The 112928-nt window shown below is 59.4% G+C and carries 107 protein-coding genes (2 of these 107 running past the window's edge); 58 read left to right on the top strand and 49 right to left on the bottom strand.

Going from position 1 to position 112928, the window contains the following annotated elements; all coding sequences use genetic code 11:
- Together E7738_RS05485 and E7738_RS05480 are read left to right on the top strand one after the other, a co-directional pair.
- On the top strand, positions 1–778 hold the 3' portion of the coding sequence (locus E7738_RS05485) for an NAD(P)-dependent oxidoreductase (RefSeq protein WP_262255741.1). It extends 86 nt beyond the left edge of the window; only the last 778 of its 864 coding nucleotides appear in the window; its start codon lies beyond the left edge, outside the window; the stop codon is at positions 776–778.
- Complete coding sequence (locus E7738_RS05480) at positions 779–1561, top strand: AraC family transcriptional regulator (protein ID WP_021506142.1); 783 nt, start codon at positions 779–781, stop codon at positions 1559–1561.
- On the opposite strand, the gene leuA is transcribed toward E7738_RS05480, so the two are convergent.
- Both leuA and pspF read right to left on the bottom strand, forming a co-directional pair.
- A complete protein-coding gene (gene leuA, locus E7738_RS05475) occupies positions 1512–3197 on the bottom strand; it encodes a 2-isopropylmalate synthase (protein WP_394516186.1) in 1686 nt (561 codons plus the stop codon). The two genes, E7738_RS05480 and leuA, sit on opposite strands and share 50 nt — an antisense overlap.
- 119 nt (positions 3198–3316) lie before the next feature.
- The gene (gene pspF / locus E7738_RS05470; RefSeq protein ID WP_059008892.1) at positions 3317–4312 is read right to left on the bottom strand and encodes a phage shock protein operon transcriptional activator; all 996 of its coding nucleotides are present in this window, start codon (positions 4310–4312) and stop codon (positions 3317–3319) included.
- A 156-nt stretch (positions 4313–4468) separates the two neighbouring features.
- On the opposite strand from pspF, the gene pspA reads away from it, so the two are divergent.
- From pspA to tyrR, 7 genes are all read left to right on the top strand, one after another.
- Positions 4469–5134, top strand: coding sequence for a phage shock protein PspA (pspA, locus tag E7738_RS05465; RefSeq protein WP_058758491.1), 666 nt, complete (start codon positions 4469–4471; stop codon positions 5132–5134).
- A 57-nt stretch (positions 5135–5191) separates the two neighbouring features.
- Entirely contained in the window at positions 5192–5416 is a 225-nt protein-coding gene (gene pspB, locus E7738_RS05460) for an envelope stress response membrane protein PspB (RefSeq protein WP_058769745.1), read from the top strand.
- Positions 5413–5760, top strand: a complete 348-nt coding sequence (pspC, locus tag E7738_RS05455; protein ID WP_058758492.1) for an envelope stress response membrane protein PspC — start codon at positions 5413–5415, stop codon at positions 5758–5760. Before pspB ends, pspC begins: the two co-directional genes overlap by 4 nt.
- Before the next feature lie 48 nt (positions 5761–5808).
- Complete coding sequence (gene pspD, locus E7738_RS05450) at positions 5809–6057, top strand: phage shock protein PspD (protein ID WP_058769747.1); 249 nt, start codon at positions 5809–5811, stop codon at positions 6055–6057.
- Complete coding sequence (locus E7738_RS05445) at positions 6038–7435, top strand: YcjX family GTP-binding protein (RefSeq protein ID WP_394516185.1); 1398 nt, start codon at positions 6038–6040, stop codon at positions 7433–7435. The genes pspD and E7738_RS05445 overlap by 20 nt, the downstream gene beginning before the upstream one ends.
- A complete protein-coding gene (locus E7738_RS05440) occupies positions 7432–8505 on the top strand; it encodes a YcjF family protein (protein WP_394516184.1) in 1074 nt (357 codons plus the stop codon). The genes E7738_RS05445 and E7738_RS05440 overlap by 4 nt, the downstream gene beginning before the upstream one ends.
- 213 nt (positions 8506–8718) lie before the next feature.
- The gene (gene tyrR / locus E7738_RS05435) at positions 8719–10284 is read left to right on the top strand and encodes a transcriptional regulator TyrR (RefSeq protein ID WP_021506133.1); all 1566 of its coding nucleotides are present in this window, start codon (positions 8719–8721) and stop codon (positions 10282–10284) included.
- 58 nt (positions 10285–10342) lie between these two features.
- Here tyrR and tpx read toward each other — a convergent pair whose 3' ends face one another.
- A complete protein-coding gene (gene tpx / locus E7738_RS05430) occupies positions 10343–10846 on the bottom strand; it encodes a thiol peroxidase (RefSeq protein WP_394516183.1) in 504 nt (167 codons plus the stop codon).
- A 151-nt stretch (positions 10847–10997) separates the two neighbouring features.
- Here tpx and ycjG point away from each other — a divergent pair, with 151 nt between their 5' ends.
- On the top strand, positions 10998–11984 hold the full coding sequence (gene ycjG / locus E7738_RS05425; RefSeq protein ID WP_215480279.1) for an L-Ala-D/L-Glu epimerase: 987 nt from the start codon (positions 10998–11000) through the stop codon (positions 11982–11984).
- On the opposite strand, the gene mpaA is transcribed toward ycjG, so the two are convergent.
- The gene (mpaA, locus tag E7738_RS05420; protein ID WP_215480280.1) at positions 11953–12666 is read right to left on the bottom strand and encodes a murein tripeptide amidase MpaA; all 714 of its coding nucleotides are present in this window, start codon (positions 12664–12666) and stop codon (positions 11953–11955) included. The two genes, ycjG and mpaA, sit on opposite strands and share 32 nt — an antisense overlap.
- 188 nt (positions 12667–12854) lie before the next feature.
- On the opposite strand from mpaA, the gene E7738_RS05415 reads away from it, so the two are divergent.
- The 3 genes from E7738_RS05415 (at position 12855) to E7738_RS05405 (ending at position 16040) form a co-directional block, all read left to right on the top strand.
- Positions 12855–14474 (top strand): peptide ABC transporter substrate-binding protein, encoded by a 1620-nt coding sequence (locus tag E7738_RS05415; RefSeq protein ID WP_215480281.1) that lies wholly within the window; start codon positions 12855–12857, stop codon positions 14472–14474.
- Between the two features lie 128 nt (positions 14475–14602).
- On the top strand, positions 14603–15586 hold the full coding sequence (gene zntB / locus E7738_RS05410; protein ID WP_021506128.1) for a zinc transporter ZntB: 984 nt from the start codon (positions 14603–14605) through the stop codon (positions 15584–15586).
- A 307-nt stretch (positions 15587–15893) separates the two neighbouring features.
- Positions 15894–16040, top strand: coding sequence for a hypothetical protein (locus E7738_RS05405; RefSeq protein ID WP_021506127.1), 147 nt, complete (start codon positions 15894–15896; stop codon positions 16038–16040).
- A gap of 53 nt (positions 16041–16093) precedes the next feature.
- Here E7738_RS05405 and ttcA read toward each other — a convergent pair whose 3' ends face one another.
- A complete protein-coding gene (ttcA, locus tag E7738_RS05400; RefSeq protein WP_021506126.1) occupies positions 16094–17029 on the bottom strand; it encodes a tRNA 2-thiocytidine(32) synthetase TtcA in 936 nt (311 codons plus the stop codon).
- Between the two features lie 325 nt (positions 17030–17354).
- Here ttcA and iraP point away from each other — a divergent pair, with 325 nt between their 5' ends.
- Positions 17355–17720: an anti-adapter protein IraP gene (gene iraP, locus E7738_RS05395; RefSeq protein WP_010618425.1), complete on the top strand. Its 366-nt coding sequence runs from the start codon at positions 17355–17357 to the stop codon at positions 17718–17720.
- A gap of 146 nt (positions 17721–17866) precedes the next feature.
- Positions 17867–18067, top strand: a complete 201-nt coding sequence (locus tag E7738_RS05390; RefSeq protein WP_010618426.1) for a DUF2767 family protein — start codon at positions 17867–17869, stop codon at positions 18065–18067.
- A 77-nt stretch (positions 18068–18144) separates the two neighbouring features.
- Here E7738_RS05390 and E7738_RS05385 read toward each other — a convergent pair whose 3' ends face one another.
- The gene (locus E7738_RS05385) at positions 18145–18801 is read right to left on the bottom strand and encodes an MgtC/SapB family protein (RefSeq protein WP_136546796.1); all 657 of its coding nucleotides are present in this window, start codon (positions 18799–18801) and stop codon (positions 18145–18147) included.
- Between the two features lie 188 nt (positions 18802–18989).
- Between E7738_RS05385 and E7738_RS05380 the strand changes: the two genes are divergently transcribed.
- Positions 18990–19262, top strand: coding sequence for a putative hemolysin (locus tag E7738_RS05380; protein WP_021506124.1), 273 nt, complete (start codon positions 18990–18992; stop codon positions 19260–19262).
- 15 nt (positions 19263–19277) lie between these two features.
- On the opposite strand, the gene E7738_RS05375 is transcribed toward E7738_RS05380, so the two are convergent.
- On the bottom strand, positions 19278–20270 hold the full coding sequence (locus E7738_RS05375) for a 2-hydroxyacid dehydrogenase (protein WP_059008751.1): 993 nt from the start codon (positions 20268–20270) through the stop codon (positions 19278–19280).
- 165 nt (positions 20271–20435) lie between these two features.
- Here E7738_RS05375 and E7738_RS05370 point away from each other — a divergent pair, with 165 nt between their 5' ends.
- Genes E7738_RS05370 through E7738_RS05360 form a run of 3 tightly spaced genes read left to right on the top strand, consistent with a single transcriptional unit; the run spans position 20436 to position 23571 of the window.
- The gene (locus tag E7738_RS05370; protein ID WP_394516182.1) at positions 20436–23054 is read left to right on the top strand and encodes a YdbH family protein; all 2619 of its coding nucleotides are present in this window, start codon (positions 20436–20438) and stop codon (positions 23052–23054) included.
- The gene (locus E7738_RS05365; protein ID WP_394516181.1) at positions 23051–23239 is read left to right on the top strand and encodes a YnbE family lipoprotein; all 189 of its coding nucleotides are present in this window, start codon (positions 23051–23053) and stop codon (positions 23237–23239) included. Before E7738_RS05370 ends, E7738_RS05365 begins: the two co-directional genes overlap by 4 nt.
- Before the next feature lie 11 nt (positions 23240–23250).
- Positions 23251–23571 (top strand): YdbL family protein, encoded by a 321-nt coding sequence (locus tag E7738_RS05360; RefSeq protein WP_394516180.1) that lies wholly within the window; start codon positions 23251–23253, stop codon positions 23569–23571.
- 78 nt (positions 23572–23649) lie between these two features.
- Here the strand turns inward: E7738_RS05360 and azoR are convergent, their stop codons facing one another.
- Complete coding sequence (gene azoR / locus E7738_RS05355; RefSeq protein ID WP_021506120.1) at positions 23650–24249, bottom strand: FMN-dependent NADH-azoreductase; 600 nt, start codon at positions 24247–24249, stop codon at positions 23650–23652.
- A 254-nt stretch (positions 24250–24503) separates the two neighbouring features.
- Between azoR and hrpA the strand changes: the two genes are divergently transcribed.
- Entirely contained in the window at positions 24504–28400 is a 3897-nt protein-coding gene (gene hrpA / locus E7738_RS05350; RefSeq protein ID WP_394516179.1) for an ATP-dependent RNA helicase HrpA, read from the top strand.
- A 1-nt stretch (position 28401) separates the two neighbouring features.
- Here hrpA and E7738_RS05345 read toward each other — a convergent pair whose 3' ends face one another.
- The 5 genes from E7738_RS05345 to rstA all read right to left on the bottom strand — a co-directional run bounded on the left by E7738_RS05345 (position 28402) and on the right by rstA (position 33698).
- Complete coding sequence (locus E7738_RS05345) at positions 28402–29208, bottom strand: trypsin-like serine peptidase (protein WP_021506118.1); 807 nt, start codon at positions 29206–29208, stop codon at positions 28402–28404.
- Between the two features lie 278 nt (positions 29209–29486).
- Positions 29487–29963: an acid resistance repetitive basic protein Asr gene (asr, locus tag E7738_RS05340; RefSeq protein ID WP_071813568.1), complete on the bottom strand. Its 477-nt coding sequence runs from the start codon at positions 29961–29963 to the stop codon at positions 29487–29489.
- Between the two features lie 202 nt (positions 29964–30165).
- Positions 30166–31653 carry a carboxypeptidase M32 gene (locus tag E7738_RS05335; protein WP_394516178.1) on the bottom strand — a complete coding sequence of 496 codons (1488 nt, stop codon included), beginning with the start codon at positions 31651–31653 and terminating at the stop codon, positions 30166–30168.
- Between the two features lie 12 nt (positions 31654–31665).
- Positions 31666–32976 carry a two-component system sensor histidine kinase RstB gene (gene rstB, locus E7738_RS05330; protein ID WP_021506114.1) on the bottom strand — a complete coding sequence of 437 codons (1311 nt, stop codon included), beginning with the start codon at positions 32974–32976 and terminating at the stop codon, positions 31666–31668.
- Positions 32976–33698, bottom strand: a complete 723-nt coding sequence (gene rstA / locus E7738_RS05325) for a two-component system response regulator RstA (RefSeq protein ID WP_021506113.1) — start codon at positions 33696–33698, stop codon at positions 32976–32978. Before rstA ends, rstB begins: the two co-directional genes overlap by 1 nt.
- Before the next feature lie 175 nt (positions 33699–33873).
- Here rstA and E7738_RS05320 point away from each other — a divergent pair, with 175 nt between their 5' ends.
- Positions 33874–34287, top strand: a complete 414-nt coding sequence (locus E7738_RS05320; RefSeq protein WP_021506112.1) for a hypothetical protein — start codon at positions 33874–33876, stop codon at positions 34285–34287.
- Here E7738_RS05320 and E7738_RS05315 read toward each other — a convergent pair whose 3' ends face one another.
- Positions 34288–35679: a basic amino acid/polyamine antiporter gene (locus E7738_RS05315; RefSeq protein WP_021506111.1), complete on the bottom strand. Its 1392-nt coding sequence runs from the start codon at positions 35677–35679 to the stop codon at positions 34288–34290.
- 206 nt (positions 35680–35885) lie between these two features.
- A complete protein-coding gene (gene ydgH / locus E7738_RS05310) occupies positions 35886–36842 on the bottom strand; it encodes a DUF1471 family protein YdgH (RefSeq protein ID WP_021506110.1) in 957 nt (318 codons plus the stop codon).
- A gap of 538 nt (positions 36843–37380) precedes the next feature.
- Between ydgH and pntA the strand changes: the two genes are divergently transcribed.
- Both pntA and pntB read left to right on the top strand, forming a co-directional pair.
- On the top strand, positions 37381–38913 hold the full coding sequence (gene pntA / locus E7738_RS05305) for a Re/Si-specific NAD(P)(+) transhydrogenase subunit alpha (RefSeq protein WP_058774716.1): 1533 nt from the start codon (positions 37381–37383) through the stop codon (positions 38911–38913).
- 11 nt (positions 38914–38924) lie between these two features.
- Positions 38925–40316, top strand: coding sequence for a Re/Si-specific NAD(P)(+) transhydrogenase subunit beta (gene pntB, locus E7738_RS05300; RefSeq protein WP_394516177.1), 1392 nt, complete (start codon positions 38925–38927; stop codon positions 40314–40316).
- A gap of 76 nt (positions 40317–40392) precedes the next feature.
- On the opposite strand, the gene uspE is transcribed toward pntB, so the two are convergent.
- Both uspE and E7738_RS05290 read right to left on the bottom strand, forming a co-directional pair.
- Positions 40393–41349: a universal stress protein UspE gene (gene uspE, locus E7738_RS05295; RefSeq protein WP_215800133.1), complete on the bottom strand. Its 957-nt coding sequence runs from the start codon at positions 41347–41349 to the stop codon at positions 40393–40395.
- A gap of 119 nt (positions 41350–41468) precedes the next feature.
- Positions 41469–42221 carry an FNR family transcription factor gene (locus E7738_RS05290; RefSeq protein WP_031279133.1) on the bottom strand — a complete coding sequence of 251 codons (753 nt, stop codon included), beginning with the start codon at positions 42219–42221 and terminating at the stop codon, positions 41469–41471.
- A 297-nt stretch (positions 42222–42518) separates the two neighbouring features.
- On the opposite strand from E7738_RS05290, the gene smrA reads away from it, so the two are divergent.
- A complete protein-coding gene (smrA, locus tag E7738_RS05285) occupies positions 42519–43085 on the top strand; it encodes a DNA endonuclease SmrA (RefSeq protein ID WP_021506105.1) in 567 nt (188 codons plus the stop codon).
- Here the strand turns inward: smrA and E7738_RS05280 are convergent.
- On the bottom strand, positions 43082–44002 hold the full coding sequence (locus E7738_RS05280) for a LysR substrate-binding domain-containing protein (RefSeq protein ID WP_021506104.1): 921 nt from the start codon (positions 44000–44002) through the stop codon (positions 43082–43084). The two genes, smrA and E7738_RS05280, sit on opposite strands and share 4 nt — an antisense overlap.
- A 323-nt stretch (positions 44003–44325) precedes the next feature.
- Here E7738_RS05280 and E7738_RS05275 point away from each other — a divergent pair, with 323 nt between their 5' ends.
- Both E7738_RS05275 and E7738_RS05270 read left to right on the top strand, forming a co-directional pair.
- Positions 44326–45660: an MFS transporter gene (locus E7738_RS05275; RefSeq protein ID WP_058758506.1), complete on the top strand. Its 1335-nt coding sequence runs from the start codon at positions 44326–44328 to the stop codon at positions 45658–45660.
- Positions 45661–45748: 88 nt separating this feature from the next.
- Complete coding sequence (locus E7738_RS05270) at positions 45749–47089, top strand: 2-oxoadipate dioxygenase/decarboxylase HglS (RefSeq protein WP_125308767.1); 1341 nt, start codon at positions 45749–45751, stop codon at positions 47087–47089.
- A 68-nt stretch (positions 47090–47157) separates the two neighbouring features.
- Here E7738_RS05270 and E7738_RS05265 read toward each other — a convergent pair whose 3' ends face one another.
- Positions 47158–47592 (bottom strand): DoxX family protein, encoded by a 435-nt coding sequence (locus E7738_RS05265; protein ID WP_058769762.1) that lies wholly within the window; start codon positions 47590–47592, stop codon positions 47158–47160.
- Between the two features lie 191 nt (positions 47593–47783).
- Between E7738_RS05265 and E7738_RS05260 the strand changes: the two genes are divergently transcribed.
- Both E7738_RS05260 and E7738_RS05255 read left to right on the top strand, forming a co-directional pair.
- Positions 47784–49307: a carboxylesterase/lipase family protein gene (locus E7738_RS05260; protein ID WP_211724462.1), complete on the top strand. Its 1524-nt coding sequence runs from the start codon at positions 47784–47786 to the stop codon at positions 49305–49307.
- Between the two features lie 212 nt (positions 49308–49519).
- Positions 49520–51196: a methyl-accepting chemotaxis protein gene (locus E7738_RS05255; RefSeq protein WP_394516176.1), complete on the top strand. Its 1677-nt coding sequence runs from the start codon at positions 49520–49522 to the stop codon at positions 51194–51196.
- On the opposite strand, the gene E7738_RS05250 is transcribed toward E7738_RS05255, so the two are convergent.
- Complete coding sequence (locus E7738_RS05250; protein WP_394516175.1) at positions 51154–52035, bottom strand: LysR substrate-binding domain-containing protein; 882 nt, start codon at positions 52033–52035, stop codon at positions 51154–51156. The two genes, E7738_RS05255 and E7738_RS05250, sit on opposite strands and share 43 nt — an antisense overlap.
- 125 nt (positions 52036–52160) lie before the next feature.
- Between E7738_RS05250 and E7738_RS05245 the strand changes: the two genes are divergently transcribed.
- The gene (locus E7738_RS05245; protein WP_309787472.1) at positions 52161–53327 is read left to right on the top strand and encodes a methionine aminotransferase; all 1167 of its coding nucleotides are present in this window, start codon (positions 52161–52163) and stop codon (positions 53325–53327) included.
- Positions 53328–53340: 13 nt separating this feature from the next.
- Positions 53341–54120, top strand: coding sequence for a transporter substrate-binding domain-containing protein (locus tag E7738_RS05240; protein WP_021506096.1), 780 nt, complete (start codon positions 53341–53343; stop codon positions 54118–54120).
- A 63-nt stretch (positions 54121–54183) separates the two neighbouring features.
- Here the strand turns inward: E7738_RS05240 and pepT are convergent, their stop codons facing one another.
- The gene (gene pepT, locus E7738_RS05235) at positions 54184–55410 is read right to left on the bottom strand and encodes a peptidase T (protein ID WP_058780594.1); all 1227 of its coding nucleotides are present in this window, start codon (positions 55408–55410) and stop codon (positions 54184–54186) included.
- Positions 55411–55524: 114 nt separating this feature from the next.
- On the opposite strand from pepT, the gene E7738_RS05230 reads away from it, so the two are divergent.
- Complete coding sequence (locus tag E7738_RS05230; RefSeq protein ID WP_058769768.1) at positions 55525–57120, top strand: ABC transporter substrate-binding protein; 1596 nt, start codon at positions 55525–55527, stop codon at positions 57118–57120.
- On the opposite strand, the gene E7738_RS05225 is transcribed toward E7738_RS05230, so the two are convergent.
- Positions 57110–58024: a LysR family transcriptional regulator gene (locus tag E7738_RS05225; RefSeq protein ID WP_058769769.1), complete on the bottom strand. Its 915-nt coding sequence runs from the start codon at positions 58022–58024 to the stop codon at positions 57110–57112. The two genes, E7738_RS05230 and E7738_RS05225, sit on opposite strands and share 11 nt — an antisense overlap.
- 147 nt (positions 58025–58171) lie before the next feature.
- Here E7738_RS05225 and E7738_RS05220 point away from each other — a divergent pair, with 147 nt between their 5' ends.
- Positions 58172–59593 (top strand): M20 family metallopeptidase, encoded by a 1422-nt coding sequence (locus E7738_RS05220; protein ID WP_394516174.1) that lies wholly within the window; start codon positions 58172–58174, stop codon positions 59591–59593.
- Entirely contained in the window at positions 59590–60864 is a 1275-nt protein-coding gene (locus E7738_RS05215) for an MFS transporter (RefSeq protein ID WP_394516173.1), read from the top strand. Before E7738_RS05220 ends, E7738_RS05215 begins: the two co-directional genes overlap by 4 nt.
- A 40-nt stretch (positions 60865–60904) precedes the next feature.
- Here E7738_RS05215 and aldA read toward each other — a convergent pair whose 3' ends face one another.
- The 3 genes from aldA to E7738_RS05200 form a co-directional block, all read right to left on the bottom strand.
- Positions 60905–62341, bottom strand: coding sequence for an aldehyde dehydrogenase (gene aldA, locus E7738_RS05210; RefSeq protein WP_058780590.1), 1437 nt, complete (start codon positions 62339–62341; stop codon positions 60905–60907).
- Between the two features lie 159 nt (positions 62342–62500).
- The gene (locus tag E7738_RS05205) at positions 62501–62599 is read right to left on the bottom strand and encodes a YoaK family small membrane protein (RefSeq protein ID WP_021313714.1); all 99 of its coding nucleotides are present in this window, start codon (positions 62597–62599) and stop codon (positions 62501–62503) included.
- A gap of 14 nt (positions 62600–62613) precedes the next feature.
- The gene (locus E7738_RS05200) at positions 62614–62937 is read right to left on the bottom strand and encodes a hypothetical protein (RefSeq protein WP_058769772.1); all 324 of its coding nucleotides are present in this window, start codon (positions 62935–62937) and stop codon (positions 62614–62616) included.
- Positions 62938–63304: 367 nt separating this feature from the next.
- Between E7738_RS05200 and rhaT the strand changes: the two genes are divergently transcribed.
- A complete protein-coding gene (rhaT, locus tag E7738_RS05195; protein WP_021506088.1) occupies positions 63305–64339 on the top strand; it encodes an L-rhamnose/proton symporter RhaT in 1035 nt (344 codons plus the stop codon).
- Positions 64340–64380: 41 nt separating this feature from the next.
- On the opposite strand, the gene rhaR is transcribed toward rhaT, so the two are convergent.
- A complete protein-coding gene (gene rhaR, locus E7738_RS05190; RefSeq protein WP_058758520.1) occupies positions 64381–65247 on the bottom strand; it encodes an HTH-type transcriptional activator RhaR in 867 nt (288 codons plus the stop codon).
- Between the two features lie 13 nt (positions 65248–65260).
- A complete protein-coding gene (gene rhaS / locus E7738_RS05185) occupies positions 65261–66082 on the bottom strand; it encodes an HTH-type transcriptional activator RhaS (RefSeq protein ID WP_031279128.1) in 822 nt (273 codons plus the stop codon).
- Positions 66083–66371: 289 nt separating this feature from the next.
- Here rhaS and rhaB point away from each other — a divergent pair, with 289 nt between their 5' ends.
- The 4 genes from rhaB to rhaM are packed head-to-tail and all read left to right on the top strand — an operon-like array spanning position 66372 to position 70251.
- Positions 66372–67853: a rhamnulokinase gene (rhaB, locus tag E7738_RS05180; RefSeq protein WP_166710123.1), complete on the top strand. Its 1482-nt coding sequence runs from the start codon at positions 66372–66374 to the stop codon at positions 67851–67853.
- Positions 67837–69093: an L-rhamnose isomerase gene (locus E7738_RS05175; protein ID WP_394516172.1), complete on the top strand. Its 1257-nt coding sequence runs from the start codon at positions 67837–67839 to the stop codon at positions 69091–69093. Before rhaB ends, E7738_RS05175 begins: the two co-directional genes overlap by 17 nt.
- Before the next feature lie 11 nt (positions 69094–69104).
- Positions 69105–69947, top strand: coding sequence for a rhamnulose-1-phosphate aldolase (gene rhaD, locus E7738_RS05170; protein WP_021506083.1), 843 nt, complete (start codon positions 69105–69107; stop codon positions 69945–69947).
- A complete protein-coding gene (gene rhaM, locus E7738_RS05165; RefSeq protein ID WP_021506082.1) occupies positions 69937–70251 on the top strand; it encodes an L-rhamnose mutarotase in 315 nt (104 codons plus the stop codon). The genes rhaD and rhaM overlap by 11 nt, the downstream gene beginning before the upstream one ends.
- A gap of 52 nt (positions 70252–70303) precedes the next feature.
- On the opposite strand, the gene E7738_RS05160 is transcribed toward rhaM, so the two are convergent.
- The 3 genes from E7738_RS05160 to E7738_RS05150 all read right to left on the bottom strand — a co-directional run bounded on the left by E7738_RS05160 (position 70304) and on the right by E7738_RS05150 (position 73490).
- Positions 70304–71488 carry a sugar transporter gene (locus tag E7738_RS05160; RefSeq protein ID WP_031279126.1) on the bottom strand — a complete coding sequence of 395 codons (1185 nt, stop codon included), beginning with the start codon at positions 71486–71488 and terminating at the stop codon, positions 70304–70306.
- A gap of 325 nt (positions 71489–71813) precedes the next feature.
- A complete protein-coding gene (locus tag E7738_RS05155) occupies positions 71814–72065 on the bottom strand; it encodes a hypothetical protein (RefSeq protein ID WP_021506080.1) in 252 nt (83 codons plus the stop codon).
- A 168-nt stretch (positions 72066–72233) separates the two neighbouring features.
- Positions 72234–73490 carry an MFS transporter gene (locus E7738_RS05150; protein ID WP_031279123.1) on the bottom strand — a complete coding sequence of 419 codons (1257 nt, stop codon included), beginning with the start codon at positions 73488–73490 and terminating at the stop codon, positions 72234–72236.
- 94 nt (positions 73491–73584) lie between these two features.
- Between E7738_RS05150 and E7738_RS05145 the strand changes: the two genes are divergently transcribed.
- The 4 genes from E7738_RS05145 (at position 73585) to E7738_RS05130 (ending at position 78197) form a co-directional block, all read left to right on the top strand.
- Positions 73585–74481 (top strand): LysR family transcriptional regulator, encoded by an 897-nt coding sequence (locus E7738_RS05145; protein WP_021506078.1) that lies wholly within the window; start codon positions 73585–73587, stop codon positions 74479–74481.
- A 135-nt stretch (positions 74482–74616) separates the two neighbouring features.
- Positions 74617–75834: a sugar metabolism global transcriptional regulator Mlc gene (locus E7738_RS05140; protein WP_021506077.1), complete on the top strand. Its 1218-nt coding sequence runs from the start codon at positions 74617–74619 to the stop codon at positions 75832–75834.
- 105 nt (positions 75835–75939) lie between these two features.
- The gene (gene bioD / locus E7738_RS05135) at positions 75940–76641 is read left to right on the top strand and encodes a dethiobiotin synthase (protein WP_222985306.1); all 702 of its coding nucleotides are present in this window, start codon (positions 75940–75942) and stop codon (positions 76639–76641) included.
- A 179-nt stretch (positions 76642–76820) separates the two neighbouring features.
- Positions 76821–78197 (top strand): nucleobase:cation symporter-2 family protein, encoded by a 1377-nt coding sequence (locus E7738_RS05130; RefSeq protein ID WP_394516171.1) that lies wholly within the window; start codon positions 76821–76823, stop codon positions 78195–78197.
- A gap of 51 nt (positions 78198–78248) precedes the next feature.
- Here E7738_RS05130 and osmV read toward each other — a convergent pair whose 3' ends face one another.
- From osmV to E7738_RS05110, 4 genes are read right to left on the bottom strand one after another with little or no spacing between them, the layout of a single operon-like run.
- Positions 78249–79385 (bottom strand): osmoprotectant ABC transporter ATP-binding protein OsmV, encoded by a 1137-nt coding sequence (gene osmV / locus E7738_RS05125; protein ID WP_021506074.1) that lies wholly within the window; start codon positions 79383–79385, stop codon positions 78249–78251.
- A complete protein-coding gene (gene osmW / locus E7738_RS05120) occupies positions 79385–80032 on the bottom strand; it encodes an osmoprotectant ABC transporter permease OsmW (protein WP_021506073.1) in 648 nt (215 codons plus the stop codon). Before osmW ends, osmV begins: the two co-directional genes overlap by 1 nt.
- A gap of 9 nt (positions 80033–80041) precedes the next feature.
- A complete protein-coding gene (locus tag E7738_RS05115) occupies positions 80042–80968 on the bottom strand; it encodes a glycine betaine ABC transporter substrate-binding protein (protein ID WP_058758530.1) in 927 nt (308 codons plus the stop codon).
- Positions 80969–80984: 16 nt separating this feature from the next.
- Positions 80985–81701, bottom strand: a complete 717-nt coding sequence (locus tag E7738_RS05110) for an ABC transporter permease (protein ID WP_021506071.1) — start codon at positions 81699–81701, stop codon at positions 80985–80987.
- Positions 81702–81718: 17 nt separating this feature from the next.
- Between E7738_RS05110 and E7738_RS05105 the strand changes: the two genes are divergently transcribed.
- Entirely contained in the window at positions 81719–81964 is a 246-nt protein-coding gene (locus E7738_RS05105) for a hypothetical protein (protein ID WP_309787117.1), read from the top strand.
- A gap of 119 nt (positions 81965–82083) precedes the next feature.
- Entirely contained in the window at positions 82084–83544 is a 1461-nt protein-coding gene (locus tag E7738_RS05100; RefSeq protein WP_278426990.1) for an MDR family MFS transporter, read from the top strand.
- Between the two features lie 31 nt (positions 83545–83575).
- On the opposite strand, the gene E7738_RS05095 is transcribed toward E7738_RS05100, so the two are convergent.
- Both E7738_RS05095 and E7738_RS05090 read right to left on the bottom strand, forming a co-directional pair.
- Entirely contained in the window at positions 83576–83872 is a 297-nt protein-coding gene (locus tag E7738_RS05095) for a DUF1161 domain-containing protein (protein ID WP_058769782.1), read from the bottom strand.
- Between the two features lie 52 nt (positions 83873–83924).
- On the bottom strand, positions 83925–84260 hold the full coding sequence (locus E7738_RS05090) for a DUF1283 family protein (protein WP_010618460.1): 336 nt from the start codon (positions 84258–84260) through the stop codon (positions 83925–83927).
- A 133-nt stretch (positions 84261–84393) separates the two neighbouring features.
- Here E7738_RS05090 and E7738_RS05085 point away from each other — a divergent pair, with 133 nt between their 5' ends.
- A complete protein-coding gene (locus E7738_RS05085) occupies positions 84394–84720 on the top strand; it encodes a YnfA family protein (RefSeq protein WP_031279118.1) in 327 nt (108 codons plus the stop codon).
- A gap of 45 nt (positions 84721–84765) precedes the next feature.
- Here the strand turns inward: E7738_RS05085 and ydfG are convergent, their stop codons facing one another.
- On the bottom strand, positions 84766–85512 hold the full coding sequence (gene ydfG / locus E7738_RS05080) for a bifunctional NADP-dependent 3-hydroxy acid dehydrogenase/3-hydroxypropionate dehydrogenase YdfG (RefSeq protein ID WP_010618462.1): 747 nt from the start codon (positions 85510–85512) through the stop codon (positions 84766–84768).
- Positions 85513–85578: 66 nt separating this feature from the next.
- Between ydfG and E7738_RS05075 the strand changes: the two genes are divergently transcribed.
- The 3 genes from E7738_RS05075 (at position 85579) to dcp (ending at position 89346) form a co-directional block, all read left to right on the top strand.
- Positions 85579–85761 carry a hypothetical protein gene (locus E7738_RS05075; protein ID WP_394516170.1) on the top strand — a complete coding sequence of 61 codons (183 nt, stop codon included), beginning with the start codon at positions 85579–85581 and terminating at the stop codon, positions 85759–85761.
- 124 nt (positions 85762–85885) lie between these two features.
- Positions 85886–87244, top strand: a complete 1359-nt coding sequence (guaD, locus tag E7738_RS05070; RefSeq protein ID WP_394516169.1) for a guanine deaminase — start codon at positions 85886–85888, stop codon at positions 87242–87244.
- A gap of 50 nt (positions 87245–87294) precedes the next feature.
- Complete coding sequence (dcp, locus tag E7738_RS05065) at positions 87295–89346, top strand: peptidyl-dipeptidase Dcp (protein WP_215800113.1); 2052 nt, start codon at positions 87295–87297, stop codon at positions 89344–89346.
- A gap of 51 nt (positions 89347–89397) precedes the next feature.
- Here dcp and hpxO read toward each other — a convergent pair whose 3' ends face one another.
- Positions 89398–90555, bottom strand: coding sequence for an FAD-dependent urate hydroxylase HpxO (gene hpxO, locus E7738_RS05060; protein WP_058774691.1), 1158 nt, complete (start codon positions 90553–90555; stop codon positions 89398–89400).
- 248 nt (positions 90556–90803) lie between these two features.
- Between hpxO and E7738_RS05055 the strand changes: the two genes are divergently transcribed.
- Positions 90804–91046 (top strand): hypothetical protein, encoded by a 243-nt coding sequence (locus E7738_RS05055; protein WP_394516168.1) that lies wholly within the window; start codon positions 90804–90806, stop codon positions 91044–91046.
- Positions 91047–91051: 5 nt separating this feature from the next.
- Here E7738_RS05055 and E7738_RS05050 read toward each other — a convergent pair whose 3' ends face one another.
- From E7738_RS05050 to E7738_RS05030, 5 genes are all read right to left on the bottom strand, one after another.
- Entirely contained in the window at positions 91052–91558 is a 507-nt protein-coding gene (locus E7738_RS05050) for an RES family NAD+ phosphorylase (RefSeq protein ID WP_058758538.1), read from the bottom strand.
- Positions 91558–92040 (bottom strand): type II RES/Xre toxin-antitoxin system antitoxin, encoded by a 483-nt coding sequence (locus tag E7738_RS05045; protein WP_021506062.1) that lies wholly within the window; start codon positions 92038–92040, stop codon positions 91558–91560. Before E7738_RS05045 ends, E7738_RS05050 begins: the two co-directional genes overlap by 1 nt.
- A gap of 95 nt (positions 92041–92135) precedes the next feature.
- Entirely contained in the window at positions 92136–93623 is a 1488-nt protein-coding gene (locus E7738_RS05040) for an FGGY-family carbohydrate kinase (protein ID WP_394516167.1), read from the bottom strand.
- A 58-nt stretch (positions 93624–93681) separates the two neighbouring features.
- A complete protein-coding gene (locus E7738_RS05035; protein ID WP_394516166.1) occupies positions 93682–94521 on the bottom strand; it encodes a class I fructose-bisphosphate aldolase in 840 nt (279 codons plus the stop codon).
- Positions 94505–96259 carry a glycerol-3-phosphate dehydrogenase/oxidase gene (locus E7738_RS05030; protein WP_394516165.1) on the bottom strand — a complete coding sequence of 585 codons (1755 nt, stop codon included), beginning with the start codon at positions 96257–96259 and terminating at the stop codon, positions 94505–94507. The genes E7738_RS05035 and E7738_RS05030 overlap by 17 nt, the downstream gene beginning before the upstream one ends.
- 184 nt (positions 96260–96443) lie before the next feature.
- Between E7738_RS05030 and ampC the strand changes: the two genes are divergently transcribed.
- The 4 genes from ampC (at position 96444) to E7738_RS05010 (ending at position 100299) form a co-directional block, all read left to right on the top strand.
- Complete coding sequence (gene ampC / locus E7738_RS05025) at positions 96444–97574, top strand: class C beta-lactamase (RefSeq protein WP_058774688.1); 1131 nt, start codon at positions 96444–96446, stop codon at positions 97572–97574.
- Positions 97571–98020 carry a GNAT family N-acetyltransferase gene (locus E7738_RS05020; protein WP_021506057.1) on the top strand — a complete coding sequence of 150 codons (450 nt, stop codon included), beginning with the start codon at positions 97571–97573 and terminating at the stop codon, positions 98018–98020. Before ampC ends, E7738_RS05020 begins: the two co-directional genes overlap by 4 nt.
- Positions 98021–98254: 234 nt before the next feature.
- Positions 98255–99517 (top strand): DUF1479 domain-containing protein, encoded by a 1263-nt coding sequence (locus E7738_RS05015; protein ID WP_058769792.1) that lies wholly within the window; start codon positions 98255–98257, stop codon positions 99515–99517.
- Between the two features lie 41 nt (positions 99518–99558).
- Positions 99559–100299, top strand: a complete 741-nt coding sequence (locus E7738_RS05010) for a DeoR family transcriptional regulator (protein WP_394516164.1) — start codon at positions 99559–99561, stop codon at positions 100297–100299.
- A 6-nt stretch (positions 100300–100305) separates the two neighbouring features.
- Here the strand turns inward: E7738_RS05010 and E7738_RS05005 are convergent, their stop codons facing one another.
- The 4 genes from E7738_RS05005 to E7738_RS04990 all read right to left on the bottom strand — a co-directional run bounded on the left by E7738_RS05005 (position 100306) and on the right by E7738_RS04990 (position 105360).
- Positions 100306–101262 (bottom strand): sugar-binding transcriptional regulator, encoded by a 957-nt coding sequence (locus E7738_RS05005; RefSeq protein ID WP_059008814.1) that lies wholly within the window; start codon positions 101260–101262, stop codon positions 100306–100308.
- Positions 101263–101324: 62 nt separating this feature from the next.
- Positions 101325–102260, bottom strand: coding sequence for a sugar phosphate isomerase/epimerase family protein (locus tag E7738_RS05000; RefSeq protein WP_058780570.1), 936 nt, complete (start codon positions 102258–102260; stop codon positions 101325–101327).
- Positions 102261–102270: 10 nt separating this feature from the next.
- On the bottom strand, positions 102271–103800 hold the full coding sequence (locus tag E7738_RS04995; protein ID WP_211726185.1) for a glycerol-3-phosphate dehydrogenase: 1530 nt from the start codon (positions 103798–103800) through the stop codon (positions 102271–102273).
- A 3-nt stretch (positions 103801–103803) separates the two neighbouring features.
- Complete coding sequence (locus tag E7738_RS04990; protein ID WP_394516163.1) at positions 103804–105360, bottom strand: FGGY-family carbohydrate kinase; 1557 nt, start codon at positions 105358–105360, stop codon at positions 103804–103806.
- A 432-nt stretch (positions 105361–105792) separates the two neighbouring features.
- On the opposite strand from E7738_RS04990, the gene E7738_RS04985 reads away from it, so the two are divergent.
- The 5 genes from E7738_RS04985 (at position 105793) to E7738_RS04965 (ending at position 111073) form a co-directional block, all read left to right on the top strand.
- The gene (locus E7738_RS04985) at positions 105793–106446 is read left to right on the top strand and encodes a DUF2291 domain-containing protein (protein ID WP_021506049.1); all 654 of its coding nucleotides are present in this window, start codon (positions 105793–105795) and stop codon (positions 106444–106446) included.
- Positions 106443–107981, top strand: coding sequence for a sugar ABC transporter ATP-binding protein (locus tag E7738_RS04980; protein ID WP_394516162.1), 1539 nt, complete (start codon positions 106443–106445; stop codon positions 107979–107981). Before E7738_RS04985 ends, E7738_RS04980 begins: the two co-directional genes overlap by 4 nt.
- Before the next feature lie 22 nt (positions 107982–108003).
- Positions 108004–109059: an ABC transporter permease gene (locus tag E7738_RS04975; protein ID WP_021506047.1), complete on the top strand. Its 1056-nt coding sequence runs from the start codon at positions 108004–108006 to the stop codon at positions 109057–109059.
- 74 nt (positions 109060–109133) lie between these two features.
- The gene (locus tag E7738_RS04970; RefSeq protein WP_021506046.1) at positions 109134–110081 is read left to right on the top strand and encodes a D-ribose ABC transporter substrate-binding protein; all 948 of its coding nucleotides are present in this window, start codon (positions 109134–109136) and stop codon (positions 110079–110081) included.
- 128 nt (positions 110082–110209) lie between these two features.
- Positions 110210–111073 (top strand): DeoR/GlpR family DNA-binding transcription regulator, encoded by an 864-nt coding sequence (locus E7738_RS04965; protein WP_021506045.1) that lies wholly within the window; start codon positions 110210–110212, stop codon positions 111071–111073.
- Between the two features lie 15 nt (positions 111074–111088).
- Here E7738_RS04965 and E7738_RS04960 read toward each other — a convergent pair whose 3' ends face one another.
- Together E7738_RS04960 and rihB are read right to left on the bottom strand one after the other, a co-directional pair.
- Complete coding sequence (locus E7738_RS04960; RefSeq protein ID WP_058774759.1) at positions 111089–112339, bottom strand: NupC/NupG family nucleoside CNT transporter; 1251 nt, start codon at positions 112337–112339, stop codon at positions 111089–111091.
- A gap of 83 nt (positions 112340–112422) precedes the next feature.
- Positions 112423–112928: the 3' portion of a ribosylpyrimidine nucleosidase gene (gene rihB / locus E7738_RS04955; protein ID WP_222950939.1), read on the bottom strand. 427 nt of this gene lie beyond the right edge of the window; the window shows 506 of its 933 coding nt (coding positions 428–933); its start codon lies off the right edge, out of view; the stop codon is at positions 112423–112425.

Here is a 112928-nt window from a genome sequence, read left to right as displayed (position 1 = left end):
CGTGCGCGGCTGGAACCGCACCCGTGCCAAAGGTGAAGATCTGGTGGCCGCAGGCCTGACGCTGAGCGACAGCGCCGCGCAGGCTGTGGAAGGCGCAGACGTGGTGATTACTATGCTGGCGGACGGCGCTACCACGCGCGCCACGCTAAACCAGGTGCAGAACACGCTGCAGCAGGGGGCTACCGTGGCGCAGATGGGCACCATCGGCGTTGAAGCGACCGACGCGCTGATCGCCGGGCTGGCGGCCGCACGGCCGGACGTGGTGTTTATTGATGCGCCGGTCTCCGGTACCAAAGCGCCAGCTGAGAACGCGCAGATTCTGGTGATGGCCAGCGGCGACCGGCAGCGCGCCCAGGCGGCGGAGCAGGTGTTCGCCGCGATTGGTAAAGGGACGCAGTGGCTGGGTGCCGCCGGCGCCAGCTCGCGCATGAAGCTGGTGGTGAATAGCTGGCTGATTGGCCTGATGCAGAGTCTTGCCGAAAGCACCCGGCTGGCAGAGCAGTTTGGTTTCACTACCGACGATCTCTGGAAGGTGCTGGAGGGCGGTCCGCTGGCCGCGCCGTACGCCAAAATGAAACTCGGCATGATTGCCAGCGGCGACTTTACGCCGCAGATGCATCTGATCTGGGCGCTGAAGGATGCGCGGCTGGCGCTGGACGCCGCCGGCGACACCTCACTGCCGGCGCTGGAAAACATCGTCGATGTCTGGCAGCAGGCGGTCGATGCCGGTTACGGCGAGCAGGATCTGGCGGCGGTTTATCAGTACCTGAAACGCTAAATGAGTCAGCGGCTCGATTTTGACTTCTCGCAGCGTCCGCTGGTGCCGTATGCGCATGATTACGCGCATGGCGATGCGGAGCCGTGGCACTATCACCACTGCGCGCAGCTGATACATACCCTGAGCGGCGTGGTGAAAGTGGAAACGCAACACGGCAGCTGGATTGTGCCGCCCAGCCGCGGCGTGTGGCTGCCGGCCGGCACGCGTCATGCGCTGCACATCGTTGGCAGCGTGGCGGCGCGCACGCTGTTTGTCGATCCGCTGGCACGCGCCGATCTGCCCGCCAGCTGTCAGGTGGTGCAGATATCGCCGCTGCTGCGGGAGCTGATTGTCAGCGCGCTCACGCTGCCTGAGCATTACGCGTCTGGCAGTCGCGCCGAGCGCATTTACGAGCTGATTCTCGATGAGATTCGCGTGATGGATGTGCTGCCGTTTGGCCTGCCACTGCCGCACAGCGACCGGTTGCTGGCGCTGTGCCAGCAGATTCAGCAGGCCCCGGGCGAGAGCTGGACGCTGGCGCGCGCGGCGGCACAGCTGTGTGTGGCGGAACGCACGCTGGCGCGCCATTTCAGTCGCGAAACCGGTTTGCAGTTTAGCGACTGGCTGCGGCGTGCCCGGCTGAGCGTGGCGCTGACCCGGCTGGCACAGGGCGATACGGTGCTGGCCGTGGCGCTCGACCTCGGCTACGACAGCCCGAGCGCCTTCAGCGCCATGTTTCGTCGCGTGCTGGGCGTTACGCCAGCGAACTACTTTCCGGCGGCAGAAAAGCGCCCGCCGCGTTAAGCAATGCCTGCAGCGAGGCGCGCGTCACGTCATTATCAATACCCACCCCCCACGCACGCTCGCCACGCGGCGTGATGCAGCTGATATAGCACACCGAACGGCTGTCGCTGCGTTTGCCCAGCGTGTGTTCATGGTAATCCTCAATGGTTACGGCCAGATCGTAGCGCTGACGCAGCGCGGCGACCGCTGCTGAAAGCAGTCCGTTGCCGCGGCCTTCCAGGGTCAGCTGCAGCGGACCCTGCTGCAGGCGCGCTCTAATCCGCGTCTCGCCCTGATCATCGCTATGGCTCTCCGCCTGCAGCAGGCGACACCGTGGCTGTTGCAGGCCGTACTGCTGACAGAACAGCTGCCACAGCGCGTGGTGCGTCATCTCCTGGCCGTGAGCATCGGTCTGCTGCTGCACGCAGCGGCTGAGATCCTGCTGCAGGCCGCGCGGCAGTTGCAGGCCGTGATTTTGTTCCAGCAGCCAGGCGGCACCGCCTTTACCGGACTGGCTGTTCACGCGGATCACCGCTTCATAGCTGCAGCCGATGTCCAGCGGGTCGAGCGGCAGGTAGGGCATTTGCCATACCACTTCATTACGCGCGCTGCGTTCGGCAAAGCCTTTGCGAATGGCATCCTGATGCGAGCCGGAGAAGGCGGTAAACACCAGTTCGCCGGCGTAAGGATGGCGCGGATGGACCGGCAGCTGGTTACAGCGCGTCACCACTTCCAGCACCTCGCGCATATCGCTAAAGTCCAGCTCAGGCGTCACGCCCTGGGTATAGAGATTCAGCGCCAGCGTCACCAGATCGACGTTGCCGGTGCGCTCGCCGTTACCAAACAGACAGCCTTCAACGCGATCGGCCCCGGCCAGCAGCGCCAGCTCGGCGCAGGCGATGCCGGTGCCGCGATCGTTATGTGGATGGACGCTGATCGCCACCTGTGAGCGCTGGCTGAAGTGGCGACAGAAATACTCGATCTGGTCGGCATACACGTTGGGCGTGTTGACTTCCACCGTGGCGGGCAGATTGATGATCATCGGCCGCTGCGGTCCCGGCTGCCAGATGGCGGCGACCGCTTCACAGATTTCCAGCGCAAATTCCGGCTCGGTAAAGCAGAAGGTTTCCGGCGAGTACTGAAAGGTCCAGCGTGTGGCGGGCTGCGCCGCACAGCGTGCGCGGATTTGCCGCGCGGCGGCGCAGGCCAGCTCGACGATTTCAGCTTTGCTCTGACGAAATACGCGCTCTCGGAACAGCGGGGCGGTGGCGTTATACAGATGGACAATCGCCTGCGGCGCGTCACGCAGTGCTGCAAAGGTGCGATCGATTAAATCGCCGCGCGCCTGGGTTAATACCTGAATAGTGACGTCGTGAGGGATGTGCTGCTGTTCAATCAGCAGGCGCACAAAGTCAAAATCGGTTTGCGAGGCGGCGGGAAACGCTACTTCAATCTCTTTAAAGCCGCAGCGCAGCAGCAGTTGCCAGAATGCTAATTTGCGCGCGCTGTCCATCGGCGTAGCCAGCGCCTGATTGCCATCGCGCAAATCGGTTGAGAGCCAGCGCGGCGTGCGGGTGATCTGGCGTGACGGCCACTGGCGATCCGCCAGATTGATGACAGGCCACGGACGATATTTTTCAGCAGGTTGAGTCAGCATGGGGGTCTCCTTGAGGTCTGCCTGTAGTCTGCAGTAACCTGCCGGACACGGCTCACGCATAGCTGACAACCCGGCGTGCAAAACTGACAGCTGCCGCAGCGATACCCGTCAGTTAAACCCTACTGTGCTTCGATCCCGTGTTTTTTCATCATCGCGCGCAGCTGATGATAAGTGACGCGCAACAGTTCAGCGGCGCGGCGCTGGTTGTATCGCGCCTGTTGCAGACTGGCTTCGACCAGTGCGCGCTCCTGCTGGTTTTGCCACTGGCGTAAATCCAGCGGCAGCGCCGGCAGGGCACTTTCACGCTGTTCTGCTTCCGCTTCAGTTACCGCAGGAGCGCTGCGTGGCGCAAACGGATTGATGATGATGGTGTCGAGCGCCTGTTCGGTGCTGTGATGACGGTACACCGAGCGCTCCACCACGTTTTTCAGTTCACGCACGTTGCCCGGCCAGCTGTGCTGCAACAGGGTGAGCTGAGCGCGCTCGCTAAAGCCGGGAAACAGCGCCAGGCCCAGCTCGCGGCACATCTGAATGGCAAAATGCTCGGCCATCACCAGGATATCGCTGCGGCGCTCGCGCAGCGGCGGCAGCTGGACGACATCGAACGCCAGGCGATCGAGCAGGTCGGCGCGAAAACGGCCGGCGGCGGCCAGCGCGGGCAGATCTTCGTTGGTAGCGCACACCAGCCGCACGTTAACCTGCAGCGACTGATTGCCGCCTACGCGTTCCAGCTGGCCATACTCAATCACGCGCAGCAGTTTTTCCTGCACCAGCATCGGCGCAGTGGCCAGCTCATCCAGAAACAGCGTGCCACCATCGGCGCGCTCAAAGCGGCCAAGGTGGCGCTTCTGGGCGCCGGTAAAGGCACCGGCTTCATGGCCGAACAGCTCGGAATCCAGCAGGTTTTCATTCAGCGCGGCGCAGTTAAGCGAAATAAACGGCCCCTGCCAGCGGTCGGAGAGGTAGTGCAGGCGGCTGGCAATCAGCTCTTTACCGGTACCGCGTTCGCCAGTCACCAGCACCGGTTTCTCCAGCGGCGCCAGTTTCGATACCTGTTCCAGCACCTCTAAAAAGTTATTCGACTCGCCCAGCAGATTGTCTTTACCGTTTGCCATGATGAAATTCACCACTGATTAATTAATTTCACTACCTTAACGGATTGCGCCGCGCGTGTAAAACAGCCAAGCCCAGTAAAATCAGCCTGTTAAAAACTGGCACGCATTTTGTATTAGTCATGAGCGTAAAGACATGACAACCAGAGGAACATCATTATGGGTATTTTTTCTCGTTTCGCCGATATCGTGAACGCTAACATCAACTCGCTGCTGGAGCGTGCCGAAGATCCGCAGAAACTGGTACGCCTGATGATTCAGGAAATGGAAGACACGCTGGTGGAAGTGCGTTCCACCTCGGCCCGCGCGCTGGCAGAAAAGAAACAGCTGCTGCGCCGTATTGAGCAGGCCGAAATTCAGCAGGCCGAATGGCAGGAAAAAGCTGAGCTGGCGTTGAGTAAAGAGAAAGAAGATTTAGCCCGTTCGGCGCTGATTGAGAAACAGAAGCTGACCGACCTGATCGCTGCGCTGCAGCAGGAAGCCAGCCACGTTGAAGAGACGCTGGATCGCATGAAAGGCGAGATTGGCGAGCTGGAGAAAAAACTCAGCGAAACCCGCGCCCGTCAGCAGGCCCTGACGCTGCGTCACCAGGCGGCTTCATCGTCACGCGATGTGCGTCGTCAGCTCGACAGCGGCAAGCTGGATGAGGCGATGGCACGCTTCGAATCGTTTGAGCGCCGCATCGATCACATGGAAGCAGAAGCGGAAAGCCAGCGCTTCGGTAAAAGCAAAACGCTGGACCAGCAGTTTGCCGATCTGAAAGCCGATGACGAAATCAGCCAGCAGCTGGCTGCGCTGAAAGCCAAAATGAACCGCAGCGAGTGATCGCCCCGGGCCTGCTAACGGGCCCGGATTGCCGGGTGTACTGAAAAAGGAGAGTCAATGAGCGCACTATTTCTGGCCATACCGTTAACGATCTTCGTGCTGTTTGTGGCACCGATCTGGTTATGGCTGCACTACAGCAACAAACGCAACGGCGGGGCGCTTTCGTCCGGTGACCTGCAGCGCCTGCAGCAGCTGACGCAGGAAGCGCGCCGCATGCGTGACCGGGTCGAGGCGCTGGAAGCGATCCTCGATGCCGAACACCCGAACTGGAGGCAGCCATGATGAACGGACGCAAACTGTGGCGTATTCCGCAGCAGGGCAAAGTGCGCGGCGTATGTGCCGGGCTGGCCGAGTACCTGGATATTCCGGTGCGGCTGCTGCGTGTGATTGTGGTGCTGTCGCTGTTTTTCGGTCTGTTTATGATCACCGTGACCGCCTATTTTATCCTCGGCTACGTGCTGGATGAAAAACCGCTGGACGCACCCTCTGAGCGCACACCAACGGCGCGCGAACTGCTGGATGAGCTGGAAAATACGCTCACCGCGGATGAGCGTAACGTACGCGATATTGAGCGTTACGTGACCTCAGAAACCTTCAGCGTACGCAGCCGTTTCCGCCAGATTTAATCCCTGTCGCGGGCCCGTCAGCGGGTCCGCTGCTCTAAGAGAGGCGCTATGCATACGCAACGTTTTACTGCTCTGCGCCGCCGCGCAACGCCTGCGTTGAAGTCGGCGGGAAAATTCATCATCATCAGTGCAGTAACCTATGCGCCCGGCGGCCTGGCCGGCTGGGCAGTGAAATCGGTGGCGCGCCGTCCGCTGCGCCTGTTGCTGGCGGCCGCCCTGGAACCGTTGCTGAGTAAGGCGTTTAACCGCCTGTCGGCACGTTTCATCAGGGAGAGCGATGAAAAGACTGCAAAATGAGTTGATGGGGCTGATGAACCGCGGCGTGGATCGTCATCTGCGCCTCGCCGTCACCGGCCTGAGCCGCAGCGGCAAAACCGCCTTTATCACCTCGCTGGTTAACCAGCTGCTCAATGTCCACAGCGGCGCGCGTCTGCCGCTGTTTTCCGTGGTGCGCGAAGAGCGGCTGCTGGGCGTGAAGCGCGTGCCCCAGCGTGAGCTGGGTACGCCGCGTTTTACCTATGACGAAGGGCTGGCCCAGCTGTACGGCACGCCGCCGATGTGGCCGACCCCGACGCGTGGCGTCAGCGAAATGCGCCTGGCGCTGCGCTACCGGCCGGATCGGTCTCTGCTGCGCCATTTCAAAGATACCGCCACCCTTTACCTCGAAATTGTCGATTATCCCGGCGAGTGGCTGCTCGATCTGCCGATGCTGGCGCAGGATTATCTCAGCTGGTCACGCCAGATGGTCGGCCTGCTGCAGGGCGATCGTCAGCAATGGGCCGCGCGCTGGCACAGCCTGAGCGCCGATCTCGACCCGTTCGCGCCCGCCGATGAAAACCGCCTGGCGGAGATCGCCGCGGCCTGGACCGACTACCTGCATCAGTGCAAAACCGAAGGATTGCACTTCATCCAGCCGGGACGTTTTGTGTTGCCGGGTGACATGGCTGGCGCGCCGGCACTGCAGTTTTTCCCGTGGCCCAACGTCGATGAACAGCAGGCCGGCAAGCTGTTACAGGCGCCGGCCGGCAGCAATTTCGCCATGCTGCAGCAGCGTTTCCACTACTACTGTCAGCATGTGGTGAAAGGGTTTTATAAAAATCACTTCCTGCGCTTCGATCGCCAGATCGTGCTGGTCGATTGCCTGCAGCCGCTCAACAGTGGACCGCAGGCGTTCAACGACATGCGGCTGGCGCTGACCCAGCTGATGCAAAGTTTTCACTATGGCCAGCGCACGCTGTTCCGCCGTCTGTTCTCGCCGGTCATCGATAAGTTGCTGTTTGCCGCCACCAAGGCCGATCACATCACCGCCGATCAGCACGCCAATATGGTGTCGCTGCTGCAGCAGCTGGTGCAGGACGCGTGGCAGAACGCCGCGTTTGAAGGCATCAGCATGGATTGTCTGGGGCTGGCGTCGGTGCAGGCCACCGAGAGCGGGCTGGTGGATCATCGCGGGGAAAAACTGCCGGCGCTGCGCGGTCATCGCCTCGCTGACGGCGAACCACTGACCTTTTATCCGGGCGAAGTGCCGCCGCGCCTGCCAGGCAATAGCTTCTGGCAGCAGCAGGGGTTTCAGTTTGAACAGTTCCGGCCGCAGCAGCTGGATGTCGATCGGCCGTTGCCGCATATCCGCATGGATGCTGCGCTGGAATTTTTACTGGGAGATAAATTGCGATGAGCGACGAAACGCCACTCAAACCACGGATAGATTTTGCCCGCCCGTTGCAGGAGCCGGCGGAGCCAACATTGCGTGCAGCACACACCTTCAGCAGCGACGCGCAACAGGGGTTTCTGGTGACGCCTGACGCGGAGCCGCTGGAAGAAGGCGCTGGCGAGAAAGTGGTGGAAGCCGCGCTGCGGCCAAAGCGCAGCCTGTGGCGCAAAATGGTGGGCGTCGGGCTGGGTATCTTTGGCATTAGCGTGGTGGCGCAGGGCGCCCAGTGGCTGCACGATGCCTGGCTGACGCGCGACTGGTTTGCACTGGGCAGCGGCGTGGCCGGTGGGCTGATTATCGCCGCTGGCGCGGGCGCGCTGATTGGCGAATGGCGTCGGCTGTATCGTCTGCGTCAGCGGGCGGAAGAGCGGGACGTTGGCCGTAAGCTGCTGGCCAGCCACGGCATCGGCAAAGGCCGGGCGTTCTGTGAAAAGCTGGCGCGCCAGGCGCAGCTGGATCAGGCGCATCCGGCACTGCAGCGCTGGCACGCGGCGCTGCACGAAACCCATAACGACCGCGAAATTGTCACGCTGTATGCCCAGCTGGTGCAGCCGGTGCTGGACCGTCAGGCGCGGCGCGAAATCAGTCGCCACGCGGCAGAATCGACGCTGATGATTGCCGTCAGCCCGCTGGCGCTGGTGGACATGGCGTTTATCGCCTGGCGCAACCTGCGGCTGGTGAACCGTATCGCGGCCATCTACGGTATTGAACTCGGCTACTTCAGTCGCATCCGGCTGTTCCGGCTGGTATTACTGAATATGGCGTTTGCCGGTGCGTCAGAGCTGGTGCGCGAAGTGGGTATGGACTGGATGTCGCAGGACATCGCCGCCCGTCTCTCGGCGCGTGCGGCGCAGGGCATCGGTGCCGGGCTGCTCACCGCCCGACTGGGGATCAAAGCGATGGAATTATGCCGTCCGCTGCCGTGGCTGGCGGAGGACAAACCGCGGCTCGGCGATTTCCGCCGTGAACTGGTGGGACAGCTTAAAGAATCGCTGGCCAAAAGCGGTGATAAAGCAGGTCAGGCTGCTAAATAATCTCACCATGTCTGCCTTTCACGCTGCCGATGGCGTGAAAGGTGAAATTATCTGTGCCCAGAGTGATTTCTGGCGGGATTATTGTTGGTTGTTCCGCTACACTTCTCTTCGTCACCTGCCTCAGAGTGTCAACTTTTCATGACAGAACCCTTCTGAGGCGCTGCAAGTTAGCGTATTATCTCTAAAATCAAAACCTGACTAAGGCTCATCGCAATGCGTTTGGAAGTTTTCTGCCAGGACCGTATCGGTCTGGCGCGCGAGCTACTCGACCTGCTGGTTGCCCGTAATATTGACCTGCGTGGCATTGAAATTGCCTCGCTGGGCCGCATCTACCTCAACTTTTCTGCGCTGGAATTTGACGCATTCAGCAACCTGATGGCGGAGATTCGCCGTACACCGGGCGTGACAGACGTTCGCACCGTGTCTTTCATGCCGTCTGAACGTGAACATCGCGCGCTGAGCGCGCTGCTGGTGGCGATGCCCGAGCCGGTGTTCTCCCTCGACCTGAAAGGTAAAGTCGAACTGGCGAATCCGGCGGCGCAGAACCTGTTTAACCTTGACGAACAGAAGATTCGTAACCAGAACGCCGGCACGCTGATTGCCGGCTTTAATTTCCAGCGCTGGCTGGAGAGTGAACGTGTTGACGCGCAGGCGCAGCATGTGGTGATCCAGGGGCGTGATTTCCTCATGGAAGCGCGCCCGATCTATCTGGCGCAGGAAGATGAACAGAACGACCAGCCGGTAGGCGCGATGATCACCCTGAAATCCACTGCACGCATGGGGCGGCAGTTGCAGAACCTCAGCGTCACCGATGACTCCGAATTTGATCACATCGTGGCGGTAACGCCGAAAATGCGTCAGGTGATCGACCAGGCGCGCAAGCTGGCGATGCACGATGCGCCGCTGCTGATTGTCGGCGACACCGGCACCGGTAAAGATATGCTGGCGCGCGCCTGCCATCTGCGCAGCGCACGCGGTAAAAAACCGTTCCTGGCGCTCAACTGCGGCTCGATCCCGGATGACGTCGCTGAGAGCGAGCTGTTTGGTCACGCGGCGGGCGCGTATCCCAACGCGCTGGAAGGCAAGAAGGGCTTTTTTGAGCAGGCGAACGGCGGCTCGGTGCTGCTGGATGAAATCGGCGAGATGTCGCCGCGCATGCAGACCAAACTGCTGCGCTTCCTGAACGATGGCACCTTCCGCCGCGTCGGCGAGGATCATGAAGTGCATGTGGATGTGCGCGTGATCTGCGCCACGCAAAAGAATCTGATTGAGCTGGTGCAGCGCGGTGAGTTCCGCGAAGACCTGTTCTATCGTCTGAATGTGCTGACGCTGAATCTGCCGCCGCTGCGCGAACGTCCGCTGGATATTCTGCCGCTCACCGAAATGTTTGTGGCGCGCTTCGCCGATGAGCAGGGACTGCCGCGCCCGCGTTTGTCACCGCAGCTGACGCCGTTCCTGACGCGCTATAACTGGCCGGGCAACGTGCGCCAGTTGAAAAATGCGCTGTATCGCGCGCTCACGCAGCTGGAAGGTTATGAACTGCGTCCGCAGGATATCGTGCTGCCGGAGCAGGCGCTGGATGTGTCGCTGGGCGAAGAGGCAATGGAAGGGTCGCTGGATGAAATTACCAGCCGTTTTGAGCGTTCAGTGCTGACTCGTCTCTATCTGTCGTATCCCAGCACGCGTAAACTGGCGAAACGCCTTGGGGTGTCACACACCGCGATTGCCAACAAGCTGCGCGAATATGGCCTTGGTCAGAAACGCAGCGAAGGCGAATAATCCGCGTTCTGCATGAACAAGCCGTCTGTGACAGACGGCTTTTTTATCAGCAGTAACCTTACTTCAGCGCTGCCAGTGCCGCTTCATAGTTCGGCTCTTCGGTGATTTCATTCACCAGCTCGCTGTACAGCACCTTATCGTTCTCATCCAGCACCACCACGGCGCGGGCGGTCAGGCCTTTCAGCGGGCCATCGGCGATCGCGATGCCGTAATTTTCAATAAATTCTGCACCGCGCAGCGTAGACAGCGTCACTACGTTATTGACGTTCTCGGCGCCGCAGAAGCGCGATTGCGCAAAAGGCAGATCGGCAGAGATGCACAGCACCACGGTGTTGTCAGCTTCGCCAGAACGCTCGTTGAATTTGCGCACCGACGCGGCGCACACGCCGGTATCAATGCTTGGGAAAATGTTCAGAACTTTGCGTTTGCCTGCATACTGAGAAAGGGACACATCACTGAGATCTTTCGCTACCAGGTTGAACGGTTTTGCCTGCTCGCCAGCCTGCGGGAAGTGGCCGGCAACCGGCACCGGATTGCCCTGAAAGTGAACATTCTGCGACATACAATTTCCTTTTAACGATGAAAAATCTGGCGTTAACCCCACCAGAACAGGTATAGCGTTTGTTTATGACATAAATTTTAAGGGTTTACGAGCCTAATTCAACGTGGAGCTGCACCAGCACGTTATGACGTCATGGATTTGAGGAGTCAGTATGAGAACAGTGAAAAGTTATCCGGAAGCCTGGCCGCTGCACTCGCCATTTGTGATTTCGCGCGGCAGCCGCACCGAGGCGCACGTGGTGGTGGTGGAGATTGAGCAGGATGGCCTCAAAGGGATTGGCGAGGCCACGCCCTATGCGCGCTATGGCGAAAGTGAGGCTTCGGTGCTGCAACAGATTGCTTCACAGCTTGGTGCGTTACAAAACGGCATGACGCGGGCAGCGCTGCAACAGGCGTTGCCGGCCGGTGCCGCGCGCAACGCGATTGATTGCGCGCTGTGGGATCTGGAGCGCCAGCAGCAGCGCACCAGCCTGGCGGCGCTGTGTGAGGCGGTGCCGGCACAGGAGATCGTCACGGCGCATACCGTCAGCATCGATACGCCAGAAGCGATGGCCAGCAGCGCGCTGGCGCTGTGGCAGCACGGCGCGCGCCTGCTGAAAATTAAGCTGGATAACCATCTGATCAGCGAACGGCTGGTGGCGATCCGCAGTGCGGTGCCGGACGCCACGCTGATCGTCGATGCCAATGAATCCTGGCAGGCAGAAGGGCTGGCGGCGCGCTGCCAGCTGCTGGCGGATTTGCAGGTGGCAATGCTGGAGCAGCCGCTGCCTGCCGTGCAGGATGCGGCGCTGGCCCATTTTATCCATCCGCTACCGATCTGTGCGGATGAGAGCTGCCACACGCGCGACAGTCTGGCAGCCCTGCACGGGCGCTACGACATGGTGAATATCAAACTGGATAAAACCGGTGGGCTGACCGAAGCGCTGGCACTGGCCACGGCCGCGCGCGCGCAGGGATTTGCCATCATGCTGGGCTGTATGTTGTGTACCTCACGCGCCATTCGCGCCGCGCTACCGTTAACGCCGCAGGCCACGTTTGCTGACCTCGACGGTCCGACGTGGCTGGCGGCCGATGTGGAACCGTCGCTGCACTTCTCGCACGGCGTGCTTAAGACGACGGCTGCCAGCGCAGCAGGTTGATCATCGCATCAAGATACACCTCGGTGGCTTCGTCCACCGAGATGGCGGGCATTTCGGCGGTGATGCAGGGCAGACTGAGATCGGCGCACCAGCTGCCAAACGAGCCCGGCGTGGCGTAGCCGACGCTACTCACCACCGGCAGACCGGTTTGTTCCGCCAGCCAGCTGGCCAGCGGGCTGTGGTGCGGATCATCAATACAGGCCAGCGGTTCGTGCCAGGAGACGACCCAGCGCGGTCGGATACGATGAATCAGCTGGCACAGTGCGGCGGTTTCCGGCTCTGACGCTGGTGCGTTTCCGGTTGAGAGTAGCACATCGCGCGCGTCGGCCACGCTGTTCCAGCGATAGACGGTATCGCCCGCTTGCCAGTTGGCGGCAGGGAAGTTGCGGTTGAGATCGATACCGTTGACATTGGCGCGCAGCCCGAGCTGGCAGCCATCCGGATTGACCGCCAGAATCACATGATGACGCCGCAGCGTGTCCGGCAGCGTGCGCATGGCGGCAGAGAGCGTGGCCACCGCCGCGTTTTCATCGCCGTGGGTGCCGGCGATAATCAGTCCGCTGTCCTCGTCGGCCGCCGGTGCTGGAAACCACAGCAGCGGCGCACCCAGCACCGATTGTCCATACTGTTGCCAGACGGCGTCCAGCTTACCGCGCAGCGGGCGCGGGTGGTGTGTCGACATAACCTTCCTCTCTGTCATGCATCGCGTTCAGCCGCAAAAATTGTGAGCTGCCATCCAGCCTCAACATAACGGTAAACAGCAGACGGGGAAATAGCTATTTATCAATCAGCGATTTGCGATAAAGTGCGAAAAGTTGCTGGCGACGCATTGGTTTGGCCGTCGCCCTTTTTTCGGGTCAAGGAGTCGTGATGAAACTAACTTTCCGCACCACGCTGGCCGCGCTCATCATCAGCAGCGCTCTCTCATCCGCCTATGCCGCCAGTGTGCCTGCCGGGGCGCAACTGGCCAGCAGCCAGGAAATCGTGCGCCATATCAAAGATGAACCGGCCTCGCTTGATCCGCTCAAAGCGGTCGGTCTGCCGGAGATTCAGGTGCTACGCGATCTGTTTGAAGGGCTGACTAACCAGGACGCGCAGGGCAAAATCGTGCCGGGCGTTGCGCAGAGCTGGAGCAGCAACGACAACAAAACCTGGCTGTTTACGCTGCGCAAAGACGCACGCTGGTCTAATGGCCAGCCGGTGACCGCACAGGATTTTGTCTATAGCTGGCAACGTCTGGTCGATCCTAAAAACAGTTCGCCTTTCGCCTGGTTTGCTGCGCTGAGCGGCATTGATAATGCTGAAGCCATCACCAAAGGGCAGATGAGCCCGGACAAGCTGGGCGTCGTGGCTACCGATGAAACGCACCTCAAGGTGACATTGTCACGTCCGCTACCGTGGTTCCCCAGCATGGTGGCTAACGTGGCCATGTTCCCGGTGCCGCAAAAGGTCATCGCGCAAAACGGCGATGGCTGGACTGCGCCGGGTAAACTGGTGGGCAACGGCGCTTATCAATTGCAGGAGCGTGTGGTTAACGAAAAGATTGTGCTGGTGCGCAACCCGCACTACTGGGATAACGCCCATTCGGTGCTGACTAAAGTGACCTTCATTCCCATCAATGAAGAATCCAGCGCCACCAAGCGTTACCGCGCCGGGGATATCGATATCACGGAATCCTTCCCGAAAAATATGTACGGCCTGCTAAAAAAAGAGCTGCCGGGGCAGGTGTATACGCCGGATCAGCTTGGCACCTACTATTACGCGTTTAATACGCAGAAAGGGCCGACGGCGGATGTGCGGGTGCGTAAGGCGCTGTCATGGAGCATTGACCGCCGCATCATCGCGGAAAAAGTGCTGGGCACCGGCGAGAAACCGGCATGGCACTTCACACCGGACGTCACCGCCGGCTTCACGCCGCAGCAGAGCTATCTGCAGCAGCACAGCCAGCAGGAACTGAATGCGCAGGCCAAAGCCCTGCTGACCGCCGCCGGTTACGGCCCGGCTAAACCGCTGCACCTGACGCTGCTGTATAACACCTCTGAAAGTCACCAGAAAATTGCGATTGCGGTGGCCTCGATGTGGAAAAAGAATCTCGGCGTTGACGTGACATTGCAGAACCAGGAGTGGAAAACCTATATCGACAGCCGCAACAGCGGTAATTTCGATGTGATTCGCGCTTCGTGGGTGGGCGATTACAATGAGCCGTCGACCTTCCTCAGCCTGCTGACCGCCAGCCACAGCGGCAATATTTCCCGCTTCAGTAACGCTGAATATGACGCGGTGTTGAGTAAAGCCAGCAATGAAACCAGCGTGGCGGCGCGCAATGCCGATTACAACAAAGCCGAGCAGATCATCGCTGACCAGGCGCCGATTGCGCCGATCTACCAGTACACCAACGGGCGGCTGATCAAGCCATGGGTTAAGGGCTATCCCATCACCAATCCGGAAGACGTTGCCTACAGCCGGGAATTGTGGATTGAAAAACACTGACGCTGAACCGCCACGGAGGGCGGTGAACGATCCGGTTGCGCTGTCATTTTTACTCACACCCTGGTAATTGCAACTGTCCCGCGCCGCGCTAGACTGTATCGTATTGTTTTTGCTAGTGAGGCGAGTACGTGAACGTCATTGAAGGAAAAGCGCTGCAGGTGTCGGATGCGATTGTCGCCTGCCAGTTCGACGGCAAGGGTGGCGTTATCGCCATTGAAGATAAAGATGTCATCAACTGCGAGCGTCACTGCTGGCTACACCTGAACTATACCCAGCGGCAAAGCGCCGACTGGTTGCAGCACACGCCGCTTATTCCTGATGCGGTGCGGGATGCGCTGGCCGGTGACAGCATGCGACCGCGCGTGACGCGTCTCGGTGACGGCTTTATGATCGTGCTGCGCAGCGTGAATCATAATGCCGATTCGCGCCCGGACCAGCTGGTGGCGATGCGGGTATTTATCAATGACAAGCTGATTGTTTCTACCCGCCGTCGCAAAGTGTATGCCATCGATGAAGTGCTGACCGATCTGCAAAACGGCAACGGCCCGGTGGACGGCGGCAGCTGGCTGGTGGACGTCTGCGATGCGCTCACCGATCACGCCAGCGAATTCATTGAAGAGATGCACGATAAAATTATCGCGCTGGAAGATGCGCTAATGGATCAGCAGGTCCCGGCGCGCGGTGAGCTGGCGCTGCTGCGTAAACAGCTGATTGTAATGCGCCGCTATATGGCGCCGCAGCGTGATGTCTATGCGCGGCTGGCAAGCGAGAAACTGCCGTGGATGAGCGATGACGATCGCCGCCGTATGCAGGATGTCGCGGATCGGCTGGGGCGCGGGCTGGATGACCTCAATGCGGGCGTGGCGCGTACCGGTATTCTGGCGGATGAAGTGGCCTCGCTGCTGGCGGAATCCATGAACCGGCGCACTTACACCATGTCGCTGATGGCGATGATTTTCCTGCCTGCCACGTTTCTCACCGGGCTGTTTGGCGTCAATCTCGGTGGCATTCCCGGTGGCAGCTGGCCGCACGGCTTTACCATGTTCTGCGGGTTGTTACTGGTGATGGTGCTGGGGGTCGCGCTGTGGCTGAAACGCCGCAACTGGCTGTGATGTTATCAGGGGGTTATCTGCAGGTCATGAACGGGTAATTGTGGCGGTGCAGGGGAGAAAAGCGGAAAAAACCTGATCGACATCAATAAGCGCATAGCCCAACCGGGGCAAACTCTCTCCCGCAGGTGAATGCAACGTCAAGCGATGGGCGTTGCGCTCCATATTGTCTTACTTCCTTTTTTTGAATTACTGCATAGCACATTTGATTCGTACGACGCCGGCTTATCCGCCGGCTTTTTTTTGCCGTTTGGCTTGCTGCCGCATCCTTTCCTATGCTTAACAGACATTCAGCGAACAGGAGAACGGCATGCGCATGATTCACGCCAGCGAACCTATCCCGACCGATCCGCCACCGATTCCCGAACCCGTGCCGCAACCGCAGCCCATTCCCGAGCCTGAGCCGCCGCACGATCCTGAATTTCCGCCGATTAGCGATCCTCCGCCGCACCGCTAATAAAAAAGGCGCGTTGCCGGAGCGACGCGCCTTTATGCTGCAAAGTCACCGCGTTATTTAATTTCCAGCACGTCGAGGCGAGCGCTCAGGTCCGGCTGATCGTCCTCGTCAGCCTGCCAGCCGACGGGCTGCGCTGGCAGCGATTCGCGATCAAAACCAATGTCCCCGCCGTCAACCACCGCATCACCATGCTTAATGCCTTTGAAATCAAACAGATTAATATCAGCCATATGCGAGGGCACGATGTTCTGCATGGCGCTGAACATGGTTTCAATGCGGCCCGGATAGCGCTTGTCCCAGTCACGCAGCATATCGGCAACCACCTGGCGCTGCAGGTTCGGCTGTGAACCACACAGGTTGCACGGAATGATAGGGTACTGGCGCGCTTCGGCAAACCGTACGATATCTTTTTCGCGGCAGTAGGCCAGCGGGCGAATCACGATATGTTTACCGTCGTCGCTCATCAGTTTTGGCGGCATGCCTTTCATCTTGCCGCCGTAAAACATGTTGAGGAACAGCGTCTGCAGGATGTCATCGCGGTGGTGACCTAAGGCAATCTTAGTGCAGCCCAGTTCAGTGGCGGTGCGATAAAGAATACCGCGACGCAGGCGCGAACAGAGCGAGCAGGTGGTTTTGCCTTCCGGAATTTTTTCTTTAACGATTGAGTAAGTGTCTTCGTTGACGATCTGATACTCCACGCCCAGCGTGTCGAGATAAGCCGGCAGCACGTGTGCCGGGAATCCCGGCTGTTTCTGGTCAAGATTCACCGCCACCAGCGAAAAATTGACCGGCGCGCTCTGCTGCAGGTTACGCAGAATTTCCAGCATGGTGTAGCTGTCTTTACCGCCGGACAGGCACACCATGATGCGATCGCCTTCCTCAATCATGTTGAAATCCGCAATCGCTTCACCGACGTTACGGCGCAGGCGCTTCTGCAGTTTGTTCAGGTTGTACTGCTCTTTTTTATTAACTTCTTGATGTTCAGACATGAATTTCGGTCTCGGTGATCGCTGGTCAGCTGCGGATGTCGCGTTGATGCGGCCCTCGCCAGGCCTGCATTAACCGTGTCCGCGCACGCTGCGGGTCGCTGCGCTGGCCTTTATGGGTGCCGGCTGACCGCAGTCAGCAGGAAAAGTCTGTGGCGTATGGTACGGATTACAGCGCCAAATTCCAGCACGATTTATGGGTTTGCCGGTGATGCGCTCTGTGCGCCGCGCGATCGCGTTCAGAGACCTGTTGCGCTATTCACAATTTTTAGTTTGTCGCGGATTTTGCAAGCGGTACACTGCCTGCTTCCCCAGGGAGGAATAAGCGATGAAAAATGTTGTGTTAAGCATGCTGGCGAAGATTTCACAAATTGATGCCACCACCAAGCAGTTGACCGCGCGCGTTGAGGCTCAGTCGCTGCTGATCGGAGCGCTGGTACTGGCCGTCAGTAAGAAAGGCGGCGTTACTGAAGTTATTGAAAGCGCCAACAAAGCCATCAACATGGTGATTGAGTCAGCCGAGGCTGACGATATGCTTAAGTCGGACGCCGCTATTCTGCTGAGCGAGTTTCAGGATCTGTTGACGATTTCGCGTGCGGTTGACAGCGCCGATGATGTCATCAACCAGCAGGCGCTGGAAGGTATTACTGGTGTAAGCAGCGCCAGCGATGACGACAAAAAGGATCCGTCCTAATCGCGCAGCGCCGCAGTCGGCTACCATTGCGCACATTTTGCCAGCGGTAACTGCATATTTATTGATCTGGGTAAAGATTTCTTCTCACTGCGCTGACAGGATGGATTCAGCGCTTTTTTTAGTTTTTAAAGGTGAGGAGAGGAACAATGCAAACGTACGACATGGTATTTGAGGAGGCGTGCCGGCTGGTGGGGCAATGCTATCTGGAACTGGCGCAGCGCGGTGCCGCTACCGAAAAAGAGGTGCTGGCCAGCGAGTTGCGTAACCTGCAACTGCGTTATCGGGAATTAACCGGCGCGCCTAACCGCGCCGTTGAAATGGCGATTGGACAACTCAAACCCTGCTAACCCAGCCGCCCGGCCTTCAGCGCCGGGCTTTTTATCTTCCATCGACCGCAGCGATTAACCCGCCAGCGCCAGCGCAGTCAAACCATTTCCAGCGACTGCACTCCTTTGATTTCCATCACTTTGTCATAAATGCTGTGCATAGGAAATCTGCGTGACAATGTCACCTCAACGCTCAGCTCGCACAGGCCGCTCTCTTCGTTACGATTGACTACAGCGATGTGGCCATAGCGCAAATTTTCGCGCTGCAGTACCAGCAACACCAGCGGTACGCTTTTGGCTTTGAGATGGACGATGAGGGTGTGATGGCGGCCAATCAGCCAGTGGCTGATACGGCGGAACGTTTCCAGTACCATCAGCGCCAGCACCGTGCCGTAAATACCGATTTCGTACATGCCGCTACCGATCACCAGGCCAATCGCGGCGGTCACCCACAGGCCGGCGGCGGTCGTCAGGCCTTTCACAATCTGCTTTTGAATGATGATGGTGCCGGCGCCAAGAAAGCCCATGCCGCTGACCACCTGCGCCGCAATACGGCTGGGATCCAGCGCCACATGGTCGTTAGTCAGCATATCGGCAAAGCCATATTTTGACACCAGCATGAACATGGCGCTGCCAATGCCGACCAGAATGTGGGTGCGCAGGCCCGCTTCTTTAGCGCGCATCTGGCGCTCCAGGCCAATCAGTCCGCCCAGTATTCCGGCTAACGCGATGCGGATGAGCATGTCGGCTAACATCCTTCCTCCTTATTGATTGATGTTGCGTATGAACAGGCAGAGAAAGAGGCAAAACGCTGCAATCAGGATAATTCTGCTTGCCAACGACGATATTAAATTTTGTAAAAAGCTGTGTCGCCTATCGATCGCGCACCGCTGCTGACATATGCTGGTGCGACTTTTCCGCTCACACTCCCGGAGCCCGACCGATGAAAGCCGCAACTTTACTGCTGGCCGGCGCAGCGCTGTTACTCTCTGCCTGCAGCAGCAACAGCGACAATGAACCGCCGCAACAGGCCACCGCCGCGCACGTGCAGCCGCACGTTGTGATGTCGTCCATGGCAGAAGCCAACTGCAACAGCGCAGGCGGCACGCTGGCGTTCTCGCGTCAGTTAGACGGTTCACGCATCGGGATGTGTCAGCTGGCTAACGGTCGTCGCTGCGACGAACAGGCGCTGATCGGCGGTGCCTGCGCCCGCTAACGCAGGCGCAAAACCTTACGCCTTAACCTGATTCGAACAGGTTTCCCCGCGTGACAGCTGCTGTAAATTACTGAGCGTGGTTTCTGAAATCGCCGTCAGCGCTTCGGCGGTGAGAAAGGCCTGATGGCCGGTAAACAGCACGTTGTGGCAGGCCGACAGGCGGCGGAATACGTCGTCCTGAATCACGTCATTCGACTTGTCTTCAAAAAACAGGTCGCGTTCGTTCTCATACACGTCCATGCCGAGCGAGCCGATTTTCTGCTGTTTCAGCGCCTCAATCGCCGCCTGTGAATCAATCAGCCCACCGCGGCTGGTATTGATAATCATCACGCCATCTTTCATCTGGCTGAACGCCTGCGCGTTGAGCAGATGGTGGTTTTCCGGCGTCAGCGGACAGTGCAGGGTGATGACATCGGACTCCGCCAGCAGCGTTTTCAAATCAACATATTCCGCCCCGAGCGCCAGCGCGGCGTCACTGGGGTACGGATCATACGCCAGCAGACGCATGCCAAAACCTTTCAGGATGCGCATCGTCGCCACACCAATCTTGCCGGTGCCGACCACGCCAGCGGTTTTATTGTGCATGTTGAAGCCGGTCAGGCCGTCCAGCGAGAAGTTGGCATCGCGCGTGCGCTGGTAAGCGCGGTGAATGCGGCGGTTGAGCGTCATCATCAGACCTACCGCGTGTTCCGCTACCGCTTCCGGCGAGTAAGCGGGCACGCGCACCACCTGCAGTCCCAGCGCGGCTGCGGCGTCGAGGTCGACGTTGTTGAAACCGGCACAGCGCAGCGCGATATATTTCACGCCCAGCGCCGCCAGCTCCTCCAGCACCGCTTTGCTCCCGTCATCGTTAACGAAGATACAGACCGCATCACAGCCAGCGGCGTTTTTCGCCGTGGTTTCGCTCAGCAGGAAGTCAAAAAACTGCAGCTCAAATCCGTAGCCTTCGTTAACGTGCTCGAGGTATTTCTGGTCGTAATGCTTGGTGCTGTAAACCGCAACTTTCATTGTTTCGCTCCTGAAAAATGTTACGTCGGTATCACATCAGGATAACGTTTTCCGCGTCATTTTGCTGTTCTTCAGCCAGACTAAAGCGGTAACGCCTTCATTTGCCGGGCGTAACATGCCATCATCTCTGTCAGGATTGGGTAAAGAACAGGAACGTTAACAGCCATGACGCGGGGCCTCCGTCGACTACTTGCTGCGCTACTGGCGCTGATACTGCTGCTGCTGGGATTGCTGCTGACGCTGACGCACTGGCTGCCGCGGCTGGCAGGTATCTGGCTGCCGGAAAATACCCGCGTCGAGCTACACGGCGCGCCGCACTGGCAGCAGGGCCGGCTGGTGTTTCCTGATGTGCGCTATCTGGCCGGTGACTGCCTGCTGGCGCAGGTCGCCGACGTGGGGCTTGGCCGGACGCAACAGCGCTGGCAGCTTGATGCGCGCGAGGTGGCGCTCAACAGCGATTGTCTGCAGGCGCTGCCGCACAGTGCCACGCGCGATGCGCCGCGCAGCCTCGCAGAGTGGCAGCAGATGCTGCCCGGCGCGGATATCCATCTGCAACAGCTCAGTATTTTGCCATGGCAGCAATATGCCGGCCGCTTCGATCTGACTTTAGACAAAGACCTTCAGCAGCTGCGTTATCAGGGCGACAACCTGCGCGTCGCCGCGCGCCTGCAGGGGCAGCAGCTGCACATTGATCAGCTGCAGCTCAGCCATCTTTTACTGCCGCAACCGGTCGAACTGCATGGCAATCTGACGCTGCCAATGTTTGCCGATGGCCTGCCGGTGGCGGGTGAGCTCAGCGGTGCGCTTAACCTGACGCAGTGGGCGCAGCCGCTGGCGCTGACGCTCAACTGGCAGCAGCAGCAGGGCGAACTGGTGGTGCGCCAGCAACAGGAACCACAGCCGTTGTTACAGCTGCCGTGGCAGGTCGATGCACAGCAAATCCGCATCACTGCCGGTCACTGGCGCTGGCCATTCGGGTCGCAGCCGCTGTCGGGCGGCGTGGCGCTAACGCTGGATGACTGGCAGCAGGGGCTGGAACAGACGCAGATCCGCGGCCGCTTCAATTTACTGACCGCCGGACGCGGCGGGAAAGGCAACCTGGTACTGAGCGTTGGGCCGGGCAAGCTGAGCCTGACTGACAGCGCACTGCCGTTCCAGTTAACCGGCGAAAGCAAGTTTGCCGACCTGCAGCTGTACGGCACCATTCCCGGACAATTACATGGCATGCTCAGCGATCCGCAGCTCAGCCTGCAGCCTGGCGCACTGCTGCGCCTGCGCGGACGCTTACTCTCGACGCTGGAAGTGGATGAAGCGCGCTGGCCGCTGGCCGGCGTCAGCGTCGCTTCGCGCGGCATCAACGGCCGGTTACAGGCGATTCTCAACGCGCACGACCCCAGTTTCGGCCGCTTCAGGCTTCATCTCGACGGACGCGCCAGCGACTTCTGGCCAGACAGCGGACGCTGGAACTGGCGTTACTGGGGCGAAGGGGTGATGGCGCCGCTTAGCGCCAAATGGGATGTGAAGGGCACCGGCAGCTGGCACGACACCCTGATCAGCCTCGATACGCTGAACACCGGGTTTGATCAGCTGGCGTACGGCATGGTGCAGGTGGATAAGCCGCGCCTGACGCTGACCGCGCCGGTGCGCTGGCAGCGCGATGTGGCACAGCCGGCGTTTAACGGCGGGTTTGCGCTGCGTTCCGGCCAGACGCGCTTCAGCTACGGTGGCTGGCTGCCGCCGTCCGAACTGCGTTTCGATGCCAAAGGGCGCGACCCGGGGCATTTTCTGTGGCGCGGTCAGCTCACCGCTGAAGACATCGGACCGCTGCGCGTGCATGGCCGCTGGGACGGCGAGCGGCTGCGCGGCGAAGCCTGGTGGCCGGCGCAGTCGCTCAGTGTCTTTCAGCCGCTGCTGAGCAGCGATCTGAAAATGCGTATTCAGTCTGGCGAACTGCGCGCGCAGATGGCCTTTTCTGCCGCCAGTGGCCAGGGGTTTGAGGCGGGCGGTTTCTGGGCGGTGAAACAGGGCAGCGTGTGGATGCCGGACAGCGAAATCAACGGCATCGATTTTAACCTGCCGTTCCGCCTGAAAGATCATCAGTGGCAGCTGGGGCGCCGCGGGCCGGTGTCGCTGCGCATCGCCGAAGTGAAAAACCAGTTTGCGCTGCAGAACATTACCGCGGATCTGCAGGGCCACTATCCGTGGCAGGAGCGCCAGCCGCTGACGCTCAGCAACGTCAATCTCGATCTGCTCGGCGGGCACGTCAGCATGCCAGCATTGCGTTTACCGCAGCATCAGCCTGCCCGGATTTCGCTGCGTGACATTGATCTCAGCCGGCTGGTGACGGCGCTCAAACCGAAGCAGTTTGCCATGTCCGGTAAAGTGAATGGCGAATTGCCGCTGTGGGTGAACAATCCGCACTGGCTGATCGAAAAGGGCTGGATCGCCAACAGCGGCCCGCTGACATTCCGCATGGACAAAGACATGGCGGATGCGATTGTCAGCAATAACGTGGCCGCCGGGGCGGCGATGGACTGGCTGCGCTACATGGAGATTGCCCGTTCGTGGGCGACGCTGGATCTGGATAACTTCGGTAACCTGATTCTGCAAAGCGAGGTGAAAGGCACCAGCCAGTTCAGTAACCGCCGCCAGTCCGTCAATCTTAATTACCGTCATCAGGAAAACCTGTTCCAGCTGTGGCGCAGCCTGCGCTTTGGCGATAATTTGCAATCCTGGGTGGAGCAAAACGCCACCCTACCATCCAACAAGGATCCGAAACCATGAGCCTGAGGGCATTACTGGTGCTGACAGCGGGACTGCTGCTGCTGGGCTGTGTGCCGCGCATCGAAGTCGCCGCACCCAAAGAGCCAATCACCATCAACATGAACGTAAAAATCGAACATGAAATCCACATCAAGGTGGATAAAGACGTCGAAGCGCTGCTGAAGAATCAGAGCGGACTGTTTTGAGGAGAGGCTCGATGAAACGCAAGGGGATAGCGCTGTGGCTGGCGTTTTTGCTGGTACCGTCGGCCTGGGCGCTGACGCTGGATCAGGCGCGCCAGCAGGGGCGCGTGGGCGAAACGCTGAGCGGTTACATCGCCGCTCGTCAGCAGGATGACGAGACGCTGGCGCTGGTTAAGCGCATCAATGACGGCCGCAGCCAGCAGTATCAGCGCGTGGCGCAGCAGAACAATCTCACCACCGCCGAGGTGGCGCGCATCGCCGGCGAGAAGCTGGTTAACCGTGCCGGCAGCGGCGAATATGTGCGCGGGATCAATGGCCAGTGGGTGCAGAAATAGCTGCTTCCACGATAGCGCAGGCATAAAAAAGCCGGGCACTCAGGCCCGGCAAGACAGATAGCATTGTTTTAATGATGATTACGCAGCAACAATCTGTTTGATGGCGTCTTTGGCATCGCTGGCGGCTTTGGTTGCCACTTCCGGGCCGTAGGCAATGCCTTCGGCGAACACGAAGTCAACGTCGGTGATGCCGATGAAGCCGAGGAACAGTTTCACGTACGGAGTCAGCAGGTCAGTCGGGGTGTCTTTGTGAATGCCGCCACGGCTGGAGAGGATCACCGCACGTTTGCCTTTCACCAGACCTTCCGGGCCTGCTTCGGTGTAGCGGAAGGTGACGCCGGCACGGGCAATCAGGTCAAAGTAGTTTTTCAGCTGAGTAGGAATGTTGAAGTTGTACATCGGAGCGGCGATAACCACGGTATCGTGCGCCTGCAGTTCAGCAATCAGTTCATCGGACAGGGCCAGCGCGTCCTGCTGACGTGGCGACAGCGGCGCGTCTGAAGGACGCAGGGCGCCAACCAGTTCACCGTCCAGTACCGGAATCGGCTGGGCAGCCAGATCGCGTACCGTGACTTCGTCGCCTTTGGCGCGGGCTTCATCAGCGTAGAAGTCTGCCAGCTGGTTAGACTGTGAATAACCGGCAAGGATGCTTGATTTCAGAACTAAAACTTTGCTCATGGTATTTTCCTGTACGTTACGCGGTTGGCTTACCGCTCAATGCGTTACACTCTACGGAGTTCGTCCGGCAGGTAAAAGCGCAATATTTCGAGGCCTATGTTCGAAATTATTGAATAAGGTGGCACGTCCGGTCAGGTGAGATGTTCCAATCTGTGCTAAGATGGCGGGCATTAATCGATTGAATCCGCCGGAAAATTCTGCCCGGCGCCGAGCCGTAAGTGCCGGCTCACTGCAACAACAGGTAATTCATCACTATGTCATCATCCGTTACGTCACCTCTGGCCCCCCTCTGGTCGCGGCTCGATAACCTGATGCTGCGCGACCGCAAAGCGCTGCAGCGTCGTCTGCACGGGGCGGCAAAAGTGAAAAATCCCGCGGCGCAGCAGGAAATTATGGCTGAGCTGGAGCCGGTGTTCGCCGCGGCAGAACAGCGCGTGGCGCAGCGCGCCGCCGCGACGCCGCGCATTACGTTTCCGGACAATCTGCCGGTCAGCCAGAAGCAGCAGGACATCGCCGACGCGATTCGCGATCATCAGGTAGTGATTGTCGCCGGTGAGACCGGCTCAGGTAAAACCACCCAGTTGCCAAAGATCTGTCTGGCGCTCGGGCGCGGTGTGAAAGGGCTGATTGGGCATACGCAGCCGCGTCGTCTGGCGGCACGCACCGTGGCGAACCGCATTGCCGAAGAGCTGGAAACCACGCCCGGCGGCACCGTCGGTTACAAGGTGCGGTTTAACGATCAGGTCAGCGAAACCACTCAGGTCAAACTGATGACCGACGGTATTCTGCTGGCGGAAATTCAGCAGGATCGTCTGCTGCTGCAGTATGACACCATCATCATCGATGAAGCGCACGAACGCAGTCTGAACATCGATTTCCTGCTGGGTTACCTGCGCGAACTGCTGCCGCGTCGCCCCGATCTGAAAGTGATCATCACCTCCGCGACCATCGATCCGCAGCGCTTCTCGCGCCACTTCAATAATGCCCCGGTAATCGAGGTTTCGGGCCGCACGTATCCGGTCGATGTGCGCTATCGTCCGGTGGTGGAAGATGCCGAAGACACCGAACGCGATCAGCTGCAGGCAATTTTCGATGCGGTTGACGAACTGAGCAGCGAAGGGCGCGGCGATATCCTGATCTTCATGAGCGGCGAGCGCGAAATTCGCGATACCGCCGATGCGCTGATGAAGCGCGATTTACCGCACACCGAGATTCTGCCGCTCTATGCGCGCCTGTCCAACGCCGAACAGAACCGGGTGTTCCAGGCGCACAGCGGCCGCCGCATTGTGCTGGCGACCAACGTCGCTGAGACCTCGCTCACCGTGCCGGGCATTAAATATGTCATCGATCCGGGCACCGCGCGCATCAGCCGTTACAGCTACCGCACCAAAGTGCAGCGTCTGCCGATCGAGCCGATCTCGCAGGCGTCGGCTAACCAGCGCAAAGGGCGCTGCGGCCGCGTGTCGGAAGGGATCTGTATTCGCCTCTATTCGGAGGATGATTTCCTCAGCCGCCCGGCGTTTACTGACCCGGAAATTCTGCGTACCAACCTGGCGTCGGTGATTTTGCAGATGACGGCACTTGGACTGGGCGACATCGCCGCATTCCCGTTCGTCGAAGCGCCGGATAAGCGCAATATTCAGGACGGCGTGCGCCTGCTGGAGGAGCTCGGCGCGATTACCCTGAGCGACGAAGGTGCGTACAAACTGACGCCATCCGGGCGCAGCCTGGCGCAGCTGCCGGTCGATCCGCGGCTGGCGCGCATGGTGCTGGAAGCGCAGAAATTTGGCTGCGTGCGCGAAGTGATGATTATTGCCGCTGCGCTGTCGATTCAGGATCCGCGCGAGCGTCCGGTGGAGAAACAGCAGGCATCTGACGAGAAACACCGGCGTTTTGCCGACAAAGAGTCAGACTTTCTCGCTTTCGTTAATCTGTGGAACTACCTGCAGGAACAGCAGAAAGCGCTGTCCGGCAACCAGTTCCGCCGCCAGTGTAAAAGCGATTATCTCAATTACCTGCGCGTGCGCGAATGGCAGGACATCTACACCCAGCTGCGTCAGGTGGTGCGGGAACTGGGCATGCCGCTCAACAGCGAGCCGGCACCGTACCGTGAAGTACACTGCGCGCTGCTCACCGGTTTGCTGTCGCACATCGGTCAGAAAGATGCGGAAAAGCAGGAGTTTACCGGCGCACGCAACGCGCGTTTCGCTATTTTCCCCGGTTCCGGCCTGTTTAAGAAGCCGCCTAAATGGACCGTGGTGGCGGAACTGGTGGAAACCAGCCGCCTGTGGGGCCGCGTTGCGGCGCGCATCGATCCGGAGTGGATCGAACCGCTGGCCCAGCATCTGCTGAAGCGCAGCTACAGTGAACCGCACTGGGAGAAAGCGCAGGGCGCAGTCATGGCCACCGAGAAAGTTACGCTGTACGGGCTGCCGATTGTACAAGCGCGTAAGGTCAATTACAGCCGCATCGATCCACAACTCAGCCGGGAGCTGTTTATTCGTCATGCGCTGGTGGAGGGCGACTGGCAGACGCGTCACGCTTTCTTCCGCAACAACCTGAAACTGCGCAGTGAAATCGAAGATCTGGAGCACAAATCGCGGCGGCGCGACATTTTAGTCGATGACGAGACGCTGTTTGCGTTTTACGATCGCCGCATTGGCAGCGAGGTGGTCTCAGCACGTCACTTTGACAGCTGGTGGAAACAGGCCAGTAAGGACAATCCGGATCTGCTGAGCTTTGATAAGCAGATGCTGATCAAAGACGGCGCGGAGAAGGTCAGCCAGCTGGATTACCCGAATTTCTGGCATCAGGGCAACCTGAAACTGAAGCTCAGCTACCAGTTCGAACCGGGGGCCGATGCGGATGGCGTGACGGTGCACATCCCGCTGCCGCTGCTCAACCAGGTCGACGAAGCCGGTTTCGAGTGGCAGATCCCCGGCGTGCGCCGCGAGCTGATCATCGCGCTAATCAAGTCGCTGCCCAAGCCGGTGCGACGCAACTTTGTGCCGGCACCCAACTACGCCGAAGCCTTCCTTGCCCGCGTGACGGCGCTGGAGCAGCCGCTGCTGGATGCGCTGGAGCGTGAGTTCCGCCGCATGTCTGGCGTCACCATTGAGCGCGACGCCTGGCAGTGGGATCAGGTGCCCGATCACCTGAAAATGACCTTCCGCGTGGTGGATGAGCACAACCGGAAGCTGCAGGAAGGCAAAGACCTGCATCAGCTGAAGCAGTTGCTGAAGGGCAAGGTGCAAGAGACGCTGTCCAACGTGGCGGATGACGGGCTTGAACAGCGCGGATTACACCTGTGGAGCTTCGGTGATTTGCCGCAAAGCTACGAGCAGAAGCGCGGCAATTATCAGGTCAAAGCCTGGCCGGCGCTGGTGGATGAAAAAGACAGCGTCGCGATTCGCCTGTTTGACAGTGAACGCGAGCAGCAGAAGATGATGTGGCGCGGCCAGCGGCGGTTATTGCTGCTGAACATCCCTTCGCCGATCAAGTATCTGCACGAGAAGCTGCCAAACAAAGCCAAGCTCGGGCTCTATTTTAATCCGTACGGCAAAGTGCTGGAGCTGATAGATGACTGTATCGCCTGCGGCGTGGATAAGCTGATGGCGGACGCCGGTGGGCCGGCGTGGCAGCAGGAAAACTTCGAGCAGCTGCGCGATAAAGTACGCGCTGAACTCAACGACACGGTGGTGACCATCGCCAGCCAGGTCGAGCAGATTCTCACCAGCGTGTTCAACATCAACAAGTTCCTCAAGGGGCGGGTGGACATGACGCTGGCACTGGCGCTGGCGGATATCAAAACGCAGCTGAGCGGCCTGGTGTATCGCGGTTTTGTCACCGGCAACGGCTATCAGCGGCTGGGTGACACACTGCGCTATCTGCACGGTATTGAGCGCCGGCTGGAGAAGCTGCCGGTCGATCCGCACAGCGATCGGGCGCGGATGCTGAAAGTGCAGGCGGTAGAGCAGGCGTGGCAAAGCTGGCGCAACAAGCTGCCGCCGCAGCGTCAGGACGATGAAGAGGTTCAGGCGATCCGCTGGATGCTGGAGGAGCTGCGCATCAGTTATTTTGCGCAGCAGTTGGGCACGCCGTATCCCATCTCCGACAAACGTATTCTGCAGGCGATGGAGCAGCTGGGCTGACTTATTGCGCCAGCGCTTCCAGCTTATCTTTAAAGGATGTAACGGCAATGGCGCGGTTATCGGCGCGATAACGATCGGCCGGTGCTGGCGCCGAGCTCTGTACCGCAATCAGTTGCCACTCGCCGTCGCGCTTCAGCAGCAGCGGTGAACCGCTGTCGCCGGGCAGGGTGTCGCACTGGTGCGACAGCACGGCACGCTGCGCCCAGCCGGTGATCAGGCAATCGCTGTGCGAGTAGAGCGTATCCAGATGATCAGCGGGATAACCGGCCTGTGTCACTTTGCGGTCGGTGGTTTTCAGCGCGGCGGTTAAATCGCTGCGCGAACCGTCAAACAACGGAATCGGCACGATACCGGACGGCGGATTGTGCAGAATCACCAGGCCGTAATCGTAAGGTGCCGCGTCTGGCGGCACGATCCAGCCTTCACCATCCGCCTGCAGACGCCGCGCCAGCGAAGGCTCCACGCGCGCGTCAATATCATGAATTTCGTAACGCCAGCCTTTGGCACCCGCCATAAAGCGCAGCGCGACTGGCTTGTCGAATTTGCCTGGGGGCGTCAGTAAGCAGTGTCCGGCCGTCAGCGCCAGATGGGCCGAAATCAACGTGGCACTGCACAGATTGCCGCTTTCCGTCTCTAACTGACCAATGGCATCCCACGGCGCCGCACTGACGTCGGTAATGGCTTTACGATGATCTTTGCCGAAGAACAGGGTCTTAATCTCTTCCGGGCTGGGGCCGTCTTCATCATCGGCATGTGCTGTGAGGTTAAAGCTAAAAAGACCTACAAATAACAGGATAGCCAGGCGCATAGTTCTCTCAATGGCGAGAATAAATAGAGGTTATGGTCATCACGCTTGAGCGATAACTATAGTCGGTGAGCGGTAAAAAAGGGAGAAATATTGGAGTAATCAGCACGCTACAACGACTAGATAAAAAAGCTGGCCGCAATAATGCCGCACAGAATCATGACAATCAGGATAATTTCGAAGCGATAGCGACGCACCATTTTTCGCTACTCCAGTAAATAAACACCCGGCAGAACCGGGTGTTTTCAATCATTAATGCGGTGTTGGCGCGCAAGGCAACCTTATTTAGCAGCTTTTTTCGCTTTGTGGTGCTTTTTAGCAGCCTGAGCTTTCTGAGCAGCAGGTTTGGTTACTTTTTTGTGGTGCTTTTTAGCAGCCTGAGCTTTCTGTGCAGCTGGCTTGGTGGCTTTGTGGTGTTTTTTAGCAGCCTGGGCTTTCTGAGCAGCTGGCTTGGTGGCTTTCTTGTGGTGCTTTTTAGCGGCCTGGGCTTTCTGAGCAGCTGGTTTGGTGGCTTTCTTGTGGTGCTTTTTAGCCGCCTGCGCTTTCTGAGCCGCTGGTGCTTTCTTCTCTACTTTCTTGTGCTTTTTGGCAGCCTGCGCTTTCTGAGCAGCGGCTTTTTTGTGGTGAACAGCTTTGTGCTTAGCCGGTGCAGCGGTAGTTGCAGCAGCAGCAGGAGCAGCAGTTGTTGTCTCAGCAGCGAAGGCTACAGAAGACAGACCCATAGCAGCGGCGATCACCAGCGCAAATAATTTTTTCATTGCAAAACCCTCGAACTATTTTTTCATGTGTAGCCCACTGCGGGGCCGGTGAATGCACTATATGTAAAACAATTCGTGCCTTCAGTGAGGGAATGGTATCGGCGTGTAACGGATTGTACAAAGCAGGAAAACCGGGCGAGGGCGCTGCAATCGCGGGCGACTGTACGGGTAAAAAACGGCGGCCAGCCCGGCCGCCGCACGGTTATGCAGAGAGATAACGCTGTTCCAGATGCTGACGGAAATAGTGTGGGTTGAGCGCTTCGCCAGTGGCGTTGACCAGCAGCTGCTGCGTTGGGAAGCGGCTGCCGTGCTGCCAGATGTTCTGCTGCAGCCAGTCAAACACCGGTTGCAGTTCACCCTGCTGAATCAATTGGTCCACCTGCGGAATGGCGCGTTTTACCGCCTGGAACAGCTGAGCGGCGTACATCGCACCCAGCGTGTAGGTCGGGAAGTAGCCGAAAGCACCGTCGGTCCAGTGAATATCCTGCATACAACCGTCGCGGTAATTACCACGCGTATCGATACCCAGCGACTGCTGCATTTTTTCATCCCACAGCGCCGGAATATCCTCGACTTCAATCTCGCCTTCAATCAGCGCCCGCTCGATTTCGTAACGTAAAATCACGTGGGCCGGATAGCTCAGCTCGTCGGCATCGACGCGAATGAAGCCCGGCTGCACGCGCTGGGTCAGACGAATAAAATTGTTGCGCTCCAGCGCCGGCTGGTCGCCCATCAGCGCCACTACCTGGGGATGAATATGCTGCAGGAACGCGTGGCTGCGCCCCAGCTGCATCTCCATAAACAGGCTTTGCGATTCATGCATCGCGGTCGAGCGCGCCAGCGCCACCGGCTGTCCGCGCCACTGCTGTGGCAGATTCTGCTCATAGCGCGCATGGCCGGTTTCGTGGATCACGCCCATCAGCGCGCTGAGAAAATCGTTTTCGTTGTAGCGTGTGGTGATACGCACATCTTCCGGTACGCCGCCGCAGAACGGGTGGGCGCTCACGTCCAGCCGGCCGTGATTAAAATCAAACCCTAACGTAGCCATCACGCTCAGGCCGAGCTGTTTCTGCGATTCAATGGCGAAGGGGCCGACCGGCTGGGCAATCGGCGTTGCCTGCTGGCGGGCTACCGCTTTTTGCAGCAGATCCGGCAGCCAGCTTTTCAGATCGCCAAAAGTGCTGTCGAGCTGCGCGCTGGTCATGCCTGGCTCAAACACATCCAGCAGCGCATCGTAGCGTGATACGCCGAGCGCATCGGCGCGCAGCTGTGCCTCTTCGCGGCTCAGCTTCACCACTTCTTTCAGGTTAGCGCTGAAGCCCTGCCAGTCATTGGCCGGACGCTGACTGCGCCACGCGTGTTCACAGCGCGAGCCGGCCAGCGATTTGGCTTCCACCAGCGAGGCCGGCAGCAGCGTTGCCTGGCGCCACGCGCGCTGCATTTCGCCCAGGTTGGCCAGCTCCACATCGTTCAGCGACTCCTGTCCGGCGGCGTCAAACAGCCCGCCGAGGCGCTTGTCGGTCAGCAGCTCGTGCATAAATACGCTCAGCTCTGCCATCGCTTCTCCACGCGCCTGGCTGCCGCCCGGCGGCATGGTGGTTTGCATATCCACGCCGGCAATCGCGCCCAGATGGCCAAAACGCGCCAGGCGCTGAAAGGTGCGGCTAAGTTCCTGATAAGCTGCAGTCATGTAACAAGCTCCTTATGAAGGTAAGCGCGGCGTCACGTCGCGCAGGGGGAGATCAACCGGCCAGCAGAAGCGCACGCAGGCGCCACCCAGTGGACTGCTCTCAATCGAGACCTGGCCCTGCAGCGCCTGCGCAATAGAGTGCACAATCGCCAGACCGAGTCCGCAGCCGCCGGTGGCACGATCGCGGCTGGGATCGAGCCGTACGAAAGGCTCGAATACCCGCTGGCGTTCATCCGGCGGAATGCCCGGACCATCATCTTCAACCTGCAGATTGCCGATGGCGCCGTCAAACCACAGGCTGACGCGCAGCCGCTGCTGCGCATAGCGCAGGGCGTTATTAACGAGGTTATCCAGCACCCGCTCCATCAGGCGCGTATCTGCCGCGCCAATGTTTTCCAGCTGCGGAATATCCAGCGTAATGTGCGTTTGCGGATTCATGGTCTGCACGTCAGCGATGTGCACGCGCAGCCACTGGGCCAGATCGAAAGATTGCAGATTGAGGTCAACGCGCGGCCGGTCGAGGCGCGCATAGGTCAGCAGCTCCTCAATCAGGCTCTCCAGCTGGCCGACGTCACGGTTCAGCGCCGCGGATTCTGCCGCGCTGAGGTTTTCACTCATCTCCAGCCGGTAACGCAGCCGGACCAGCGGCGTGCGCAGCTCGTGCGCGATACCGTCAATCAGCTGTTTTTTACTCGCCACCAGGGTATTGATGTTGTCCGCCATCTGGTTGAACGCCACGCCAAGGCTGTGCAGGCTGGAGGTGTTTTCAAAATGGGTGCGCACGTCAAGCTCGCCGCGACCAAAGCGCTGAGCCGCTTTCTCCAGCCGCTGCATCTCCTGCCAGTGCGGCCGCAGCCAGATAAACACCGGCAGCGCCAGCGACATGCCAATAAACGCCAGCAGGGCGATATCAAGGATGCGCATCTGGTGCAGATAAAACAGGTAAGGAATCGGTCCGACCGACAGCACATAGTGGCTGCGCGGGATGTGCTGCAGGAAGGTGTACTGATCGTCGAGGGCGACGATCTCACCGGCGCGCAGCCGCTTCATATCGGCTTCGTCCAACTGATATTTGCTCATCGGTTCGATGTGCAGCTCAAAGGATAAATCAAGATCGAGGTTGCGGATGGTTTTGTTCCAGTCGCGCGGCGGGATCTCACGCAGTTCGCTGCGCATCAGAAACAGCGAGCTGGCCATCAGGTCGTTCATCGACTGGCGTCCGGCGCGCTCGGCGGTGAATTTGTACACCAGACCCACCAGCAGCGTCATCACCAGGAAGCAGACGAACAGCAGCAGATAGAACTGAATGAAGAGCTTTCTCATCAGGAGCGGGTATCCCAGGCCTGCGGCGCGAACAGATAGCCTTTGTTACGGATAGTTTTGATGCGGAACGGCTCGGTGGCGCTGTCGTACAGTTTCTTGCGCAGGCGTGAAATGGCGACATCGATGCTGCGATCCATGCCGTCATAGCTCACGCCGCGCAGGGTTTTCAGCAGCGCGTCACGGTCGAGAATTTCTCCGGCGTGGCTCGCCAGCTCCCACAGCAGGTCAAAATCGGCGGTCGAAAGGGTGATCGGTTCGTCGAAGAGGATCACCTGGCGGTTGAGCGCATCAATAGTGAGCGAACCGAACCGCAGCACCTTTTGCGAGCTCTGCACGGCGGGTGCGGCTTCCGGTTTGGCCACGTGCGCCTGGCGCAGATGCAGCCGCAGCCGCGCCAGCAACACCGCCGGCGGCGTGGTTTTCAGAATATAGTCATTGGCGCCCATCTCCAGCGCCAGAATGTGGTTCATGTCGCTGTCGAGCGAGGTCAGCAGCACAATCGGGCCCTGCCAGTGCGCACGTAAATCGCGGCACAGCGTCATGCCATCTTTGCCCGGCAGCATGATATCCAGTAACACCAGATCCGGATCGGCGGCGAGAATGGTCGCTTCCGCGCGATCGCCGCGCGTCTCAACCAGCACCTCAATATCGTGGCGGCCAAGATAAGCCGCAATCAGTTCGCCGACTTCCGGCTCATCTTCCACATAGACAATTTTGTTCATAATGCTCTGTCATGGCTGAGAATGTCAGCAGCATAGCTTTTCCTGGTCCTGAGCTCTACGCTACCGCACGAATTATCCTTGTCTTACTGGTATGTACACCGTGAAATGTGCCATTATTACCGGCGCGTTCTGGCGCAAGGTTCGGAATCGTACTGAAAACAGGAGGAGTGCGAGGGTGTCTGATAAAGAGCTGGCTTCAGCCGGATACAGTGACCGCATCTGCTTCAACTACAGTGACTTCCTTTCCGCTTCCTGCAAAAAACGCTGGAGCTTTGTCGATGCCATTTACGGCGTGATGCCAATTTTTGGCATGGTGACGCGCAAGTCCGGGCACAGTTTACAGGCCAGCGACGACCATCTGAAAGAATTAGCATTACAAATCATTTCAACCCAGGTCAGCGACGAAATTAACATCGCCCGACTGATCACTCTGGCCGAACAGCAGCACATCAGCCGCTTCGATATCCAGCTGCCTTATCCGCTGTCCGCTGAGCAGCTTGACGCCATCCATCTGGAATACCGCAAGCCGCTCAATCTGACACAGCAGAACGATCTGCTGTGCGTTTCCATTCCTTTACAACCACACTGATTAGCGCGTCAGCTGCCACAGCGCGGGCAGTGAGGCGGCAATTAATAGCACGATGGCGATGCGCTCCAGCGCAAACAGCGGTTGATCGCCGCGGCCGCCGCGTCGTGCATACAGGAACAGCAGCAGACCCGGCGCGTAAAGCACCACTGACAACAGCAGATGCAGCGGCCCCGAGGCGTAGAGCAGCCAGAGTCCATAGGCGCTGGCACCGAGACCGGTCAACAGGGCCAGCGGTTTGTGCTGACCGCGTACCACTTTGACCAGATACAGACCGACCAGCAGATAGGGCACGAGGATCATTTCTGAGGCGATAGTCAGCAGCGTGTTGTAATCCGCGCCGGTAACCGCAATCAGAATCAGGCACACCTGCACGCTGCCGTTAGTCAGCCACAGCGACGCCGCCGGCGCGTTATGGCGGTTCTGCCGGGCAATGCTGCGCGGAAACGCGCCCTGCTGCGCGGCGAGGAATGGGACTTCCGCCGCCATAATGGTCCAGCTGAGATAGGCGCCGCACACCGAGATAATCAGGCCAACCGCAATCACCGCATCGCCCCAGTGACCCAGCAGGCGTTCCATCAGACCGGCCATCGACGGATTGCGCATCTGCGCCAGTTCCGCACGCGGCACCACGCCAAGCGACAGCAACGTCACCAGCAGATAGACCAGCAGCGCGGCCAGCACCGCCAGCAGCGTGGCGCGCCCGACATCTTTCTTGTGGCGCGCGCGGGCAGAGACCACCACCGCGCCTTCCACGCCAATAAATACCCACAGAGTGATCAGCATGGTCTGTTTAACCTGCTGCCACAGCGGCTGGCCGAGCGCCGCGCCGTCAAAGTCAAAACGGAAGCGATCGTAATTAAACGCCAGCAGCGCCAGCACCACGAACAGCAACAGCGGCACCAGTTTGCCCAGCGTCGCCAGCAGGTTGATACTGGCTGCGGTCTGGACGCCGCGCAGCACCAGCCAGTGCACCAGCCACAGCAGCACGGAAGCGCCGAGCATCGCCTGCCAGGTGTTGCCATCGCCAAACACGATGCGATCCGGCGTATCGGTAAAGAAGCTCAGCGCTGAAAACACAATCACCAGATACGAGACGTTAGCAATTACCGCGCACAGCCAGTAGCCCCATGCCGAGCAGAAGCCGGTCAGCTCGCCGAAGCCGGCGCGCGCGTAGGTGAAGATGCCGCCATCCAGTTCCGGCCGCAGGCGCGTCAGCAGCAACATGGCCAGCGACAGAAAGAGGATACCGACACCGGTGATCAGCCAGCCGATCAGCAGCGCCGCCGGACCGGCAACCGCCGCCATATTTTGTGGCAGGCTAAAGACGCCCGCGCCGAGCATCGAGCTGAGCACCAGCGCAGTGAGCGCGCTAAGACCTAATTTTTTATCCAAAACGCCATTCCTGAGCAGCAGAGTGTGCTGGGTAGTAGTTGTTCAGCCAGAGTGTAACGTGGCAATCAGTCCCGTTTAAAACGGAATACCCTGAAAACAGGCGGCAGATTTTACGGAGAGCGAACGGTGAAGGCAATGCAAGACTATGCAGATTTGCACACGGATTATGCAAACGGCAGGGCGACGGGCGCCGCCCTGCGCGGGGATTATTTAAACAGGTCAGCAGTGACGGTCAGGTTGCCGCCGCTCTGGTTCTGCCACTGGCGCGTAATGTGATAGTACTTCGCGCCTTTGGCGATGGCGCGTTTGCCCACGGCTTCTGAGATCTCGGTTGGCGTGCCGAAGTGATCGGAGAAGGAGATGGTGTCAAACGGCTGCATCTGTGCGGCCGTGATCGCATTGACTTCCTGCACGCTGCGGCCATCCGGCTGCGTCACCGTATAACGCTGACCGGTAGAGCTTTGGGTTTCAAAGAAACGACCCACGCTGGTGCTTGGCGTATCTGAGGAAGCAACGCCAGGGATCGCCACTTTCTTCGCCGCTGCGCCGCCCGCAGCCAGGGCTGCTTTACCGGCTTCTGAATCAGCCGGAATGGAGTCAGACGTATCCTGTACCACGCGCGCTTTGGCATCGGCTTTATACACGTAGGCGGTCACGTACTGGTTGCCACCGTTGTTAGCATCCACCTGACGCACAATAAAGAAGGAGGCCGCGCCTTTGTTTTTTGCCGCTTTGGCGATAGCTTCGTTCACGTCCGGCTGGCTGGAGAAGAAGCCGCTGACGGAGACGGTGTCAAACGGCTCAAGGCGATACGCTTCGGCCTTCGGCAGCTCTTTCACGCCGTTGAACATCCGGTATTGCGTGCTTTGTTCCACTTTCGCTGCATTGGCTTTGTACAGATCGGCGGTAACGCGCCAGTTGCCACCGTTACCGTTGCTGTCGTTGATGCCCTGCACGTAGAAAGAGTCCGCGCCTTTGGCGTCGGCGGCTTTAGACACGGCGTCTGTTGCATCGCCAATTGCATTAAAACGGCCGCTAATATTGATGCGTTCGAATGGTTTTAACGCGGCCGCTTGTTCTGGCGTTAACTCTTTGGCAGCAAACGCATTGGCTGCCAGCAGTGATAACAGGGTTGACGCCAGAATGGTGTTCTTCAGCTTCATAAAAATGATCCTTCGCCTTACGCAAATTGAGTACGAAAACGTGCTGGACTCTTGATGTATAACAGATTAGCCGCTGATTATTGCATGTAATAATCGGCCTGTCTCAGCCAATTTATGCGCATAACATTGACAATCCCAGCATTTTATTCATCTGCCTGTCATCTTTCGCTGTTATGGCTTTTTTTTGGTCAGCTTACCGCTTTAACCGGTATCGCTTAGTACCATAATAGTTAACGCATTGTTAAATATAGGTTTTTAAAAACAGTTAATTCGTCATGACACGATTAGGCACAGCAGATTATTTTCCATAATGCCGCAAACCTGGTGGCATCCCGCGGTATTCATCGCTGGCATCTGAATATCTGTGTGAATGTCATAAGTGTGCGTTATGGCGCTAGATCGTCCTGGGCATTTTCAGTAGGTTATAAAGACTTTGTTACATAGTGCATTTCGCTAATAAAAAGCTGAAACAGCGTTTCGGCTTTTAAGCATGTGCCCCTTACAGAACCTCATCCTTTAATCATGGAAAGGAAACAGTATGTTAATTGGGATACCCAAAGAGCGGTTAGCCAATGAGTCCCGCGTCGCAGCGACGCCAAAGACCGTTGAGCAGCTCATCAAGCTGGGATTCAGCGTCACCGTTGAGCAGGGCGCCGGGTTGCGCGCCAGCTTTGATGATGACAGTTTTATCGCCGCCGGTGCCAGCATCAGTCATCCGCAGGATGTCTGGCAGTCCGACATCGTGCTGAAGGTGAACGCGCCAGACGACAGCGAGATCGCCCTGATGCGCGCGGGCAGCACGCTGGTGAGCTTTATCTGGCCAGCGCAGAACCCGGCGCTGCTGGAGAAATTAGCCGCACGCAATATCACCGTGATGGCGATGGATTCCGTACCGCGTATTTCGCGCGCGCAGTCGCTCGATGCGCTCAGCTCGATGGCGAACATCGCCGGTTACCGGGCCATTGTCGAAGCAGCCCATGAGTTTGGCCGCTTCTTCACCGGGCAAATCACCGCCGCCGGTAAAGTGCCACCGGCAAAAGTGATGGTCATCGGGGCTGGCGTGGCCGGTCTGGCGGCGATTGGCGCGGCGGGCAGCCTCGGTGCCATCGTGCGCGCCTTCGATACCCGTCCGGAAGTGAAGGAGCAGGTGCAAAGTATGGGCGCCGAGTTCCTTGAACTCGACTTTGAAGAGGAAGCGGGCAGCGGCGACGGTTACGCCAAAGTGATGTCCGAGGCCTTTATCAAGGCGGAGATGGCGCTGTTCGCGGCGCAGGCGCAGGAAGTGGACATTATCGTCACCACCGCGCTAATCCCGGGCAAACCGGCACCGAAGCTGATCACCGCAGAGATGGTGGCCAGCATGAAGCCGGGCAGCGTGATTGTTGATCTCGCGGCAGCCACCGGCGGTAACTGCGATCTGACCGTCGCCGACCGCGTCACGCTGAGCGACAACGGCGTCAAAATCATCGGCTATACCGATCTGCCGAGCCGGCTGCCAACGCAGTCCTCGCAGCTGTACGGCACCAACCTGGTGAACCTGCTGAAGCTGCTGTGTAAAGAGAAAAACGGCGAGATCGTGGTTGATTTTGACGATGTCGTGGTGCGCGGCGTCACGGTAATTCGTGACGGCGAAGTGACCTGGCCTGCGCCACCAATTCAGGTCTCTGCTGCGCCACAGGCCGCAAAACCTGCCGCACAGCCGCAGGTGAAAGCGGCAGAGAAGCCCGCTGCGCCGTGGCGCAAGTATCTGCTGCTGGCGCTCGCGGTAGTGCTGTTCGGCTGCCTGGCCAACGTCGCGCCAGCGGAATTCCTGTCGCACTTTACCGTGTTCGCGCTTGCCTGCGTCGTCGGGTATTACGTGGTGTGGAACGTCAGTCACGCGCTGCATACACCGTTAATGTCCGTCACCAACGCCATCTCCGGCATTATTGTGGTGGGCGCGGTGCTGCAGATGGGCCATGGCGGCTGGGTCACCTTCCTGGCGTTTATCGCCGTCCTGATTGCCAGCATCAATATCTTCGGTGGTTTCACCGTCACCCAGCGCATGCTGAAAATGTTTCGTAAGAATTAAGGGGTAACAACATGTCTGGCGGATTAGTGACTGCAGCATACATTGTTGCCGCAATTCTGTTTATTTTCAGCCTGGCCGGGCTCTCGAAGCATGAGACCTCAAAGCAGGGCAATATCTTTGGTATCAGCGGCATGGCGCTGGCGCTGCTCGCCACCATTTTTGGTCCGCACAGCGGCAACGTGGCGTGGATTCTGCTGGCGATGGTGATCGGCGGTGCGATTGGCGTGCGTCTGGCGAAGAAAGTCGAAATGACCGAAATGCCGGAGCTGGTGGCGATTTTGCACAGCTTTGTCGGTCTGGCGGCGGTGCTGGTCGGGTTCAACAGCTACCTTGACCACGCGCCAGGACTGTCGGCAGTGATGGAAAATATCCATCTGACCGAAGTGTTCCTCGGCATCTTTATCGGTGCGGTGACCTTCACCGGCTCGGTGGTGGCATTTGGCAAACTGCGCGGCAAGATCTCCTCAAAAGCGCTGATGCTGCCGCATCGCCATAAAATGAACCTGGCGGCGCTGGTGGTCTCATTCCTGCTGATGCTGTGGTTTGTGCGTACCGACAGCACCGCTGCACAGGTCGTTGCGCTGCTCCTTATGACGGTGATTGCGCTGGTGTTCGGCTGGCATCTGGTGGCGTCGATTGGCGGTGCGGATATGCCGGTGGTGGTCTCGATGCTCAACTCCTATTCGGGCTGGGCGGCGGCGGCGGCGGGCTTTATGTTGAGCAACGACCTGCTGATCGTCACCGGTGCGCTGGTGGGCTCCTCCGGTGCCATCCTGTCGTACATTATGTGTAAAGCGATGAACCGTTCCTTTATCAGCGTGATTGCCGGCGGGTTCGGCACTGACGTGAGCGGTGCCGACGCGGGCGAAGAGGCGGGTGAACACCGTGAAATCAGCGCGGAAGAGACGGCAGAACTGCTGAAAAACTCGACCTCGGTGATCATCACGCCGGGCTACGGTATGGCGGTCGCCCAGGCGCAGTATCCGGTGGCAGAGATCACCGAGAAACTGCGCGCGCGCGGTATCAAGGTGCGTTTCGGTATTCACCCGGTCGCCGGTCGTTTGCCGGGGCACATGAACGTGCTGCTGGCGGAAGCCAAAGTGCCGTACGATGTGGTGCTGGAGATGGATGAGATCAACGATGATTTCAGCGATACCGACACCGTGCTGGTTATCGGTGCCAACGACACCGTGAACCCGGCGGCGCAGGACGATCCGCGCAGCCCGATTGCCGGCATGCCGGTGCTGGAAGTGTGGAAAGCGCAAAACGTTATCGTGTTCAAACGCTCAATGAACACCGGTTACGCCGGGGTGCAGAACCCGCTGTTCTTCAAAGAGAACACCCAGATGCTGTTTGGCGATGCCAAAGCCAGCGTTGAGGGCATTCTGCGCGCGCTGTCATAAAAGAAAAGGGCGGTGATATCACCGCCCTGACAAGCCTGAACCACCGGGGCGGCTCATCATGGCCGCCCCGTTTAATTTAATCTTCGTCATCTTCCTCATCGTCGAGGTCAATCGGCGATTTGAAATCATCCGGCTTAATCGCCAGCAAATCACAACGCAGGTGATCGATCACCTGTTCAGCGGTATTGCCGAGAAACGCAGCTGACAGACCGGTACGACCGATGGTGCCCAGCACCACAATCCCGGCGTCGAGATGCGAAGCGATATCCGGGATGACTTCTTCCGGCAGGCCCTTCGCCACGTGGGTAAACTCCTCGCCGATGGAGAATTTCTGGCGCAGCGCTTTCATCGCCACCAGATGCTGGCCGCGAATGGCATCGTTATAGACGCTGGGATCAAAATCCGGCAGTTCGATGGCAATGTTAATCGGCGTGACGGGATAGGCGCCCACCAGATGCACCTCGGTGTGATTCACCATTTCGGCCAGCCGCGTGGTCTCGCGGATCAGTTTTTGATTAAGCTCATCATGATGCGGTTCCTCGCTGGCGAGGTTTACCGCCACCACCGCTTTGCCGCCTTCCGGCCACGGCTGGTCTTTTACCATCCATACCGGGCACGGGCACTTACGCAGCAGGTGCCAGTCGGTGGGTGTGAAAATCACTGCTTCCAGACGATCGTGCTGGTGCGCCATCTTCAGGACCAAATCATGCTGATGCGCCAGCACTTCCTGAATGATGGCTTCGTACGGCCGGTTATGCCACACCACTTTGATCTCGATATCCACGCCGGCTTCCAGATAGGCCTGCGCCTGTTCGCGGATCCATTCGGTACGCTGGCTAATCACCCCTTTGCGCATGTTGACGCGCTCGTCGGGCGACAGCAGGGTGGTCATTTCGTAGGAGAAGTCGTAGATAGGCAGGAAGGCTTTGATTTTTCCGCCGATACGTTGATTGAGATACACCGCACGCCGCAGCGCCGGCTGGTCGTCCTGCTGAGCATCAATCGCCACCAGAATATGCTGATACCGGGACATAAGGCACTCTCCTCAAACCAAAGCGAAGTTGGATTAAAGATAGCCTAAGATGGCGCAGGGCAGAAGCGGAAAAGTTGTTGCCGGATCAATAAAATAACATTTATCGACCCGGCAGGCGGTTACGCTGCCTGATCGGTCTGGCCGGCCAGTTCAGCCAGCAGCGCATGGTTTTCGATGGTGATATATTTGCCTTTCACCGCCAGCATGCCGCTTTTCTGGAAACGTCCCAGCAGACGGCTGATGGTTTCGACGGTGAGTCCCAGATAGTTACCGATGTCGCCGCGCGTCATGGTCAGGCGGAATTCACGCTGTGAGAAACCGCGCTGGCCGAAGCGACGCGACAGGTTCCAGATAAACGCCGCCAGACGCTCTTCCGCGTTCTTTTTCGACAGCAGCAGGATCATATCCTGATCGCCTTTGATCTCGCCGCTCATCAGACGCATCATCTGCTGACGCAGCGCCGGCATTTTACCGGACAGATCGTCGAGGGTTTCAAACGGGATTTCACAGACCATGGCTGTTTCCAGCGCCTGAGCGAAGCTCGGATGATGCGCGCTGACGATAGCGTCAAAGCCCACCAGATCGCCCGCCAGATGGAAACCGGTGATCTGTTCATCACCCTGTTCGGTAATGGTGTAACTTTTAATGGTGCCGGAGCGGATAGCATAAAGGGATTTCAGTTCATCACCGGCTTTGAACAGCGTCTGGCCTTTCTGAATCGGCTTTTTGCGTTCAATAATATTGTCCAGCTGATCCAGTTCATGTTCGTTCAGCGTGAAGGGAATACACAACTGGCTGATACTGCAATCCTGACAGTGGATGGCACAACCGCCAGACTGAATACGTCGAATGCTGCGTTTTTCCGGGATCATATAGGTACGCTCGATGATTATTGACTGTCGTCAATTTTAACATTTTTCTTTGTCATGTGAACTCATCCGAGCAGTAATAATGATCAAAACCGCACAAATGCTGGGTATTCGCGGCTTTGATGTCTGCAAATGACCAGCCGGTTTTTGATCTGGAACGTTTTCTTTCCATATTTACATCCGGACACAACCTGATCCCGCGCAGAAAGTGACGGATGTGATAGCCGATAACCTTTGCTACTATTTTGCTTTCGGGTGGCATGTTGCGCCCGATTCACCACCAGGCGTGAGGAAAACACCATGAACCTTGATGATGAAGACCTTTTCCGCGATGCCATGGGTGATGTAACCCCGTTAAAAGATTGCGCCAACACCCAGTGGCTGCGCGCGCCGTCTACCAAAGCGCCGCGCCAGCAGCCGCATGACGACGCACCGGAAAACTTCCTGACGCGCGGCTTCCTTGAGATTATCCCGCGCGACACGCCGCTGGAATATAAAGCCGATGGCATTCAGCAGGGCGTGCTCGATAAGTTGCGGCTGGGCAAATATACGCTGGACGCCAGTCTTAATCTGTTACGCCAGCCGGTGGAGACCTGCCGGCAATCGCTGTTCAGCTTTATGCTGGAAGCGCGCAAACAGGGCCTGCGCAATCTGCTGATTATTCATGGTAAAGGGCGGGATGATGAAGCGCACGCCAATATTGTCCGCAGCTACGTGGCACGCTGGCTGCGGCAATTTGACGACGTTCAGACCTTCTGCAGCGCGCAACCGCAGCACGGTGGCAGCGGTGCAGTCTATGTCGGGCTGCGCAAAACCGATCGCGCGCGCCTCGACAATCGCGAACGCCACGCCAAACGCAGCCGTTAACTGTGAAATTTGCGGATGGTGGCCATCAGCACTTCCGCGCTTAACGAGAGCGAGTGGCCGCTGCGGGTAATAATACCTACCGGCTCGCCGGGGCCAGGCGATGCGATTGGCAGCGCGCTGAGCGCATTGTGACTTAAATCTTCCTTCACCGCGCCGGATGGCACAAACCACACATAGTCATAACGCAGCGCCAGCTGGCGGGCCAGCGAGGTGGACGAGGTTTCGACACAGTTGCCCGGCAGCGAGCAGCCTTGTTCATCCAGCATGTGCTGGGCAATACGCCGCGGCGCGGTGCCTTCAGGCGATATCACCACCGGCCACTGCATGGCGCGGGAAAGTGTGACGTTGTCACTTAAAAGCGGGTGTTCCGGTCGCACCACCAGCTTGAGCGATTCGAGAAACAGCAATTCGTAGGTCAGGCCGGTCATCATTTCGCTGTCCGCCATACGGCCAATGCCAATATCAAACTCCCCGGCGCGCAGGCCAGCCAGCAGCACATTATTGTGCAGCGTGGCCACCTGTACCGTGGTGTTCGGCTGCTGTTCATGGAAGCGATCCAGGATCTGCGGCAGCATCCCCATGGCGGCGGTGGTGAGGGCGCCAAGGCGGATCACGATCGGGCGTCCGGAAACCGGCGAGTTGAAACTTTGTCCGGCGTGGTTAAGCGCATCCAGTACTTTCACCGCGTGGGTCAGAAACTGTTCTCCCAGCGTCGTCAGCTGAGCACCGAGACGACCGCGCTCAAACAGACGGGCGCCCGCCAGTTCCTCCAGCTCATTCAGCGTCTTAGACAGCGCCGGCTGACTCAGATTGAGGGTTTCCGCCGCGCGGCCCAGCGTGCCCTGTTGCGCGACTGCCACAAAGGTGTGTAAATGGCGCAGACGAATGCGCTGATTAAAGAGATGATTTTTGTCCATAAACGCCAGCGTAATGAGTCAGAGCGGTCAGCGGCAAGTGGCTGACCGAGATTCTGTTAACTTACCTGCAAAATTATATTAACAAAAACGGTCAGCGTGAGAGGTTTTAGTAAGTGGCTGTATTGGTTGGCTTTATAAATAACCGGGCGTCCGGGCGCGTTTCTGCATTCAGCGTTATCAGTAGGTTAGCGGGTAAAATGTTGAATAATTCTCAATTTCACTTAAAAATCCTGCCCGTTATTGTTAACGATGCGCTATCATAAGCGCCGTTTTTTTTACCAAAACTGATGACCTATTCGTGATAATCCTGCAGGAGTGGTACCGTGACCAGCGCTGAAGCCATTGACGTCCGCCAGCTCATCAACCAGAGCGCGTTAAGCAGCTGGCAGAAGCGTTTAATTGCGCTGTGCTTTGTCGTGGTGGCGCTGGATGGCATGGATATCGCGCTGATGGGCTTTATCGCGCCGACGCTGAAAGCCAGCTGGGGCGTGACCAATCATCAGTTGGGGATGGTGATCAGCGCGGCGCTAATTGGGCTGGCGCTGGGTGCCATGGTGGCTGGACCGCTGGCCGATCGCTACGGCCGCCGCGTGATGATTCTGCTCAGCGTGCTGTTTTTTGGCCTCTGGACGCTGGCGACCGCCATGGCGCAAAACATCGAACAGATGATGCTGTTCCGCTTCCTCACCGGTCTGGGACTGGGAGCGGCGATGCCCAACGTCGGCACGCTGGTGGCCGAATACGCGCCCGAGCGGCGTCGCTCGTTTATTATCACCGTGGTGTTCTGCGGCTTCACCTTTGGCGCGGCCTCCGGCGGTTTTGCCGCCTCGTGGCTGCTGCCGCGCTATGACTGGCATTCGGTGATGCTGATGGGCGGCGTGCTGCCGCTGCTGGTGCTGCCGTTTCTGCTGCGCGGCCTGCCGGAGTCGGTGCGCTTTCTCATCAGCCAGCGCGCGCCTGCTGCGCGCATTCACGCCATTCTGGCGCGCATGCTGCCGGGCAGCGTCCGGCCTGACAGCCATTTTCAAAGCAGTGAACCGCTGGCCGCGCGCCACGGTGCAGTGGCCACCGTCGTCTCACCCCGCTATCTGTTTGGCAGCCTGATGCTGTGGGGCGGCTACTTCATGGGGCTGTTTCTGGTCTACCTGATTGGCAGCTGGCTGCCATCGCTGATTAACACGCTGGGCATGTCTGTCACCGAAGCGGCCATCGTCACCGCCATGTATCAGGCGGGCGGCACCGTTGGCTCACTGTTTGCCGGCTGGCTGATGGACCGCATCAACGCCAATCTGGCGCTGGCCATCATTTACTTTTGCGGCGGCATCGCCATCGTGGCGCTCGGGTTTTCCCCGGCGCAGGTCGGGTTGATGAGCGCCATCGCCTTCTGCAGCGGCTTCTGTTTTAACGGTGCCAACACCGGCATGAATGCACTCTCGGCCAGTTACTATCCCACCCATGCCCGCGCGACCGGCTCCAGCTGGATGCACGGCGTCGGCCGCATCGGCGCGATCATCAGCGCCTTCGTCGGCGCTGAGCTGCTGTCCCTCGGCTGGTCGTTTAGCCAGATCTTTCTGCTGCTGGCGTTGCCGGCGGCGCTAACCACGCTGATGCTGGTACTGAAATGTCGCTTTGGTGACCAGCCGCGCGCCACCGAGTGACAGGGCGATCACAGTTCCGCGAAAATGTTACCCGCCGCTAAAGGGTTGATCTACAGTAGCAGCAATCCTTTAGCCCAAGGTGATGACCATGGATAACTTTCTCACCCGCGATGCCATCCGCACGCTGTTCTCTCAGGCCATGTCGGCCATGTACCAGCAGGAGGTGCCGCAGTATGGTACCCTGACGCAGCTGGTTACCGCCGTTAACGAACGCACCTTAGAAGCGCAGCCGGCGCTGAAAAACCGTCTGGCTGCCGCCGATGAGCTGAGCCGGCTCGGCGTGGAGCGTCACGGTGCTATTCGCGTCGGCACTGCCGCAGAGCTCAGCACGCTGCGGCAGATGTTTGCCGTGATGGGGATGGAGCCGGTGGGCTATTACGATCTGTCACAGGCGGGCGTGCCGGTGCACTCTACTGCTTTTCGCCCGGTCAGCGACAGCGCGCTGCGGCGCAATCCCTTCCGCGTTTTCACCTCGCTGCTGCGGCTGGAGCTGATCGACGATGCCGCACTGCGCGACAAAGCCACGGCTATTCTGGCGGCGCGCGACATCTTCACGCCTGGCTGCCGGGCACTGATCGCGCAGCATCAGCAGCAGGGCGGTCTCAATGCTGCCGATGCCGCCCGCTTTGTTCAGGAGGCGCTGGAAACCTTTCGCTGGCATGCGCACACCACGGTAGACAGCGCCACCTACCGCGCGCTGAGCCAGCAGCATCGCCTGATTGCCGACGTCGTGTGCTTCCGCGGCTGCCACATCAATCACCTGACGCCACGCACGCTGGACATCGATCGCGTGCAGGCCCTGATGCCTTCGCGCGGCATCGAACCGAAAATCCTGATTGAGGGGCCGCCGCCGCGCGCGGTGCCGATTCTGCTGCGCCAGACCAGCTTCAAAGCGCTGGAAGAGGCGGTGCATTTTAATGATGGCACGCCTGGCACCCATACCGCGCGCTTTGGTGAAATTGAGCAGCGCGGCGCGGCGCTTACGCCTAAAGGCCGCGCGCTGTACGACCGGCTGCTGGCGCAGGCCGGTACCGGCAGCGATAACCAGCAGCATCAGCAGCACCTCAGCGCGGTGTTTCGTGATTTTCCTGATGATGAACAGACGCTGCGCGAGCAGGAGCTGGCGTGGTTCCGCTACCGTCTGACGCCGCAGGGCGAGCATCAGCCGCCGCGCGCCGGGGAAACCGTGGCGCAGCTGCTGGCCACCGGACGTTTACAGGCGGAACCGATTGTCTACGAAGATTTTCTGCCGGTGAGCGCGGCCGGCATCTTCCAGTCTAATCTGGGCAACCAGACTCAGGCGCGCAGCGCCGGCAATGCCAGTCGTGCTGATTTTGAAGCCGCGCTCGGTGCCGCCGTGCAGGATGAGATGGTGCTGTATCAGCAGACTCAACAGCGCAGTCTGGCGCGCTGCGGCGTGCAGGAGTAGGGCGTAAAAAAGCGGCCTGAAAAGTGACAGGATCACTTTTACAGGCCGGCTGGTTTTCTTTCTAATGATTATTGCAGGCGTGCGTCGCGCACCAGCGTATATTTTCCGGCACCCAGGAACAGGATGGCCAGCGCGCCCAGCAGGTAAAGCGCTTCCGTTTCCAGCGACCAGGCGCCGACATCGGTGCGATGCCAGAGTGCGCCCATTTTCACCAGCAGCGTTGCGACTACCATGTTAACGGCAATGATAAAGGCCGCCGGGCGCGTCAGCAGGCCAACGATGACCATAATGGGTGCCACAATTTCCCCGATGTAAGCACCGTAAGCGATGAAACCTGGCATGCCTTTGACGCTGAGCAGATGGGCGATCCAGCCGACGCCATGAATCGCCTTAAACTCGCCATGAAACAGCAACAGCCCGCCGAAGGTTAAGCGTAACAGCAATTTACCGAAATCCGGGTGATCGCTCATCCGGGTGAACAGCTGATTGATGCCAGCAAACATCGCGTCTCTCCGTCACGCCAGGTTAACTTGCAACCATAAAACAGAATGCACCGCTGCAGTTAACCAAAAAATTTGATGAGGTTGTTCAATGAATCGGTCGCTTATTCGGCTTAATCTGCAAATGCTTGCAGAACATAGACATTCCACTGAGGCCTGCAAATAATGGAATCAGGCTTTACCAGGAACCCGCAATGAAAAATGAACGACGTCTGAGGATCATGACGGCAGAAGGTGAACTCAGAGGCCTGATGGATGATGAACTGTTTACCTTTAAAGGAATACCTTATGCAGCGCCGCCGGTTGGCGCACTGCGCTGGCGTCCGCCGCAGCCGGTGGTACCGTGGCAAACGCTGCGCGATGCCACCGCATGGGGCGATGCCAGCTGGCAAAATCGTGACTACTGCGTGGCGGCCGGCGGCGGCGATCCGGGCCGCTTCAGCGAAGATTGCCTCTATCTGAATGTCTGGACGCCCGATGTCGAACCCGCTACGCCGTTACCGGTGATGGTATGGCTGCACGGCGGCGGCTTCAGCATTGGTGCCGGCAGCCTTGATCCCTATCGCGGCAAAGCGCTGGCAGCGCAGGGCGTGGTGGTGGTGACACTCAATTACCGCCTTGGCCATTTCGGCTTTTTCGCGCATCCGGCGCTCGACGCCCAGTATCCACCGGGCAAGGTGGTCAATAATTTTGCGCTGCTGGATCAAATTGCCGCGCTGCAGTGGATTCAGCGCAACATCCCGGCGTTTGGCGGCGATCGCCATAACGTCACGCTGTTTGGCGAATCGTCCGGCGCGCGCAGCGTATTGTCGCTGTGCTGCTCGCCGCTGGCCGAAGGGCTGTTTCATAAGGGCATCGTGCAAAGTGCCTACAGCCTGCCGGACGTGCCGCATAAGCAGGCGCAGCAAACAGGCCTGCAGGTGGCAGCGCATTTCAATCTGGCCGCGGATGCCAGTGCGGAACAGTTGCGCGCACTGCCGGCCGACAGTTTCTGGCCGCTGGAGCGACCGCTGGCGCTGGGGCCGGTGGCCATCAGCGGCGATGCGGTGCTACCCAGACCGATGCTCGACACCTTTATGGCGGGTAAACAGCATCGCGTGCCGTTGATGATTGGCAGCAACAGCGATGAAGCCAGCGTGCTGGACTACTTCGGCGTGGATGCCCGCAGCGTGTTACAGCAGCTGCGCAGCAAAAGTCGCCTGAGTTATCGCCTGCTGAAGTGGCTGTACGATATCCATGATGACAGCCTGCTGGGACGCGCGGTGGCGCGCGACATGGCGTTTACCGTCATGCCGCTGCTGGTGGCGCAGTCGCAGCACAGCATCGGCATGCCTGCGTGGCGTTACTGGTTTGATTATGTGTCAGAAAACGCGCGTCATCTCTACCCGCACGGCACCTGGCACGGCAACGAAATTCCTTATGTCTTTAATACGCTCGCGACGCTGCCGCCGCCGGGTGACTGGCATTACAGCGCCAGCGATATCGCCTTTGCCGGCCGCGTCAGCGCCTGGTGGGTGGCCTTTGCGCGGGATGCCAGTGAGTTCAGCCATCGGCTGCGGCTCGACGGGGAGCCTGACTGGCCGGTGTGGCGGCCAGGTGAAGATTTGACTCTCGCTTTTGGCCACGACGGTAAAGCGGAATCGGTGCTGAAGGCGCGATTTATGCGCGGCCGTCTGCGTCTGTTTCGCCTGATGATGCGCAGCCACGTTAAACTTTAATAAGCCTGCTAATCATGTAAAAACATCAATGTTTTTTTAAGGCAAATTGGCCGCTATCTGCCTGATTTTACGACCGCTCAGCCGCCCCGCGCGGCACCCCATCCTGCAATTAATTAGCTTACAAAACATTTATCTTTTCCCGGTTCGCTGCCGATAAATACCCTAAGCCCTGTTTTATCCGGGCTGCCAGCGTTCACACCAGGGGATTATGTATGGGTATGTTAAAAAACTTCACGATTCGCGCCGTTATGCTGACCATTCTCGGGCTTTTCTGCCTGTTATGGTGTGGCGTAGGGCTGTTCAGCGTCCACTCGCTGAATGCGCTCGGCGAGGGTAACGAGATTGATCGTCAGCTGGTAAACCAGATGACGGCGCTCAGCAAAGGCAACGATCAATATTTCCGCGTGGTCACGCGTCTGTCGCGGGTAATGGAAGGCCGCACCGCCGGTAACGCGCCGACCGCAGAAGCGTTCGCGCCGGTGCAGCAGGCACTGGATAACATGAAACAGCAGTTAAGCCAGTTCAAAGCCATGGCGCCGGGTCCGATGGACAGCGAGACGGTGAACAATGTGATCAGCAGCTGGCAGAAACTGCTGGATGAGGGGATCGCACCACAGGTGGCGCTGGCGCAGCAGGCTTCACTGGATGCATGGCGCGCGCAGGCCAACAATGTCACGCCGCCGCTGAGCCGGGCGTTTGGTGCCAGCGCAGAAGCGTTTAATCAGGCCGCCAGCAGCAAGCTGGATGAGACCCGCGTGACCGTGGATACGCTTACCAGCATGACCAAAGTGATTATTGTGTCGGCGGTGGTGTTCGGCTTATTGATTCTGCTGTTCACTGACCGTTACCTGGTGACGATGCTGGTGAAACCGCTGGATCGCATCCGTAACCATTTCACGGTGATTGCGCAGGGCGATCTCAGCCAGCCGGTGGAAGAATTTGGCCGCAACTGCGTCGGCAAACTGGTGCCACTGCTGCGGGCGATGCAGGACAGCCTGCGTGAAGCAGTCAGCGCCATCCGCAGCGGCACGGAGAACATCTACCGCGGCGCAGCAGAAATTTCAGCCGGCAATAACGATCTTTCATCGCGCACCGAAGAGCAGGCGGCCGCGCTGGAACAGACCGCGGCCAGCATGGAGCAACTGACTGCCACGGTGAAGTTCAACGCCGACAACGCACGTCAGGCCAGCGCGCTGGCGGAGACCGCCACCGGTACCGCGCAGCAGGGCGGCCGTCTGGTTGGCGAAGTGGTGACCACCATGCAGGGCATTTCCGGCAGTTCGAAAAAGATTGCCGAAATCACCAGCGTGATCAACGGCATCGCCTTCCAGACCAACATCCTGGCGCTCAACGCGGCAGTCGAAGCGGCGCGTGCCGGTGAGCAGGGGCGCGGCTTTGCCGTGGTGGCCAGCGAAGTGCGCAACCTGGCGCAACGCAGCGCCGGCGCTGCAAAAGAGATCGCCACGCTGATTGAAGATTCGGTGTCACGCGTTGAAAAGGGCTCGGAGCTGGTCAGCAGCGCTGGCAGCACCATGCATGACATTCTGAAGTCGGTACAGGATGTGAATGAGATCATGAAGCACATCGCTGCCGCGTCGGAAGAGCAGAGCAAAGGGATTTCGCAGGTCGGCACTGCCGTCACCGAAATGGACAGCGTCACCCAGCAGAACGCATCGCTGGTGGAGCAGGTGTCGGCGGCGGCCAGCGCGCTGGAGCGTCAGACCGAAGAGCTGCAGGCGTCGGTGGCGAAGTTCCGTCTGTCTGACAGCGCGCCGCGCGCGCAGACCGTGGTATCCACTGCTGCGCCTGCGCTGCGCCGGCCGGTGTTATCTGCCGCCGCAGGCGCTCAGGGTAAACCCGCCAGCAGTGAAGAGTGGGTTTCATTCTGAGGCTGACACAACCACGCCACCAGCTGCGGCAAAAACGGTGGCGCATCTTTTTCCGCCCGCTGTAACAGGCTGTAGCTCGCCCCGGTTGCCACACTCGCAGCAAACGGGGCGATTAACCGCCCATTCGCCAAATCATTCTCCACCAGCGTAATATCCGCCACCGTCACGCCAAATCCCTGAATCGCCGCGCTGATCGCCAAATCCATGGTGGCGAAGTGCTGATTGCGCGCCATCGGCAGCTGCTCCGCCTGGCCGGACAGCCACAGCTGCCAGTCGCGCGTATCGCCGGTCGGATGCAGGAAAGTGAATTTGGCCAGTTCGCTCACATGGCGCGGTGCCGGCACGCTGCTGGCCAGCACCGGCGTCAGGCGCTCGGCAAACAGCGGAATGGCACCGGCAGGCGGCGTGCCGAATACAATTGCCGCATGAAAGTTTTCCAGCTGCGACGCGTGATCGAGCGTGGTGGTCAGCGCCACGTGAATGTCTGGCCGCTGCTGCTCCAGCGCCACCAGACGCGGCACCAGCCAGCGCATGGCGCAGGTCGGGGCTTTAAGCCGAATCGAGGCATTGCTGCGGCTGGCTTTCTCTGTGGCATTGATCAGCAGATTGAATCCCTGTTGCAGCTCCGGCAGCAGCGCCGCGCCCTGATCGGTGAGATGCAGACCGCGCGCGTGGCGTTCAAACAGGGCAAATCCCAGCCAGCTCTCCAGCGCCGCAATTTTGCGGCTCACCGCGCCCTGAGTGATGCACAGTTCGCTGGCGGCGCGCGTCAGGTTGAGATGACGGGCAGTGACCAGAAAGGCATGAATGGCGTTGAGCGGCAGAGCAGAGCGGGACATAACGGCCTCAAGCTATGATTTTTTATCATGGCTATTATGACAACAATTCGCTTGTCGACTCAAGCGTCGCGCCGTTGAATAGAAATCTACTTCCGATACGTGGTTATGCAACCTGTGGAGCAATGATGACCCTGAACAGCAGCGTAAAGCTCTCCTCCAAACAGCCGGACGTCGGCACCACCATTTTTAGCGTGATCGGCCAGCTGTCCGCACAGCACCAGGCCGTTAATCTGTCCCAGGGCGCACCCAATTTCCCGTGTGACCCGCAGCTGGTTGAGCTGGTCAGCCAGGCGATGCGCGACGGCCATAATCAGTACGCCGCGATGACCGGTTTACCGGCGCTGCGTGAAGCGCTGGCGGAGAAGGTGTACCGCCTGTATGGCCAGCAGTACGATGCCGCCAGCGAAGTCTTGATCACCGGCAGTGCCAGTCAGGGCATCTACATGGCGATTTCGGCGCTGGTGCATCCGGGTGATGAAGTGATCTTCTTTGAGCCAGCCTTTGACAGCTACGCGCCGGTGGTGCGGTTACAGGGCGCGACGCCGATCGGCCTCAAGCTGCAGGTGCCGGATTTTGCGATTGACTGGGACGAACTGCGTGCCGCGATCACCCCGCGTACGCGCATGATTATCATCAATACACCCCATAACCCGAGCGGACAGGTGCTGAATGCCGCCGATCTCGACCAACTGGCGGCCCTGACGCGTAATACCGACATCGTGGTGTTGTCTGATGAAGTCTACGAACACATCGTGTTTGACGGCCAGACGCACTGCGGCATGGCCACGCACGCGGAACTGGCACAGCGCAGCGTGGTGGTGTCCTCCTTCGGTAAAACCTTCCACGTCACCGGCTGGCGCGTCGGCTATGCGCTGGCGCCTGCTGCGCTGATGGCGGAGATCGTCAAGGTGCATCAGTTCATGATGTACGCCGCCGATACGCCGATGCAGGTTGGCTTCGCGCAGTATCTGCAGAACCCGCAAAACTACCTGCAGCTGTCGTCGTTTTATCAGGCGAAGCGCGATCGGCTGCAGACGCTGCTGCAGGATTCACCGTTCAGGCTGTTACCGAGCGCCGGTTCGTTCTTTATGTTGGCCAGCTACGGACATTTCAGTGACGAAAGCGACAGTGAAATGGTAAAACGTCTCATCGTCGATCACGGTGTGGCTACCATTCCGCTGTCGGCGTTTTATATGGATGGCACTGACAATAAATTAATCCGCCTTTCTTTTGCTAAAGACGACGCAACGCTCGAAGCCGGCGCGCAGGCGCTGTGCCGGGTTAAAGGGTAATTAGGGGAAAATAATGAAAAAACTGAACGCACTGTTTATCGCACTGGGCATGATCACCTCCGTGCAGGCGCTGGCGCAGGAGAGCCTGCGCTACGGTCTGGAGTCGCAATATCCGCCATTTGAAAGCCGCAACGCGCAGGGCGAGCTGGAGGGTTTTGACATCGAACTGGGCAAAGCCATCTGCCAGGTCGGCCATTTTGACTGCAAATGGGTTGAGAGCAGCTTTGATGCGCTGATCCCGGCGCTGCAGGCGAAAAAATTCGATGCGATTAACTCGGCGATGAACATCACCGAGGCGCGGGCGAAAAGTATCGACTTCACCAACCCGATCTACCGCATTCCTACCATGCTGATTGTGAAGCAGGGCGAGAAACTCGAGCCGACGGCGGCGTCGCTGAAAGGAAAAAATATCGGCGTGCTGCAGGGCTCGATTCAGGAAACCTACGCTAAAAAGCACTGGGAATCCCAGGGCGTGACGGTGACGTCGTATCAGGATCAGAACCAGGTGTACAACGACATGGTCGCTGGCCGTCTTGACGGTACGCTGGTGATGTCCGCCGCCGGTCAGTCTGGTTTCCTCGATAAGCCGCAGGGCAAAGGTTTCGCCTTCGCCGGTAAGCCGGTGGAAGACGACACCATTCTCGGTTCCGGCATTGGTTTCGGTCTGCGCAAAGGCGATAGCAAGCTGAAAGGGGAACTGGATGCGGCCATCGCCAAAGTCCAGGCCGACGGCACCGTGACTAAACTGGCGGCGAAATTCTTCCCGGGCATTGACGTCAGCGTCAGCAAGTAAGCGGGTGTCAGCCTGATCGGCAATCGCCGGTCAGGCTGTCTCAACATTTCTCTGCAACCGCGCTTATCGGGCTGCCAGATAACACAGCGCTTCCGCCACCTGATACGACTTCACAAATGACGGGATCGGCAGGAATTCAAAACGCGAATGGAAATTGTGCGCGCCGGTGAAGAAATTCGGCGTCAGTAACCCTTTGGCCGACAGCGCAGACCCATCGGTGCCGCCGCGCATCGGAATCACTTTAGGTTCCACGCCCACCTGCTGCAGCGCAGCAAAAATCAGATCGATTGCCCGCCGGTCCTCACCTATCGCGTTACTGATGTTGCTATAGATATCATTGATCTTCAGCGCGACGTGACCAGTCGGATAGTGCGCGGCGATCTGATCGGCGACTTCCACCAGCTGCTGCTTCTTCGCATCAAAACCCTTTAAATCGAAATCGCGAATCGACGCTTTCAATACCGCCTGGCTGGCATTGGCCTGCATATCATTGAACCAGATATAGCCTTCGCGCCCGGCGGTATGCTCGGGCGTGGCAAGCCGGTCGAAGCGGGCGATGAAGTCGTGCGCCATCAGCAGGGGATTCACCAGCACGCCTTTGCCCGACATGGGATGCGCCGGCACGCCGGTGAAGGTAATTTCAGCGGAGGCGCCGTTGAAGCACTCATACACCACTTCGCCCAGCTCGCAGCAGTCAATGGTCCAGGCGAAATCGACGTTAAAGCGCGTCTCCAGGTCCAGCGCCTTGGCGCCGCGCAGGCCGATCTCTTCATCCGGCACAAACGCCACCACCACATCACCGTGCTCGCCACGCAGGTTCTCCACCAGCGTCATCACCACGCTGACTGCCGCTTTGTTGTCGGCCCCCAGCACGCTGGTGCCGTCGCTGAACACAATCTCCTGACCGACATACGGCAGGATTTCCGGATGCTCCGCCACCCGCAGCCAGATGTCCTGCTGCGCATTCAGACACAGATCCGCGCCCTCAAAGCGCAGGGTTTGCGGATGGATATCCGGGGATAGCCCGACATCCACGGTATCAATATGGGTGATAAAGCCTACGCGCGGCGCGCCAGGCCGGTTGCCCGGTTTCACGGCGGTCACGGTGGCATGCTGATCAATCACCACATCCTGCAGACCGAGATCGCGCAGCTCCTGCGCCAGCAGTTCCGCCATGGCGTGTTGCGACGGCGTACTGGGCAGCGTGCTGGATTTGGCATCGCTCTGGCTGGAGACCGCCAGATAACGGTAAAAACGCTGGGTCAGCTGACGGGCAAGTTGGTCTGTCATCACAATTCCTTATTAGCTTTGCGCCACTGGAGATACGCCAGACGGCTAAATCATGTTATTTATGAAATAAATACCGATGCTGGCTCATGGAAGTCAATAAAAAGCGAGAAGACGATGAAAAAGATGATAGGAAAACTGGCGCTTAGCGCACTGGGGTTAGCGGTTGCAGGCGGCGTCTCGGCGAAGACGCTGGTTTACTGTTCTGAAGGCTCGCCGGAGAACTTCAACCCGCAGCTCTACACCTCCGGTACCAGCGTGGACGCCAGCGCCGTGCCGATTTTTAACCGCCTGGTGGATTTCAAACCGGGCACCACCGAGCTGGTGCCCAGCCTGGCGGAGCGCTGGGAGATCAGCCCGGACGGCAAGGTGTATACCTTCCATCTGCGCAAAGGGGTTAAGTTCCAGAGCAATAAACAGTTTACGCCGTCGCGCGATCTCAACGCTGACGACGTGATCTTCTCGTTTATGCGCCAGCTCGATACGAAAAACCCGTATCACACCGTTTCGGGCGGTAACTATGCCAACTTTGAAAGCCTCGAGCTGGCAAAACTGATCACCCGTATCGATAAGGTGGATGATCTGACAGTGCGGATTACGCTGGCCCATGCCGAAGCGCCGTTTCTCGCCGATCTGGCGTGGTATTTCGCCTCGATTCACTCGGCGGAATATGCCGACCAGATGCTGAAAGCCGGTACGCCGGAAAAAGTGGACATGCAGCCGATTGGCACCGGACCGTTTGAGCTGGTGCAGTATCAAAAAGATTCCCGCATTCTCTACAAAGCCTTCCCGCAGTACTGGCAGGGCAAGGCTAAAATCGATCGGCTGGTGTTTTCCATCACCCCGGACGCCTCGGTGCGCTATGCCAAACTGGAGAAAAACGAGTGCCAGGTGATGCCGTTCCCTAATCCGGCCGATCTCGACAACATGCGCCACAACCCGAACATCACGCTGGAACAGAAATCTGGCCTCAACACCGGTTTCCTGTCGTTCAACACCACCAAAGCCCCGCTGGATAACGTGAAAGTGCGCCAGGCGCTGGCGATGGCCATCAATAAGCAAGCGATCATTGATGCCATCTTCAAAGGTACCGGCACGGTGGCGAAAAATATTCTACCGCCGGATGTGTGGAGTGCTGATAAAGATCTGCAGGATTACGCCTACGATCCGCAACAGGCCAAAGCGCTGCTGCAGCAGGCCGGCATTCAGCCGGGCACCGAAATTTCGCTGTGGGCGATGCCGGTCCAGCGGCCGTATAACCCCAACGCCCGCCGCATGGCTGAGATGATTCAGGCCGACTGGGCAAAAGTGGGCATCAAAGCCAACATCGTCAGCTATGAGTGGGGCGAATACCTGAAGCGCGTCAAGGGCGGCGAGCATCAGGCGGCGCTGATGGGCTGGACCACCGCCACCGGCGATCCGGATAACTTCTTCGGGCCATTGTACAGCTGCACCTCGGCGAACGGCGGCTCCAACTCGTCCAAATGGTGCTATGCGCCGTTTGAGAAAATCATCACCGAGGCGCGCGCCGAACAAAATCATGACAAGCGCGTGGCGTTATACCGCGAGGCGCAGCAGATGATGCATGACCAGATGCCGGCGGTAATGATTGCGCACTCAACGATTTTCGAGCCGGTGCGTAAATCGGTCAGCGGCTACCAGGTGGATCCGTTCGGCAAGCACATCTTCTATCCGGTGGATATCACGCCTTAATCGCAGCGGACAGCGCGCTGAGCTGCTGTTGCAGAAAGGTCAGAAACAGAGTCAGGGCGGCGCTGCGGGGTCGCCCTGACTGCGTCTGCAGCTGCAGCGTACGCTGGCTTAGCTGATCGATATTGACCGCGCGCATCACCAGACCCTGCTGCTGCGCTTCCTCCGCCAGGGTAAAACTGCTGCAAATGGTCACCGCCAGCGGCGTGCGCAGTAAAAAATGGAACAGGGTGGAGAAGTTGTCGCAGGTCAGTACCGGTTCGATCAGATGGCCACTCATGTGGCTGGCCAGCTCAAACAGCTGGCGTACCGTGGTGTTTTGCTGCGGTAGCGCCAGCGGATAGTGGCTGAGATCGGCCAGCGCCACCTGCGGCACGCCCGCCAGCGGATGGCTTTCATGCATCACCAGCAGCACCGGCGCCGGCCATGAGCCCACCACCTCAACCGCACGTTCCGCGTGCAGGCTAAACTGCAATGCCACGTCGCACTCGCCGCTGCGCAGCAGTTCAGCCACGCCCTGCGCGCTCGCCACCCGAACGTCAAACAGCACGCCGGGATGATCGCGGCGAAAGGCGGCAATCAGCCGGGGCAGCAGGGTAAACGCCAGCCCGTCGGTACAGGCGACACGAATCAGCGTGCGCCGCACCGCCTTCAGGCCTTTGATCTCCGCCAGCGCATACTCCATATCCAGCAGATTTTTGCGCACGTGATGGGCAAAAATCTCGCCGGCCTCGGTCAGCACCATGCCGCGCGCATGACGGGCAAACAGCGTCACGCCCAGCTGCTGCTCCAGCCGCTGAATCTGGCGGCTAATGGCAGAGACCGCCACAAACAGCTGGGCGCTGGCCGCGCTGAGCGAACCGCAATCGGCTACCGCGAGAAAATAACGCATTTCCGTGCTTAACATGCCATGGCCTCCGTCTGTGCCTGCCTCGAAATCGGGCAACGCAGCTTTGCTTTAAAGGCAAATCTTACTCGATAAATTGATAATTGTGGCAAAGCTGCCTTTCCGCAAAGATGAAAAAACAGCAGACCTATAACAGGCAGGGCAAACATGACAGCACAACAGGCGGTTCAGCAGGCCACCGCATATTTCGACAGCGGGGAATTTCAACGTATCCTGGCGCGCCGCGTGGCGTGGCAGACCGAGAGCCAGCGCGACGATCGCGATGTGGCGTTACAGGACTATTTGCAGCAGGAGATTGCACCGCAACTGCAGGCGCTGGGCTTCACGCTACAGCTCATCAATAACCCGCACGCTGCCGGCCGGCCATTCCTCGTGGCGGTGCGCATGGAAGATCCCGCCTTACCGACCTTGCTGAGCTACGGGCACGGTGATGTGGTATTCGGCGATGACGAAAACTGGCGCAGCGGGCTGTCGCCGTGGCAGCTGACCGAAGAGGGCGATCGCTGGTACGGACGCGGCAGCGCCGACAACAAAGGTCAGCACTGCGTCAATCTTGCGGCGCTGGAGCAGGTGTACCAGGCGCGCGGCGGCCGTCTCGGCTTTAACTGCAAATGGCTGTTTGAGATGGGCGAAGAGATCAGCTCGCCGGGGCTGGCGCAGCTGTGTCAGCAGCAGGCGGAACTGTTGCAGGCTGACCTGTTCATTGCCTCAGACGGTCCGCGGCTCAACGCCGTGCGGCCGACGCTGTTCCTCGGTTCGCGCGGTGCGGTAAATTTCCGCCTGACCATCAACGCGCGTGACAATGCTTATCACTCCGGCAACTGGGGCGGACTGCTGAGCAATCCCGGCACCCGGCTGGCCAGCGCCATCGCCACGCTGGTGGACGCGCAGGGCGTGCTGCAGGTGGAGGCGCTGCGGCCCGACTCGCTGACGCCGCAGGTGCGCGCCATTCTCAGCGATATCGAGGTGGGTGGCATGCCAGGCGATCCCGCGATTGACACCAACTGGGGCGAGCCAGGCCTGACGCCTGCCGAACGCCTGTACGGCTGGAACACGCTGGAAGTGCTGTCGTTTCTCACCGGTAACCCGGCGCGCCCGATGAATGCCATTCCCGGCAGCGCGACGGCGGTGTGCCAGCTGCGTTTTGTGGTCGGTACCGACTGGCAGCGGCTGGCGCAGCACGTCAGCGCGCATCTGGCGCAGCACGGCTTCCATGATGTTGAGGTTGAATTTTTGCGCGGTTCACCCGCCACGCGTCTCGATCCTGACGATCCGCTGGTGCACTGGGTGCTGAACAGCATGGCGGCAACCAGCGGCAAAAAACCGGCGCTGCTGCCCAACCTTGGTGGATCGCTGCCAAATGAGGTGTTCGCGGAGATTCTGGGCCTGCCAACGCTGTGGGTGCCACATTCGTATCCCGCCTGCGGTCAGCATGGCGTGAATGAGCACATGCTGAAATCGATTGCCCGCGAAGGGCTGCAGATCATGACGCAGCTGCTGTGGGAGCTGGGCGAGCAGGGCACGCAATGGCTGGCGCAACACCGCGCTTATGCGGGAGGTGGCGCATGAGCAGCCTCAGCCATAGCGCACCGCTGAGCGGTGTGAAGCCTAACCTGCATAAAACGCTGTTTGCGACCTGCATCGGTAATGCGCTGGAGTGGTTCGACATTGCGGTATATGGCTTTTTCGCCAGCTATATCGCCCACGCCTTCTTTCCCACCAGCGATGCGTCGGTCTCGCTGCTGCTGACCTTTGGCAGTTTCGGCGTCTCCTTTCTGATTCGCCCGCTGGGCGCGGTGGTGCTGGGCAACTATGCCGATCGCCACGGGCGTAAAAAAGCGCTGCTGCTCTCAATCAATCTGATGATGCTTGGCGGAGCCATCATTACTTTTATGCCGGGCTACGACAGCATCGGCCTGCTCGCACCGCTGCTGATCCTGCTGGCGCGCCTGGTGCAGGGCTTCTCTGCCGGTGGCGAATTTGGCAGCTCTACGGCGTTTCTGGTCGAGCATTTTCCCGAGCGCAAAGCCTTTATCGCCAGCTGGCAGTTCGCCACCCAGGGCGCCAGCACGCTGATGGCCTCGGCGTTTGGTCTCGGTCTGACGCAGATCCTGAGCGAAGGCCAGATTCAGGCGTGGGGCTGGCGTATTCCGTTTGCCTTCGGCCTGCTGATTGGCCCGCTCGGGCTGTATATCCGCCGTCACGTGCACGAGCCCGCCAGCTTTGCCGCGCAGACGCCGGAAGCGGCCCCGCTCAAACGGCTGCTTGGCCGGCAAAAAGCGCTGATGCTGCTGGCGATTGGCCTGATGGTGATCTCCACGGCGGTCAACTACATGCTCAACTACGTGCCGACCTATGCGACTAAAAATCTGCATCTGCCGGGCTCGGTGGCCTTTACCGCCACGCTGCTGGCCGGGGTGATTCTGACGGTGGTGACGCCGCTGATGGGATGGTGGGCGGAGCGCATTGGCCGCCTGCCGCTGATGTGGGGATCGCTCATACTGCTGATGGTCACCATCTATCCGGCCTTTCGGCTGGTGGTCAATCACACCACGCCGGCCACGCTGATCGTGCTGGTGTGCTGGATGGCGCTGCTGAAATCGATCTATTTTTCTACCGTACCCTCGGTGATGGCGGATCTGTTCCCGATTGGTACGCGCGCCAGCGGCATGGCCATCAGCTATAATATTGCGGTTACGGTGTTTGGCGGTTTTGCACCGCTGATTTGCACGCTGCTGATCAGTGCCACCGGCACCAGTCTGGCGCCGGGCTACTACCTGATGGCGATGTCGCTCTTAAGCGGGATAGCGCTGCTGCGCAGTCAGAAACGGATACGCTAAGTGGCAACCGGTGCGCGCGCTGCGCACCGGTGTTTACGCATCAGGCAAACTGCAGATAGGCGACGTGCGTTTGCAGATACTCCTCCAGCCCGTGGCGGCCATCGGCACCGCCGATGCCGGATTTGCGCCAGCCGGCATGGAATCCCTGCATCGCTTCAAAATTTTCGCGGTTAATGTAGGTTTCCCCGAATTTCAGCCGGCGCAGCGCGATCATCGCGGTGTTCAGATCGCGGGTATAGAGCGATGAGGTCAGGCCATAGTCGCAGTCGTTAGCCAGCGCAATGGCTTCATCCAGCGTGGTAAAGCGCATCACCGGCAGCACCGGGCCAAAAATCTCCTCACGCATGATCGCCATCTCCTGACGTACCCCGGTGATGATGGTCGGTTCAAAATAAAAACCACGTTCACCGGCGCGTTTGCCACCCAGCACCACCTTGCCGCCCTGCGCAACGGCGCTGGCGACCTTTTGCCCGACGCGGTCGCACGCGGCTGCGCTAATCAGCGGCCCCATATCCACATCGGCCTGCAGCGCCGGATCGCCAAATTTCACCTGCTGCATCGCCCCGGTCAGGGCGCTGATAAATCGATCGTAAATGCCGTCTTGCACATACACGCGCTCGGCGCAGTTACACACCTGACCGCTGTTAATAATGCGCGAACTGACGATAGCCCTGACGGCCAGATCGAGGTCGGCGTCGTCCATGACAATTGCAGGTGCTTTACCGCCCAACTCCAGCGACACTTTGGTCACATTCGGTGCCGCGGCGGCCATGGTGGCGATGCCGGCGTTGACGCTGCCGGTCAGGCTCACTAACCCGACTTTCGGGTTGGCGGCCAGTTCCTGTCCCACCTCTGGGCCATAGCCGTAAACGATGTTAATTACCCCGGGCGGCAGGCCGATGTCGTCGATAATGGCGGCGAACAGGGCGGCGTTATTCGGGGTGATCTCACTCGGCTTCAGCACGATAGTGTTGCCGGTGATCAGCGCCGGTGCCGCTTTGCGCGCAATCAGGAAGAAGGGAAAATTCCACGGCAGAATGCCGGTGGTCACGCCAATCGCTTTCTTAAACACAAAGATGTTTTCGTTTGGGCGATCGCTGTTGACGATTTCCCCTTCGTAGCGTCGCGCCCATTCCGCCATATAGTCGAGGTAGTCAGCGGTAAACAGCACTTCGGTTTGCGCCAGCGCCTGGGTTTTGCCGCCCTCCGCGACGAGGGTGGCGCTCAGCTCAGGCTCGCGCTGGCGAATAGCCGTGGCGATGCGGTGCAGCCAGTCGCCGCGCGTCACCGCCGGTAACGCTTCCCAACCGGGCTGAGCGGCTTCTGCGGCGGCAATGGCTGCCGCTGCCTGCTGTTTGCTGCCCTGGGGCACGCGTGATAGCAGGGTTTCCGTCGCCGGGTTAATCACTTCAATCCAGCTATCGTTATGCGCCTCGACAAACGCGCCATTAATGTAGTGTTGATGATGAAGGGTCATGTGAAGGGGCTCCACGCTCGGTTTTGTTAAACTGATGTGAAGAAAGAGTGAAGCAGATGAACGCTGGCGACCTTTTTATCACTGCCAGCACCAGCAGGGCGCTGGCAATAGCGGTAAGAATCACGCGACCGACGCAGCATTCTGCGTCAGTGGACCTTTTCAGGAACCGGGCATCATGGCGCCGCTGGCAATAAACCAGACCAGAAAACTGACACCGGCAACGATAATGGCGATGGGGAACAGCAGACCGATTTTCATATGCATCCTGAGCGTTAGGCGAGCTGGATTAGCGCGCGGTGTGTTTTCATCATACTGAATAGCTGAAATTGTGTCGCGTCATCGACCTGACGCAGATGTTCGCCTTTCTGATACTGAATCTGATGCACATGGCCGAGCTGACGCCACACCACAATGGCTGACGCCAGCAGCGCGCAGTTCTCTTCGCTCTGCACGCAGTCCAGCGTGGCGTAGTGGCAGCTATCTAAGCCATTAATGAACACATTCAGCGCCTCGGGCGGCACGATGGCGCGGATGTCATCCAGCATCACGCGGCTCACCGCCTGCGACAGCACCAGCGTTAACCGTTTGCTCTTCATCTCAATCCCTGGTTCCGATGATTTTTCCCACGTTATACGGATTTAACCCCGTCGGGGGAAGTGCTTCGCGCAGCTTTGTGTGAGTGCCATGTTAAGCGGCGCGCTGGCAACAGATGAAAAACTGTGCCGATCAACACAACATAAATCAAAAATATGCCGAATAATAAGCAACTTAAAGAGTTTCCCCGGCATAACAGCGGCAAATTCGAATTTGTGATCCTTATGTTGCATACCCACCCGATTTTGCCAGTCAGCCTGGCTTTACGGCAACCATCCAAAGGCTGAGTCCACGCAGTGCGCCATAGACTGCCACTAATCGGAAACCGCAGGTGTTTCCGTCTGGCCTCAACCTTACGAAGGAATAACAATGAACAGTGCCATTCTTGCAGGTATCTTCTGGCATCTGGTGGGTGCCGCCAGCGCCGCCTGTTTTTATGCTCCGTTTAAACAGGTTAAAAAGTGGTCATGGGAAACCATGTGGTCGGTCGGCGGCGTGATGTCGTGGCTGATTCTGCCCTGGGCAGTCAGTGCCGCGCTGTTACCGAACTTCTGGGCGTACTACAGCAGTTTCAGTTTATCGCAGCTGCTGCCGGTGTTTCTGTTCGGTGCCATGTGGGGCATCGGCAACATCAACTATGGCCTCACCATGCGCTATCTGGGGATGTCGATGGGGATTGGTATCGCCATTGGCATTACGCTGGTGGTGGGGACGCTGATGACGCCGCTGTTGCAGGGCCGATTCGTTGAACTGTTCAGCTCCGCCGGTGGCCGGATGACGCTGCTGGGCGTGCTGGTTGCGCTGCTGGGTGTGGCGATTGTGTCACGTGCCGGACTGCTAAAGGAGCGGGCGCTGGGGATCAACGCCGAAGATTTTAACCTGAAGAAAGGCCTGGTGCTGGCGGTGCTGTGCGGCATCTTCTCTGCCGGCATGTCATTTGCCATGGATGCGGCGAAGCCGATGCATGAAGCCGCTGCCAGTCTGGGCATCAATCCGCTGTATGTGGCGTTGCCGAGTTACGTGGTGATTATGGGCGGTGGCGCGCTGATCAACCTCGCGTACTGCTTTATCCGCCTGGCGGTGAAGCCGGAGCTTTCGCTGCGCCGCGACTTTTCCGTGGCAAAACCGCTGCTGATCGCCAACATCGCCTTCGCCGTGCTGGGGGGAACCATGTGGTATCTGCAGTTCTTCTTTTATGCCTGGGGCCACGCAAAAATTCCTCCGCAGTACGACTTCGTAAGCTGGATGCTGCACATGAGCCTGTATGTGCTGTGCGGCGGCCTGGTGGGACTGGTGCTGAAGGAGTGGAAATCGGTGGGGCGTCGACCGGTGAGCGTGTTGTCGATTGGCTGCGTGGTAATCATTATCGCGGCAAACATTGTCGGTCTCGGTATGGCCGCCTGATAACGCTTAACACCGCACCGCCTGACGCGTCTCTGCGCGCGTCAGGCTTTTTCTTTGTCTGCCATCGGTTCGCGCGGCGACAAAAAACGCTGACGCCATGCGCTGGGCGTTAACCCGGTTTCGCGCGTAAACACCACGGAAAAGTAGTTGCTGTCATCAAACCCGCAGCGCGCCGCCACTTCGCTAATCAGACATGCCTGCGTGCGCAACAGATATTTTGCCTGACAAAGCTGCAGCTGACGCAGGTAGTGGCCGATGGTCATGCCGGTTTGCTGACGGAACAGCTGTTTCAGCGACCGTTCGCTGAGCTGATTTTGCTGGCAGAAATGGGGCAGATCGAAGGGGCGGCTGATATCGCCGAGCAGCGCCGACATCAGCAGATCGAGCTGTTCGCCCTCCGGCAGCACCCACGGGCGATCGGCGGCGTAGCCGTGACGGCGCAATATCAGTGCCAGCTGCAAAAACAGCGCTTCCGACAGCTGAATCGATAGCGAATCACTTTTGCGACTTTCGCGCTCCAGCTGGCTGATGACGCCGCGCGCCAGCGCCATGCCGCGCGTGGTCAGACGCCAGCTGGCGGGTGTCTCTTCATCCTGTGGCGGCAGCAGCTGCTGCCAGTCGAGCGCCAGGCTGAAGCGATCGCGGCAGTAGAGAATATTGTCGAGCGCCAGATCGTTGACGCTATCAAAGCTGTGGCAATCACTGTCGCGAATGTAAAACACATCGCCACAGGTGATCAGCCACGGCCGATCGTTGAGGATATGCAGGCCATTACCGCGCCAGACAATCACGATCTCGCTGAACTCATGCCGGTGCGGTGGGAAAGAGGGCTGCGGCATGCGTTCTGCCACGGCAATAGGCAAATTGCTGGCCGGGAAGTAATCCTCGCGCGTCAGTAACAGCGGCATGTCAGCCCTCCGGTTACCCCATCTGCTGGCGCGCCATGCGCGGCGCGCAGCCAAATTCCCGCCGGAACAGGGTGGAGAAGTGATTACTGTCACCAAACCCACACTGATAGGCGATGTCCGTGATGCGCATCTCGCTGTGGCGCAACAGGTGCCGCGCCTGCAATAAACGCAGCCGATTGAGATAGCGCTGCGGCGTGCTGCCGGTCTGCTGCTTCATCTGGCGATGCAGGGTACGCAGCGACAAACAGAAGCGATCGGCCAGCGCTTCCCACGCAATCTCCTCACTGTAGTGCGCATTCAGCCAGTCCAGCAAGCGGTGCAGGCGGGCATCCTGGTCCTGCGCCTGATCGTTGTGCGCCGCCTCGCGCAGCAGCACCAGCAGCTGCAAAAAGTGCTGTTCCTGCTGCGCCTGACGTTCCAGCGACCAGCTGTCCGGCTGCTTCATCTGCGTCACCAGCTGCAGCGCCTGCGCCATCACTTTATGGTTGATCCGCCAGTGTGAAACATACTGGCCGTCCTGTTCGCGCGGCAGCAGCGCCTGCAGACCGGACAGAAAGCGGAACGCCGCCGGACTGCGATACAACACATTCGTCAGGCACAGATTGTCGGTTTGCTCGTACAGATGGCGATCGTGATCGCGCACAAAACAGACGCAGCCGGCGCTGAGCGCCTGCGGCTGACCATTGAATACGTGGATGCCCGAGCCCTGTTCCACCAGCACAATTTCATGAAAATCATGGTGATGCTCCGGAAACGCCGACTGCGGTACACGCGGTTCAATGGCTATCGTGTAATCGCCGGCCGGAAAGAAATCAGCACTGTGTAATACCGTCATCATGCGCCCTCAGTTAACAAAACCGTAACCGAGTCTACGCAGCCGCCTGCCACCTTACCTTGAATTTTGCACCGGGCAGCGCAGGAAAATCGCCAATTATTCAAGATCGCCTAAGTGATTGATGGAATTGCGGCAAGGCTCACAACTCTGCCGTTATGCGGTTCTGTGAGCTCACTCACGAACACCTTTGCAAACCTGCCAGCGGTGATGACCCGCTGGCACTCGCGGGAAGGTGTCTGCGGCGCAGGATTTTTACTCTGTCGCCATGTCTTCACAGGGAGTACTCGCCATGAGTCTGCGTAATATTGTTGCCATCGATTTAGGCGCATCCAGTGGCCGCGTCATGCTGGCCAGCTGGCAGGCTGACCGTCAGCAGCTCAGCCTGCGCGAAGTGCGGCGTTTCGCCAACCCGCGCGTGCAGCGCGGCGATTATGACTGCTGGGACCTGGACCGGCTGGAACAGGAGATTCGCGCCGGACTGCAGCAGCTGGATGAGGAGGGCATTGTGCCGGACAGCCTCGGCATTGATACCTGGGGCGTGGATCTGGTGCTGCTGGACGCGCACGGCGAGCGGGTGGGTGAAGCGGTCAGCTACCGTGATAAACGCACCGACGGCCTGATGGCCCAGGCGATGCGTGAACTCGGGAAACCGGCGCTCTATCAGCGCACCGGCATTCAGTTTCTGCCGTTCAACACGCTGTATCAGCTGCGCGCGCTGCATCTGCAGCAACCGGACTGGCAGGCGCAGGTGAAGCACGCGCTGATGATTCCGGATTATCTGCACTATCGCCTGACCGGTGAACTCAACTGGGAATACACCAACGCCACCACCACCCAGCTGCTCAACATCCACAGCGGCGAATGGGATCGCGAGCTGCTGGCCTGGGCGGGCGCAGACGCCAGCTGGTTCGGCACGCCGCGTGCGCCGGGCAATACCGTCGGTTACTGGCGCAACGCCAGCGGCCAGCGCATCCCGGTGATCGCCGTCGCCACCCATGATACCGCCAGCGCGGTGCTGGCCACGCCGCTGGAACAGGACGATGCTGCCTATCTCAGCTCCGGCACCTGGTCGCTGATCGGCATCGAAAGCCTGCAGCCCTGCGTCAGCGAGGCGGCGCTGCAGGCTAATCTGACCAATGAAGGCGGTGCGGAAGGCTATCGGGTGCTGAAAAACATCATGGGCCTGTGGCTGTTGCAACGGGTGTGCAGCGAACTGCACATCAGCGATCTCACTGCGCTGATCGCCGACGCCGCGCGGGAACCGGCCTGCCGCGCCCTGATTCACCCTAATCATCACCGCTTCATCAATCCGGCCAGTATGGTGCAGGAGATCCAGAACGCCTGCGCCGAACAGGCGATGCCCGTGCCGCACAGCCCGGCGGCGCTGGCGCGCACCATCTTTGACAGCCTGGCGCTGCTCTATTCGCAGACGCTGCAGGAGCTTAGCCACCTGCGCGGCGCTGCGCTGCGTCAGTTACATATCGTCGGTGGCGGCTGCCAGAATCCGCTACTTAACCAGCTGTGCGCCGATGCCTGCCAGCTGCCGGTGTTTGCCGGCCCGGTGGAAGCCTCGACGCTGGGCAACATCGGCTGCCAGCTGATCGCGCTGGGTGAGTTGCGCGACGTGGCCGATTTACGCCGCTGCATTCGCCACAATTTCCCGTTAGAAAAATTTATCCCGCTGAATCACAGCGTCTTTGCGGCCCATCAGGCTCGCTTTGCGGCGCTGAGCCTACCTGCTAAGGAACTTGCATATGACAAAGCTGATTGAACAGGCCTTTGAACTGGCCAGACAACGCTACGCCGCCATTGGGGTAGATGTGGAACAGGTGATGGCACAACTGGATACCATTCCGGTGTCGATGCACTGCTGGCAGGGCGACGATGTACGTGGGTTTGAGAATCCGCAGGGGGCGCTCACCGGCGGCATTCAGGCGACCGGCAACTATCCGGGGCGGGCGCGCAACGCGGTTGAACTGCGTGCCGATCTCGACAAAGCGATGTCGCTGATTCCCGGCGCCAAACGCCTCAACCTGCATGCCATCTACCTTGAAAGCGACCGCCCGGTGGAACGTGATGCGATTGAACCGCAGCACTTCAGCAACTGGCTGGAGTGGGCGAAAAGCAGGCAGCTGGGGCTGGATTTTAACCCAACCTGTTTTTCTCATGCGCTTAGCGCAGACGGGTTTACGCTGTCGCATGCCGATCCGGGCATTCGCCAGTTCTGGATCGACCACTGCACCGCCAGCCGCCGTATTTCTGCCTGGTTTGGCGAGCAGCTGGGCACGCCGTCAGTCATGAATATCTGGGTGCCGGACGGGATGAAAGATCTCACCGTCGATCGCCTCGCGCCGCGCCAGCGTCTCGCCAGCGCGCTGGATGAGATCATCCGCGAACCGCTGAATCCGCAGCACCACATTGATGCGGTAGAAAGCAAACTGTTTGGCATTGGCGCGGAGAGTTACACCGTGGGTTCCAGTGAGTTCTGCCTCGGTTACGCCACCAGCCGCCAGACCGCGCTGACGCTGGATGCCGGCCACTTCCATCCTACCGAAGTGATCTCCGACAAAATCTCCAGCGCCATGCTGTTTGTGCCGCGCCTGCTGTTGCACGTCAGCCGTCCGGTCCGCTGGGACAGCGATCACGTGGTGATGCTGGATGATGAAACCCAGGCGATTGCCAGTGAGATCGCCCGACAAAAGTTGTTCGACAGGGTGCACATCGGTCTCGACTTCTTCGATGCCTCGATCAACCGCATTGCCGCCTGGGTGATCGGCACGCGCAATACCCAAAAAGCCCTGTTGCGGGCGCTGCTGGAGCCAGGCGAACAGCTGCGTCAGCGGGAGCGTGAAGGGGATTTCACCGCCCGTCTGGCGCTGCTTGAAGAGCAGAAGTCGCTGCCGTGGCAGGCGGTATGGGAAGCGTGGTGCCTGCGCCACGATGTGCCAGCCGATGCCAGCTGGCTAAGCGAAGTCCGTCACTACGAACAACACGTGCTGCGTCAACGTTAAGGAATCGATTCATGCAAACAATTCTCTCCGCGTGGTTTGTGCGCGACATGGTTAAAGCCACCAGTGACATGTGGCTGAAAGGCTGGGATGAACGTAACGGCGGCAACGTCAGTCTGCGTCTGTTGCCGGAAGAGGTCAGCGCGTATGCCAGCGATTTTTATCCGGCACCGCGCTGTATTGAACTGAGCAAGCCGGCGCCCGCGCTGGCCAACGACTGGTTTCTGGTGACCGGCTCCGGGAAGTTCTTTCGCAACGTGCAGCTCGATCCGGCAGACAGTCTGGTGCTGCTGCAGGTGGATGACAAAGGGCTGTCGTACAAAATTCACTGGGGGCTCAGCAACGGAGGGTTGCCAACGTCCGAGCTGGCGGCGCACTTTCAGTCGCACAGCGTACGCAAGACACTGAGCCACGGCGCGGACCGGGTGATTATGCACTGTCACGCCACCCACTTTATGGCGCTCAGCTATGTGGTGGATCTGGATGCGGCGCGCTTTACCCGCCTGCTGTGGGAGGGCAGCACCGAGTGCCTGGTGGTGTTCCCCGATGGCGTCGGCATTTTGCCCTGGATGGTACCGGGTACCGATGGCATTGGTCAGGCGACGGCAGAAGCGATGGCCAGCCATAGCCTGGTGATGTGGCCTTTCCACGGAATCTTTGGCACCGGACCGACGCTCGACGAAACCTTTGGTCTGATTGATACCGCTGAGAAGTCATCGCAGGTGGTGGTCATGGCGCTGTCGATGGGCGGCATTCGTCAGAGCATCACCACCGAACAGCTGATTGCGCTGGGCGAGCGCTTTAACGTGAAGCCGTGGCCGGCGGCGCTGCAGGCGGAGCGCAGTGATGTTGCGTAAAGCGTTCGTCATGCAGGTCTATGCGCACTGCCATGCGGAGTATCAGCGCCGTCACACGCCAATCTGGCCGGAGCTGGAACGGACGCTGAAAGCGCATGGCGCCCATAACTACGCGATCTGGCTGGATGCTGAACGCAACCTGCTGTTTGCCAGCGTCGAGGTTGAATCCGAAGCGCGCTGGCAGGCCGTGGCGCAAACCGAGGTGTGTCAGCGCTGGTGGGCGTCTATGCGTGACCTGATGCCATCAAATCCCGACAACAGCCCGCTGAGCAAAGCCCTGCAGCCGATGTTTTTCCTGCCTTAGCCGGCCATGTCAGCAGCGGTGCCGCCAGGGGCGCCGCTGCCTGTGAAACGCATTAGCCGTTGGAGCGCAGCTGCGGATAACGGCGGAAAATGGCGATACACCAGAACAGTCCCGCCAGGCCAATGATGGCGCCCACGTTGCCCACGTCTGCCATCTGCAGATGCAGACTGACCTGGTTACCGAGTAGCGCGCCTGCGCCAATACCGATGTTATAAATACCGGAAAACAGCGACATGGCGACGTCGGTGGCGTCCGGTGCCAGCGATAGCACGCGCACCTGCATCGCCAGGCCGATCATCATCATTGCCATTCCCCAGATAATACACAGCACGGTAATCGCTGCCGGGCGTACCGCAGCAAACACCAGCAGACCCATACACAGGGTAATCAGCGCAATGGCGGCGATCAGCAGCGCGGACGGGAATTTATTGCCCAGCGTGCTGAACAGAATGCTGCCCAGAATGCCGGCTGAGCCGAACAGCAGCAGTAACAGGGTGGTGAAGTTCTCATCGGCGCTGGCTACCACCTGCATAAACGGCTCGATATAGCTGTAAGCGGTGTAGTGCGCGGTCACCACGACGGTGACCAGAATGTACATCGCCACCAGCGCCGGGCGGCGAAACAGCATCGGCACGCTGCTGAGTGAACCGGTGTGCTCACTCGGCAGGCGCGGCAGTATCCGCACCAGCATAATCAGCAGTACCAGTGCTGACAGGCCGATCATACCAAAGGTGGTACGCCAGCCCAGATACTGACCCACAATACGACCAATCGGCACGCCCAGCACCATCGCCAGCGCCGTGCCCGTGGCCAGCATACTCAACGCCTGGGTTTTCTTGCCGGCCGGCGCAACGCGAATCGCCAGCGAGGCGGTGATCGACCAGAACACCGCATGCGCCAGCGCAATACCAATGCGCGACAGCACCAGCGACGTGAAATCCCACGCCACGGCCGATAACAGGTGGCTGGCAACAAACAGAATAAACAGGATGGCCAGCAGCAGGCGGCGCTCGACGTTGCGCGTCAGCAGCATTAACGGCAGCGATAACAGCGCCACGACCCAGGCATAGATGGTCAGCATGATACCGACATCAGCGGTTTTCATTGCAAAGCTGCTGGCGATGTCCGACAGCAGGCCAACCGGCACAAATTCGGTGGTATTGAAGACAAAAGCAGCGATAGCCAGCAGCACCACGCGCAGCCAGGCTGTTTTACGGGAAACGGTTGTTGATTGCATTGAATTCTAATCGGCTAAACGACGAGTGAGGGGGTCAGAATGCACCCGGTAAAGTGACCTCGATCACAAATTTCCGCTATTGTGGAGCATTAGTCAGCCGATGAAAACCGTTAACCCGGGTTTTATCACTGAATATTTCTTATCGCGCTGAGCGTGGTAAATAGCCTGCGGTTATGGAGAGTTGTTGCGGCTGCGTGCTGCCGGCCCGCGAGTCTGCCGTACCAGCACAGGCTAAGTCAGGTGTTTCTGTAACAGAAAAATCGCTTAGCCGTGCTGAGGGCGGGTATCGTGCGGACGGGTGTGGTTCAGACCAGGATTATCAGAGTCACGCCATATGCTTTAGTGCCACGCTAAAGTTGTGGGTCGGATTTTTTTTTACGCCCACCGGGCAGCAGTGTTCGCAGCCCAACGCAGTGGCGTAAAATTTACGCGCCTGCTGGATTGCGGCACCGGGCGTGTAAAAAGTCCCCAGAAAACGGCGACCGCCGTCGGAAGGCAGGAACGGACAGCCCTTCGCATGCACCACATGATTGTCGTTATAACCGGCATGCTTATCGACATAATAGTAAAGCTCCATCTGACTACCTCATTGCTGTGTAAAAAATAAGTCTATGTATTATTGGAATAGAACGAATTATAGCGATGAATTGCTATTTTGTTTTAAGTGGTACGGCGCGAATGCCTGATTATTCGAATCCAGCGGAGCAGGCGGGACGCTGAGGTCCCGCGCTAACGATGAAGGGTATTACAGTTTGCGGCCCTGTAAACGCAGGCCAACCAGCAGTGCCAGCACCAGCAGGGCGCTGATAAACAGGGTTACGCCCGGCCAGCCGTATCGGTGCCAGAACACGCCGCCCAGGGTGCCGGCCACGCTGGAGCCCACGTAGTAGCTGAACAGGTAAAGTGATGATGCCTGGCCTTTCGCCCGGCGCGCGCGCGGTCCAATCCAGCCGCTGGCCACCGAATGGGCGGCAAAGAAGCCGGCAGTAAACAGCATCATGCCCGGCAAAATCAGCCACAGCGAACTAAAGGCGGTCAGCAGCAGACCGGCCAGCATGATCGCCGTGGCGCCCGTCATCACCGGACCGCGACCAAAGCGGCTGGTCATCGCGCCGGCTTTCGGCGAGCTCCACGAACCGGTGAGATACACCACGGACAGCAGCCCGACCACCGCCTGGCTCAGTGACCACGGCGCGCTCAGTAAACGGTAGCCGATGTAGTTAAACAGCGTGACAAACGCGCCCATCAGCAGAAAGCCTTCGGCAAACAGCAGCGGCAACCCTTTGTCGCGCCAGTGCAGGCGGAAGTTGATCAGCAAACTGCGTGGCCGCAGCGAGGCAGGGCGAAAATGGCGCGACGCGGGCAGAATTTTCCAGAACATCAGCGCGCCAGCCAGCGCACAGCAGCCAATGACGCCAATGGCAATACGCCACGAGAAAAAGTCGGTCAGTACACCGGAGAGTAAACGACCGCTCATGCCGCCAATCGAGTTACCGCTGATGTACAGCCCCATGGAGAAGGCGATGACCCGCGGGTGCATCTCTTCGCTCAGGTAAGTCATGCCCACCGCCGCGACGCCACTGAGCGACAGACCGGTCAGCGCGCGCATCAGCAGAATCCCCTGCCAGCTGCTCATGGTGGCGGAGATCAGCGTACAAATCGCCGCCAGCATCAGCGCGGTCACCATCACCGATTTACGCCCAATCGCATCTGACAGCGGGCCGGTGAACAGCAGGCCCAGCGCCATCAGCCCGGTGGAGAGCGACAGCGAAATACTGCTTTCGGCAGGCGTCACGCCAAACTGCTGTGACAGCACCGGCAGAATCGGTTGTACGCAATAGAGCAGGGCGAAAGTGGCAAGACCGGCAGAGAACAGCGCCAGCGTCACGCGCATAAACTGCGGCGATCCACGTTCAATCCATTCAGTAGCGGTATCGGCGGTAACAGGCTTCGTGGACAAGCTGTCCTCATCAAGCGTCACAGCCTGGGAAGAGCGACTCACAGTACATCCTCAATTCAGCAAATGTCTGAATACTGTAGGAAAGGCTAAATAGGTTGTACAATATATTAATAATCTCAAATGAGACGTTTAAGATATGATGATTGAGCTGCGCCATCTGCGCTACTTTATTGCCGTTGCGGAAGAGCTGCACTTTGGCCGCGCCGCACAGCGGCTGCACATTTCTCAGCCGCCGCTCAGTCAGCAGATTCTGCAACTGGAACAGGCGCTGGATGCGCAGCTGTTCACCCGTACTAATCGCAGCGTACAGCTCACGCCGGCCGGCCAGTCGTTTTTACAGGATGCGCGCGCGGTTTTATTGCAGGTAGAGCAGGCGGCCGGCCGCGCGGCGCGCATTCATCACGGTCAGCAGGGAGAGTTGCGTATTGGCTTTACCTCCTCGGCGCCGTTTACCGGACTGGTGTCGGATGCGCTGTATCACTATCGTCAGCGCTGGCCGGACGTGCATATTCAGATGCAGGAGTACAACACGCGGCAGCAACTGGCACCGCTGCACGAGGGGCGACTCGATCTGGGCGTCATGCGCAATACGCCGCTGCCGGAGGATCTTCAGCACCGCCTGTTGCTGCGTGAACCGCTGTGCGCGGTGGTGCACCACGCGCATCCGCTGGCACAGGCCACGTCAATTAGCATCCGGGCGTTAGCCAGCGAACCTTTTGTTTTCTTTGATGCGCAGGGCGGCACGGCCCTGTACGGTGAAATTCTGGCGCTGCTGCATCGCTACCAAATCAAACCTTACATTACCCAGGAAGTGGGTGAAGCCATGACGATACTCGGCCTAGTGGCAACCGGCCTTGGCGTGTCGATTTTACCCGCCTCGTTTGCCCGCGCGCGACTGGCGGAAGTCGCCTGGATTCCGCTACAGGAAAGCGATGCCATTTCTGAGGTGTGGCTGGTGTGGTCAGCGCTGCGCCAGCCGAGTGCGCAGATGAGCAATATGATGGCGCTGCTGCTGCACAATGCCGAGGAATGAACCCGCGGGTACAGAAAACCGCGTTCTTTGTGTGCGATAAATCACATTTCTAATCAAATATTTGACGCTGCGCGCCAATCTGCATCACCATAGCTGCTGTTTATTTAGAAGCGCGAAAATATCCGGGAGCAGGGCGTGAATCTGGACAGTCAGCCTGGCCATATTGACCAAATAAAACAGACCAATGCCGGTGCAGTGTATCGTCTGATTGACCATTACGGTCCGATTTCGCGGATTGAGCTGTCGAAACGTGCCCAGCTGGCCCCGGCCAGCATCACCAAAATTGTGCGCGAAATGCTGGATGCGCATCTGGTGCAGGAGACCGAGTTTCAGGAGCCAGGCAGTCGCGGACGGCCGGCGATAGGGCTGATCCTCGATACCCTGGCCTGGCACTATCTGGCTGTTCGCCTCCAGCCGGGGTTCATCACCCTGACACTGCGCGATCTCAGCAGCCGCGCGCTACAGGAAGATCGCCTGCCGCTGCCCGCCAGCGCCGACACGCCGCTACTGCAGACGCTGCAGGAGCTGGTCAACGCCTTTTTCATTCGCCATCAGCAAAAACTTGAACGTCTCACCGCTATCGCCATTACCCTGCCGGGACTGATCAACGCCGCCTCCGGCGTGGTGCACCGTATGCCGGGCTATGACGTACAGGATATGCCGCTGGGCGAAACCCTGGCGCAGCGCACCGGACTGCCGGTATTCGTCCAGCACGATATCTCCGCATGGACGCTGGCAGAGGCGCTGTTTGGTGCCTCACGGGGTGCGCAGGACGTGATTCAGATTGTCATTGACGAAACGGTGGGCGCCGGGGTGATCAGCGGTGGCCAGCTGCTGCACAAAAGCGGACGCGCGCTGGTGGAGATCGGTCATACGCAGATCGATCCTTACGGCCAGCAGTGTTACTGCGGCAACCATGGCTGTCTGGAAACGGTGGCCAGCACCGGCAGCCTGCTGCAGCTGGCGGCACAGCGTTTATCATCGCAGCCGGACAGCCAGCTGCACCAGCAGCCGCTGACGCTGGCCTCGCTGTGTGCCGCTGCGCAGCAGGGCGACCGGCTGGCGCGGGACGTCATTGCCGGCGTCGGTCATCATATCGGGCGCATGCTGGCGATGATGGTCAACATCTTTAATCCTCAACAAATTCTTATCGGTTCACCGCTTAACCAGGCGGCGGACGTGCTGTTCCCGGCAGTCAGCAGCACCATTCGCCAGCAGGCGCTGCCGGCGTATAGTCACGCTATTCAGCTGACGCCCGCGGCCTTTAACGATCCCGGCACGCTGGGCGGCGCGGCGCTGATCAAAGACGCGCTCTATAGCGGCCATTTACTGATAAAACTGTTGCAGGGCTAACGCCAGCCCGCCTTAAGTTTGCGCTAACGCAAGCTCTCGCCTGGGACAAATCCTTAAACTGCCTCCTTTGCAGGTTACACATCGCTTTAATGAAGGAGGAGAAAGGTGAAAACGATTTTTGTCACCGGTACCGACACCGCGGTGGGTAAGACCGTGGTTTCCCGCGCACTGTTACAGTGCTTTGCCAAAGCGAATCTGTGTGCCGCTGGCTACAAGCCGGTTGCCAAAAGCGCGCAGCACACGCCGGAAGGTCTCCGTAATAAAGATGCCGTACTGCTGCAGCAGGCATCCGGCCTCACGCTGAACTACAGCGACGTCAATCCCGTGACGCTGGAAGAGGATGAAATCAGCACCAGCCCGGCGCAGCGCATCGATTATCCGTTACTCAATCGCGGGCTGGCTGGCTTACAGGATCGCGCTGCACGCGTGGTGGTGGAAGGCACGGGCGGCTGGCGCAGCCTGATGAATGACTTACGGCCGCTGTCGCAGTGGGTACAGCAGGCGCAACTGCCGGTGGTGCTGGTGGTGGGCATTAAAGAGGGATGCATTAGCCACGCTTTACTGACCGCCGAAGCGATTGCCGCCGATGGCCTGACGCTGGCGGGCTGGGTCGCCAATCGCATCAATCCCGGACTGGCGCACTATGCTGAAATCATTGATGTTCTGCGCGATAAGCTGAACGCGCCGCTGTTGGGTGAACTGCCTTATCTGCCGCGCGCCGAACAGCGTGATTTGAGTGGTTATCTGGATATAACGTTACTCGGGAGTGATGCGCTGCACAGCGAGAGTGCAAAGCCCGCCGCCTGATGAAACAAAATGCGGCATATCGCACGCAGCTGAATCCGAAGTTTCAGGAGCAGCTGCTTTTTTTTATGCCGTAAACCTGTTTATATTCAATCATCTGTCCTGAATTTTTTCTGCCCGCTGTCGCCCTGGCGCGTTTCATGCATCAGGCAAACTGATAAATCGTTTGCCGGAGCCCTGCTATGTTGCACCCAGAAGAAGAGAAAGGTTTGTTGTACGGGCTGGATGCCCGCATCGGTCCTGCACCGGCGTTCTTTGCCGCCCTGCAGCACGTGCTGGCCAGCGTGGTCGGTATCATCACACCGCCGCTGATTATCGGTTCCGTGCTGGGGTTACAGGCCTGGATTCCGTATCTCATTAGCATGTCGCTGCTGGTTTCCGGACTCGGTACTTTTCTGCAGGCGCGCCGTTTCTGCGGCATTGGCGCAGGCATGATCTGTCTGCAGGGCACCAGCTTCGCCTTTCTCGGCGTCATTCTCTCGGCGGGGATGACGGTGAAAGCGCAGGGCGGTTCACCGCAGGCGATCCTCGCCATGATTTTTGGCTGCAACCTGGTGGCGGCGCTGATCCCGATGCTGATTAGCCGCTGCATCACACCGCTGCGAAAAGTGCTGACCCCGGTGGTGACTGGTACGGTGATCACCCTGATTGGTATCAGCCTGATAAAAGTCAGTATTACCGACTGGGCGGGCGGGCATAACGCCCGCGATTTTGGTGCGCCGGGTAATCTGGCGCTGGGGGCGCTGACTCTGCTGGTGATTATCGTGCTTAACCGTTCCCACTCGCGCTGGGCGCGGCTGGTGGCGGTGGTCGCCGGCATTGGTGCGGGCTGCATCGCGGCGGCGCTGAGCGGTCATCTGCCGCTGAAGCCGATGGCGGAGACGCACTGGCTGGTGCTGCCTTCGCTACTGCATTTTGGCTTTGATTTTAGCTGGACGCTGTTTGTGCCGATTGCGCTGGTCTCGGTGATCTGCGTGATTGAGGCGGTGGGCGACCTGACCGCCAACTGCCTGATTTCACGCCAGCCGCTGGAAGGCGACGGGTTTCAGCGCCGGCTGCAGGGCGGGATTCTGGCCGATGGCCTCAGCTGCCTGCTGGCGGCACTGTTCTCGGCGTTTCCCAATACCACCTTTGCGCAGAACAACGGGGTGATTCAGATGACCGGCGTCGCCAGTCGCTACGTGGGGATGGTGATTGGCCTGATGCTGGTGCTGCTGGGCATCTTCCCGCTGGTCGGCAACCTGCTACAGCAGATTCCGCCGCCGGTGCTGGGCGGGGCAACGCTGGTGATGTTTGGCAGCGTGGTCGCCGCCGGTATTCGCGTGATGACGCAGGCCCCGCTGGGGCGGCGTGAGATGCTGATTGTGGCGGTGTCGTTTGGCATCGGCCTCGGGGTGGAAGCGGTTCCGGACGTGCTGAAACAGTTCCCGCCGCTGGTCAGCAACCTGTTTGGTCATGCAGTCACCACCGGCGGGATTCTCGCCATGCTGCTGAACGTGGTACTGCCGAATGAAGCTAAAACGGTTGCGGCGGTCGGCGCGGTTGAAGAGAGCCACTGACGCACAGTTGACCTTCAGAATCGCGCCCTCCGTGGCGCGGTTCGGTCGGGGTTACGGGTTGAGACGACGGCGTGTACGGCCGGAGCTGAGGTAATCCGCGATGTAATCCTGCGAAATTTCGCCGCTGTAGCGACCTTCCTCATCAACAATCGGCATCCATACCGTGTTGTGTTCATACAGCTTCGACAGCACCACGCGCAGGTTCTCCTCCGCTTTGCCGGTGACCTTAAAGGTGTGCAGCATCTCCTCGCAGCGGCCGGTGGCGCCGCGCGCTTCTCGACGTTTGACAAAGCCCAGCGGTTTGCCATCTTCGTCGACCACCGTGACCGAACGCATGTCGTTGTCGTCCATGGTCGCGAACGCCTCCTGCAGCGGGGTACTGCGCTGCACGGTGATGGTCGGCTGCTGATCGGTGACGTCGCCCGCCTGCACCAGTAGCAGACGCTTCAGCGTACGGTCCTGACCGACGAACGAGCCGACAAATTCGTTGGCCGGCTGCGCCAGCAGTTCGTCCGGGCTGGCACACTGCACGATTTTGCCCTGGCCAAATACCGCGATGCGGTCACCGAGCTTCAGCGCCTCATCAATATCGTGGCTCACCAGCATCACGGTTTTCTTCAGCTGGCGCTGCATATCGAGGAACTCGTTCTGAATCACCTCGCGGTTGATCGGGTCGACGGCACCGAACGGTTCATCCATCAGCAGTACCGGTGGATCCGCCGCCAGCGCGCGGATCACGCCGATGCGCTGCTGCTGGCCGCCCGACATCTCTCGCGGGTAGCGATGCAGAAACTTCGTCGGGTCAAGCGCCACCATGCTCATCAGCTCCGTCGCCCGTTCCCGGCAGCGTTTTTTGTCCCAGCCCAGCATGCGCGGCACCACGGTAATGTTCTCTTCAATGGTCATGTTCGGGAACAGACCAATCTGCTGAATCACATAGCCGATATTGCGGCGCAGCGTGACGGTATCCTGGCCGCTGGTGTCTTCGCCATTAATTAAAATCCGCCCGCTGCTGGCGGGGATCAGACGGTTAATCATCTTCAGTGTGGTGGTTTTGCCGCAGCCGGACGGACCCAGCAGCACACACATCTCCCCGGCAGGCACTTCCAGGCTGACGTTATCAACGGCATTGAACGTGGTGCCGTTTTTTTGCGTAAAGGTTTTCGTCAGGTTTTCCAGTTTTATCATTATCGAATCCCCTTAGGAGTCAGCGCCGACTGCAGACGGTGCAGCAGCCAGTCAAGAATAATCGCCAGTAAACAGATCATCAGTGCGCCGGCTATCAGCATACGCACATCGCTGCCGCTGATGCCGTCCAGCAGTTGCAGGCCCAGGCCGCCGGCACCGATCACCGCCGCAATCGCCATCACGCCGACGTTCATCACCACGGCGGTACGGATACCGCCAAAAATCACCGGCAGCGCCATCGGAATTTCCACCCAGCGCAGGCGCTGCCAGAAGGTCATGCCGATACCGCGACCGGCTTCGCGCAGCCCGGGCGGCAGATTTTCCAGCGCGGTATGGGTATTACGCACAATCGGCAGCAGTGAATAGAGAAACACCGCGGTAATCGCCGGCAGGGCGCCAATCCCCTGACCGATCAGTGAAAACAGCGGAATCATCAGACCAAACAGCGCAATGGTCGGGATGGTCAGCACGATGGTGGCGATGCCCAGCACCGGTGTTGCCAGCCATTTGAAGCGAACAATCAGAATGCCCAGCGGCACGCCGACGAGGATGGCAAAACCTACCGCCACCAGCACCAGCCAGGTGTGCTGCCAGGTCAGCGCCAGCAGCGTGTTCCAGTTATCCATGATGTAATGCAGGGTATCCATTGCGCCTCCTTACAGCATGTTTTTGGATTTGAGAAAATCACGCGCCACCTGCTGCGGCGACTGGTGATCGATATCGACGCGCTTGTTCATCTCGGTGATGGCTTCATCGGTGATCAGCGGCGACAGCGCATTCAGCGCGGCCTCAAGGCCAGGATGGCTTTCCAGCACATCCTGACGCACTACTGGCGTGACGTTGTAACTTGGGAAGAAGTGCTTATCATCCTCCAGTACTTTCAAATCAAAGCCTTTTACCCGGCCATCGGTGGTGTAGATCAGTCCGGCATCGACAAAGCCGTCGCGTACTGCGTTGTAGACCAGACCGGGGTCCATCTGACGAATCTGTGGGCGATCCAGCGGCATGTTGTAGGCTTTTTGCAGCGGTTTCAGACCATCCGAGCGGCCGGCAAACTCCAGATCGAGACCGAGTTTCCAGTTGTGATCCGGATCGGTGTTGCGTACCTGTTCCAGCTTCGCCACCAGCTGCGACATGGTGCTGATGCCTTCGGCGTCAGCGCGCTGGCGCTGCATGGCAAACGCGTAGGTGTTATTCATCGGGGCAGGATTGAGCCACACCAGTCCCAGCTTCGCGTCCAGCTGTTTAACGGTTTTGTACGCCTCTTCAGACGACATCGGCTTGTTGATATGGTTAAAAATAATCAGCGAGGTGCCGGTATATTCCCACGTCATATCAATCTGCTTGTTGATCATCGCGTTGCGCCCGATGGTGGTGGCGATATTGGTTTTCGGGATGACCTGAAAACCTTTCTTTTGCAGCCACATCACCGTCATCGCAGACAGGATATGTTGCTCGGTAAAGCTTTTGGTCGCCATTACGATGGGCGTGGCGGCGAGCGCGCCGTGACTGAGGGTTAAGGTGGCGGTCAGGGCCAGCGCGGTGCGTTTGACCCAGCGCGCCAGCAGATTAGCAGTGGCCATAATTACATGCTCCGGGTTAAGCCGCAGAGTGCGGGCTGAGGACGCGTCCCAATGCTGCCAGCAGCATGTCGAGGATCAGGGCAAACAGGGCGGTGGCCACTGCGCCGAGGATCAGCGTCGGGAAGTCGTTGAGATAAATACCGGGGAAAATCAGCTCGCCGTAGCTGCTGGCACCTATTAAAAAGGCCAGCGGCGCGGTGCCGACGTTAATCGCGGTCGCGATGCGTACCCCGGCCAGGATCACCGGCAGCGCATTCGGCAGCTCGACGCGACGCAGCCGCTGCAGTTTGGTCATACCGATACCGTTGGCCGCTTCAATCAGCGACGGCGGTACCGCGCTCAAACCGGCGTAGGTATTGCGCACAATCGGCAGCAGGGAGGCGAGGAACAGCGCGATCAGCGCCGGACGGTCGCCAATGCCGACAATCACCATCGCCAGCGCCAGCACAGCCAGCGGTGGCAGCGTGTTACCGACGTTGAAGATTTGCATCACATATTCAGCCCAGCGACGGGCGAAGGGACGGCTGAGCAAAATCCCGCTCGGGATGCCAACCAGTAAAGCGCATAACATCGACCAGAACACTAAGTACAGGTGTTGCTGCCCAAGGTAAAGTAAATCCACCTTGCGGTCGCGCAGCGTATCCAGCCCTAATCCCCACACCAGCAGGGCTATCACCACCACGATGGCGAGCAGTGCCAGCCCGGCACGTCGGGCGAGCGATGCGTTGTGCATAGCGTGCGTCTCCCTGATTGAAAAAATCGATTGATTTTATGACGTTATTTTCAGCGTACCGGCGTTATGCGGTGCAATACACAGACGAAAATCCAGCACGCTGTCAAATTGCAGTTAAAATGACTGTTTCCCAGCTTTTTCACAGTGAAAAACCAGAAACTGCCTTTAGACCTATAGCAACGCTTGATGATCATTGCCAGTTTTCACGGCAAAATCAGGTAGATACAAAAGCGGTAAAACTAAGCGAAACCCGCATGAAATAAGGTGTCGTTCGACAATAAAAAATTTTCATCAAGATAGGTGACATTGTCACAAACAGGCGCACGCAGAGGAAACTGAGTCGGCGAAATTTCGACTAGCCTTGTAAGAAAAAGGGAGACGTATGACTGAAAGCGCACAATTACAAACGGAACATCGCCACTGGATTCTGATTGCCTGCATGCTGGCGATGTTTATGGCTGCCATTGAGGTCACTATTGTGGCCACGGCAATGCCAACCATCATTGCCGATCTTGGCGGTTTCGCGCAGTTTGGCTGGGTATTTTCTATTTATCTGTTAACGCAGGCGGTAAGCGTCCCGTTGTATGGCAGACTGGCGGATATCTGGGGTCGCAAACGATTATTTTTCATCGGCGTAACGCTGTTTTTGCTGGGCTCGATGCTGTGCGGTTTTGCCCATAGCATGACGTGGCTGATTGTGTTTCGTGCCTTTCAGGGCCTGGGTGCCGGCGCGATCATGCCGCTGACCACCACCATCGTGGCGGACATTTACTCGCCGCGCGAGCGCGCCAGCGTGCAGGGCTGGCTCTCCAGCGTCTGGGGTGTCGCGGCCGTCATTGGTCCGCTGAGCGGTGCCTGGCTGGTTCAGCACTTTAACTGGTCGGTGATTTTCTGGGTAAACGTGCCGATTGGCCTGCTCTCCATGCTGCTGCTGGCGCGTTTTCTGCCGGCGCGCGAACAGCATCAGGGCGCAACGCTGAATCTGACCGGCAGTTGCTGGTTGATGATCAGCGTTACCGCACTGCTGGTGGCGCTGTTACAGGCGGAAGCGCTGGGGTTCTGGCTGGTGCCGTTCCTGGCGCTGGCGCTGCTGGCCGGCTGGCGGCTGAAACATCACGAGCAGCGCGCCGATGCGCCGCTGTTTCCGCTGGCGCTGTGGCGCAGCCGCCTGATTGTGGCCGGTAATGCCGGGAACCTGATTATCGGGGCCACCATGATGGGCATCAGCGCATTTCTGCCGACGTGGATTCAGGGCATTACTGGCGGCACGCCGCTGCAGGCGGGCAGCGCGCTGGCGATGATGTCGATTGGCTGGCCGCTGGCCAGTACGCTCAGCGGGCGCCTGATGCTGATCACCTCGTATCGCTTTACCGCGCAGCTTGGCGCGTTTTTACTGATTGCCGGCAGCGCGCTGTTACTGCTGCTGCGCGCCGACAGCAGCATCATGCAGGCCGGGCTGACGGCGTTTGTTATTGGCACCGGGATGGGCATGACCAGCACCACCTTTCTGGTGTCGGTACAAAATCATGCGCACTATGAAATTCGCGGCATCTGCACCGCCTCGATCATGTTCAGCCGCATGCTGGGTTCAGCCATCGGCACCGCGATAATGGGCGCGGTGCTCAACCTTAACCTGTCGCTGCGGCTGCCGCAGGCCAGCGATCCGATGCAGAAAATTATGGCACCGGAGAGCCGTCAGGCGCTGCCGCAGGAACAGTTACACTTCTGGACCGGACAGATTGCCAGTTCGCTGCACTGGGTATTTGTGGTGGCATTGCTGATTGCGCTGCTGACGTTGTGGATTGCGTGGCTGATGCCGCGTCAGCGGCCGGAAGCGGAATAAAGCAGGGCGGCCGACCAGCCGCCCGAAGGGATTACTGTGCGGGAGCATCCTGCGAGCTGCCCGCGCTGTCCGGCACGCTGCTATCCGCATCGCGACCGTTTTTCTTGTAAACGATTTTCTGCGTGTCGTTTTCACAGTGGCCAACGACCTGACCGCCTGCCTGATCAACCTGATCGTTCGGCACGATATCCAGCGTAAAATCCGATTCCGCCACGCCATTGTTGATGATCTTTTTGCTGATATCGGCGCGCACGCTTTCGCAGGACGCCTGCACCGCCAGCGGTAACGCCAGCGCCATTAGCAACACAACTGCATTACGTTTTTTCATCACTCACTCCTTGTTGCGTCATTCCCGTGAAAACTATAGCAGCTGTCGCGCGTTACGGCGCCAGCGGACGGCCGGTGCGGCGATCGAGGCAGCGCAGGGTGTTCGGTTCCCAGTACGCATTAACGTTGTAGCTTTTTTCGCAGGCGTCGCGGGTATCAAAGGCCCGGTCTGCCTTATCGAACTCTTTCTCCACGCGGGTATTTACCTTGTTACGCAGGTTGCGCGTATCGTTCCACTGCTCTTTGCTCTGACGCGCCGCCTCGTTGCTGGCCGCGTTGTTGCCATCTTCGATAATCAGGCGATCCGTCTTAGCGACAGCCAGCGGCGCAGTCAGCAATACGCTGGCGGTCAGCGTGGTAGCCAGCAGGGCGGAAAACAGTTTTTTCATCGTCATTTCCTTTCGTTAACTCCAGCACAGCGCGCAGGGCGGCTGTCACAACACTGTCTGTCAGTATATCATCGCTGCTTCTTTGCTCACCAGCGGTGAGCGGTTTGTTTAACGATCAGAGAGACTTTGTATGCTGGTGAAAACCGCGCTGCTGTTTTTTATCACTGCGATTGCCGAGATCACCGGCTGTTTTCTGCCGTGGCTGTGGCTGAAGCGTGGTATGAGCGCCTGGCTATTGTTACCGGCCGCAGCCAGCCTGGCGCTGTTTGTCTGGCTGCTGACCCTGCATCCGGCTGCCAGCGGCCGGGTGTATGCGGCTTATGGCGGCGTGTATGTGTTAACGGCGCTGATCTGGCTGCGGCTGGTCGATGGCGTCAAATTGAGTGCGTGGGATTGGGTGGGTGCGCTGGTGGCCTTCAGCGGCATGCTGATTATCGTTATCGGCTGGGGCAAGGCCTGAACCGGGCGCGCAGGGCGACCCCACGGGCCGCCACGCTAAGCTTGCTTATCCTTTAAACACTTTCAGTCCGGCGGTGGTTTGCGTCACCGGCATGATTTCCAGCGTGTTGATGTTGACGTGCTTCGGCAGCGTGGTCACCCAATAGACCGCTTCCGTCACGTCTTCCGCCGTCAGCGCGGTGGTGCCTTCATACACCGCATCCGCGCGGCCATCGTCACCTTTGAAGCGCACGTTCGAAAACTCGGTGCCGCCCACCAGGCCAGGCTCAATATCGGTGACGCGCAGCGCGGTGCCGTGCAGGTCGGTGCGCAGGTTGAGGCTGAACTGGCGCACAAACGCCTTGGTTGCCCCGTACACGTTGCCGCCGGCGTACGGCCAGCTGCCGGCTATCGAGCCAATATTGACGATGTGACCGACGTTGCGCTCTACCATGGCAGGCAGCACGGCGCGCGTCATATACACCAGCCCTTTGTTGTTGGTGTCGATCATATTTTCCCAGTCTTCAACGCTGGCTTTATGCGCCGGTTCGACGCCCAGCGCCAGCCCGGCATTGTTCACCAGCACATCGATATCACGCCATTCGGCGGGCAGGGCAGCGATGGCTTCTTCGATAGCCGCGCGGTTACGCACATCCAGCTGCACGGTATACAGGTTGTCGCCCAGTTCCTGTTTTAATTCCTGCAAACGCTCAGCACGGCGTCCGCTGGCGATCACTTTGTGACCTGTAGCAATGAAGCGGCGGGTGATACTTTGACCAAAACCGGCGGTCGCACCGGTAACAAAAATAATCATCTCACTGTTCCTTATACGATTTCAGGTTCTCTGCCACACCTTAGCATTAACCCCGCAGCGGCGCTCATGAAAAGCGTGAGCGGCGTGTTGCAGAATCTTTCCTGCCCGTTTGCGGTGCAGCCCTGCACCATGATCGTGCCCGATCAGGCACCTTTTCCCGGCGTAAAACGCCAGCACAATGCGCAAGCGCAATACCACGAACAGGCAATCGGTTACGCATACGATTGCCTGCAATTTTTGCGACGATAATCGCGCTGAAATTGGGTATTTATCTGAATTTAAAGTGATTGTTGGGTGGGCTTGCCTGGCATGCGGTTTGCAATATCTTTGCTATATCTATCTGAAACCTGCATTACACCCTGAAGGAAGCGTCATGTCTGACTCTGTTGTAACCCGTCTGCGCGCCAGTTTTTTTGATTTCCCCGCGCTGGCCGACCAGCCCGATGGCCTCGCCGACCAGGCACGCTACCTCGAAGACGGTCTGCTAACGCTGCGCGACGGCAAAGTGGTGAGTCTGGAGCGCTGGCAGCCGGCACATCAACACCTTGAATCAATGCAGGTGATCGATCTGCGCGGTAAGCTGATCCTGCCGGGGTTTGTGGATACCCATATTCACTATCCGCAGACCGAAATGATCGGCGCGTTCGGTGAACAGCTGCTGGAGTGGCTCAATCAGTACACTTTTCCGGTCGAGAGCCAGTACCACTGTGCGGCGCACGCGGCGCGCATGTCAGCGTTTTTCCTGCAACAGCTGCTGGCCAACGGCACCACGACTGCGCTGGTGTTTGGTACGGTGCATCCGCAATCGGTAGACGCGCTGTTCAGCGCCGCCGAACAGCTGGAGATGCGGCTGATTGCCGGCAAGGTAATGATGGACCGCCACGCACCGCCGGAACTGACCGAAACGCCGGCGCAAAGTTATCAGCAGACGCGTGAGCTGATTCAGCGCTGGCACCAGCGCGGGCGTCTCGGTTATGCGCTGACGCCGCGCTTTGCGCCGACCTCATCGCCGCAGCTGCTGGAAAAAGTGCAGCAGCTGAAAAACGAGTTTCCCGACACCTGGCTGCATACCCATCTCAGCGAAAATCAGCAGGAGATCGCCTGGGTAAAAACGCTGTTTCCCGCCCATGATGGCTATCTTGATGTGTATCACCAGCATCAGCTCACCGGCAAACGCAGCGTATTTGCTCACTGCCTGCATCTTGAGGATCGCGAATGGCAGTGCCTGCACGACACCGACTCGGCGATGGCCTTCTGTCCGACCTCCAACCTGTTCCTCGGCAGCGGACTGTTCAATCTTAAACGCCGCTGGCAGCAGCGCGTGCGCATGGGCATGGGCACCGATGTCGGCGCCGGCACCACCTTCAATATGCTGCAGACGCTGGGTGAAGCCTATAAGGTGGGGCAGCTGCAGCAGTACAAACTCAGTGCCGCAGAAGCGATTTATCACGCCACGCTGGGCGGCGCCCATGCGCTGGATCTTGATGACAAAATCGGCAACTTCAACCCCGGTAAAGAGGCAGATTTTGTGGTGATCGATCCTGCCGTATCACCGCTGCAGCAGCTGCGCATGGCCAACAGCGACGATATCCATCAGCGTTTGTTTGTCCTGATGACGCTGGGTGATGACCGTAACATCGCGCAAACCTGGGTCAACGGTAAGTGCGTATGGCAGCGCGAAAACCATACGCACGCGCAAGGTTGTTGCCAGGCGACGAAACTGCCAGGATAAAAGCATCCCGCCGCAGGTGGCTGCGGCGTTGCTGATTATCAGGAGCGATAATGACTTCACGTGCCAATCCGTTTTTTAACGTCAGCCCGTTGCCGTACCAGACACCGCCGTTTGATCTGATCGACGAAGCGCATTTCCTGCCAGCGCTGGAAGCCGGAATCGCCGAAAAGCGCCAGGAAGTGGCGGCCATTGCCAGCAACCCCGAGCCGGCAACCTTTGCTAATACCTATGAAGCGCTGGAGCGCAGCGGTAGCCTGCTAAATCGGGTGTACCCCGTTTTTGCCGCGATGACCTCAGCCAATACCAGCGAGCGACTCCAGCAGGTTGACGAGCTGATCACCCCGCAGCTGACGGCGCTCAATGACGAAATCTACCTTAACCCGGCGCTGTTTGCGCGGCTCGACAGCGTCTATCAGCAGCGCGGTTCGCAGTGCCCGGATGCCGAAGCGATGCGTCTGGTGGAAGTCACCTGGCAGCGCTTCCAGCTGGCCGGTGCCAGCCTGAGTGAGAGCGATAAAGCGCAACTGCGCGCCTGCAATCAGGAGCTGGCCAGTCTGGGCACGCGTTTCGGTAACCGGCTGCTGGCGGCAACTAACGCCGCCGCTTATACCGTCAGCAGCGCGGCGGCGCTGGACGGCCTGTCGCCGGCGGCGCTGGCACAGGCGAAGGACGCCGCTGAGGCGCGCGGGCTGCACGACGCATGGCTAATCCCTCTGCAAAATACCACCCAGCAGCCGGTGCTGCAGTCGCTGACGGTGCGCGCCACGCGCGAAGCGCTGTTTCAGCAGGCGCTGACGCGCAGCGAGCAGGGTGACGACAACGACACGCGCGCCATCGTATCGCGCATGGCGCAACTGCGTGCGCAGCAGGCCAGTCTGCTGGGCTTCGACAGCTTCGCAGCATGGAGCCTGCAGGATCAGATGGCGAAAACGCCGGAAGCCGCCCAGTCCTTTATGCGCAACATCGTGCCCGCCGCGACGGCGCGCGCCGGGCGTGAAGCGGCGGATATTCAGCAGCTGATCGCCGATCAAAACCACAGCTTCCCGCTGCGCGCCTGGGACTGGAATTACTACGCTGAGCAGGTACGCACCGCGCAATACGCGCTGGACGAAGGGCAAATCCGCCCCTATTTTGAGCTCAACACTGTACTGGAAAAGGGCGTGTTCTGGTGTGCCAGCCAGCTGTATGGCATTCGCTTTGAACAGCGCCACGATCTGCCGGTCTACCATCCGGACGTCAATGTTTATGAGATTTTTGATGCCGACGGTGCACCGTTAGCGCTGTTCTACACCGATTTCTTCACGCGGGATAACAAGAGCGGTGGCGCATGGATGGGCAATTTCGTCGACCAGTCGACGCTGCTGGAAAGCCGGCCGGTGATTTACAACGTCTGCAATTACAGTAAGCCGCAGCCCGGTCAGCCGGCACTGCTCAGCTGGGATGAGGTGATCACGCTGTTCCATGAGTTTGGCCACACGCTGCACGGCCTGTTCGCCACCCAGCGCTATGCCAGCCTGTCCGGCACCGCCACACCGCGTGATTTTGTCGAGTTTCCGTCGCAAATCAACGAACACTGGGCCAGTCAGGATCAGGTGTTTGCCCACTATGCACGTCATTATCAGACCGGTGAAGCGATGCCCGCTGCGCTGCGCGACAAAATGGTGCGCGCCGCGAAATTCAACAAAGGCTATGACATGACCGAACTGCTGGCGGCGGCACTGCTTGATTTGCAGTGGCACTCGCTGTCACCGCACGATAATCCGCAGGATGTCAGCCATTTTGAGCAGCAGGCGCTGGCGGCGGAGAATATTGCCCTGAGTGCCGTGCCGCCGCGCTATCGCTCCAGCTACTTCCGTCATATCTGGGGTGGCGGCTATGCGGCCGGGTATTACGCCTATATCTGGACGCAGATGCTGGCCGACGATGGTTATCAGGCGTTTGTCGAGCGGGGCGGTCTGACGCGCGAAAATGGTCAGCGCTTCCGTGAGCAGATTTTGTCGCGCGGTAACAGCAGCGATCTGCAGCATCTGTGGCTGGCCTGGCGCGGTAAAGCGCCGGACATCGGGCCGATGCTGAAACACCGCGGCCTCGACGAGGCGTAACGCGCCGTAACCGAAGGGCCAGCCAGCGGTGCAGCTGGCTGGCCTGCACTCTTATCCCAGCGGACCGCCTTCAATGGTGTCACACATGCCGGCCAGCACGCGCTCGCCGGTTTCCTCTTTCAGTCCGGCATACCATTCCGCGGTGACCGCCGCATCTTTGGCGTGGGTGACATCACAACGCTTGCGCGCTTTCAGCACCAAATCACGGGTGCGCGCCACGCGCCGCGCTTCATAGCGCAGCAGCCCGTCCTCAATGCCCAGCGAGTGGGCGGTCAGGGTTTGCGCCAGTACCACCGCATCTTCCATGGCCGCACAGCCGCCCTGACCTATATCCGGCGTGGTGCTGTGTGCCGCATCCCCCAGCAGCGCCACACGTCCTCTGACAAAGCGGCTGAAGGGTTCGATATCATGAATCTCCACGCGATTGGTGGTTTGTGCGTCAATGCTGGCGATCAGCCGCTGGACCGGTTCGGCCCAGCCGGCAAAATAGCCGCGCAGATCGTCTTTCACCGTTGCGCGATCCTGCGCCAGCCCTTTCGGCAGCGGGACATCAAAGAAAAAGTAGAAGCGGTTACCGCTCACCGGCATCAGCGAGACGCGCTTGCCCTCGCCGACAAAGGTGGTCCACTGATCGGCGGGCGCGATGCTTTCATCGATGGTGACCAGGCCATTCCAGTTAACGTAGCCTGCGTAGCGGCGCTCGACGTGTTCGCCCAGCACGTGATGGCGAATCACCGAGTGGGTGCCGTCGGCGGCCACCATAAAATCCCCTTCAGCCTGGCTGCCGTCATCAAACCAGGCGGTCACGCCGCTGGCATGCTGCTCCACCCGCACAACGCGTTTGCCAAAGCGGATGCGTTCGCGGCCGTAGCTGTCGATCAGCAGCGCCTGTAACTCTGCGCGTGCGACCGGATAAGGATACTCGCCGACCTGCTGCACCAGCGGTGACAAACTGAAGCGGGTCAGGGTGCTGCCGCTGTGGCCATCGTTGTAAGCCATAAACGCCATATTGCCGCCGAGCGCGCGCAGCTGTGCCTTGAGACCCAGCGCATTGAGGCACTTCACGCCGTTAGGCCAGATAGAGATGGCCGCGCCGACCGGTTTCATCTCTTTCACCGCTTCATATACCGCGGTGCTGAAACCCGCTTTTTCCAGCGCCAGCGCCGCGCTCATGCCGCCGATGCCCGCTCCAATCACAATCGCTTTCATTACCGTCTCCTTTACTGTGCACCCTAAACCCTGCAACTTTTGTACCATCTTGCAGAGCCAGGGTGACAGTGAGTTAACTTATTGAATAAAATAATTTCTATTCTGGTTTGGTCAGGCGCTGCTTCAGTAATGGGCGCAGAGTCTGCACTTTAACAGGGCATCATCAGGCGGAAGGTGAACCAAAGGTTTCACGCTGGCAATCATCCGGCCAGCGTTCATACTCTCTACATCTATCCTGCGAGGACTGAATGATGAAGTGGATAATGATGTTATTGCTGCTGAGCAGCCTGAGCGCAGCGGCGCAAACGCCGTGGCAGCCGGAGAGAAAAGGGGATGTGCCGCAGCTCACGCCGGTAGCAGCGAAGTGTGATGTCTCTTCCTGTCAGCAGAATTGTTACGTGCAGCAATCGCAGTGCAAGAATGACAACGGCGGCGGCTGTGGCTCGCTGGCGCAGATTTGCGTACAAAACTGTGCCAGCCAGTGCCGCTAGAGCGTTTACGGATCGTCTTTGATACGGCGATCGATTGCAAAGGGAGCGGAGGTCGCTGTGGCAATCAGCGCGGCCGCGCCCGGATGATCGGGGTTAAACAGCGCATTATCTTCGCCGGTGAGGATGCTGGGTACCGTCATCAGCAGGGGAAAGCCGTTGTGCGGATCGAGAAACGCCGCGCCGATGGCCTGCGTCTCCTCCTGCTGCTGATATTTTTCCCAGCCGGCCGGCAGTTTACTGCTGTCGAGGGCGATGATGTCGGACTCCGGTACCGCCACGGTAAACACCACAAAGCGGCTTTGCTCCAGCAGCGTTTTCCCGGCGTGCACCACCAGTTCCAGCGTCGCCAGCGCTTTAGAGCTGCTGAGGTAAACCGCTTTCATTCCGGGCGGATTCCAGCGGCCACCCCATTTTTCTGCGCCAGCACCGTTAAACGCCTGGCTGGCGTACTCCGCTTTGACAATTCGATAGAACACCCTGACGGGTGTGGCCGGATCCTTCCGTCGTGTCATCAGACAATCACTCCGTGCTCCAGGCGGCCAATCAGCGTCAGCACCGCATCGCAGCCGGCGGGCGTACTGAGCATGTTAATCGGCTGCGCGTTGTCGAGCGCCAGCGCAGGCTGATACATCCAGTGCATCGCCACTTCCGGATCGCCAGCGAACAGCTGGATCACCGCATCCAGCACTTCAAACACCTGATAGATGCGTGCGCCCTGTTCGACCGAGAGCTGCGATCCGGACTTCTCGCGGCGCCGGTAGGTGTTGCGGTCAATCGAGACCATTTGTGCGATGTCGATCGGCGTCGCTTTCAGAATCGTGGCGGCGCGTTCGACAATGCCGACATCCATGCCGTCGGTGATCAACTTATGCGCCTTAAGCCGGTTACGCGGCAGCCCCATCTGATCCATAAAAGAGGGGCGGGCGTGCTGAATCAGCGACGGATCAAAGATGCGCGATCCGCTGGTGGGATTAAAAGCCGATGCGGTGGACATCACAACCTCCTGATAATGTTCATGTGAACATTTTTATGCATCAAGTGTACAGCATTTGCCCGCCGGTGTCATGGTTTGTTCACGCCGCACCGCCATTATCTGGCGGTGCGCCAGATGTCGCTCATCGCCAGCTCAAGTTTTTTAAACAGCCGGTAGCGGGTGTCATGAAACGCGAAGCGCGCCGCGCGGGGCTGCAGCGCCTCCGGCGCAAGGGTGACCGCCTGCTGCACGGCGGCAGCCAGATTCGGCCACTGACCCACGCCCACGCCCGCACACAGGGCCGCGCCCAGCGCCCCGGTTTCGTGGCAGGTTGCGACGCGAATCGGCATCCCCAGCACATCGGCAAACATTTGCGGCCAGACACTGCTGCGTGTCGCGCCGCCGGAGAGCGTGGCCTGGTTGACCGTAATGCCGGCCGCGCGCAGCCGGTCAATGTGCGCCCGGTGGGCGAAGGTCACGCCTTCAAACAGGGCAAACAGCATGTCAGCGCGCGTATGCCAGCCGCCGAGGCCGTAAAAGCCGGCTTTGGCAGGTTCGGCTTTCCGCCCCGAATAGAGGTAAGGGTGATACAGCGGCAGCTGCGCGTCAGGCCTGACCTGTGCCACGCTGTCGCTGCTGCGCGCCGCGCCCTGGCCAGCGCGGCCATCATCAAATTCACGCAGGAACCAGTCAAGATTGGCGGCAGAAGTGGCGCTGGCCTCGATCGCCATGTAGCGATCGCGTTCGATGATCGAATTCATAAACACCGGGCGCAGATAATCAGATTTGTCGACCACCACCTGATTGATGCTCCAGGTACCGGCGACAATGGAGGCCTCACCGCAGTTCACTACGCCCGAGCCGACCGCGCTGGCAACCACGTCAAACATGCCGGCCACCACCGGGATGCCAGCCGGTAAACCGGTGAGCTGTGCTGCGCGGGCCGAGACCACGCCGGTAACCTCGCAGGATTCACGCAGCGGTGGCAGCAGGGCGAGCGCCTCTTCGATGCCGTACAGCGCCAGCAATTCACGACTGTAGCTGCGCTGGCGATAATCAATCAGCCCGGCACCGGCGGCATCCGAATAGTCCGCGCTGACGTTGCCGCATAGAAAATGGGCGATGACATCTTTGGCACACAGCAGATGGCCGATCTGCGCCCAGCGTTCCGGCTGATGCTGACGTATCCAGCTGATCAGCACCGGTGTGGCGGCGGGCCACGGTTTCTGCAATGACAGCGCGTAAATCTGCTGCGCCGCACCACTGGATTCCAGCGCCTGCACCGTGGCGCTGGCGCGATGATCAATCGACTGGATGCCAAACAGTGGGCGCTGCTGACGATCCAGCGCATACAACCCGTTGCCGTGACCGGCGGCCCCGACGGCAATCACTTCGCTGCCACGCGTGCCGGCTTGCTGCAGGCAGCGACTCACCGCGTTGCTGACGCCGCGCCAGATATCTTCAACTGGCCGTTCAGCATAGCCTTCCTGCGGCTGATGCGTTTCGCCGGCGCACTCCGCTACCGACAGCACGCGGCCGCTCAGGTCAAACAGTACCGCTTTGATCATGGTGTTTCCGGCATCGATGCCGAGAATCTGGCTCATATCCGACTCCGTTTCAGGCGAAGACGGCGCACCGCTTAAGCGCCGGTGCAGGTCACGCTTAACCCTGCTGGTAGATGTCCAGCGCATCCGCGCCGCTGACACCCTGATGAATAATCGCCATCAGCGCGCTGACCACGCGTGATGGATTATCATGTTGATAAACGTTGCGGCCATACACCATGCCGCTGGCACCCTGCGCCATCAGCGCGGCGCTTTTCGCCAGCACCACGCCCAGTTCCCCTTTGCCGCCGCCGCGCACCAGCGTCGGACAGCGCGCCGCCTCCACCACACGATGGAAATCCTCTACGTTATCCGTGGGGTCGGCTTTAATGATGTCGGCGCCCAGCTCCCGCGCCAGCCGCACCAGCGGCACGATTTGTCTGACGTCACCGAGCGAGCCGTACGCCGCGCCCTGGCCGGCGGGGGCCATCACCAGCGGCTCCACCATCAGCGGCATGGCATAGCGATCGCAGGCCTGGCGCAGGCGGCCAATGTTCTCCACGCACATGCGAAAAATGCCCGGTTCATCCGGGATCTGATAGAGATTGACCACCACCGCGGCGGCATCCATCTGCAGCGCGGCAAGAATCGGTGCCTCCGGATTGTGCAGCACCGCCCACATCTCGCGGTGGCGCGCCGCGTTATAGGCATTGCCGACGTCGGTGCGCATCACCAGCGCCGGTTTGCGTCCGGCAACGCGCTGCAGCAGATCGGCCTGACCATAATTGACCTGGATCGCATCCGGCTGTGCGGCAATCAGGTTGCGCATCACGCTTTCAATATCTTCCAGCCCCAGCAGAAAATCGGGCTCGTTGGCGATGCCGTGGTCGATCGCCACATCCAGGCACTTGCCGTGGTGAAATAACCGGTTGAGGCGAACTTTAGGGGTGAGTGACATCCTGAATTTCCTCCTGTGAAAACGCGGATGCGAGCGCGTGCAGCCCATGGCGCTGCGCCAGGCTGATTGCGGTGCGCTGCAGATGTTCAGCGCGCTGGCTGTCCTGCCAGCCGAGCGAGTCGGCCAGCAGCTGCGAAATTTCCTGCATGAGCGGCGGCGTTAATTCACCGCAGATAGCCAGCGACGTGCGGCGCACCAGCACATCTTCCAGCTGGCACACCTGTTCATGCTCAATCAGATAGCGCAGTTCGGTGGCGCTGTAACCGGCATGATGCTGCAGCGGCTGTTCGCCGTGCTGCTGAATCTGCTGCAGCAGCGGCAGGGCCCGGCTGCCGTAGCGTTTCGCCAGTTGCGTCACGCGCGCCAGCGGAATGTCATATTGCTGCGCCAGCGCACTGAGCCAGGCGGGCTGGGCGGACGGCGCCGGAAAATCCCGGCCGCCGCCAATCGGCAGGTCGCTGCTGGAGACGCGACGCTTTTCTCCCAGCAGGCGCAACACGCGGTCGGCGGCCTCTTCCCCGAAGCGGCGGAAGGTAGTCCATTTACCGCCGACCAGACACAGCGTGCTCCAGGCGCGCGCGTGGTCTGGCGGCAGCAGCACCAGCGAATGGTTACGCGAAATCTGACCATTAACTTTGGCCTCGCTGGCCGGCAGCGGGCGCACGCCGCAGAAGGTGTAAACCACCGCGGATGCTGGCACCACAATGTCAGGAAACACAAAGCGCAGCGACTCAAGGATGTAAGCCTGCTCTTCGGCTTCGCATACCACGCTATCAGGGTCATCAACGCGGATATCGGTGGAGCCCACCAGCACTTTGCCGAACCAGGGAAACATGATGCACACCCGGCCTTCCTGGTTTTCGAAATAGACCATTTCACCGTCCAGCATCTGTAACAGCTGGGGATGATCGAGGATCAGGTGCGATCCTTTGGTGCCGCCTATCAGTCTGGTCGGTGGTGAATGCACGGCCAGCTGCTGATTCAGCTGGTCGATCCACGCGCCGCCGGCATTGACCAGCACGTGCGGCTGCAGGCTAAAGCGCTCACCGCTCAGCGTATCTTCCAGCAGCACCGTCTCGTCGCTAGCGCTGACCACCCGCAGATAATTGAGCGCCAGCGCCTCCGGGCAGGCGCGTTCCGCATCTTCAATCAGCTCAAACCCGAGTCGCTCCGGCGCGCTGATCCACGCATCGTAGTAGCTGGCGCTGTATTTCACCCAGGGCGCGAAGCCAGGCCAGCGATCGCGCGTGGCGGCTTCGTTACGCAGCTGGTGGCGCGGCATAGCGCCATACTGTCGCGTGTAGAGGTCGTACAGGCTCAGGCCGGTTTTGATCAGCAGCGCGCCGCGCCGGGTGGGCTTATCGCTCAGGCGCAGGAAACGTCGCGTGGCGTTAACCAGTCCACCGCCGAGATTATCGATCGGTACGGTGGTACGCAGCGGAAACACATAGTGCGCGGCGTTTTTCAGCAGGCGATCGCGCTCCATCACCGACTCCTTCACCAGGCCAAACTCGCCGGTCTCCAGATAGCGCAGGCCGCCGTGAATCATGCGCGACAGCGCGCCGCTGGCCGCCTGGCACCAGTCACCTTTCTCCACCAGCACCGCAGGAATGCCCTGTAATGCCAGCTCACGAAAAGTACTGATGCCGTTGATGCCGCCGCCGACGATCAGCACCGGCAGCGAACTGCGCGCGCGCAGGCGGCTAAGCCGTTGTTCGCGGGTCAAAACCTGTTCCATTGTCAGCTCCTTGCGATGAACGCTTACTTGTCAAAGGTATAGGAGCGGGCGCAGCAAACGGCAAATCAGGTCATAAAGGATGTGATTTTGTTCACTACCAATGAGAATTGTCGGGAAGCCTGGCAGGGGTAACGATATACTGCCGGTCAGACATCATGGTTAACCTGCAGGAAAAGGAATTTTCATGTTTTCATGGGCCCGATTAAGCGCACTCGCGCTGCTGGTCAGCGGCAGTGCGCTGGCAACGACATCACCAGACAGCATCATCAAACCGCTGATGCAGCAGTATCAGATTCCCGGAATGGCGGTGGCGATTCTGCACGACGGCAAAACCGAATTTTATAACTACGGCGTGGCATCGAAAGAGAGCGGACAGCCGATCAACGAGCAGACGCTGTTTGAAATCGGCTCGCTGAGTAAAACGTTTACCGCCACCTTAGCCAGCTATGCGGCGCAGCAGAACAAACTGAAATTCAGCGACGCGGCCAGCCAGTGGCTGCCGGAACTGAAAGGCAGCGCTTTTGATCGCGTCTCGCTCCTGAATCTGGCGACGCACACCAGCGGCACGCCGCTGTTCGTACCGGATGACGTAACCAACACCCGCGAGCTGATGCGCTGGTACAAACAGTGGCAGCCAGAGGCCCAGCCGGGCACGGTGCGGGTTTATTCCAACCTCGGTATCGGTATGCTCGGCATGATTGCGGCTAAGAGTCTGCATCAGCCATTCATCAGCGCGATGGAAAAGCAGCTGCTGCCGGCGATGGGCATGACGCACAGCTATGTGCAGGTGCCTGCATCGCAGATGGGGCGCTACGCCCAGGGTTATAACAAGCAGGATCGCCCGGTGCGGGTGACGCCAGGCCCGCTGGATGCGGAATCCTATGGCCTGAAATCCACCTCTGCCGATCTGATTCGCTGGCTGGCCATTCAGCTGCAGCAACAGCCGGTCGCGCCCGCATGGCAACAGGCGGTGGCCGCGACGCATCAGGGCTATTACCACACCGAGGCCGCTTTTACTCAGGCGATGATGTGGGAATATTACCCGCTGCCGGTGACTACGCAGCAGCTGGTGGATGGCAACAGCGGCGCGCGCATCATGAAGGGCATGAAAGCCACGCTGATTACGCCGCCGCAGGCTGCGCCGCAGCAGGCGTGGTACAACAAAACCGGCTCCACCAACGGATTCGCCACCTATGCCGTCTTTATTCCGTCGCAGCGGGTTGCGCTGATTATGCTGGCAAATAAGTGGTTCCCGAATGACGATCGGGTGGTGGCTGCGGAAAAAATCATCAGCAACATCGGGAAGGGCGAATGATCACCATCAGAGCGCTGCGCGCCGAAGATTTTATGCCGTGGCTGGCGCTGTGGCAGGGCTATCAGCGCTTTTATCAGACCACCATTGACGACAACACCACCGGCGAGAGCTTCCGCCGCTTGCTGTCCCGCGCGGAACCCATGCACTGTCTGGTGGCCGAGCAGGACGGCGCGATGGTCGGGCTGGTGCATTTTCTTACCCATCGCTCAACCTGGACTCAGGGCGACTACTGCTATTTGCAGGACCTCTACGTCAGCGAGGCCGCGCGCGGTCTGGGCGCCGGCAAGGCGCTGATTCTGGCGGTCTATGAACAGGCAGAGAAGCTCGGCTGTTCGCGCGTTTACTGGCTGACGCAGGCGTCTAATAGCCACGCGCGGGCGCTGTACGATCGGCTGGCGCAACAAACCGACTTTGTGCAGTACCGTCATTTATTCGATCAGCCATAATTTTCCCGGGCTGCCATGGAGGGTGGCCCTCGCGTGCCTGATCAAGGCGCGCTTGCGTTATTCATCCCACCGTTTCGCTCCCTGAACCCTTTCAAACGAAAATCCCTCAGATAAATAACTGTGATCATGCTCGCTATTTTTTGCCTGCGTGCTGTCTTTTTGTTCGCTCGATGTTATGAATGAATATGTAATGTGTTTCGAATGAAACTAAGGCGTAAACAGACGGAGTGCGAGATGAACACCACTTTTACCTCAGAACAACAACCCGACGATTTTAAACAGCATGTGCGCCTGATGAAGCAGGCGCTCAGAGCACAGATTGGCGATGTCGAAGGCCTGTTTGAGCAGGTCAGAAGTAAGATTGTCAGTGAAATCGCGGCCGCGCGCGCCGAAGAGAAGCAGCACGGAACGGCGTGGCCGCAGGTCAGCTTCGCGGATCTGGCCGCCGGTCGCATCAGCGAACAGACCAAAGATCATATCCGCCGCCGCGGCTGCGTGGTGGTGAAGCAAACCTTCAGCCGCGAGCAGGCGCTGGCGTGGGATGCTGACATGCTCAACTACCTCGACGACAATGATTTCGACCGTGTCTATCAGGGGCCGGGCGACAACTTCTTTGGCAACCTCGACGCCTCGCGGCCGGAGATCTACCCCATTTACTGGAGCGATGCGCAGATGTCAGCCCGCCAGAGCGAGGCCATGGCGCAAACCCAGGCGTTCCTCAATCGCCTGTGGAAATTCGAATCCGCCGGTACGCGCTGGTTTGATCCGGACGTGAGCATCATCTATCCGGATCGCATCCGGCGCCGGCTGCCGGGTACCACCTCAAAAGGGCTGGGCGCGCATACCGATTCCGGCGCGCTGGAGCGCTGGCTGTTGCCGGCCTATCAGCAGGTGTTCAGCAAGATCTTTTCTAACCAGTTCGATCAGTACGATCCGTGGGATGCGGCGCACCGCACGGCCGTGCAGGAGTATCAGTCTGGCACCACCACCAAATGTTCGGTGTTCCGCACTTTCCAGGGCTGGACCGCACTCTCTGATATGCAGCCCGGTCAGGGACTGCTGCACGTGGTGCCGGTGCCGGAAGCCATGGCTTATCTGCTGCTGCGTCCGTTACTGAAGGATGTGCCGGAAGAGGAACTGTGCGGCGTGGCGCCGGGCAAAGTGCTGCCGGTATCGGAGCGCTGGCATCCGGAATTAATTGCCGGCCTGTGTTCGATCCCGGCGCTGCAGGCGGGCGATTCGGTGTGGTGGCACTGCGATGTGATTCATGCGGTGGCACCGGTAGAAAATCAGCAGGGCTGGGGCAACGTGATGTACATTCCTGCCGCGCCGATGTGCGATAAAAACGCCGACTATGCGCAGCAGGTGGCGCAGGCGCTGGCGACCGGTGTCTCGCCGGGCGATTTCCCCAAAGAGGATTACGAAGCCAGCTGGCGCGGCCGTTTTACGCCGCAGGATCTGAATGAAAACGGCCGGCGCAGTCTGGGATTAGCGTGATTTCTGCTAAGCTGGGCAAAAACTTTTTTACAGCAGGCTCTATGAACGCACGTCATCAGCACATTATTCAACTGGTCAGCGAGCGCGGCAGCGTCAGCGTCAATGAACTGGCGCAAACCACCGGCGTTTCGGAGGTGACGGTGCGTCAGGATTTGAACCTGCTGGAGAAGGGCGGCTTTCTGCGCCGCGTGCACGGTTCCGCCGTGGCACCGGAAAGTGATGACGTAGGCGCGCGCATGCAAACCCGCTTTGCGGTGAAAAAACGCCTGGCGGAGTACGCCGCCGGGCTGGTTAACCCCGGCGAAACGGTGTTTATTGAAGGCGGCAGCACCAATGCGCTGCTGGCGCGAGAGCTCAGCCATCGGCAGGACATCACCATCATCACCGTCAGCCATTACATCGCCGGACTGCTGCGTGAGCAGGGCGGCGATGTGATTATCCTCGGCGGGCTGTTTCAGAAAAGCAGTGAGTCGGTAGTCGGGCCGTTAACGCGGCTGTGCATTCAGCACCTCAACTTCCATAAGGCGTTTATTGGCATTGACGGCTGGGATGAGGCGACCGGTTTCACCAGCCGCGACATGCTGCGCTGCGATGTGGTGAACGCCATCATGGAAAAACCGACGCACAGCGTCGCGCTCACCGACTCCTCCAAATTTGGTCAGATTCATCCCTATGCGCTGGCGCCGCTACAGCCGTTTAAGCAGGTGATCACCGACGCGGAACTCGCCGCAGGCTGGCAGCAGCAGCTGCGTGCGCAGTCGCTGCAGCTCAGTCTGGTTTAACCTGATTCATGCGCTGAGTAGCGCCTGCGCGGTCAGCTCGTCGGTGATCAAACCGGTGACGAGTCCGCTGGCCAGCACCGCGCGGATCGCCGCCACTTTGCTCGGTCCGCCGGTCAGCGCCACGATCTCTGCGCGCTGCGCCAGATCCAGCGGCACCGACAGCGTGCGTGCCGTCAGCGAGTTGTGAATCATCTGCCCGTCGGCAGCAAAAAAGTGCCCCAGCAGTTCGCCCACCGCGCCGGCTTCCGACAGGGCGCGGATCTCGGCTGCATCGATCATCCCGGCTTCCACCAGCTGGGCGGCCGGTTCCACGGTGCCAATGCCCACCAGCTTCACTTCACTGTGCGCGGCCATGCTAAACACTTCGCTGACGCCACGCTGCGCCAGTAGCACATCGCGATCCTCTTCGGTGTTAGCAAAAAACGGTACCGGCATCATGTAGGCCTGCGCACCGGTTTTTTCGGCGATGCGATGCATCACGTCATGCGGATTGAGCGCGTAGTTGCGCGTCAGACAGCCGAGCAGGGAGACAAAGCGCAGGTGCGGCGCGTCGATACGTGCCAGCTGGTGAATTGCTGCCGACAGCGTCCGGCCGTGGCCGAGACCCAGCGTGATCGCCGGCGTGGAGGCCAGCAGATTACGCAAATAGTCGGCACCGGCCATGCCCAGCGCGCGCACCGGCAGGCCTTCTTCGCCGAGATCGGGTGCCACCTGACAAAAGTTCAGGCCGTAGCGGCTGCGCAACTGCTCTTCCAGCGTCACGCAGGCGACAATCGCGCCGTCGATGGTGACTTTCACCGCGCCTTCGGCCACCATGCGCGCAATCAGCCGATGGGTTTTCACCGACGGCAGGCCGAGCCGTTTGGCCACTTCAGCCTGCGTCAGGCCGCCGACATAGTGCAGCCAGGCCGCCCGCAGGGCCAGAGAGTCATCGCGTTCAGCGGAAGTCGGTGCGGATTTCATCGGGTTGTCCCTGTCTGGTTGAGGGGTGCTGCGGGCTGACGAAAGCCCTCAGCACGGCATGCTCACGCGAGATGCAAATCCTGCACCCCGGTATCAATATGGTCGGCCCAGAACGCCACGCTTTCGGCAATCTCCGCCACCACATTGCTGTCGGTGGGTTCGCGCTCTTTGAAGCTTAGCTCGAGGCAAATCTCGTTATCCTGCGCGCCGCCGCGCGCCAGCGCCTCGAGCAGCGGCTGCGGCTGAATGCGACCGCCGGCATTGTACTGCAATGTAAAGGGCCTGTGCCCGCCTTTATCCATCATGCTCTGCTTTATATGGATGATGGGCGAAACGCGCGGCACCGCTTCAGCCCACGCGTAAGGATCGTAGTCACGCGGATCGTCAGAGGTGACATCGCCATGATCGATATCCGCCATCATCCACATCGGCAGGGCAAACTGTGCCGCGCTCAGCCGCTGTTGCAGCGCCATACAGGCGGGAATGGTTTCGCCAAATTCGCGTCCGACGCTCATCGGTTCCCAGAACAGGTAACGCAGACCGGCCGCTTTGGCGTGTTCCGCCACTTCCGCCCAGCAGTCAATGGCGATGGCAATCAGCGCTTCACGCCGCGCTGCATCGTTAAAATCCCGCTGGGTGAAGATGGCAAACTGCGAGCCCACCGCGACGCCGCCCAGTTCCGCGGTGATGTCGGCAAAGGTTTTGAACCAGTCAATGTAGTAGCGACGTACCGCCGCATCCGGATGACCAAAATGGTTGAGGCGGCCATACGGCCCGGTCATGCCGGAGGTGACGCGCACGCCGGTGGCACGCAGCGCCTGCTGCATGCGGCGCGTCATGTGGGTGAGCGTGGCAGCAGGCCAGCCGGGATTGATAAACTCATGCGTCAGCTGCAGATCGCGGATGCGGATCTGCTGCGCCACGGTGTGAATTAAATCGCCGGGATCGGCAAAGCGGTTCACCAGCGGATTGGTATTTAGCGAAAGCGTTAATGGCATGCGGCACCTCTCAGCCAGCGTGGGCGCGCAGCGGCGCGGCAGGATGGAAAGTCTGTTCGAACCACTGGCTGAACGCGGTGCGCTGTGCAGCGCTCAGGTGCAGCTGATGTTTGGTGCGACGCCAGAGAATGTCTTCCGGCTGCTGCGCCCATTCGTACTGCACCAGATAACGTACCTCGGCCTCATACAGCTGGCCGCCAAAATGCTCACCGAGATCGCTCAGCGAACCGGCGGTGCCCAGCAGCGTGCTCATACGCGCACCGTACAGTCGCGCATAGTGCTTGCGCAGCGGCTGCGGCAGCCACGGCCAGCGCGTTTTGATCTCCTCCAGGAAGCTGTCAAAATCGGCATTGGCGATCTCGCCGCCCGGCAGCGTAGCGCTGCGCGTCCAGTCCGCGCCCATGTTGGGGAAAAACGGCGTCAGCTGTTGCAGCGCATGCTCGGCCAGCTTGCGGAACGTGGTAATTTTGCCGCCGAACACGTGCAGCAGCGGCGCATCCTGTTGATTATCGAGGTCGAACACATAATCCCGCGTCACCGCCGAGGGATTGCCTTTACCGTCGTCAAACAGCGGCCGTACGCCGGAGAAGCGGGTAATCACATCGCTGGCGCGCAGCTTAACCTTGAAGTAGCGATTCACCACGTCGATCAGGTACTGCTGCTCACTATCATCCGCACTGACATCTTCCGCTTTGCCCTGCCAGGGAATGTCGGTGGTGCCGATTAACGCTTTATCACCCTCATAAGGATTGATAAAAATCACCCGCTTGTCGGTGTTTTGCACCAGATAGGCCTGCTGGCCCTCCCAGAATTTCGGCACGATGAGGTGCGAGCCTTTCACCAGCCGCACGCTGCGCTGGCTTTGCGTATGGCTAACCTGATTGACGATATCCAGCACCCACGGCCCGGCGGCATTCACCAGCGCGCGGGCGAACACCGTGCGCTGCGCGCCGCTGGCCTGATCCTGCAGGGTAATCTGCCATTTGCCCGGCAGACGCTGCGCTGACACGCAGCGGGTGCGCGGCAGAATGGTGGCGCCGCGCTCGGCGGCATCCAGCGCATTGAGCGTCACCAGCCGGGCATCGTCGACCCAGCAATCGGAATACTCAAAGCCTTTCTGGTAGCTGTCCAGCAGCGGTGCGCCTTCAGGATCGCGCGTCAGATCGAGCACGCGCGTGCCCGGCAGTTTTTTGCGTCCGCCAAGGTGGTCATAGAGAAATAGCCCCAGCCGCACCAGCCACGCCGGGCGATCGGACGGGCTGTGCGGCAGCACAAAGCGCATCGGCCAGATAATGTGCGGCGCCGCGTTCAGCAGCACCTCGCGTTCAATCAGCGCCTCGCGCACCAGGCGGAATTCGTAGTACTCCAGATAGCGCAGGCCGCCGTGCACCAGTTTACCGGAGCGTGAGGAGGTGCCTGCGGCAAGATCGTCTTTTTCACACATCATCACCGACAGCCCGCGCCCGGCGGCATCGCGCGCGATACCGGCACCGTTAATGCCACCGCCGATCACAAACAGATCCAACGTGTTGTCACTCATGCGTTACTCCTTAAAACTGTTTAATGCCTGCCAGGCGGCAGGAAGATCGCGGCGGATCTGCTGATACTGGGGGAACAGCTGCTGGTAGCGCTGCATCAGCGCAGGCGACGGTGCTTCGGCGTCGTCCAGCAGCGGACGCACCCAGCGTTCAACGCAGTGCGCCATGTCCGGATACGCGCCAATCGCCACCGCCGCCATCATGGCCGCACCCGCTGCGCCGGCTTCCTCGCGCTGGCTGATGCGCACCGGCGCGCCGATGCAGGCAGCAAGGATTTGTCTGAGCGGCTGCGATCGCACCGCACCGCCGGTAAGGCGAATTTCTCCCGGCAGCGTAGCGCCCATCGCCTGATAACAGTCGCGAGCTGCCATGCCGATGCCTTCAATCACGCCGCGCACCAGGTCGCCAAAGTTGTGCTGGTAGTTGAGGCCGGTGAAACTGGCGCGCGCGTCGGCGTTGACGAACGGTCCGCGTTCACCGGCCAGCGAAATGTAAGGATGGAACAGCAGGGTGCCCGGCTGCGCGTCGTTGAGCCAGCGATCGATCTGCTGCACCAGCCGCGCATGATCGGTTTCACAGCCAAAGCTGCTCAGCAGATCGCTGGCCACGTTCAGCAGCCAGTCGAGATTGAGCGTGGAGGCCATGTTGGTTTGTACCTGAGTGACATAACCTGGCCACGGCAGCGGGATCACGTAGCCGGTTTGCGCCGGGTTGAGCCATACCTCGTCAATGGTGACGCTGCGCAGATGCACGCCGGTTGAGCCGACAATCGAACAGGCGGTATTGGCTTCACCGGTGTGCACCCCGGCACCGAGCGCGGTCATCGCCATATCGACATAGCCGAGACACACCGGCGTGCCAGCCAGCAGGCCGGTTTGCCGGGCGGCGTCAGCGGTGAGGCCATGGGTGATTTGCGTGCCGTCGATAATCTCCGGCAGCAGGTGGCGCCGATGGTTAAGCCCCAGCGCGTCGATTACCGTGTCGTCGTAGCGCTGGTGGCGATAGTTGCCAAAGGTAAAGCTGGCTTCAGACGGATCGGTGGCGCGCACGCCGGTCAGATTGAGATAGAGCCAGTCCTTGCAGTGCAGCGCCACTTCGGCGCGCGCCAGCAGTTCGGGATAGTGCTGGTCCATGTGCGCCAGCTGCGCACCCTGCTGGCAGGTGTTAAGACCGGTGCCGGTGGCCTGAAAGCGTGCGGCGGCCAGCGGGTGTTGGTTAAGTTTTTCCACCGTGGCGGCGGCGCGGGCATCCAGCCAGATCCACGCATCGTCCACCGGCTGATTATCAGCACCGACCAGCCAGCTGCCATCGCCCTGGGCGGTCACCGCCACGGCCACCACGCGCGCCGCCAGATTCTCCACCCGATCGCCGAGCTTGTGAATCGCACTGACCGCATCCTGCCAGGTTTGCGTCATTGACTGCTGGGCGGCACCGCCTGCGCTGCGGTAATAGCGATTGCGCGCCGACGCGCACGCCAGCTGGTTACCTTCCAGATCAAACGCCACCGCTTTAACCACCGAGGTGCCGGAATCCAGACCCAGAATGATATCGCCACTCTCCACATACACCTCCGTTCGCTGCTCCCGGTGCGGGAACCCCTGTTTGGTTTATCCGCAGCCTTGTTAATGAGCTGTGATGATTTTGCTAAATACTGTCTTACACCACTTCTCATGGAGATAACATATCTGATGTATTATTTTTCTCAAAAAAGAATAAATTTCACTCCGGATGGCGAGTCCGATCACAAAATCAGTGGAGGTTGCGGATGCGCCCGAACACTGTGAAAGGTTTTTAATGATTGTATTAAAGGGGTTTTTAAACGGATTTGGGGTGATTGCAGGCAAATAAGCGATCCAGATCGCGCTGTGCGAAAAATTGCGCGCCACCTGTTGACAATTTAGTCACAACAGCACAATTCTCATCACACAAGTTATCACATTTATAACATTGCACGACGATGTATATTGTCGCTGTTCACCCTGAGAGGTCACGTTATGTCCGAGGTCTCAATCTTAACGCAGCAGCTGGCACGCAAACGTCGGCGGCGCTACACGCTCAGCGGCGTGGTGATCGTGGCGCTGGTGGCTGCCATGGCGCTGGATACCAAAGTGGTGCGCATCGGTTCGGCGGACGACGCGCGTCAGCAGGGCTTCTCCGCAGACAGCTACGGGCAGAAAACCTTTCCCGGCATCCAGCAGGATGTCGAAGCGCGCGCGGTGGATGCCGCCACGCTGGCGGCCGCACTGAACAGCGATCGGCAGCAGGCGGTGGCCAGATACGGTGTCGGCTCGCCGCTGCCGGTGCTGCCGGTCAAACTGCAGGGCGTGGTGCAGCCGGGGCAGATGGGTGTATTCCCGTTACAGGTCGCCGGTCTGCCAGCGGGCACGCAGCTGCGGTTGCAAACCGGCCCGGCGATCACCGGCACCGATCTGCGTGATGCCAGCGGCAAAATTCAGTTTGGTGATTTTACTAATCAGATCGAATACCAGAACGCCGGGGCGGCGATTAACCGCGCCATGAAAGCGGCGGTGCTGGAGAAACTGGACCGCGACGCGCTGCCGGGCAAAACCGTGCAGGTGGTTGGCGTGTTCCGTCTGCTCAGCCCGACCAACTGGCTGATTACGCCGGTGCGCGTGGAGGTGCAATGAAACCGTTCAATGTCAACCCGGCGCTGCTGAAAGGAGAAGTGATTCTGCAGGCGCGCAACGTCAGCAAAGTGTATGGCTCCACCCATGCGCTGAAAGGCGTCAATTTTGAAATCCGCCGCGGCGAAGTCACCACGCTGTTTGGTGAAAACGGCGCCGGTAAATCGACGCTGATGAAAATTCTTTCTGGCGTGATTACGCCAACGTCCGGGGAAATTCTGTTAAACGGCGAAGCAAAGGTGTTCCGTTCGGCCACCGAGGCGCGCGACTGTGGTATCTCGATTATTCATCAGGAGCTGAATCTCGCGCCCAACATGAACGTGCGCGACAACATTTTTATGGGGCGCGAAATCATGCGGCCCGGCGGGGTGGATTACGCCGAAGAGGCGCGGCTGACCCGCCATCTGATGGCAGCGCTGGAGGAGGAGATTGATCCGCTGACGCCGGTGGAGAACCTGCGTCTCGGGCAGCAGCAGATTGTGGAAATCGCCCGCGCGCTGTCGGTGAATTCACAAATCCTGATCATGGATGAACCGACCTCGGCGCTTAGCGCAGCGGAAGTGGCGGTGCTGTTCCAGGTCATCCGCGATCTGACCAATCAGGGCGTGGCGATTGTGTATATCTCACACCATCTGGAGGAAGCACTGGAGATCACCGATCGCGCTGTGGTGCTGCGTGACGGCGTGATGACCGCTTATGCCCGGCGCGACGAGATCGACCTCGAATGGATCGTGCGCAACATGGTGGGAGAGCACTTCGACCTCGGTTCACCGCCCGGCGGCTATGCCTTCGGCGGTGACGCGCTGACGGTGCAGGCGTTAACCGTGAAAAGCAAAACCGGCATCCGGCTGGTGGATCAGCTGTCGCTGACGGTGCAGGCCGGTGAGATTGTCTGCATTTATGGCCTGATGGGCGCGGGGCGCACCGAGCTGCTGGAGTGTCTCGCCGGACGGCTGAAGCAGAGTAGCGGGCACATCCTGCTGCAGGATACCGAGATCTCCGCGCTGTCGCTGTCGCAGCGCATCAAAATGGGGCTGGCGCTGGTGCCGGAGGATCGCCAGCGCGACGGGCTGGTGCAGACCATGACGGTGGGCGAAAACCTGTCGCTGGCCAGCATCAGCGAGTTTGTGCGCGGACTGGTGCTGTCAACGCGACGGGAGAAACAGCTGATTAGTGACAGCATTCGTAACGTGACGGTCAAGACTGCCGGCGGTGAGGCGGCTATCGGTTCCCTGTCCGGCGGCAATCAGCAAAAGGTGGTGATCGGCAAAATGCTCGCCACCCGACCCAAAGTGATTCTGCTGGATGAACCGAGCCGCGGCATCGATATCGGTGCCAAAGCCGAAGTGTTTCGTCTGCTGGCGGAGAACGCCAGCAAAGGGCTGGCGGTGGTTTACACCACCTCAGAAGTGGGCGAGTGCCTGAGTATCGCGCACCGCATCGTGGTGATGAGCAAAGGGCGCATCTCGGCCATCTTCGACGCCAGCGTGAGCAAAGAACGCATTATGGCCGCTTCGGGCGAGTCTCTGGTGGCATGACATGAAAAACGGAGCAAACGGTATGACTGACAGAACCCAAACGCTGGATAGCGCACCGCGGGTGGCGAAACCGGCCAGCAGCAAGCGCCTCAATCTGGCGCGGCTGCTGCTGGAAGGGCGTGCATTTATTGCGCTGCTGGTGATTATCGCCACTTTCTCCCTGCTATCGCCCAACTACTTTACCGGCGCGAACTTCCTCACCATGGCGTCGCATGTGGCCATCTTCGGTTTGCCGGCGATCGGCATGCTGCTGGTGATCCTCAACGGCGGGATTGATTTGTCAGTCGGCTCGACGCTGGGACTGGCTGGCGTGATGGCCGGCTTTATGATGCAGGGCATCAACCTTGAAGCGCTGGGCGTGGTGCTCTATCTGCCGGTGTGGGCGGTGGCAATTCTGACGCTGGTGCTGGGTGCGCTGGTGGGACTGGTCAACGGCGTGCTGATTGCGATTTTTCGCGTACCGGCGTTTGTCGCCACGCTCGGCACCATGTATGTGGCGCGCGGTATCGCGCTGCTGATCACCAACGGTCTGACCTACAACAAACTATCCGGCAGCGAAGCGCTGGGCAATACCGGTTTCGACTGGCTCGGTTTTAACCGCCTGTTCAACATCCCGGTCGGCGTGCTGGTGCTCGGCGCAGTGGCGCTGGCCTGCGGTTTCCTGTTGAGTCGCTCGGCGTTTGGCCGCTGGCTTTATGCCTCGGGCGGTAACGAGCGCGCCGCCGATCTTTCCGGCGTGCCGGTGAAACGCATCAAAATCAGCGTCTACGTGCTGTCGGGTATCTGTGCGGCGATGGCCGGGCTGGTGCTCTCTTCGCAGCTGACCTCCGCCGGTCCGACCGCGGGCACCACCTACGAGCTGACCGCCATTGCAGCGGTAGTGATTGGCGGTGCGGCGCTGACCGGAGGACGCGGTAACGTGCGCGGCACGCTGCTGGGCGCGTTCGTGATTGGCTTTCTCTCTGATGGCTTGGTGATTATCGGCGTTTCTGCCTACTGGCAGACGGTGTTCACTGGCGCCGTGATTGTGCTGGCGGTATTGCTCAACACCCTGCAATACGGCCGGCGCGGTCGCTAACCCTGTGCGCGCTGGCCGGCTGGCGCGCGAGTAACCGTAAAACAAACCTGTACCCTAATAATAACGGAGCACCTATGTTCAATAAACGTCTGTTTATCGCCGCCGCCGCGATGGCCATCTCCACCTTTGCCTTACCCAGCTGGGCCAACAACGGCCTGATGACCATCATCGTCAACGATCCCTCCAACCCTTACTGGCTGACTGAGGGCCAGGTCGCGCAGAAGGCGGCGGAGAAGCTGGGCTACAGTGCCAAAGTCAGCGCGCACAAAGGGGATACCAACACCGAAAGCCAGCTGATTGATACGGCGATCACCAATAAATCGAAGGCGATCATTCTCGATCCGGCTAACGCCGACGGCTCGATTGGCTCGGTAAAGAAAGCCATCGCCGCCAATATTCCGGTGTTCGTGATCAATGCCGAACTGAACCAGAGCGGGCTGGCTAAAGCGCAGCTGGTGTCGAATAACGCACAGGGCGCGGCAGTAGGCGCGATGGAGTGGGTGAAGCAGGTGGGTGACAGCGCCAGCTATGTCGAGCTGGTGGGACCGCCGTCGGATAACAACGCCGCCACGCGCGCCAACGGTTTCGATACCGTGCTGTCTCAGTACCCGACGCTTAAGAAAGTCGGCCAGGAAGTGGCGAACTGGGATCGCACCCAGGGCTTCAATAAAATGCAGTCGCTGCTGCAGGCTAATCCGAACATCAAAGGGGTGATCAGCGGTAACGATGAGATGGCGCTGGGTGCTATCGCCGCCCTGAAGGAAGCCGGCAAACTCAGCCAGGTCAAAGTGGGCGGGTTTGACGGTTCACCGGATGCGGTCGACGCGGTTAAAGCCGGTACGCTGGCCTATACCGTGATGCAGCCGGTGGCACAGTTTGCGCAGAAGGCGGTAGAGCAGGCGGACACCTTCCTCAAAACCGGCAAAACCGGTGTAGCACAGGAGAAGCAGCTGTTTGACTGTATCCTGATCACCAAAGACAACGCCGGTGATTTCGTTTCGCCGTTTGTCCTGAAGCAGTAAGTCAGATTACCGATGGCGGCGTTCTGGCCGTCATCGGTTGCCTGCTGCGCGCCTGATTTGCAAAAGAAACGTTTACGCGCTGTAATCAAAGCCGAAACTGCATTTCCGCTTCACTTTCCGGACGAAACATGGCGCATAACCCGCAAGAGACCTCCGCTGGTCACTTCCTGAATGAAACCTTACCGGGCGACAGCCGTCAGGCGCGTCAGCTGGCACGACGCCAGCTCATAGCCGAAGCCGTGATGGCCGAAGGCGCGGTGCGTATCGAAGATATTACTGAGCGCTTCGGGATCAGCCTGATGACCGCCCATCGCGATATTGATGAGATGGTTGAGCGTGGGCTGCTGCATAAATCACGCGGCGTGGTCTCTGCCACACCAACCAGCCTGGTGGAATCCAGCGATCTCTACCGTGCCACGCGCCAGCTGGAAGAGAAACAGGCGATTGCCGAAGTGGCCGCTGGCTACCTTGAACCCGGCCAGGCGCTGTTTCTTGATGATTCTACTACCGTGCTGCAGATGGCGCGGCTGCTGCCGGCCAAAGCGCCGCTCACGGTAATCACCAACTCGCTGACGTTAATGAATGAATTACGTAACGGTCGCGATATCACCCTGATGGGGCTCGGCGGCCAGTTTCATCACTGGTGTAACGCCTTTATGGGACGCATGACGCGAGACGAAATCGCCAGCCTGCGCGCCGATGTGTTTTTTGTCAGCATGTCGGCGATTATTGATGATGCGGTGTTTCATCAGTCGGCCGAGACGGTGGAGACTAAGCGCGCGATGTTCGAGGCGGCGCAGAAGCGCATCCTGATGATGGATAACACCAAGTTTGAGCGGCGCGCGCTGCATCGCTTTGCCCACCTGAGCGAGTTTGATGTGGTGATCGTCAATCAGGGCACGCCGGTGCCGGTGCTACGTCGCCTGCAGGAGCTGGGGGTGAATGTGGTGGTGGCACCGATGAAAACCGGGCAGGGACGCACAGAGGCGTAATGCCCGGTTTGCGCCTTAGCCAAGGCCGATGAAGAAGCCGGCGATGGTGGCGCTCATCAGATTGGAGAGCGTTGCGGCGATCAGCGCGCGCAGGCCCAGCCGCGCGATTTCCGGGGTGCGCTCTGGTGCGACGGCAGAAAAGGCGCCGACCACCACGCCAATCGAACCAAAGTTAGCAAAGCCGCACAGGGCGAACGAGACGATGGCGATGGTTTTGCCGTCGAGCGCGCCCGTCTGATGCAGATAAGGTGAAAAGCTGATGTAGGCAACAAACTCGTTCACCACCAGTTTCTGACCTATCAGACTGCCCGCCAGCGCCGCATCGTGCCACGCCACGCCCATCAGCCACGCCAGCGGGGCCAGCGCGAAGCCGAGTATTCCCTGCAGGCTGATGTCGCCGTGACCAAACCAGCCGCCGATGCCGCCAAGTATGCCGTTGAGCATCGCGATGATACCGACAAACGCCATCACCACCGTCGCCAGACCGGCGGCTATTTTCATCCCGGTAATCGCTCCGCTGGCGGCGGCTTCAATCAGGCTGCGTGCCGGCGTGTCGCTAAACGACAGGTTGGTAAAAGTCACCTGCGATGCTTCCGTTGCCGGACTGAGCAGCCGGGCGAACAGAATGCCGCCAGGAATGGCCATCAGCGAGGCGGCCAGCAGATATTCAATCGGTACCCCCAGCCCGGCATAGCCGAGCATAGTGGAACCGGCTATTGAAGCCATGCCGCTGCAGATGGCGGTGAACAGTTCGTTGCGATTGAGACGGTTGACGAAGGGTTTGACGATGGCCGGGATCTCATTCTGCCCGAGGAAAATGGTGGTGACCGCCACGAAGGATTCGATCTTACTGATGTTGAGCGCGCGCTGAAAGATGCCGCCCAGCAGCCGAATGATGGCGCCCATCACGCCAATATAGTAGAGCACGCTAACCAGCGCGGTGATAAAGATGATGGCCGGCAGAACGTGAAAAGCGAATACAAAGCCGGCGCCGTTAAACACCTTGTCCATTTGCGGTCCGGCCAGCGCGCCAAACAGAAACGCGCTGCCCGCATCACTGTAAGCCAGCGCCTGATGCACGCCGCTGGCGACTTTTTCCGCCAGCCATTTGCCCGGCGGCAAATAGAGGATCGCGCCGCCGAGGGCAATCTGAATCAGTAACGCGGCACCGGTGGTGCGCAGACTGATGTGCTTTTTATTTACTGACAGCAGAAACGCGATCGCCAGTAATACCACCATACCCAGAACACTTCTCATTATATCCATCATGATATTTCCTGATGTCAGCCTGGTGAGGTTGCATAGCGGTATGGGCGACCACTTTCTGCCCATATTGTGGGGTTAAATGATTAGCGGTACCTGCGCACGCAGTCTTCGACTAAATCCCAGAACCATGCGGTATCCAGCGTGATGCCCACTTTGGTGTTTGCCGGTTTCCCCAGCACGCCCAGCGCATCACACACCGTGCGGCCATAGCAGGGACCGCTGTTGACATCGATTTCGACAAACATCGGCTGAACGTTGAAGGCATCCGGATTGATTAGATAGGCGACACAGGTGGCGTCATGCACCGGGCCGCCCGCCAGACCGTAATTATCGTGCTGGGTTTTCAGCGTAAAATTCATCATGTCGCTGAACAGCTTTCCGGCCGGGCCGCCGGCCTTTTCCATGCGGGTAATGATGTCCGGCGTGCACACCGTCTGGTGCGTTAAGTCGAGCCCCATCATCACCAGCGGGGCGCCGGCGGTAAATACCACGCGCGCGGCTTCCGGGTCGGCAAAAATATTAAACTCCGCCGACGGGGTAAAATTACCGGTGCCGTAAGCGCCGCCCATCAGCACAATTTCACGGATTT

The sequence above is a fragment of the Pantoea sp. SGAir0430 genome (assembly GCF_043549295.1).
The sequence above is the reverse complement of the archived record's forward strand: the minus strand, read 5'-3'. Positions and strand labels throughout refer to the sequence as shown.

Excerpts from the sequence above, each read along its gene's own strand:
- azoR (WP_021506120.1), bottom strand. The coding sequence starts at position 24,249 with ATGAGCAAAGTTTTAGTTCTGAAATCAAGCATCCTTGCCGGTTATTCA.
- ttcA (WP_021506126.1), bottom strand. The coding sequence starts at position 17,029 with ATGTCTGAACATCAAGAAGTTAATAAAAAAGAGCAGTACAACCTGAAC.
- rhaR (WP_058758520.1), bottom strand. The coding sequence starts at position 65,247 with ATGCCGCTGTTACTGACGCGCGAGGATTACTTCCCGGCCAGCAATTTG.
- E7738_RS04970 (WP_021506046.1), top strand. The coding sequence starts at position 109,134 with ATGTTCAATAAACGTCTGTTTATCGCCGCCGCCGCGATGGCCATCTCC.
- aldA (WP_058780590.1), bottom strand. The coding sequence starts at position 62,341 with ATGACCCTTCATCATCAACACTACATTAATGGCGCGTTTGTCGAGGCG.
- E7738_RS05360 (WP_394516180.1), top strand. The coding sequence starts at position 23,251 with ATGAAACGCAAGGGGATAGCGCTGTGGCTGGCGTTTTTGCTGGTACCG.
- E7738_RS05370 (WP_394516182.1), top strand. The coding sequence starts at position 20,436 with ATGACGCGGGGCCTCCGTCGACTACTTGCTGCGCTACTGGCGCTGATA.
- tpx (WP_394516183.1), bottom strand. The coding sequence starts at position 10,846 with ATGTCGCAGAATGTTCACTTTCAGGGCAATCCGGTGCCGGTTGCCGGC.
- E7738_RS05390 (WP_010618426.1), top strand. The coding sequence starts at position 17,867 with ATGCAAACGTACGACATGGTATTTGAGGAGGCGTGCCGGCTGGTGGGG.
- E7738_RS05015 (WP_058769792.1), top strand. The coding sequence starts at position 98,255 with ATGAACACCACTTTTACCTCAGAACAACAACCCGACGATTTTAAACAG.
- E7738_RS05445 (WP_394516185.1), top strand. The coding sequence starts at position 6,038 with ATGAAAAGACTGCAAAATGAGTTGATGGGGCTGATGAACCGCGGCGTG.
- E7738_RS05335 (WP_394516178.1), bottom strand. The coding sequence starts at position 31,653 with ATGACTGCAGCTTATCAGGAACTTAGCCGCACCTTTCAGCGCCTGGCG.
- E7738_RS05225 (WP_058769769.1), bottom strand. The coding sequence starts at position 58,024 with ATGTTAAGCACGGAAATGCGTTATTTTCTCGCGGTAGCCGATTGCGGT.
- rhaD (WP_021506083.1), top strand. The coding sequence starts at position 69,105 with ATGCAAACAATTCTCTCCGCGTGGTTTGTGCGCGACATGGTTAAAGCC.
- E7738_RS05005 (WP_059008814.1), bottom strand. The coding sequence starts at position 101,262 with ATGAAATCCGCACCGACTTCCGCTGAACGCGATGACTCTCTGGCCCTG.
- E7738_RS05110 (WP_021506071.1), bottom strand. The coding sequence starts at position 81,701 with ATGCACAACGCATCGCTCGCCCGACGTGCCGGGCTGGCACTGCTCGCC.
- E7738_RS05090 (WP_010618460.1), bottom strand. The coding sequence starts at position 84,260 with ATGAAAAAACTGTTTTCCGCCCTGCTGGCTACCACGCTGACCGCCAGC.
- leuA (WP_394516186.1), bottom strand. The coding sequence starts at position 3,197 with ATGCTGACTCAACCTGCTGAAAAATATCGTCCGTGGCCTGTCATCAAT.
- E7738_RS05055 (WP_394516168.1), top strand. The coding sequence starts at position 90,804 with ATGATGAAGTGGATAATGATGTTATTGCTGCTGAGCAGCCTGAGCGCA.
- pspB (WP_058769745.1), top strand. The coding sequence starts at position 5,192 with ATGAGCGCACTATTTCTGGCCATACCGTTAACGATCTTCGTGCTGTTT.
- E7738_RS05260 (WP_211724462.1), top strand. The coding sequence starts at position 47,784 with ATGAAAAATGAACGACGTCTGAGGATCATGACGGCAGAAGGTGAACTC.
- rstA (WP_021506113.1), bottom strand. The coding sequence starts at position 33,698 with ATGAACAAAATTGTCTATGTGGAAGATGAGCCGGAAGTCGGCGAACTG.
- E7738_RS05255 (WP_394516176.1), top strand. The coding sequence starts at position 49,520 with ATGGGTATGTTAAAAAACTTCACGATTCGCGCCGTTATGCTGACCATT.
- E7738_RS05405 (WP_021506127.1), top strand. The coding sequence starts at position 15,894 with ATGCGCATGATTCACGCCAGCGAACCTATCCCGACCGATCCGCCACCG.
- E7738_RS05250 (WP_394516175.1), bottom strand. The coding sequence starts at position 52,035 with ATGTCCCGCTCTGCTCTGCCGCTCAACGCCATTCATGCCTTTCTGGTC.
- guaD (WP_394516169.1), top strand. The coding sequence starts at position 85,886 with ATGTCTGACTCTGTTGTAACCCGTCTGCGCGCCAGTTTTTTTGATTTC.
- E7738_RS05010 (WP_394516164.1), top strand. The coding sequence starts at position 99,559 with ATGAACGCACGTCATCAGCACATTATTCAACTGGTCAGCGAGCGCGGC.
- pepT (WP_058780594.1), bottom strand. The coding sequence starts at position 55,410 with ATGACAGACCAACTTGCCCGTCAGCTGACCCAGCGTTTTTACCGTTAT.
- E7738_RS05380 (WP_021506124.1), top strand. The coding sequence starts at position 18,990 with ATGAAAGCCGCAACTTTACTGCTGGCCGGCGCAGCGCTGTTACTCTCT.
- E7738_RS05020 (WP_021506057.1), top strand. The coding sequence starts at position 97,571 with ATGATCACCATCAGAGCGCTGCGCGCCGAAGATTTTATGCCGTGGCTG.
- E7738_RS05385 (WP_136546796.1), bottom strand. The coding sequence starts at position 18,801 with ATGTTAGCCGACATGCTCATCCGCATCGCGTTAGCCGGAATACTGGGC.
- E7738_RS05345 (WP_021506118.1), bottom strand. The coding sequence starts at position 29,208 with ATGCGCCTGGCTATCCTGTTATTTGTAGGTCTTTTTAGCTTTAACCTC.
- osmV (WP_021506074.1), bottom strand. The coding sequence starts at position 79,385 with ATGATAAAACTGGAAAACCTGACGAAAACCTTTACGCAAAAAAACGGC.
- iraP (WP_010618425.1), top strand. The coding sequence starts at position 17,355 with ATGAAAAATGTTGTGTTAAGCATGCTGGCGAAGATTTCACAAATTGAT.
- E7738_RS05030 (WP_394516165.1), bottom strand. The coding sequence starts at position 96,259 with ATGGAACAGGTTTTGACCCGCGAACAACGGCTTAGCCGCCTGCGCGCG.
- E7738_RS04960 (WP_058774759.1), bottom strand. The coding sequence starts at position 112,339 with ATGGATATAATGAGAAGTGTTCTGGGTATGGTGGTATTACTGGCGATC.
- E7738_RS05265 (WP_058769762.1), bottom strand. The coding sequence starts at position 47,592 with ATGTTTGCTGGCATCAATCAGCTGTTCACCCGGATGAGCGATCACCCG.
- pspF (WP_059008892.1), bottom strand. The coding sequence starts at position 4,312 with ATGGCAAACGGTAAAGACAATCTGCTGGGCGAGTCGAATAACTTTTTA.
- pntB (WP_394516177.1), top strand. The coding sequence starts at position 38,925 with ATGTCTGGCGGATTAGTGACTGCAGCATACATTGTTGCCGCAATTCTG.
- mpaA (WP_215480280.1), bottom strand. The coding sequence starts at position 12,666 with ATGTCGACACACCACCCGCGCCCGCTGCGCGGTAAGCTGGACGCCGTC.
- rhaS (WP_031279128.1), bottom strand. The coding sequence starts at position 66,082 with ATGACGGTATTACACAGTGCTGATTTCTTTCCGGCCGGCGATTACACG.
- pspA (WP_058758491.1), top strand. The coding sequence starts at position 4,469 with ATGGGTATTTTTTCTCGTTTCGCCGATATCGTGAACGCTAACATCAAC.
- E7738_RS05075 (WP_394516170.1), top strand. The coding sequence starts at position 85,579 with ATGAAAAGCGTGAGCGGCGTGTTGCAGAATCTTTCCTGCCCGTTTGCG.
- pspC (WP_058758492.1), top strand. The coding sequence starts at position 5,413 with ATGATGAACGGACGCAAACTGTGGCGTATTCCGCAGCAGGGCAAAGTG.
- hrpA (WP_394516179.1), top strand. The coding sequence starts at position 24,504 with ATGTCATCATCCGTTACGTCACCTCTGGCCCCCCTCTGGTCGCGGCTC.
- E7738_RS05100 (WP_278426990.1), top strand. The coding sequence starts at position 82,084 with ATGACTGAAAGCGCACAATTACAAACGGAACATCGCCACTGGATTCTG.
- E7738_RS05040 (WP_394516167.1), bottom strand. The coding sequence starts at position 93,623 with ATGAGCCAGATTCTCGGCATCGATGCCGGAAACACCATGATCAAAGCG.
- E7738_RS05160 (WP_031279126.1), bottom strand. The coding sequence starts at position 71,488 with ATGCAATCAACAACCGTTTCCCGTAAAACAGCCTGGCTGCGCGTGGTG.
- E7738_RS05375 (WP_059008751.1), bottom strand. The coding sequence starts at position 20,270 with ATGAAAGTTGCGGTTTACAGCACCAAGCATTACGACCAGAAATACCTC.
- rhaT (WP_021506088.1), top strand. The coding sequence starts at position 63,305 with ATGAACAGTGCCATTCTTGCAGGTATCTTCTGGCATCTGGTGGGTGCC.
- E7738_RS04965 (WP_021506045.1), top strand. The coding sequence starts at position 110,210 with ATGGCGCATAACCCGCAAGAGACCTCCGCTGGTCACTTCCTGAATGAA.
- E7738_RS05175 (WP_394516172.1), top strand. The coding sequence starts at position 67,837 with ATGACAAAGCTGATTGAACAGGCCTTTGAACTGGCCAGACAACGCTAC.
- asr (WP_071813568.1), bottom strand. The coding sequence starts at position 29,963 with ATGAAAAAATTATTTGCGCTGGTGATCGCCGCTGCTATGGGTCTGTCT.
- E7738_RS05215 (WP_394516173.1), top strand. The coding sequence starts at position 59,590 with ATGAGCAGCCTCAGCCATAGCGCACCGCTGAGCGGTGTGAAGCCTAAC.
- rhaM (WP_021506082.1), top strand. The coding sequence starts at position 69,937 with ATGTTGCGTAAAGCGTTCGTCATGCAGGTCTATGCGCACTGCCATGCG.
- E7738_RS04975 (WP_021506047.1), top strand. The coding sequence starts at position 108,004 with ATGACTGACAGAACCCAAACGCTGGATAGCGCACCGCGGGTGGCGAAA.
- tyrR (WP_021506133.1), top strand. The coding sequence starts at position 8,719 with ATGCGTTTGGAAGTTTTCTGCCAGGACCGTATCGGTCTGGCGCGCGAG.
- E7738_RS05415 (WP_215480281.1), top strand. The coding sequence starts at position 12,855 with ATGAAACTAACTTTCCGCACCACGCTGGCCGCGCTCATCATCAGCAGC.
- E7738_RS05145 (WP_021506078.1), top strand. The coding sequence starts at position 73,585 with ATGATGATTGAGCTGCGCCATCTGCGCTACTTTATTGCCGTTGCGGAA.
- ycjG (WP_215480279.1), top strand. The coding sequence starts at position 10,998 with ATGAGAACAGTGAAAAGTTATCCGGAAGCCTGGCCGCTGCACTCGCCA.
- dcp (WP_215800113.1), top strand. The coding sequence starts at position 87,295 with ATGACTTCACGTGCCAATCCGTTTTTTAACGTCAGCCCGTTGCCGTAC.
- uspE (WP_215800133.1), bottom strand. The coding sequence starts at position 41,349 with ATGTCCCGGTATCAGCATATTCTGGTGGCGATTGATGCTCAGCAGGAC.
- rstB (WP_021506114.1), bottom strand. The coding sequence starts at position 32,976 with ATGAGAAAGCTCTTCATTCAGTTCTATCTGCTGCTGTTCGTCTGCTTC.
- rhaB (WP_166710123.1), top strand. The coding sequence starts at position 66,372 with ATGAGTCTGCGTAATATTGTTGCCATCGATTTAGGCGCATCCAGTGGC.
- E7738_RS05245 (WP_309787472.1), top strand. The coding sequence starts at position 52,161 with ATGACCCTGAACAGCAGCGTAAAGCTCTCCTCCAAACAGCCGGACGTC.
- E7738_RS05480 (WP_021506142.1), top strand. The coding sequence starts at position 779 with ATGAGTCAGCGGCTCGATTTTGACTTCTCGCAGCGTCCGCTGGTGCCG.
- pntA (WP_058774716.1), top strand. The coding sequence starts at position 37,381 with ATGTTAATTGGGATACCCAAAGAGCGGTTAGCCAATGAGTCCCGCGTC.
- E7738_RS04995 (WP_211726185.1), bottom strand. The coding sequence starts at position 103,800 with ATGAGTGACAACACGTTGGATCTGTTTGTGATCGGCGGTGGCATTAAC.
- E7738_RS05290 (WP_031279133.1), bottom strand. The coding sequence starts at position 42,221 with ATGATCCCGGAAAAACGCAGCATTCGACGTATTCAGTCTGGCGGTTGT.
- ydgH (WP_021506110.1), bottom strand. The coding sequence starts at position 36,842 with ATGAAGCTGAAGAACACCATTCTGGCGTCAACCCTGTTATCACTGCTG.
- E7738_RS05220 (WP_394516174.1), top strand. The coding sequence starts at position 58,172 with ATGACAGCACAACAGGCGGTTCAGCAGGCCACCGCATATTTCGACAGC.
- E7738_RS05280 (WP_021506104.1), bottom strand. The coding sequence starts at position 44,002 with ATGGACAAAAATCATCTCTTTAATCAGCGCATTCGTCTGCGCCATTTA.
- ampC (WP_058774688.1), top strand. The coding sequence starts at position 96,444 with ATGTTTTCATGGGCCCGATTAAGCGCACTCGCGCTGCTGGTCAGCGGC.
- E7738_RS05000 (WP_058780570.1), bottom strand. The coding sequence starts at position 102,260 with ATGCCATTAACGCTTTCGCTAAATACCAATCCGCTGGTGAACCGCTTT.
- E7738_RS04980 (WP_394516162.1), top strand. The coding sequence starts at position 106,443 with ATGAAACCGTTCAATGTCAACCCGGCGCTGCTGAAAGGAGAAGTGATT.
- E7738_RS04985 (WP_021506049.1), top strand. The coding sequence starts at position 105,793 with ATGTCCGAGGTCTCAATCTTAACGCAGCAGCTGGCACGCAAACGTCGG.
- ydfG (WP_010618462.1), bottom strand. The coding sequence starts at position 85,512 with ATGATTATTTTTGTTACCGGTGCGACCGCCGGTTTTGGTCAAAGTATC.
- E7738_RS05365 (WP_394516181.1), top strand. The coding sequence starts at position 23,051 with ATGAGCCTGAGGGCATTACTGGTGCTGACAGCGGGACTGCTGCTGCTG.
- E7738_RS05240 (WP_021506096.1), top strand. The coding sequence starts at position 53,341 with ATGAAAAAACTGAACGCACTGTTTATCGCACTGGGCATGATCACCTCC.
- E7738_RS05115 (WP_058758530.1), bottom strand. The coding sequence starts at position 80,968 with ATGGCCACTGCTAATCTGCTGGCGCGCTGGGTCAAACGCACCGCGCTG.
- smrA (WP_021506105.1), top strand. The coding sequence starts at position 42,519 with ATGAACCTTGATGATGAAGACCTTTTCCGCGATGCCATGGGTGATGTA.
- E7738_RS05205 (WP_021313714.1), bottom strand. The coding sequence starts at position 62,599 with ATGAAAATCGGTCTGCTGTTCCCCATCGCCATTATCGTTGCCGGTGTC.
- E7738_RS05050 (WP_058758538.1), bottom strand. The coding sequence starts at position 91,558 with ATGACACGACGGAAGGATCCGGCCACACCCGTCAGGGTGTTCTATCGA.
- E7738_RS05035 (WP_394516166.1), bottom strand. The coding sequence starts at position 94,521 with ATGTCACTCACCCCTAAAGTTCGCCTCAACCGGTTATTTCACCACGGC.
- E7738_RS05230 (WP_058769768.1), top strand. The coding sequence starts at position 55,525 with ATGAAAAAGATGATAGGAAAACTGGCGCTTAGCGCACTGGGGTTAGCG.
- E7738_RS05270 (WP_125308767.1), top strand. The coding sequence starts at position 45,749 with ATGGATAACTTTCTCACCCGCGATGCCATCCGCACGCTGTTCTCTCAG.
- E7738_RS05045 (WP_021506062.1), bottom strand. The coding sequence starts at position 92,040 with ATGTCCACCGCATCGGCTTTTAATCCCACCAGCGGATCGCGCATCTTT.
- E7738_RS05130 (WP_394516171.1), top strand. The coding sequence starts at position 76,821 with ATGTTGCACCCAGAAGAAGAGAAAGGTTTGTTGTACGGGCTGGATGCC.
- E7738_RS05200 (WP_058769772.1), bottom strand. The coding sequence starts at position 62,937 with ATGAAGAGCAAACGGTTAACGCTGGTGCTGTCGCAGGCGGTGAGCCGC.
- pspD (WP_058769747.1), top strand. The coding sequence starts at position 5,809 with ATGCATACGCAACGTTTTACTGCTCTGCGCCGCCGCGCAACGCCTGCG.
- E7738_RS05155 (WP_021506080.1), bottom strand. The coding sequence starts at position 72,065 with ATGGAGCTTTACTATTATGTCGATAAGCATGCCGGTTATAACGACAAT.
- osmW (WP_021506073.1), bottom strand. The coding sequence starts at position 80,032 with ATGGATACCCTGCATTACATCATGGATAACTGGAACACGCTGCTGGCG.
- E7738_RS05440 (WP_394516184.1), top strand. The coding sequence starts at position 7,432 with ATGAGCGACGAAACGCCACTCAAACCACGGATAGATTTTGCCCGCCCG.
- E7738_RS05095 (WP_058769782.1), bottom strand. The coding sequence starts at position 83,872 with ATGAAAAAACGTAATGCAGTTGTGTTGCTAATGGCGCTGGCGTTACCG.
- hpxO (WP_058774691.1), bottom strand. The coding sequence starts at position 90,555 with ATGAAAGCGATTGTGATTGGAGCGGGCATCGGCGGCATGAGCGCGGCG.